The sequence below is a fragment of the Micromonospora sp. NPDC047793 genome (assembly GCF_040642635.1).
Lineage (GTDB): Bacteria > Actinomycetota > Actinomycetes > Mycobacteriales > Micromonosporaceae > Micromonospora.
The window spans coordinates 1-98541 of the sequence record NZ_JBEYSG010000011.1 but is presented as its reverse complement, the minus strand read 5'-3'; the positions used below and the strand labels follow the sequence as shown (position 1 = coordinate 98541).

The window sequence follows — 98541 nt, the reverse complement described above, 5'->3', positions numbered from 1 at the left end:
TACTGCGGGGCTCGCAAGCTCACTCCTCGCGTCAGCCACGGTCATTCTTGGGCCGCCGACTGCGGGGCTCGCAAGCTCACTCCTCGCGTCAGCCACGGTCATTCTTGGGCCGCCGACTGCGGGGCTCGCAAGCTCACTCCTCGCGTCAGCCACGGAGCATCTCCGCTACGAGGAACGCCAACTCCAACGACTGCTGGGTGTTCAGGCGCGGGTCGCAGGCGGTCTCGTACCGGCCGGGCAGGTCCAGGTCGGCGATGTTCTGCGCGCCGCCCAGGCACTCGGTGACGTCCTCGCCGGTCAGTTCGACGTGCAGGCCGCCCGGGTGGGTGTCCAGCCCCCGGTGCACCTCGAAGTAGCCCAGCACCTCGTCGACGATCCGGTCGAAGTGCCGCGTCTTGTAGCCGTTGGACGACTCGTGGGTGTTGCCGTGCATCGGGTCGCACTGCCACACCACCTTGGCACCGGCGGCGGTCACCTTCGCCACGATCGGCGGCAGCGCCTCCCGGACCTTGTGGTTGCCCATCCGGCTGATCAGCGTGAGCCGGCCGGGGATGTTGTCCGGGTTGAGCTTCTCGCACAACTCGATGGCCTGGTCCGGGGTGGTGGTCGGGCCGAGCTTGACGCCGATCGGGTTGGCGATGCGGGAGATGTAGTCGATGTGCGCCCCGTCGAGCTGCCGGGTCCGCTCACCGATCCACAGGAAGTGCCCGGACAGCCCGTACGCCCGGTTGTCGGAGACCCGGGTCAGCGCCCGGTCGTACTCCAGCGCGAGCGCCTCGTGCGAGCAGTAGAGGGTGACCGTACGCAGCGCCTCGTCGTCGGTCATCCCACAGGCCCGGATGAAGGCCATCGCCCGGTCGATCTCCCGGGCGATCGCTTCGTACCGCTCGCCGGCCGGGGAGTTGCGCACGAATCCCTTGTTCCAGTCGTGCACGGCGTGCAGGTCGGCCAGCCCGCCGGCGAGGTACGCCCGGAGCATGTTCATCGCGGCGGCCGAGTTCGCGTACGCCCGGATCATGCGTTGCGGGTCGGCGACGCGCGCCTCCGGCGTGGCCTCCAGCGAGTTGATCATGTCGCCGCGGTAGGCCGGCAGCCCCCGGGCGTCGGTCGGCAGCGACCGCGGCTTGGTGTACTGCCCGGCGACCCGGGCCACCTTGACCACCGGCAGCGAGGCGCCGTAGGTGAGCACGATCGCCATCTGCAACAGCGTGCGGGCGTTGGCCAACAGGTGGCTCTCGGTGTTGTCGGCGAAGGTCTCGGCGCAGTCACCGCCCTGAAGCAGGAACGCCTTGCCCTCGCAGACCAGCGCGAGGCGCCGACGGAGCTGGTCGACCTCGTACGGTGCGACCACCGACGGCACCGTGTCGAGGACCTTGCAGACCTCGGCCACCTGGGCCTGGTCCGGCCAGGGCGGGGTCTGGGCCCGTGGCAGCTCCCGCCAGCGGTCCAGGCCGAGGGCCTCGTCCTCGGCGGAGTTCACGGTCGGACGGCTGGTCTGCAACACCGGGCTGCCCACCGACGGATGGCTCAACTGATGCCACTCATGGCGCATGAATCCCAGCGTACGGCGACCGACCGAACGGGCGACCGGCGAGGGGCCGGGTTCCGGCAGATGGACGGGTCAGACGGCGACGCAGGTCACGGGGTCGGGGCCGGGGCACTGCCGTCCGGCGCCACCGGGGCGGGGCTGTTCCCACCCGGGCGTTCGGCCGAGATGCACCAGTCGAGCCCGTCCCGGGTGACCGTGAACAGCAACGCTCGGGTGGCCTCGCGGCGACCGGCGGTCACCGTGACCGAGACGCTGACCTCCTGCCCGGCCTCTCCGGGCCGGATGTCGACGATCTCGGAGCGGGGTACCTCGAAGTGGTCCGCGAAGTCACCGTTGGGACCGGTGGCGGCATCGTCGAACGCCTCGTGCAGCGTGGTGCAGAGCTGACTGCGCCCGGCCGCCACGTCCTTGGCCGCCATCGCGTCGAGGTACGCCTGCACCCGCTCGCGGGCCTTGGTCGTGGCTTCCTCGGCGGGCGCCCGACCGGGCTGCTCCGCCTCGTCCTCCCCGCCGAGCAGGCCGCAGCCGGCCAGCGCGGCCGGCATGCTCGCGATCAGCACGGCGGTGACGACCGACCGCCGGAATCTCGTCGGCATCGCTGTCGTGACCTCCCGCCCACCATCCGCAACCAGTCGATCGGCGAGTCTGTCACACCCGCCCTGCGTGCAAGGAAGGGACCCTTCCTATCGTCTTTTGCATAGGAAGGGTCCCTTCCTTGCACGCCATCACGCCGCCGACGGCGCGGACGGGGAGGGGCCGGTGCGGCCCCTCCCCGTCGTGTGGGTGACACGTCGGCCTTCGGCTCAGCCGAGACCGCCCTTGATGGCGCCGATCAGCTCACCGTTGCTGGTGTCTCCGGAGAGCTCCCAGAAGAAGGCGCCACCGAGGCCCTGGTTCTTCGCGTACGTCATCTTGCCGCCGATGGTGGACGGGGTGTCGTAGCTCCACCAGTTGCTGCCGCACTTGGCGTACGCGGTGCCGCCGATGGTGCCGGTGGCCGGGCAGGTGTTCTTGAGCACCTTGTAGTCCTCGATGCCCTGCTCGTAGGTGCCGGGGGCCGGTCCGGTGGCGGTGCCGCCGGGCGTCGTCTGGGTGACCCCGGTCCAGCCCCGGCCGTAGAAGCCGATGCCGAGCAGCAGCTTGTTGGCGGGGATGCCCTTGCTCTTGAGCTTCTGGATGGCGGCGTCCGACCAGAAGCCCTGCTGCGGAATGCCGGTGTACGAGTTGAGCGGCGAGTGCGGGGCGGTGGGGCCCTGCGGGGCGAAGGCGCCGAAGTAGTCGTACGTCATCGGCATGATCCAGTTGAGGTGGGTCGAGGCACCGGCGTAGTCGGTCGCGTCGATCTTGCCCCCGTTGCTGCCGTCCGCGGTGATCGCGGCGGTCACCAACGCCGAGGAACCGAACCGGGTACGCAGCGCGCTGACCACGTTCTTGAACGCGTTCGGGCCGCTGGCGTCGCAGGTCAGGCCACAGGCGTTCGGGTACTCCCAGTCGATGTCGATGCCGTCGAAGACGTCCGCCCAGCGCGGGTCCTCGACCATGTTGTAGCAGCTCTCCGCGAAGGCGGTCGGGTTCTGCGCGGCCTGGGTGAAGCCGCCGGACCAGGTCCAGCCGCCGACCGAGAAGATCACCTTGATGTGCGGGTACATCTTCTTGAGCTTGCGCAGTTGGTTGAAGCTGCCCCGTAGCGGCTGGTCCCAGGTGTCGGCGACGCCGTCGACGCTCTCCGCCGCGGTGTACGCCTTCTCGTAGTCGGCGTAGCTGTCACCGATGGTGCACCGGCCGCCGGTGGTGTTGGCGAACGCGTACAGGATGTGGGTCAGCTTCGACGCCGAGCCGCTGGTGTGGATGTTCTTGACGTGGTAGTTACGGCCGTAGACGCCCCACTGGGTGAAGTAGCCGACCACCTTCTGGCCGCTCGGCGGCGGCGTGGTCGGGGGCGGGGTGGTGGGCGGTGGAGTCGTGGGCGGAGCGGTGGTCGGCGGGGTGGTGGTGGGCGGCGTCGTGGTGGGCGGCGGGGTGCCACCGCCGCAGGCCACGCCGTTGACCGTGCAGTTCAACGGCGCCCGGTACGCACCGGTGCCGTTGTAGCCCCAGCTGAAGGAGGCGCCCGGGGCCAGTCCGCCGGCCCAGCTCTTCTTGACGGCCACGTAGCGGTTGCCGTTACGGGTGACGTCGGCGTCCCAGGAGCTGCTGACGCTGGTGCCCGAGGGCAGCTCGAACTCGATGCGCCAGGTGCTGACGGTGGCGGTCGAGCCGTTGGTGACGGTGACCCGCGTCTCGTGACCGGTCCCCCAGTCCGACACCCGGTTGAACGAGGTGGTCACGCTTCCGGCGCCGAACGCCGAGGCCATCGGGACCGTGGCGACGGTCACCGCGACCACGGCGCCGACCCAGAGGGCCCGGCGGAGCGATCTCTTCATGTGGCGTCTCCAAACAGTTAGGAAACTTTCCAAAAGGATGAGGAGACGCTACTCACACGACACCACTTCGTCAAGATGTGCATCTTTCGATCCCCGACTCGATCAGGGCTCGCACCGACCACGGCGCACACCGCCCCCGAGCAGCGGAACCAGCGCCCGCCCCCGGACAGCACCCCCGCCCACCCCGCCGGGCCAGCCACCCGTGGGGCGCAATCCGGCACCCACCACGGACCCGGCATCCCCGCTCGCGACCCCCGATCGATGCGCCGCCGGGCCCCACCGCCGGAGTCCCGCCCCAATGCCGGTCGACATCTGTCGATCGCTCACCCGTGGTCGACGGCACGAATTCGGGGACCGGCGGAACCGTGTAGATCCCGTGGAGATTCCGTCTCGGTCTCACGAAGGTTCCATGTCGAATCCATGAATATCCACATCAGTCGAGTTCATCGCACGCAATGACACGACGGGTCCCGCCCGCGAAGAATGCGATGCCACCGGATCCGGAAAGTGTGCGGAACGACACGGACAATCAGACGTCATCCGAACGCGGCGGCTACGCCCAGTGATCGACACAGCGCTTGATATAGACCGTTTCGTGCGTTAATGCCCACCATCGGAGGTCCGCCAGGTGCTCGGTTCTTCATCCCAGAATTGCACTTGTGCAACCAATACTGCCCGCAATGACCGCCGCCGGAACGTATTCCTGTAACCCCGCTCACGACACGGTTCGGCATCGACGTTTTCGTCGACGGAAACCGTTCGGGTAAGGTCGGGTGTCGCTCCACCGGGGACTATCCTGTCTCCGGCCGGCCCACGGCACGACAGATTTTCGGTAGATGCACGCCTGCGTCCGTCGCCCGAGAATTGGCCTCGTACCATATGCCCTTGGAATGGAGACCGTGTCCGCACTCAGAGTGAACTCCCTGTACAAGGTCTACGGGAACCGCGCCGACAAGGCGATGGAAATCCTCAGGAACAGCGCAGGCAGGGACGAGGAACTGGCAGGTCTACCGGTCACGGCTGCGGTCGTCGACGCGAACTTCGAGGTCAGACGCGGCGAGATCTTCGTGGTCATGGGCCTGTCCGGCTCGGGGAAGTCCACCCTGATCCGGATGCTCAACGGGCTGCTGCCCGCCACGCACGGCACGGTGGAGGTCGACGGGGTCGACATCACCACGCTCAAGCCCGCCGCGCTACGCAAGCTACGCCGCGAGAAGATCAGCATGGTCTTCCAGCACTTCGCGCTCCAGCCGCACCGGTCGGTGCTGGACAACGCCGGCTACGCGCTTGAGGTCGCGGGCATGCCCCGCGCCGAGCGTCGGGAGAAGGCGCTGCAGGCGCTCCGGATGGTCGGCCTGGACAAGTGGGCGGACAAGCTGCCGCAGGAACTGTCCGGCGGCATGCGCCAGCGGGTCGGTCTGGCCCGCGCGCTCGCCGCCGGCACCGACATCATGCTCATGGACGAGGCCTTCTCCGCGCTCGATCCGCTCATCCGCCGCGAGGTGCAGGACCAGCTCCTCGAACTACAGGCCGAGCTCGGCAAGACGATCGTGTTCATCACGCACGACCTCAACGAGGCGATGCGCCTCGGCGACCGGATCGCGGTCATGCGTGCCGGCCGGATCGTCCAGATCGGCACCGCCGAGGAGATCCTCACCGACCCGTCCAACGACTACGTCGCCCAGTTCGTCGCCGACGTCGACCGGACCAGGATCCTCACCGCGGCAGCGGTCATGGAGCGGCCGCTCGGCGTCGTGGACGTGAACTCCGGCCCTCGGGTGGCCGCCCGCGTACTGCGCGAGACCCAGACGTCAGCCGTCTACATCACCGGCCGCGACAAGCGGTACCTGGGCACCGTGACCGCCGACGACGCCACCCGGGCGGTCCGGGACGGAATGACCAACCTCCAGGAGATCGTGTCGACCGAGTACGCCCGAATGGTCGACGACACGACGCCGGTGGCCGATATCTTCGCGCCCTGCGCCGAGAGCCCGGCGCCCGTCGCCGTGGTCGACGCAGCCGGGCGGCTCGCCGGCGTGATTCCACGGGTCACGCTGCTGAGCGCCCTGGGCAGCATCAGCGCTGACATCGGCGAGCACACCGCCACGCCGGAGCCCGCCGGGACGACGCCGACCGCCGACGCGGTCCAGGCGGGCGGAACGGCCGACACGACGCCGCCCGGAAGCGACACCGCACCGCAGGTACCGGTCCAGGTGGTTGCCGAGCCATCGGTCCGCCTCACGGGAGGATCCGCGTGAACCGCGCCGACGGTCTCGACGACATGCTGCCGTACATCCGGATCGGCGACGCGTTCAAGACCGCCGTCGACTGGTCGAGAGAACATCTGTCCGCTGTCTTCGACGGCATCGCCGCCACCGTCGACGCGCTGGTCGAGCCGCTCGTCGACCTACTGACCGCGCCACCGGCGATCGTCATGGTGCTGATCTTCGCCGGCCTCGGCTGGTGGCTGCGGAGCTGGAAGTTCGGCCTCGGCACCGCGCTCGGACTCGGCATGGTGGCCGGGATGCCGATCTGGAACCAGACCATGAGCACCCTGGCACTGGTCCTGGTGGCCAGCGGCCTCGCCCTGCTGCTCGCCGTACCGACGGGCATCTTCATCGCGGAGAACCGGCGCGCCTCGGCGATCGTCCGACCGATCCTCGACCTGATGCAGACGATGCCCGCATTCGTCTACCTGATCCCGGCCATCTTCTACTTCGGTGTCGGCGCCGTGCCCGGCGTGCTGGCCACCGTCGTGTTCAGCATGCCGCCCGGGGTACGCCTGACCGAGTTGGGCCTGCGCCAGGTCGACCGCGAGGTCATCGAGGCCGGCGAGGCGTTCGGCGCCTCGCCGTGGAAGATCCTGCTGCGCACCAAACTGCCACTGGCCCTGCCCACCATCATGACCGGCGTCAACCAGGTCATCATGCTGGCGCTGTCGATGGTCGTCATCGCCGGCATGGTCGGTGCCGGTGGCCTCGGCGAGGTCATCATGACGGCACTCGCCCGGGTCCAGGTCGGCACGGGCTTCGAGGGCGGCATCGCCGTGGTGATCCTGGCGGTGGTGCTCGACCGTCTCACCGATTCGATCGGCGCGCGTACCGCGTCCGCGAAGGCGCAACGCGCCATGCAACGAGCCTGATCCCCCGTCCTGACCCACGCAGGGAAGTCCCGTTGCCGGTGCCCTGCCTCGCTACCGCGAGTTCCGCCGGTGCACAGCAACGAGGGAAGGAACCCCGCATGTGGAGCAGTAAACTGGTGCGCCGGGTCGCGCTGGCGGCCACCGCCGCCCTGGCGCTGACCGGTGCCGCGGCCTGCGGCAACTCCGACGATTCTGCCGGCGGTGACAACAAGAAGATCACCATCGGCTACATGTCCTGGGACGAGGCCATCGCCGCCTCGTACCTCTGGAAGAACCTGCTGGAGGAGAAGGGCTACGAGGTCGAGCTCAAGAACGTCGAGGCGGGCATCGTCTACCAGGGCCTGTCGACCGGCGACATCGACCTCTTCCTCGACAGCTGGCTGCCGCAGACGCACGCCGACTACATGAAGGAGTACGGCGACAAGCTCGAGAAGCTCGGCGTCTGGTACGACGACGCCCGCCTGAGCATCGCCGTGCCCGAGTACGTCAGCGACGTCAACTCGCTGGAGGACCTGGCCGACAAGGCCGACACCTTCAACGGCGAGATCATCGGCATCGAGCCGGGCGCCGGCCTGACCGCCGCCACCCAGGACAAGGTCATCCCGGAGTACGGTCTGACCGGCAAGCTGAGCCTGAAGACCTCCTCGACCCCGGCCATGCTGGCCGCGCTGGACGGCGCGATCAAGGACCAGAAGCCGATCGTGGTGACCCTGTGGCACCCGCACTGGGCCTACGCGAACTACCAGCTGAAGGACCTAGCGGACCCGAAGGGCACGCTGGGTGGCACCGAGGAGATCAACACCCTGGCCCGTGAGGGCTTCAGCGCGGACTTCCCCGAGGCCGCCGAGATGCTGAAGAAGTTCAAGATGGACACCCAGCAGCTCGGCTCGCTGGAAGACCTGATGTTCAACGTGCACCAGGACGACGAGGAGAAGGCCGTCGAGGAGTGGCTGAAGGCCAACCCGGACTACGCCGGCACGGTCGACGCCGCCACCTCCTGACCCGGCACTGAGCGTTTCGCCGCGGTGGTGGGGCCCACGTGGCCCCGCCACCGGCGGCGGTAGCCTCGCGACATGACGGTCTTCGACACCCCCATCGACGCGCTCGCCGGCGGCCCGGCCGACCTCTCGCAGTACCGCGGTCGTACGCTGCTGGTGGTCAACGTGGCATCCCGCTGCGGCCTCACCCCGCAATACGCCGGCCTGCAGAAACTCCAGGACGAATACGCCGACCGGGGGCTGGTGGTGCTCGGCGTGCCGTGCAACCAGTTCGCCGGCCAGGAGCCGGGCAGCGCCGCCGAGATCAGCGAGTTCTGCCAGGTCAACTACGGGGTCACCTTCCCGCTGACGGAGAAGGTCGACGTCAACGGCGCGGACCGCCACCCGCTCTACGCGGCACTGGTGGACACCGCCGATGCCGACGGTCACACCGGCGACGTCCGCTGGAACTTCGAGAAGTTCCTGGTCGCCCCGGACGGCACCGTCGCCGCCCGGTTCGCCCCCACCGTCACCCCCGACGACCCCACCCTGCGCGCCGCCATCGAGAAGACCCTCCCCACCCCCTGACCCGATCCGCGCCCACAGTCACACACTCAGCCCCGGCGATCATGGAGTTGCGGCAGGGGTTATGCCTTGAAAGTGCCGGTTCGGGTACGCCACAAGTCCATGATCGGCGGGGTGGACCGGATCCGGCGCGAACCCGGGGTCGGTGGCCTGCGGCGGGGGTAGGTTCGGACGTGACGGGTCGACGTGTGGCGGGAGGATCTGGCGTGTCGGTCGTGGGTCTGATCGGGAGCGGACACATCGGGGGCACCGTCGCACGGCTGGCGGTGGCCGCCGGGTACGAGGTGGTGGTCAGCAACTCGCGCGGACCGGAGACGCTGACCGACCTGGTCGACGAGTTGGGCTCGGGTGCCAGCGCGGGCACCGCTGACGCCGCCGCCGAGGCCGGTGACCTGGTGGTGGTCACCATCCCGCTCAAGGCGTACCGGTCGGTGCCGGTCGCGCCGTTGGCCGGCAAGGTCGTCATCGACACCAACAACTACTACCCGCAGCGCGACGGCCGGTTCCCCGAACTGGACGAGGGCACCGCCACCAGCAGCGAGCTGCTGCAACGTCACCTGCCCGAGTCGCGCGTGGTGAAGGCGTTCAACAACATCCACTTCAGGCACCTGTCCTCACTGGCCCGACCGGCCGGCGCGGCCGACCGCAGCGCGCTGCCCATCGCCGGGGACGATGCCGAGGCCAAGGCCGTCGTCACCGCGTTCCTCGACCGCATCGGCTACGACGCGGTGGACGCCGGCGCCCTCGCCGAGAGCTGGCGGTTCCAGCCGGACACCCCGGCCTACGGCACGGTCTATTCCGCCGAACCGGCCAACTGGCAGCAGGAGGCCCCCGGCGACGCCGACAAGCTGCGCGCGGCGCTGGCCGAGGCCGGCTGACCCGTCAGCCCCGTCGACCGCCGGCACGGGTGGCGACCCGGCTCCAGGCCTATCCGTCGCCGGCCGCCGCGCCCTCGCGGCGGGCCCGCCACTCCGGCGCCAGCACCGACCAGACCTCCAGGTCGACCCGCCCGGACGGACGGGACAACACCTCCCGGAGTACGCCGTCGCGCCGCATCCCGAGCCGACGCGCCACCGCGATGCTGCGCACGTTGCCCGCGTTGGTACGCCACTCGACCCGGTGCAGGCCACGCTCGACCAATGCCCAGTCGATGATGCGTTCGACCGCGCGGGTCACCAGGCCACGCCCCTCGGCCGCCGGTTCCAGCCAGCAGCCCGCCTCGCAGACCCCGGTCGCCGCGTCGAACGACACCAGCAGTACCCCGCCGACCAGCCGGCCGCCGAGCCAGATCCCCCAGATCCCGCCGCCGTCCCGGGCCCACCGGTCCGCGTAGCGCTGCAACACCTGCCGCGCCCCGTCCAGGTCGCTCGCCACGAAGGACGGCCCCACCCAGGGTGCGATGTGCTCCCGGGCCCGGTCCAGGTTGGCCAGGAACTCCTCGGCGTGCCACGGATCGAGCGGACGCAGTTCCGCGTCCTCGGTCAGGGCGATGGCGAACATCAAGGTGCCTCCACTCGTTGCGTCGCGACGGTCCGGGTGGGCCGGGGGCCAAGCAGAGCCGGTCACGCGCCGAGTTGATCATCTGGCGACTGGCGTCCGCGCCTGATCGCCTCGTCGTAGACGCCCGTGTCGATCGCGTCCGCGGTCAACTCGTCCAACGCCTCACCACGCGCCCTCGACCGCCGTTCCTTGTACGCGAGCACGTCATGCAGTGCGAGGCGGCGACCGGAACGGCGAGAGCCTCGCTCACCACCTCTGGCACGTCGACCGGCTCTGCCCCGTCGACGATGAGTTGCAGTCGCCGTCCTCGGAGCGGTCGCCGAGCGAAACGCCGGAGCTCCTCACCGCCGGGTTCCAGCCCGCCTGCGGGCACCACCGTCACAAGGTCCTCCAGCCGGCCTGGTCCTGCCCCCAGCCACCGAAACGAAATAACGATAGCTCCGGCGAACTCGGCGGCTTCTCTGGCGGCAGAAGGGCCGACCGCCCGGACGCCTGCGGCCTTACCGCGCGAGCAACGCCCACACCGGCACACACCGCCACCGAACAGCCGCCGTTTCGTCCACCCTGGTCGATGACCAACCACTGTCGACGATGGCATGTGCGCGAGCTGGGGCAGACGCCTCCGGCAACGGCGTGCCCGGGCCACACCGGTCAGAGTGGGCGGCGGCCGGCGAAGCCGCAGTCGGCGCGGTGGTACCAGCGCACGTCGCTGTCCCCCTCCAGCCAGCACCAGAGCACCTGACGGCCGTCCCGTTCGCCGGGGAAGTCGAGCAGCACCGGCGCGAGGCTCTTGATCTCGATGCCGTGCTGCCGGATGTCGTCGAGGGTGGCGTGCAGCCGGGCCTCCAGCGCCTTCACCTCGGCGCGCCCGCCGAGTGCGCTCAGCCCGTGGGAGGCCAGGTCGGTCTGCAACTCGGCCAGGTCGGCCCGGACCCGGATCAGCTCGTCGATGCGGGGACGCAGGGTGGCTACCAGGTGCCGGGCCTGGGCGAGTGTGAACACCGCGACAGTATGCGGCACGCCGGTCGCCGGAAGGAGCCCGCTGCCGACCTGCGCCGCCGGGGCGTCGTCACCGCGTACCGGCGGTGCCGTTCACTCGGCCTGGGCGGCCAGCTCGCGGGCCCGGTCGCGGGCCGCTTCGAGTGCGGCCAGCAGGGCCGCGCGTACGCCGTGGTTCTCCAGCTCTCGGATGGCGGAGATGGTGGTGCCGGCGGGTGAGGTGACCGCCTCGCGGAGCTTCACGGGATGTTCGCCGGAGTCCCGCAGCATCACCGCCGAGCCGATCGCGGTCTGCACGATCAGGTCGTGCGCCACCTGCCGGGGCAGGCCGAGCAGGATGCCGGCGTCGGTCATCGCCTCGACCAGCAGATAGAAGTACGCCGGGCCGGAGCCGGAGAGCGCGGTGACCGCGTCCTGCTGGGTCTCGGGCACCCGGATCGTCGCGCCGAGCGGCGTGAACATCTCCTCGGCCAGCGACAGGTGTGTGCCGGTGGCGTGCGCCCCGGCGGAGATGGCGGTCATCGCCTGGTCCACCAGGGCCGGGGTGTTGGTCATCACCCGGACCACCGGGGTGCCCTCGGGCAGCCGGCGGCTGAAGAAGCTGCTGGGCAGGCCCGCGCAGAGCGAGATGACCAGCTTCTCGGCGGGCACCTTGGGCCCGATCTCGTCCAGCAGGGCGGCGGCGTCCTGCGGCTTGACCGAGACGGCGAGCACGTCGGCCTCGTCGACGGCGGTGAGGTTGTCCACCACCCGGACGCCGTAGCGGGCGGCGAGTTCCTCGGCGCGTGCCGGCCGCCGGGCGGTGGCCAGCAGCCGGTCCACCGGCCAGCCGGACCGCAGCAGGCCGGAGAGCATCAGCTCGCCGATCTTGCCCGCGCCGATCACCGCGACGGTGTGCACCCCGGCTGACACCTGACGTACCCCCTTCGGGAGCCGGCGTCGCGGCGGACCTGCTGGTCCGCCGCGACGTCGGGACGACGATCAGCTGCCGAAGAAGACCTCGGCCTCGGCGTACCGCTCCAGCGGAACGGTCTTCAGCTCGCGGGTGGCGTCGGCGAGCGGGACGCGGACGATGTCCGTGCTCTGCATCGCGACCATCTTGCCCCAGTCGCCCTCGTGCACGGCGTCGATCGCCTGCAGGCCGAGCCGGGTGGCGAGCACCCGGTCGAACGCGGTCGGCGTGCCACCGCGCTGGATGTGCCCGAGCACGACGGTGCGGGCCTCCTTGCCGGTCTTGGCCTCCAGCTGCTCGGCCAGCCACTGGCCGATGCCGCCGAGCCGGACGTGACCGAACGAGTCCAGCTCCTGGTTCTGCAGGACCATCTGGCCCTCCAGCGGCTGGGCTCCCTCGGCGACCACGACGATCGGGGCGTACTGGTGCTGGAAGCGCTTCTCGACGTAGCCGGCGACCTGCTCGACGTCGAACTGCCGCTCCGGCAGCAGGATCACGTTGGCGCCACCGGCCAGGCCGGCGTGCAGGGCGATCCAGCCGGCGTGCCGGCCCATCACCTCGACGACCAGGGTGCGGTGGTGGCTCTCGGCGGTGGTGTGCAGCCGGTCGATCGCCTCCATCGCGATGTTCACCGCGGTGTCGAAGCCGAAGGTGTAGTCGGTGGCGCCGAGGTCGTTGTCGATGGTCTTCGGCACGCCGATGACCTTGACGTCCAGCTCGTGCAGCTTGGTGGCGACACCGAGGGTGTCCTCGCCGCCGATGGCGATCAACGCGTCGACGCCCTGTGCGGCCAGGTTGTCCTTGATCCGCTCGACGCCGTTCTCGATCTTGAAGGGGTTGGTCCGCGAGGAGCCGAGGATGGTGCCGCCGCGCGGCAGGATCCCCCGGACCTCCGCGATGCCCAGCGGACGGGACAGACCCTCCAGCGGGCCCTTCCAGCCGTCCCGGAACCCTACGAACTCATGGCCGTAGCTGGCGACGCCCTTACGGACCACCGCCCGGATGACCGCGTTGAGACCCGGGCAGTCGCCGCCGCCGGTGAGCACGCCGATACGCATGATCCGCTCATCCTCCTGGGAGCAATTCGGTCAAGCCCGATCAAGCCCCAGGATAAGTGTCAGGTCAGACCTCGGCACCGTTGCCGGCCCGGGGCGGGCCGTCCCCCCGAACTGTAGTCGCCGCACCGGCCCACCTCACACCGCGCCCCGGTTACCAGCCAGTAAGCGTCGTCACCGCCAGTCAGTAGGTGTCGTCACCGGCGGACGCCGGACCACCGCCCGAGCCGGAGCCGCCCTGCCCCAGCAGGCCGACCGAACGGCCGTCCCGGGCGTCCCAGCACCGGGCCTCGGTGACGTGCACCGCGACCAGCGTCAAACCGCTCGTCGCCACCCCGTCGGGGAACCACCCGGTGAGCCCGGGGTGCCACAACCGTTCGGCCCGCGCCGGGTCGTAGTCGTCCCGGGCCGTACCGGACAGCGACACCCAGACCCGCCCGTCCGGGTCGTGGAAGCCCACCGCCACCTCCGCGTTGACCCGCAACTGGCGGACGGTCGACGACCCGGCGTACGCGAAGAACCACAACTCGCCGTCGAAGTCCGCGCGTTGCAGCGCCATCGGACGGCCGACGAGCCGGCCGTCGAGGGAGGTCGTGGTGAGCGTGCAGACTTCGGCCGCCCTGATCAACTCGGTGATCCGGCGCCGGGCGTCCCGGACGGTCAACACCTCGTCACGCTCCCTCACCTCGGCACCGTTGGCCACACCGATGCCCGGGGCAGAACGGGCCAAACCACCGATCGACCGCACTGCGGGGACACCGGCGCTACGAACCGGTGATCGCCCGCCAGCGGGCCAGGTTGTGCCGGGCGTCGACCAGGGCGTCGTGACGGGCCGCGTCGGCGTTCGGCAACCGTGGCCGCCCCCGCTCGTCCCAGAGCTGTCGCAGCTCCTTGGTGTAGCGGGGGATCTCCCGGGGCAGGGCCGGCATGGCGCCCCAGAGCTGCGCCAGCACCACGTGGTCGTACGCGGCGTACCAGGCCCACAGCTCCAGTTCCTCGCCGGGCCGGTCCCGGATCGGCTCGACCAGGAAGTCGTACAGCTCGTCGCGGATGCGCTCCCGCGAGCGCCACGCCCGGTCCGCCGGGGAGGGCAGCTTGTCCAGCACGTTGCGGCGGACCCAGGGCACGGCGCGGCTGGCGTCGAACTCGGTGGAGACCGCGTAGAACTCGCGGTCGTACTCGTCGACGACGCCGATCGAGACCAGCTCGACGGTCCGGCCGTCCTCGATGAATTCGCAGTCGTAGAAGTAGCGGTAGGCCATCCCCGCCATCCTCGCCGACGCCCGACGGGGCCGCTCGACCGGGTCACCCACCCCGGGAGCGTTTCCAATCGTCCCGATTGGGGGACATCCGCAGCTCGAAGCTGTCACGGAAGTGATTTGAGGGGTGTACAGCAAGCGACCGGACCGTCATGATCTGATGTGTACCGCTGCCGGACGCCGCACGGGTGTCAGAACACCTCGTCAAGGGCCGCCAGGCTCACCCGGTGAGCGAGTTTGGTCCTTTACCGGGGAGGGGTGGGGCCGTGGAGATGCGCCTGCCGGAGCCGGGCGACGCGCTCACGGGTGTGGAGATGTTCGCCGGGCTGGAGCCGGAGGTGCGTCAGCGGGTCATCGCCGCTGCGGTGCCCCGGACGTATCGCAAGGGTCAGTTGCTGTTCGTGGAGAACGACCCCGGCGAGTCGCTCATCGTGCTGCGACGGGGTGCCGTGGCCGTGTTCCGCACCGCGCCGACCGGCGAACGGGCCGTGCTGTCGGTGATCCGACCGCCGGACGTTCTCGGTGAGGTCTCGTTGCTGGACGCCTCCACCCGGTCCGCGTCCGCGGAGGCGATCGAGGACTGCACCGCCCTCGCCCTGTCCCGGGGCGCCTTCATGGAGCTGGTGCACTCCAATCCGCGCATCCTGGACGCGGTGATGCGCTCGCTGGGCGCGCTCATCCGCCGACTCACCGAGCAGAACGCCGACCACGTCTTCCTCGACCTGCCCGGTCGGGTCGCCAAGACGCTGGTCCGGCTCGCCGGGGAGAGTCAGGCTCCGATGATCACCATCGAGCTGAACCAGAGCCAGCTCGCCGAGATGGCCGGCGGCTCACGACAGAGCGTCAACCAGGCGATCGGGTCCTTCGCGAACCGGGGCTGGCTGCGTACCGAGGGTCGACGGATCGTCGTCACCGACGTGCCGGCCCTGCGCCGCCGGGCGGGCATGAGCGACCGCTGACCCAGCGCGACGACGCGGGCACGACGAACGGGCGGGGCCGGGGACGATCGTCCCCGGCCCCGCCCGTTGCACCCGTCCAGGTCAGGGCTTGGTGCTGCCCGGACCGGCCCAGTCCGTACCGCCCGGACCGGCCCAGTCGGTGCCGTCCTTGCCCGACCCCGGCACCTCGCCGACGATGCCCTGCGCCTGCAGGAGCGCGAGGGTCGCGGCGTCCACGTCCACCGAGTCACCGGCCGGATGGGTGACTCCGTTACCGTCGGTCCAGTCACTCTTCAACATGACGTACACCATGAGGCTGTCCCCCTGCTCAGCGTGTCCACTTGATCGGCTGCCTGAATCTAGCCGTTCGGTACGCGTCGGACCGCCCGGAGGAGTGTCCACAAGCCAACAGCCCGGTACCCGACAGTCCACCGGGCAGCGATACTCGGACCTGCGCCCCCGGGCGTCGGGGGCTCGCCAGTGGAGGGTGTCATCGCCGCACAGTGTGATCGCTGTGGACGCACCGCCGCCGACGGCGACCGCTTCTGCGGTGGCTGCGGTGCGGAGCTCGGCGCCGTCTGCCCGCACTGCCTGAACCCACTCGCCGCCGACGTGGCCTTCTGCACCTCCTGCGGCACGCCCCGGGCCGGCAGCGACCGCCCCGCCCCGCTCCCCCAGGAGGACCGCCGCCGGGTCAGCGTCCTCTTCGTCGACCTGATCGATTTCACGCCGTACGTCGAGCGGGCCGACCCGGAGCTGGTCCGGGGCATGCAGACCGGGTTCTTCTCCGCCGCCCGCCGGGTGGTCGGGCAGTACGGCGGGGTGGTGGAGAAGTACATCGGCGACGCGGTGATGGCCCTGTTCGGCGCACCGGTGGCCACCGAGACCGACGCGTTGCGCTGCGTCCGCGCCGGTCTGGAGCTGCAACGGGTGCTGACCCGGTTCACCCCCACCGGCACCGACGGCCTGCGCTTCCGGGTCGGGGTGGCGACCGGTGAGGCGCTCGTCGACGTGGCGGCGGCCCGCGACGGCGGGCAGGCGATCGTCGCCGGCGACGTGGTGAACACCGCCTCCCGCCTGCAGTCGGTCGCCCCGCCCGGCGGGGTGCTGGTGGACGGGACCACGCACGCGCTCACCCGGGACACCATCCGCTACGACGAGCAGCCCCCGGTCACGCTGCGCGGCCGGTCCGCGCCGACGGAGGTGTGGCTGGCCCTGTCCGCGGTACGCCAGCAGGCCACCGACCGGGAGCCGGACACCACGCCGCTGATCGACCGCGAGCACGAGCTGGGCATGCTCGTCAACGCGCTGCACCGCAGCCTGCGCGACCGCCGCCCGCAGGTGGTCACCGTCTTCGGCCGGGCCGGCATCGGCAAGAGCCGGCTGGTACGCGAGCTGCACCGGCACACCGGCCGGCTGGTGGACGAGCCGCTGACCTGGCGAATCGGGCGCTGCCCGCCGTTCGGGGAGAACGTCACGTTCGCCGCGCTGGCCGACGTCGTCAAGGCCGAGGCGGGCATCCTGGACACCGATCCGGCCACCAGCGCCGCGCAGCGGCTCGCCGGGGCGGTCGCCGAGCTGGTCGGTCCCGGCGAGCGCGACCGGGTCGCCGACGCGCTGCGCCCGCTGGTCGGGCTGGCCGGTACGCCGCTGCCGGCCGAGGAGGCCGAGTCGGCCTGGCGGCGTTTCCTGCTGGCACTGGCCGCCCGCCGACCGACCGTGCTGGTCTTCGAGGACCTGCACTGGGCCGACGACGCCATGCTGCGCTTCGTGGAACTGCTCGGCGCGGCTGCCCGGGACGTGCCGCTGCTGCTGCTCTGCACCGCCCGTCCCGAGCTGGTCGACCGCGATCCGAGCTGGGCGGGGACGATCACCGGCTCGGTGACCATCACCCTGCCGCCGCTGCGGGACACCGGCATCGCCGCGTTGTACGCGCACATGTTCGGCCAGGCCGCCTTCTCGGCCGACCTGTTGACCCCGCTGATCGAGGTGGCCGGCGGCAACCCGCTCTACGCGCACGAGTACGTCCGGATGCTGATCGAGCAGGGCGCGTTGCGGCAGTCGGGGCGCGGCTGGTCGCTGGAGAAGCACCTGGACCTGCCGATGCCGGAGAGCGTGCACGCGGTCATCGCCAACCGGGTCGACCTGCTCGACCCGAAGGACCGGGCGGTGCTGCTGGCCGCGGCGGTGGTCGGCGTGCAGTTCTGGCCCGGCGCGGTGGCCGCCGCCGTCGGGCAGCCGGTGGAGGCGGTCGAGCGCGCGTTGCGCCGGCTGGAGCAGCGGGACTTCGTGCACGAGCAGGCCGCGTCCACGATGGCCGGCCAGCCGGAGTACCGCTTCCGGCACGTGCTGGTCCGCGACGTGTGCTACCAACGGCTGCCGCGGACCGAGCGGGTGGCCCGGCACGACCGGACGGCCGACTGGCTGGACACCCTGTCGCAGAGCCGGGACACCGACCTGGCCGAGGTGCTGGCCCACCACCGCTGGGCGGCGCACGAGATCGCCCGGTCCCTGGACCTGGAGACCCGCCGCTACGCCGGTCCGGCCCGGGCCGCGCTGCACCGGGCCGCCCGCCGGGCGTACGCGCTGCACGGGTTGGACGCCGCCGCCAGCCACGCGGCCCGCGCGCTCGGTCTCGCCGACGACTCCGATCCGGTCGGCCGGCTGCAACTGGAACTGCTCAGCACCGAGATCTCGTTCTACCGCGACGGCAACGCGTTCCTCTCCGGCGGCGGGCCGGAGCAGGTGCAGACACTCGCCGACCGGCTGCTGGCCTGCGGCGACGAGGCGTGCGCGGCACGGGCCTGGACGCTGCTCGGTCAGGCGGCCTGGCTGCGGGCCGACCGGCAGGCCGCCCTGGTCTGCCTGGACCGGGCGGTGCGGCTGTTCGAGCCGCTGCCGGACAGCGCCCAGAAGGCCGACGCCTTCGCCGAGTTGGGCCGGCTGCACATGCTCAACTACGAACGCGATCCGGCGGTGGCGGCGGCGGCCACGGCCGCCGAGATCGGCGAGCGGCTCGGGCTGGCCGAGATCCGTACCAACGCGCGGATCACCGCGGCCACCGCCCGGTACCAGGCCGGTGACCGGGCCGGACTGGACGACCTGCACGCCCTCGCCGAGTTCAGCCGCGCCGGGCAGCTCCTGGCACTGCCCCGGGCCACCCAGAACCTCGCGTACGCGGTGCGTGAGGAGGGCGACTGGCTGCGCTCGGACGCGCTGCTCTCGGCCGCACCGGCGCGCACCGCCAGCGGACAGACGCTGACCACCAGCTACTCGGGTGAGGCGATGCGGGCCTGGTTCGAGGGGGACTTCCCGCGCCTGCTCGCCGCCGCCGAGGCGTTCGTCGACACCCCCACGGGCAGTTGGGACATGCAGGTCCGCGGGCTGCGGTCGTGCCTGCTGGTGCTGCGGGGCCAGCCGGTGCCGCCGGCCGCCGGGGCGACCCGGCCGCCCGGTGACGCCACCGAGGCCCCCGGCGACGACGTGGCCGCCGCGCTGGACACCGCCCGACGCAGCGGCTTCCACCGCCTGCACTGGACCATGGTGGCGATGGGCGCGCTGTGCCGGGCGTTGCAGGAGCGCACCGACGAGGCCGCCGCGCTCGTCGACGAGTTGGCCGAGGCGTGGACGAGCGTTCCCGCGCTGGCCAGCGGGGAGTGGATCGCCGCCGCCGGCTGGGCGGCCACCCTGGCCGGACGCAAGCCGGCGGCCCGGGTCCGGGCCATGCTCGACCAGGTGGGACACCGTACGCCCTGGTCGGAGGCGACGCTGCGGACCGTGAGCGGCGCGCTGGCCGGTGCCGACGGCGACCACCGGCGCGCCGCCGAGCTGCACCTGGCCGCCGCCGAGATCTACGCCGGGATCCCCGACGTGACCGACCGGATGTTGGCGCTGACCTTCGCGGTGCGGGAGTTCACGGCGGCGGACGACCCGGCGGCGAGCAGCGGACCGCTGACCGAGGTACGCGCGTTCGCGCACCGCAACGGCGCGCCCGGCCTGCTCCGGCTGGCCCGTCCACCGGAGACGGGCGCCCGGACGCTGGCCTCCTGACCGACGCCAGGCGGCTCAGGCGGCCAGCGGGGCCGCCGGTGCCGGGGTGGGCGCGGGCTTGAGCTTCTGCGCGTACACGTCGACGTACTCGCGGCCGGAGAGCTCCATCAGCTCGTACATGATCTCGTCGGTGACGGCGCGCTCGACGAACCGGTCACCGGACATGCCGGCGTACCGGGAGAAGTCCAGCGGCGGGCCGAAGCGGATGCGGACCCGCGCGAGCTTCGGGACGAGCGTGCCCGGTGGCTGGATCTCGTCCAGGTTGAGCATCACCACCGGCACCACCGGCGCGCCGCTCTCCAGCGCCAGCCGGGCCACGCCGGTCTTGCCCCGGTAGAGCCGCCCGTCGGGTGACCGGGTGCCCTCCGGGTAGATGCCCGCGATGCCGCCGGCGCGCAGCACGGTGAGCTGGGTGTCCAGCGCGGCGCGGGCGGCCTGGCCGCCGGAGCGGTCCACCGGGATGGTGCCGGTGCCGACGAAGAACATCTTGGTCAGCCAGCCCTTGAGTCCCTTGCCGGTGAAGTACTCGGCCTTGGCCACGAAGGTGACCTTCCGCGGCACGATCAGCGGCGTGAAGATCGAGTCGGAGAAGGAGAGGTGGTTGCTGGCCAGGATCACCGGGCCGGTCGCCGGTACGTGGTGCAGGCCCTCCACCTGCGGCCGGAAGATCACTCTCAGCAGCGGGCCGAGGAACACGTACTTCAAGAGCCAGTACAGCACCGGCGTCCTTTCGGCGAGGCGGTCGTCGCGACGGCACGGCCGGGCCGGGCGGTCGTGGCAGGAAGCCTACGAAGCTCCACCGCCCGCCACAACGTCCGGCGGCCGACCCGCCCACCGCCGGAGCGTGGTCGGCGCCCGTGTCCCCTGGCACGCTCCGAGCAAGAACGGACATAGAGGCACGGCCGCGACCAGCGGCACGGACACCGACTTCGTACCCCACGCCACAAGGCACTCCCCGAACCGACCCCGGACGTGTCACGATTCAGAGCACGGCGTGCGGGGGTGCGTCGAGGGGCTGGACGCGGGGCGCGCCGGCGGCGCGATGAGGAGGATGGTCCGGTGTCAGCGGGTGGGGCCCGCCGGGGACGGCGGGACAACGGGCTCGACGCCAGCGAGTACGCCATCGCCGGCGACGTCGACCCGCGCGTCGGTGAGCACCTGCTCGACGTGCTGGCCGCCGGCGGCATCGCCGCGTATCTGCAACCCTCGGCCGATCTGAACCCGGTCACCCGCACCACCACGGTCCCGGCCCGGCCGGTCGACCGGCTCTACGTGGACCGTTCGCATCTGAGCACCGCGCGGGACTACCTCAGTCAGCTCGCCGACGAGACCGGCACGGCCCGCGCCGAGGAACCGGACATCGACGCCGAGTGGGAACGGATCGTCGCCGGTTTCCACAACTCGCCGGGCAGCGGGGACCACCCGTGGCCCGCCGCCGAGAACGTGGACGACCAGCCCGACGGCGGCACCAGCACGATCACCACCCCCCGGCCGACGCCCGAGGAGCCGGCCGGACCGACCGCCACCGACGTCCGCCGGCTGCCGTACGCCGCCGACGTCTCCGGCGTCTCGGTGGGCCGTGGCCCGCGCGACGGCGACGGACCGTCGCTGCTGGAGGGCCTGGACACGTTCGGTGCCGACCTGCCGGACCACCCCGACGACGACGAACGCTACGTCCCGCCGCCGCCTCCGCCCCTGCCCCGGGTGTCGAAGTACGCCGTGGCGGGCGTCCTCGCCGTGATGCTCGGCTTCGTGTTGTTCCTCTTCCCGGACCTGCTCCCCGCCGACCCGAGCATCGTGACGCTGCTCGGCTTCACCGGCATCCTGGCCGGATTCGTCACGCTGGTGTGGCGGCTGCGCCCCGGCGACGCCGAGGACCGGGGGCCGGACGACGGCGCGGTCGTCTGAGCCGACCCGGCAACTCCCACCGACCGCGTACGGTAGCCGCCCGGATACCGGGACGCGCACGCCCACACCAGGGGGCGTAACAGTGGTGTAACTTACTGTCAGTAGGAATACCGCAGTACGTCACGTCACCCGCCGACTGCCCGGTTGTTCCTGTTCTCGTGGGCGGTCACTCCCCTGCTGATCGGAATGCCCGAGATGCGACAGAGTTCTCTCGTGGTGGTGGCCAACCGCCTCCCCATCGACGACAACGTGGCGCTCGACGGCGCCTGTGAGTGGCGCCGCAGCCCAGGCGGGCTGGTGAGTGCGCTACACCCACTGTTACGACACACCCCGGCGACATGGGTCGGTTGGGCGGGCGGGACAGGCCCCGCACCCAGCCTGCCGGACGTCGACGGGGTGCGGATGCACGCCGTACCGCTGACCGGCGAGGACCTGCGCGACCACTACGAGGGGTTCGCCAACGCGACCCTCTGGCCGATCTATCACGACGCGGTCGAGCAGCCGGAACACCACCGACGGTGGTGGGACGCGTACCAGCGGGTCAACCAGCGGTTCGCGGAGGCCACCGCCGAGGTCGCCGAGACCGGCGCGGTGGTCTGGGTGCAGGACTACCACCTGCAACTGGTGCCGGGGCTGCTCCGCACGCTCCGGCCCGACCTGCGCATCGGCTTCTTCCTGCACGTGCCGTTCCCGCCGCCGGAGCTGTTCATGCAGCTCCCCCGCCGCGCCGAACTGCTCCAGGGCATGCTCGGCGCCGACCTGGTCGGCTTCCAACGGGCCCAGGCCGCGCACAACTTCGCCCAACTGGTCTCGAAGGTGCTGGGCCTGCCGGCCACCGACCGGCGGATCGCGGTCGAGGACCGGGTGGTCCGCATCGGGGCGTTCCCGGTCAGCATCGACACCGCCGAGATGGCCGCGCTGGCCGGTCGGCCGGCGGTGGCGGACCGGGCCCGGCGACTGCGGCACGACCTCGGCAGCCCGGACCAGGTCATCCTCAGCGTCGACCGGATGGACTACACCAAGGGCATCGAACAGCGACTCAAGGCGTACAGCGAGCTGCTGGCCGGTGGCCACGTCAAGGTCCGCGACACCGTGCTGGTGCAGGTCGCCGTGCCCAGCCGGGAGCGGGTCGGTCAGTACCAGATCCTCCGCGACCGGGTGGAACGCGAGGTCGGACGGATCAACGGCGAGTTCGGCCGGGTCGGCGAGCCCGCGATCCACTACCTGACCCAGCCGTTCGACCGGGCCGAACTGGCCGCGCTCTACCGGGTCGCCGACGTGATGGCGGTGACCCCGCTGCGGGACGGCATGAACCTGGTCGCCAAGGAGTACCTCGCCGCCCGGGTGGACGACGCGGGCGCGCTGCTGCTCAGCGAGTTCGCCGGAGCAGCCGCCGAGCTGCCGCAGGCGTACCTGGTCAATCCGCACGACCTGGAAGGGCTCAAGCAGGGCCTGCTCGCGGCGCTGCGGGCCGACCCGGCGGACGTCCGGGCCCGGATGCGGGCCATGCGCGAGCACCTGCACGAACACGACATCCGGGCCTGGGCCCGGTCCTATCTCTCCACCCTGGACCAGAGCGGCGAGCTGGTCACCCACCTCACCAGCGGCTGAGGCGGGTGACTCCGGCCCGGTCCCCGCGGACCGGGCCGGGAGGTCGCGCGTTCAGGGACGGTCGTCGCGGGCCGGGCCCTTGTCCAGCCAGTCCAGGATCGCGTCGATCGGCTCCTGCCACCGCGCGTCGAGCATCAGGTCGTGCCCCATGCCGGGGAAGAGCAGCGGTGCCGAGTCGTACCGGCGGGCCGCCCCGGTCAGCGCCGACGGCGGCACCACCCGGTCGTCCGGACTGCCCAGCACCAGCACCGGCGGGCGGCCCACCGGCGGCTCCGGCTCGGCTCCGGTCAGCAGCCGCCACTGCGCCCGCCGGGCCGCCCGCCCCAACCGACCGGTGTAGCGCCGCGCGTCGGCGTCGGGCAGCTCGTCGCTGAACAACTGGCGGCGGTGCAGACGCAGCCCACCGCCGAAGACCGCCGGCAGCGTGCCGAGCGGGTTGCGCCGCAGCGCGGCGCCGAACGTCGCCCACCCGCCGAGCACCGGCGCCACCAGCACCGCCGCCCGGGCCGGATACCGGGCCAGGGCGTGCGCGACCACCAGTGCCCCGGCACCGTGCCCCACAAGCACCGCCTGGCGTGGCAGGCCCGCCGCCACCTGCACCACGTCGTGGGCGTACGCGCGCAGCGTCGCGTCCGGCGCCGGACCGCTGCCGCCGTGCCCGCGCAGGCTCACCGCGTACGCCGGGAACCCCCGCGCGGCGGCGTGCCCGAGCCAGTGTTCGGCGTACACCCAGGCACCGTGCCCGAAGCCGGGCACGAACAACAGGGGTGGCCGCCCCTCCTCCAGCTCGGGCGTGGCGCCGAGCACCTCACGGCGCACCGGACGCACCGGCCGCGCCCACTCCCAGCTCCGCATCACCCGCACCCGGTCGCTCACGCCGCCGCCTCGCTTCGCTCCCCGACAGCGCGAGACACACCCGCCCTGAACCCAATGGCTCGCTCGCCACGCTCGCTCACGCCGCCGCCTCGCTTCGCTCGCTCACTTGGCCTCCAGGTCGCGCAACGCGCGTTCCAGCACCCGCAGGTAGTCGGCGTGGCCGACCTCGAACCAGTGCCGGGTCGAGTCCTTGACCTGACCCGAGTAACGCTCACCGGCACCGGCCCGGACCCGTGCGGCGAACGCCGTCGCCCGGTCCGGCCGGGTGGTCCGCAGTCGCAGCAGCCGGGCGAAGAGCACGGCCTGCCAGTGCGACAGGGCGAACACGCCGGAGTCCGGTTGGACCAGGCCGGTCACCGCGAGGGTGGGGTGCTCCGGCACGAACGCGTTGAGCCACAACCGGGGACGACCCACGCCCTCGTCGTCGCCGAGGAGCTTTCCGTCCAGGAACTCGAAGCGCGGCAGGTAACCGGTGGCGAAGACGACCACCTCCGGGTCGATCTGCCGACCGTCGGTCAGCTCCACCGAATGCGAGTGGAACCGGGTCACGTCCGGCACCGGCGCGATCGCACCGTGGCCGACGTAGTAGACGAGTTGGCTGTTGGCGATCGGGTGCGTCTCGTACACCCGGTGGTCGGGCCGGGGCAGGCCGAAACGGGTCAGGTCACCGACGGTCAGCCGCAACGTGCGGTGGTAGAGCCACTGGCGTACCCGCAGCGGCACCCGCAACGCCAGCAACGTGTCGTTGACCTGGTCGGCGGGGCGGCCGAAGACGTACTTCGGGGCATACCAGTAGCCCCGGCGGGTGGAGTGCCAGCAGCGTGCGGCCTGTTGGGCGGCCTCCACCGCGATGTCGCACCCGGTGTTGCCGGCGCCCACCACCAGCACCCGCTTGCCGCGCAACTGGGCCGGGTCCTTGTAGGACGAGGCGTGCATCACCTCGCCCCGGAACTGTTCCAACCCCTCGTAGCGGGGCAGTTTCGGCGACCAGTTGTGTCCGTTGGCGATCACCACGGCGGCGTACCGGGAGGTGCGCTCCGGGCCGTACCCGCCGGTGCTGCGGGTGGTGACGTCCCAGCGGTCGTCGCCGACCGGTTCGACCCGCACCACCTCCGTGCCGAACCAGATGTGCCGGCGCAGGTCGAAGTGGTCGGCGTACCGCTCGAAGTAGGACAGCACCCGGCTGTGGTGCGGGTAGTCGGGCCAGTCGTCGGGCATCGGGAAGTCGGGGAACTGGGTGAACGGCCGCGACGAGATCAGGTGCGTGCTGGCGTACACCGGGCTGCGGTCGTGCCGCCAGTTCCAGGCACCGCCGATGCCCGTCTCACGCTCGTAGCAGTCGACGCCGAAGCCGTGCTCGGCGAGGTTCTTGACGGCGGTCAGGCCGCTGGCGCCGGCGCCGATGACGCAGACGGTGTCGCCCCGGTCGGAGACCGGACTGCCGTCACGGCTGCGGGCGAGGGGGGTCGTCTCCGGTTCGGACCGACCGTGGTGCTCGGTGGGGGTGGGCACCGGGGTCTCCTTCGTCTCCGCACGGGTGCCGGGTCGCGCGAAATCCTCTCCACTCCGGAGCGGGATGTCCAGCCCGCCGGAGCGCCGCCGGTCAGTCGGCGGCGGGTATCAGCAGGTCGACCAGGATCGGAAAATGATCGCTGGCACGGCGGGTCAGCGGGGTGTCCAGCACGTCGTAGTCGACCACGGTGATCCGGGGGTCGACGAAGAGGGCGTCGATGCGCCGCCGGGGGTTCGCGCAGGAGTAGGTGAGCCGGTCGGTGCGGTCCGCGGCCACCGCCGTGTCGGTCAGCCCCTCCGCGACGGTCCGCCACGCCGGTTCGCCCGGCTCCTCGTTGAGGTCGGCGGCGGCGATCACCGGGTACGGCGCGGCGGCCAGGTCCCGCCGGAACAGCTCCGCCTGGCCGGGCCGCTCGGTCGGGTCGGTGGACAGGTGCGAGCCGGCCACGGTGAACCGGGCGGACCGGCCCACCACGCAGTCGGCGAACGCGGCGCCGCGCAGGTGCCGCCCGGGGATGAGCGGGAACCGCCGGCACCGGGCGTCGGTCACCCGTACCCGCAGGTCGGTGAGGACCAGGTTGCCCAGGGCGGGCAACCCACCGGCGGCGACCACCAGGCCGAACGACTCGGCCAACGCGGCCGACTTCTCCCGCCACCGGAAGCGACGCGGGCCCTCCTGGACCACCACCACGTCCGGCGCCGTCGTGCGGACCACCTCGGCCAGCGCGGCGGTGTCGTCGCGCTGGCCGTGCACGTTGTACGACACGACGCGCAGCGGCACTCCGGGAGCACCCATGTCAGATCCGTCGGGCGAGGTCGGCCGCGCCGATGACGCCGGCCGAGTTGCCCAGCTCGGCGGGGCGGATGTCGGCCACCGGCAACCGGCTGCGCTGCGCCAACGCATCGGTGAACGAGCGTCGGGTCGGGCCCATCAGCAGGTCACCGGCGTCGATGACGCCGCCGCCGACGACCAGGACCTGCGGGTCGAGGATCTGCGCCATGTCCGCCAGGCTGGTGCCGAGCCAGCGCCCGACCTGGGCGAACGCCTCGGCCGACACCGGGTCACCGCCCTTGGCCGCGGCGGTCACCATCGGACCGGTGATCGCCTCGGCCTCGCCGTCGGCCAGTTCCAGCAGCGCGGTGGCGCGGTGCGGTTCCTGCCGGGCGGCGGCGCGGGCGAAGCGGACCAGGGCGCTGCCGCTGGCGTACTGCTCGATGCAGCCCAGCCGTCCGCAGCCGCACTGGTGGCCGTCGGGCACGGTGAGCATGTGCCCGAGTTCGGCGGCGATGCCGTTGGCGCCCCGGACCAGCTCACCGCCGAGCACGATGCCGCCGCCGACACCGGTGCCGATGGTGAACATGACCATCGAGTCCTCGGCCTGCCGGGCGGCGCCGTAACGGAACTCGGCCCAGGCGGCCACGTTCCCGTCGTTCTCCACGATCACCGGCAGCCCGACGGCCGCGCTGACGTACGCGCGCAGCGGCTCGTCGCGCCAGGCCAGGTTGGGGGCGAACAGGACGGTCGAGCGGCCGGCGTCGATCCAGCCCGCCGCGCCGATGCCGACCGCCTGGATCTCGTGTCCGGAGGCGAGCTCGGTGACCAGTTCGATGATGACGTCCCGCGTCTTGCCGACGTCGTCGGCGGGGGTGTCCCGTCGGGTCTGCACGAGAACCCTGCCGGTGTCGTCGACGACACCGCCGGCCACCTTCGTGCCACCGACGTCGACTCCGATGGTCAGCGTCACCGCTGCCACTCCCCTCTGCTGTGCCACCCCGCGCACCTGCCCTCGCCGGTGGTACGGGTCCTCCCTGGTCAGGCCCCGTCGCCTGGCTCGCCCTGCGGCCCGTTGCCCGGAACGGCCTCCGCCTCCGGTGCGGGCTCGCCCCCCGGTGCGGGCGTACCGTCGGGCACCCGCGAGGCGGGCACCACCGGGCGGTCGCCCGGCGTGCGGCGTGCGGTCGACCCGACCGGCCCGGCGGCGTCGACGGGCGTGGCGACCGGTGCGGCGCCGTCCTCCGCCCGTGTGGCGGCGGACCAGACGTCCCGCTCCGGTGCCGGCTGAGAATCATGCCCGGTACGGGTCGCCTCGCGCCACACGTGATCACTGTCCGGGCTGCGCCCGGCGGTCGTGGACGGGCCGGCGGTGGGCGCCGGGGGGTCGGACGGGGACCCGGCGGGGTCGGGGTCGGGACGGGACGGGGCGAAGGGCGGTGCGGTGGGGTCGGAGTGCGGGTCGGCCGGGGTGAAGGCCCGCAGGAAGCTGGCCAGACCGGCGGCGAGGTCGCCGGCACCGGTGGCAAGCCGTTCGGCGAACTCCGGACTCGGGTCACGCAACGCGCTGATACCTCGACAGACCGGACAGACGCAGCATTCCGCAGCACCGGTGGCGAAACCGGCACCGGCGGTTTCGGTGCGCCCACCCCGGCCACCGGGGGCGTCCTTGTGACCGAGGACACTGGTCACCATCCCACCGAGCGGGCCGAACGGCCCGGCGCCGGGGTTCGCGGCGGCCAGCCGTACGCCGGCCAGCAGAGTGGCGACCAGCCGCTCCGCCTCTTCCCGGGCCGTACCCGGATCTGTCGCACCCATGCTGGGCTCCTCTACCGTGGCGACCAGATCGCCGGACGCGTCACTGCGCCGAACCGAGTGTTTCTACCCGGCGCTTGAGCTGCTTCAACGCAGCATCCATGATCATCTTCTCGGCTTTGCGGCGGAACATCCCGAGCATTCCGACCGCGAGTTCCACCTCGAGCGTGTACGTCACGGTGGTGCCCCCGTCGGCGTCGGCCACCAGGTCGTACGAGCCGCGCTGGGACCTCTGCATCTTCGAGGGCGCCACCAGGTGCCACTCGATGTGGGACAGGTCCTCGGAGTAGCCGTACTCGAGCACGTACTCGTCGGCCATCACCCCGGCGTCGAGGACGAACCGGACCTGGCTGGCATAGCCGTCCTCGTACTCCTCGACGACCTCGGCCTGCCGCACCGCCTCGGCCCACTCGGGATAGCTCGGAAAGTCACAGATCACCGCCACCACCCGGTCCGGTGGCGCGCCGATGGTGATCGACTGGGTGGAGGAGTCCGCCATGGGGGGAGGCTACCCGTCCCGTGGAGGGCCCGCGCCGCGCCGCCCCACCTGCGATGTGCTCCTACGCCGGTCAGACGGTAGGTTTCACTCCAGCCGCCAGGCGGCAGACCCGGCCAGCGAGCACGAGGGAGTGCAGGTGCGCGAGTTCTCCGTCCCGCCGATCGTCACGGTCGGCGATTCCGCCAACCTGACCGACCCGGTCTGGGACAACGCCGAAGCCGCCCCGGACCTGGTCCAGTTCGTCCGACGGGACGACTCCGGCGGATGGGTCGACGTGACCTGCCGGCAGTTCCGCGACGAGGTGGTGGCGGTGGCCCGGGGCCTGGTCGCGGCCGGGGTCCGGCCCGGTGACCGGGTCGCGCTGATGAGCCGCACGCGGTACGAGTGGACCCTGGTCGACTACGCCATCTGGGCGGCCGGCGCGGTCACCGTGCCGATCTACGAGACCTCCAGCGCCGAGCAGGCCGCCTGGATCCTGGCCGACTCCGGCGCGGTCGGCGTCGTGGTGGAGACCACGACGCACGCCACCCTGGTGGCCGGCGTCCGCGACGACCTGCCCGACCTGGCCCACCTCTGGCAGATCGACCTCGGCGGGGTGGACGACCTGGTCGCCGCCGGCCAGGCGGTGGAACCGACCGAGATCGACCGCCGACGCGCGGACCTGCGCTCCTCGGACGTCGCCACGATCATCTACACCAGCGGCACCACCGGCCGACCCAAGGGCTGCGTGCTGACCCACCGCAACATGTACGCCGACATCGCCAACGCCGTCCCGGTGCTGCCGAACCTGTTCCGTCCGAACGCGTCGACCCTGCTGTTCCTGCCGCTGGCGCACTCCTTCGCCCGGCTCATCCAGATCGGCGTGGTGCACGCCCGGGTCACCATGGCGCACTGCGCCGACCCCAAGCACCTGGTCGCCGAGTTGCAGGAGGTCAAGCCGACCTTCGTGCTCTCCGTGCCCCGGGTCTTCGAGAAGGTCTACAACGGCGCGAAGCAGAAGGCCGAGGCCGCCGGCAAGGGCAAGATCTTCGCGCGGGCCGAGGCGGTCGCCATCGCGTACAGCGAGGCGCTGGAGACCTCGTCCGGGCCGGGCCTGGGCCTGCGCCTGCAGCACGCGCTCTTCGACAAGCTGGTCTACGGCAAGCTGCGGGCCGCGCTGGGCGGCCGGTGCCGGGACGCGATCTCCGGCGGCGCGCCGCTGGGCGCGCGGCTGGGGCACTTCTTCCGGGGCGTCGGGGTGACCGTCTGCGAGGGGTACGGCCTGACCGAGACCTCCCCCGCCGCCTCGGCGAACCTGCCGGACTTCACCCGCATCGGCACCGTCGGTCGGCCGCTGCCCGGTGTGACCATCCGGATCGCCGACGACGGCGAGGTCCTCATCGCCGGTGAGCTGATCTTCCAGGGGTACTGGCACAACGACGCGGCCACCGCCGAGGCGATCACCGCCGACGGCTGGTTCCACACCGGTGACCTCGGCTCGCTCGACGGCGACGGCTACCTGACCATCACCGGCCGGAAGAAGGAGATCATCGTGACGGCCGGCGGCAAGAACGTCGCCCCGGCCGTGCTGGAGGACCAGGTCCGGGCACACCGCCTGGTCAGCCAGTGCCTGGTGGTGGGCGACCGGCAGCCGTTCATCGCCGCGCTGGTCACCCTCGACGAGGAGGCCCTGCCGGCCTGGCTGGAGTCGGCCGGGCTGCCGGCCGGGACCGACGTCGAGTCGCTGCGCGAGAACGAGGCGTTGCGGGCCGAGATCCAGGCCGCGGTGGACCGGGCCAACCAGTCGGTCTCCAAGGCCGAGGCGATCAAGGTGTTCCGGATCCTGCCCCGCGACTTCACCGAGGCCACCGGCGAGCTGACGCCGTCGATGAAGGTCAAGCGTCAGGTCGTCCACAAGACGTACGCGGCGGAGATCGCCGACATCTACGGCGCCTGACTACGATCCGTCACGTGCCCGCCTCGACATCGGCCCTGGCCCGTTCCCACCCGCTCGCCGCGGCGGCGCGGGTGGTCGTGCTCGCGCTGGTCGCCGTCCTCACCCTGCTCGCCACCCGCGACGTGGCCCAACTCTGGTGGATCGCCCTGCTGGCGATCGCCGGACTGCCCGCGCTGCTGGCACCCCAGCACCGCCTGGTCGGGCCGCTGAGCCGGGTGGCCGAGGTGATGGTGCTCGGCCTGGCCGCGAGCCAGGTCGCGGCGGTCGCCACCGTCGGCGGCCACATCGGCGGGCTGGGCGCCTCCGCGGTGCTGCCCTACCTCGCCGTGCCGGTCACCGTGACCGCGCTGCGGCGACGCTTCCGCGAGGGCGCCACGCTGATCGCGGTCGTCGCCGGGACCCTGCTGGTCGCCGGGGCGCTGACCGAGGTCGGCGGGGTACGCCAGCTCAGCCAACCCGGCTACCTGGCGGTCTGCGCCCAATGGCTGATCCTCGCCGCGCTCGGGCTCTACGCGGCCAGCACCCTGCACCGGGTGATGCAGGTCCGGCAGGAGGGCAAACCGCAGCCGTACGCCGAGGCGACCCGCCTGCTCACCCAGCTCCGTACGGTGGCCCGGCAACTGCCCGGGGCGACCCTCGATCCGGGCGGCATCTCCGAGCACCTGCTGGAGGAGTTGCGCACGGTGGCCCGGACCGACCGGGGTGCGGTGCTCTCCGCCAGTGGCGGCGGGCGGCTGGTGGTGCTCGCCCAGATCGGGGCCGACCGGGTCGACTGGGAGACCACGCTCGACGCCGACTCGGCCATCGCCGACGCCTGGGCCAGCCAGCAGCCGCAGACCGCGGCCCGCTCGCAGTCCCGCACGCACCGGGGCAACGACGTCTCCGCGCTGATCGTGCCGCTGGTCGCCGGGCTGCGTACGGTCGGGCTGGTGGTGCTGGAGGCCGACGCCGGGCAGGCGTACCCGCCGTCGGTGGTGTCCCAGGTGACCGCGCTGACCGGTCCGGCGGCGCTGCGCCTGGAGGCGGCGCTCCTCTTCGACGAGGTGCGGTCGCTGGCCACCAACGAGGAACGGCAGCGACTGGCCCGGGAGATCCACGACGGGGTGGCGCAGGAACTCGTGATGGTCGGCTACGGCATCGACAACGCCCTGGCCACCGTGCACGACGACGCCGAGGAGACCGCCGACTCGCTGCGGACGCTACGCCACGAGGTCACCCGGGTGATCACCGAGCTGCGGCTGAGCCTGTTCGAGCTGCGCAGCGAGGTCGACCGGCACGGCGGCCTGGCCGCCGCCATCGCCGAGTACGCGCGGACGGTCGGCGCCTCCGGCGGGCTGCGGGTGCACCTGTCGCTGGACGAGTCCACCGCGCGGCTGCCCGCCGCGACCGAGGCGGAGCTGCTGCGCATCGCCCAGGAGGCGGTCACCAACGCGCGTAAGCACGCGGGAGCGTCCAATCTCTGGGTCACCTGCGAGGTGGATCCCCCGTACGCACAGATCGAAGTGTCGGATGACGGTCACGGCATAGGTGACCAGCGCTCGGACGGGCACTATGGTCTTGCGATCATGGCCGAGAGAGCGGAACGTATCCGAGGCCGGTTGGAGATCAGGCCGCGACAGCCCAGCGGGACGACCGTAGCCGTGGTGGTCGGGTCGTCCCCCCGGCGCGATAACGTTCGCGGTAGCGGCGCAGCAGCAGAAGGGGAGTAACCCGAGGATGACCACAAGCCCGACACCGGCCACTCGTACCAAGGTCCTCCTTGTCGACGATCACGACCTGATCCGTAAGGGCCTGCGCCACGCCTTCGAGCGCGACCGGCAGTTCGAGGTCGTCGGCGAGGCGGCGACGGCGGCCGAGGGCGTACGGCAGGCCGGCGCGCTGCAGCCGGACGTGGTGATCATGGATCTGCGACTCCCCGACGGCAGCGGCCTGGAGGCCACCCGCGCGCTGCGCAAGTCCAGCGCCACCATGGGCATCGTGGTGCTCACCATGTACGCGGGCGACGACCAGCTCTTCGGCGCCCTGGAGGCCGGAGCCAGCGCCTTCGTGCCGAAGACCGCGCCCGCCGACGAGGTGGTCGCCGCCGCCCGGCACGCCGCCTCCTCCCCCAGCGCCTTCACCGCCGCCGACCTGGCCGAGGCGATGAAGCGGCGGCTCGCCCCGTCCGGTCCGCAGCTCTCCCCCCGCGAGGGCCAGGTGCTGCGCCTGCTCGCCGACGGGATGAGCGTCGCCGGCATCGCCAAGCAGCTCTTCGTCAGTGAGTCCACCGCCAAGACCCACATCTCGAAGCTGTACGAGAAGCTGGGTGCGGCCAACCGGGCCCAGGCGCTGATGACCGCGCTGCGGCTCGGTCTGCTCGAGGCCCCTGACGCCCCGAAGTTCTGATCCATCCGTCGCGACTCCCGGCGTCGAGGCCCGTCCTCGCCGCCGGGGCGTCGGGTCGCCCCTCGGCAGGAAAACGCATCTCCGCACGTCAATGACCCTCTCCGTGATCGCGCTATGGCCTCCCGCGCCCAGGCGGGGCAGAATACCGGCCGGGGCGGTGTCGCCCCGGCTGGCGCGAAGGGGTGTGGCATGCAGCGGCCGGACTGGTCACCCGAGACGATCGACGTCGAACGACCCAGCGTCGCCCGCATGTACGACTACTATCTCGGTGGCTCGCACAACTTCGCCGCCGACCGGGCAGCGGCCCGGGCGATGATGGCGCTGGTGCCGGAGGCTCCGCTGATGGCCCAGGCCAACCGCGCCTTCCTGCGCCGGGCCGTGCAGTACCTCACCGCCGCCGGAGTCCGGCAGTTCCTCGACATCGGATCGGGCATCCCGACCGTCGGCAACGTGCACGAGATCGCCCAGCGGCACGCCCCCGACTCCCGGGTGGTCTACGTCGACGTCGACCCGGTGGCGGTGGCGCACAGCCGGGAGATCCTGGCCGACACCGAGCGGGCCACGGTCGTCCAGGAGGACTTCCGTCATCCCGAGCGGATCCTCGCGCATCCCGACGTCAACGCCCTGATCGACTTCTCCGAGCCGGTCGCCGTGCTGGTGGTCGCGGTGCTGCACTTCGTACCGGACGACGACCGCCCGGCCGACCTGCTGCGTACGCTGCGCGAGGCGCTGGCCCCCGGCAGCCACCTGGTGCTCTCGCAGGCCAGCGACGACGGCCGCGACGAGGCCGAGCGGGCCGAGGCCGAGGAGGTCTACCAGCGCACCGACAGCCCGCTGTGGGTGCGCAGCCGGGCCGAGCTGACCGCGTTCTTCGACGGCTTCGAGCTGGTCGAGCCCGGGGTGGTGTGGGTGCCGCAGTGGCGTCCGGAGACCCCGGAGAGCGCCGAGAACGCCGAGCAGGCGGTCTTCCTGGGCGGGGTCGGGCGGCTCGGTGGTTGAGCCTCCGGACGGCCGTTCCTGCGCCGGCACGTTCGCCCGCGCCTGGGCCAAGGCGGTCTCCGGGACCAGCTACCTGCCGATGCCGCACGCCCAGTTGGAGCTGCTGTTGCAGCAGCTCACCGACCAGCTCGCCGAGGCGCTGCGGGCGGAGCCGCTCGACCTGCGGGTGGGCCACCGGGTCGCCAACGAGTTGGTCGCCGCGCACATCGCCTCCGCCGAGGCGCTCGGCCGCACCGTCGAGGTGATCCAGCTCCGGCTGGTCCGCGACCTCGACCTGGTCGCCGACGACATCGAGGACCGGATGGCCCGGCTGCTGGCCGCGATCGCCACCGCCTACGCGCGGGCCCTGCACGACCGGACGCTGGACGAGCAGGAGTCGATCCGCCGGGCCGCGCTGACCGCCCGGGTGGACGCGGAGCGGGCGTTGCGGGCCAGCGAGGCCCGGTTCCGCCACCAGGCCACCCACGACCCGCTGACCGGCCTGCCCAACCGCACGCTGTTCGCCGAACGGCTGGTCGCCGCGCTCGACGGCACGGTCGGCGCCGGACGGCGGGTCGGATTGTGCTTCCTCGACCTGGACCGCTTCAAGCGGGTCAACGACTCGTACGGTCACTCGGTCGGCGACCGGGCCCTCGTGGCGGCGGCCCGGCGGCTGTCGCGGTCGGTGGAGCCGCACCTGGTGGCCCGGCTCGGCGGGGACGCGTTCGTGGTGCTGGTGGAGCGCTCCACCGGCACCGGTGACGTGGTCGCGGTCGCCGAGGCGGCCCTCGCCGCGCTCTCCGAGCCGGTGGTGGTCGGCGGGCACGACGTGACGGTCACCGCCAGCGTCGGGGTGGTGGAACGGCGGGCCGCCGACACCTCCCCCGACGACCTGCTGCGGGCCGCCGGCAGCACGCTGCACTGGGCCAAGTCGGCCGGTGGCGGCGGCTGGGCGCTCTACGACGCCGAACGCGACGGCCGCGAGCAGGCCCGTCAGGCGTTGAGCGCGGCGATCCCCGCCGGTCTGGAGCGCGGCGAGTTCTACCTCGACTACCAGCCGCTGACGTCGCTGCACGACGGTTCGGTGCTCGGTGTGGAGGCGCTGGTGCGCTGGCGTCACCCGGACCTGGGGGTGCTGCGACCGAACAGCTTCATCGGGTTGGCCGAGGAGACCGGGCTGATCGTGCCGCTGGGGGCCTGGGTCCTCGCCGAGGCGTGCCGGGAGGCGGTCGGCTGGACGGCCGCCGCCGGCGCACCGCCGTACGTCAGCGTCAACCTCGCGGTACGCCAGGTTCGCCGACCCGGGCTGGTGGAGGAGGTGAGCGCTCTGCTGCGGCGTACCGGCCTGCCACCGCACCGGCTGCAACTGGAGATCACCGAGAGCACCATGATGAGCAGCGCCGAGGAGCCGGTACGCGCCCTGCGCACCCTGGCCGACCTGGGCGTCCGCATCGCCATCGACGACTTCGGCACCGGCTACAGCAACCTGGCGTACCTGCGTGACCTGCCGGTGACGGAGCTGAAGGTGGCCGGCGAGTTCGTCCGGGGGTTGCGCTCACCGGGCGACCGGGCCAACGAGCGCATCCTCGCCTCGCTGGTCTCGCTGGCGCACGCCCTGGACCTGACGGTGACCGCCGAGGGGGTGGAGACCGTCGGGCAGGCCGAGCGGCTGCGCGCGATCGGCTGCGACGCCGGTCAGGGCTGGCACTTCGGCCGTCCCGCCCCCGCCGAGAACATCCTCGCCCGCATCCGCTGAGGCACCACGCCCGGTCCGCCGAGGCACCGCGCCGCGCCGCGCTCGGTGTCGCGCCGCGCCGCGCTCGGTGTCGCGCCGCGCCGCGCTCGGTGTCGCGCCGCACGCGCTCGGGTGCCGCGCGCTCGTGTGTTAGGAGGGGTCCCCTGCTATACACCAGGCGTTAGCCGGGGGCCCTTCCTTACCTCGGGTCGGTGAGCAGGTCGGACAGGCGGCGGGCCTGGGTCTCCCAGCGCCACTCCCGCTCCACCCAGGCGCGGCCGGCCGCCCCGAACTGGCGGGCCAGGTCCCGGTCGGTGAGCAGGGTGACCACCCGGTCGGTCAGCTCGGCGAGGTCCCGGCCGTCGACCACGTACCCGGTCTCGCCCTCGCGGACCGCGTCGGGCGCGCCGCCGGAGTTGCCGGCCACCACCGGCAGACCGGCCGCCGACGCCTCCAGGTAGACGATGCCGAGTCCCTCCACGTCCAGCCCCCGGTTGCGGGTGCGGCAGGGCATCGCGTAGACGTCACCGGCCGCGTAGTGCGCCGGCAGTTCGGCCTCGGGGATCGAACCGGTGAAGACCACGTCCCGCTCCACCCCGGCCTGGCGGGCCAGCCGGGCCAGCGCCGCCCGGTACGGGCCGCCACCGACCACCAGCAGCGCGGCGTCGGGCACCCGGCGGCGGATCAGCGGCAGTGCCCGGATCAGCATGTCCTGGCCCTTGCGCGGCACCAGCCGGGACACGCAGACCACCACCGGCCGGTCGGAGAGCCCCAGCCGGTGGCGTACCCCGCTGCCGTCGACCGCCGGGTGATAGAAGTCCACGTCCACTCCGGGTGCGAGCCGGCGCAGGTCGGTCAGGCCGTCCAGCGCCCGCGCCAACCGGGTGCGGGTGTACTCGCCGAGGTAGGTCACCACGTCGGCGCCCCGGCCGATGCGCCGCAGCGCGGTCCGGGCCACCGGGAGCGCCGCCCAGCCCACCTCGTGCCCGTGGGTGAGGGCGACCACCCGCCGTACGCCGGCCCGTCGCCGCAGCCCGTTGGCGAGCAGCCCGAGCGGGGCGGCCGCGCCGAACCAGATCGTGTCGCAGTCGTACGCGCGGGCCAGCCGGGCCGCCCGTCGGGCGATCAGCGGGGTGGGCAGCAGCACCTTGGTGCGTTCGCGCACCACCTCGTACGGCTGGTCGGCGTCGAACTTGTCGGCGTCGGGCCAGCTCGACGCGTAGACCACCACCGAGCCGGCGGGCTGGTGCACCGCGAGGTTGTGCACGAAGGACTGGATCCCACCCGGCCGGGGCGGGAAGTCGTTCGTGATCAACAGCGTGCGGCTCATCGGCCGGCCTCTCGGGCGTAGGCGCGGGCGGCGGCGATCCGCTCCACGGTGGACGGGTGCGTGGCGGAGTAGAGGTACTCCCAGCGGGGCGGGTCCGGGTCGCCGAGGTTGACCGAGGAGATCCGGCGCTGCATCGCCTCGAACGCGGCCGGGTCACCGGTCAGCGCCAGCGCGTGCGCGTCGGCGCGTGCCTCCAGCCGCCGCGACATCAGCGCCTGCATCGGCGTGAACACCAGTCCGGCCACCGTGACCAGGGCGAGCAACAGCGGGAACGCGCGGGGCTGGGCGACCGAGTCCACCCCGGCCATGCGCAGCAGCGGCGGCCAGGAGCCGATCAGGTAGAGCGCCACCACGGCCGCCGCCGCGCCCAGCGCGCCGGTGAGCGTGAAGATGGGCACGTCCCGGTCGCGGGCGTGGCCCAGTTCGTGGGCCACCACGGCCTTCACCTCGGCCGGGGTCGCCTCGCGCAGCAGGGTGTCGTAGACCACCACCCGCCGGGTCGGTCCGATCCCGGAGACGTACGCGTTGACCGCGTTGGTGCGCCGGGACGCGTCGGCCACCAGCACGTCGCGCACGGGTACGCCGTCGCGGTCGGCCAGTTCCATCAGCTCGGTGCGCAACGGGCCCGGTTCCATCGGACTGATCCGGTTGAACACCGGCTCGACGAGCACCGGCAGCACGAAGGAGAGCAGCACCACCAGGGTGGCCGCACCGGCCGCGCCGAACGCCCACCACCAGCGGGGCGCCAGCCGGATCACGGTGTAGAAGCCGAGCAGGGCCACCGCGCCGATCACCGCGCTGACCGCGTACGACTTGAGCAGGTCCACCGCCCAGCCGCCCCACCCGTTGGTGGCCAGCCCGTACCGGGTGAGCACGCTGTGCCGCCAGGCGGCGAACGGCAGCGTCAGCAGGTCGGCGACGAGCACCACGGCCAGCCCGCCGAGGATCGCCTGGGCGGTCCAGTGCCCACCGAACGGGCGCCCGGCCAGCTCGACCAGGCGGCTGCCCAGCGGCGTCAACCCGAGCGCCAGCGCCACCAGCAGGCCGATGCCCAGCGCGGCCCAGCCGCCGGGGCGCAGCGCCGCCCGGAACTCCCGGGCCCGCTCGACCTGTTCGGTGGGCAGGTCACGCAGCGCCGCGAGCTGGTCGGCGCGGGGGGCCGGCGGACGCTGCCACGGGATCAGCACCAGCGCGGCCAGCACCACGGTGAGGCCGAGGACGACCAGGGTGAGCACCGCCCAGCCGCGCGGACTCACCGGGCCGTCCTGCCGTCACCACGGCCGGCACCGGGCCCGACGCCCACCGTGCGCCTCATCTCGCCGCTCCTGTCGCCATGGGCGCTCATCCTATTGCCCGCCACGACCGGGGCCGCGCCCGCGCCGAGCAGACCGGGCATCGCCGCCGAGCCGGCCCACCGTCGCGCGCGGTCGCTCGGACCGGCCGGGTCAGGAGCGGGCCAGCCGCCGCAGCAGCGAGTCGGCCCCCAGCGGGTACGCGCCGTGACGGCGTACGCCGTCGGCGACCTCCCGGTCGGAGGAGACCACCACCACCGCGCGACCGGGCGGCTCGGCGCGGACCAGTCGGCGGATCAGTTCGTCGGCGGTCTCCCCCTTGCGGGAGAAGAGCACCCGCACCCCGCGCGGGGTGGGTGGCAGTCCGTGCATGCGTTCGGCGCCGTCGAAGACGACGGTGACCTCGTCACCGGTCTGCGCGGCGATGCCGCCGAGGCCGCTGATCAGTCGCTTGCGTTGTTGCTCCAGGGACATCTCGCCGAAGCCGCGCTTGGTCACGTTGTAGCCGTCGACGACCAGGTGGGCCCGGGGCAGCGCGAGCAGTTGGTCCAACCGGCCCGGGTCGTCGGTGTCCTGGGCGCGGGCGGCGGCACCGGCCGGGGTGGCCGCCGACGAGTCGGCGTAGGTGTCCGCGACGAAGTCGGCCGGCAGTTTGTCGACCGGGTCCAGGGCCAGCTCGCGGCGCAGCCCGACGGCGGCCTGACCGATGGTCTCCAGCAGCAGCCACAGCCGCGCGTCGTCGACCGAACGGGCCTCCTTGGCGCTGGACCGGGCCACCCCGGCCGCCGCCTCGGCCTCGGCCAGTCGCGCCCGGGCCCGGCGCAGCTCGGCGTCGGCGTCGGCCGCCGCGCGGGCGGCGCGGCCCCGCTCGGTGGCGAGCAGTTCGGCCGCCCGGCGCTCGCGGGCCTGGGTCTCCCGGAGCGTACGGGCCAGTTGGCGGGCCTCCTCGCGGAGCTGACCCATCTCCTCACGGACCCGGGCCACCTCGTCGCGCAGCTTGTCGGCCTCGACCCGGGCCACCGCCCGGTCGTGCTCGGCGCGGGTGGCCCGTTGCTCGGCCAGGCGGACCAGCTCGGCGACGACCGCGCTGTCCGCCTCGGCCCGGACCGCCGCGCCGCTGGCGTCGATCAGCTCGCGCCAGCCGCGAGGTCGGGCCAGATAGGCCAGGGCCGCCACCTCGACCGGGTCGGCGGCGGCGGGTGCGGTCCCCTCCACCACGGCGGTGCCGAGGTCACCGGCGTCGGCCAGGACCCGGGCGGTGACCCGCTGCCGGAACAGCGGGTCGGCGGCGAGCTGGGCGGCGATCACGGGCGCGCCGAGTCGGGCCCGGCGGTTGGGGGCGAACTTGGCGACCCGGCGCAACGGCACGGGCACCTCGTCGGAGGGCAGGCTGGGGAGCACGGCGGCGGTGAGCGAGACGATCCGTTGGCGGACCGGCTCGGGCAGGCTCGGCTCCGGCTCCGCCGGCTCTCCAGCGGTCGCCGCCCCGTCGGCAGAACCCACCTCACCAGCGGCCGGCACCGTGACGACCTGCTCCTCCTGCGGGAGGTTGTCGTCGGACGGCTCGGTGAGGGGCATGTGGCAAGTCTCCCACCGCGACCGGGCCCACCGCCTGGTGAGTGAGCCGATCTCTCATCCTAGACCGGTGGTGACGCACGGGACCCATGGGACGCCCGGGACCGGAGTGTCGCACCGGGCGGTTAGCGTGCCGGCGATGGCACAACAGGAGTACCTCCAGCCGGCGCTGGCCGGGCTCGACCCGACCGTCGACGGCGTCGACCCGGCGCTGCCCCTGTACGCGACGACGTTCGTGGTGGTCGACCTGGAGACCACCGGTGGTGCCCCGGACGGCGGCGGGATCACCGAGATCGGCGCGGTCAAGGTGCGCGGCGGCGAGGAGCTGGGGGTGTTGGGCACCCTGGTCAACCCCGGAGTCCCGATCCCGCCGTTCATCACCGTGCTGACCGGCATCACCCAGGCGATGCTGCTGCCGGCGCCACCGATCGAGCAGGTGCTGCCGAGCTTCCTGGAGTTCGTCTCGGACGCCGTGCTGGTGGCGCACAACGCGCCGTACGACGTCGGTTTCCTCAAGGCCGCCTGCGCCCGGCACGGCTACCGCTGGCCGAACCCCCGGGTGCTGGACACCGCCGCACTCGCGCGCCGGGTGCTGCTGCGCGACGAGGTGCCCAACCGCAAGCTCGCCACGCTGGCCGCGTACTTCCGGGCCGGCACCCAGCCGACCCACCGCGCGCTGGACGACGCCCGGGCCACCGTGGACGTCCTGCACGGGCTCATCGGCCGGCTCGGCGGCCACCGGGTCGACACCGTCGGCGACGCCATCGAGTTCTCCCGCGCGGTCACCCCGACCCAGCGCCGCAAACGGCACCTCGCCGAGGGCCTGCCCCGGTCCCCGGGTGTCTACATCTTCCGGGCCGCCGACGACCGGCCCCTCTACGTGGGGACCTCCCGGGACATCGCCACCCGGGTCCGCAGCTACTTCACGGCCGCCGAGAAACGCGCCCGGATGTCGGAGATGCTGGCCGCCGCCGAGCGCGTCGAGGCGGTGGAGTGCGCGCACTCGCTGGAGGCCGAGGTCCGCGAGCTGCGGCTGATCGGGGCGCACGCGCCGCCGTACAACCGACGGTCGAAGTACCCGGAGCGGATGGTCTGGCTGAAGCTGACCGACGGGCCGTACCCCCGGTTGTCGGTGGTCCGGGAGATCTCCCCCGGCGACCGCGCCTACCTCGGCCCGTTCACCTCGCGGCGCACCGCGGAGCTGGCCGCCGCCGGTTTCCACGACGCGGTGCCGCTGCGCCAGTGCACCCACCGGCTGTCGCTGCGCACGATCACCCCCGCCTGCGCCCTGGCCGAGCTGGGTCGCTGCCCGGCGCCCTGCGAGCACCGGATCACCCCCCAGGAGTACGACGACCGCGCGGTGCAGCCGTTCGCCACCGCCACCACCGGTGACCCGCAGCCGGTGGTGGACGCCCTGCTCGCCCGGATCGAGACGCTCGCCGCCGCCCAGCGCTACGAGGAGGCCGCGACGCTGCGGTCCCGGCTGGCCGCGGTGCTCCGGGCCACCGTGCGGATGCAGCGGCTCGCCGCGCTGAGCGGGATCGCCGAGCTGGCCGCCGCCCACCCGGCCGCCGGGGGTGGCTGGGAGCTGGCGCTGGTGCGGCACGGCCGGCTGGCCGGTGCCGGGGTCTCCCCGGCCGGCGTCCACCCTCGACCGACGCTGGTCACGATCCGGGCCACCGCCGAGACGGTGTCGCCCGGTCACGGTCCGGTTCCGGCGGCCACCCCGGAGGAGTCGGAACGGATCCTGTCCTGGTTGGAACGACCGGAGACCCGGCTGGTCGAGATGTCGGACAGTTGGGCCTCCCCGGTGGCCGGCGCGGGCCGCTTCCGGGACCTGCTGGAGAAGGCCGAGAGCGGCGCATCTCACCAACTCTGGTCCGAACGCTCATGAGCAACTGTCCGATCGGACTACGTCGGCTCACTTACTCTGTTAAGGAAGTGCAGTCCTGCCCGTTTCGAGGGTCTGCTCCCGGTTGCCGGTCTCCCGGCACTCGCGGGGTGGGCGTCAGGGGGTGTCCCAGGTGGACGTCGACGCCGGACATGGCGGAGCCCTGGGCGGTGCGCTCCCGACACAGCCGGGTGAGCTGCCCCTGGCCCGTAGGCTCCGCTCACTGCTGACCTGGCCCACCGCCGAGGCCGAGCCGGTCGGCCATCTGGTCCGCACCCACCGTGCCATCCACACCGGCACCGACCCGGCCGTGCTGCGCCGGGCGTACACCATCGCGGAGAACATGCACCGGGGGCAGTTCCGCAAGAGCGGGGAGCCGTTCATCACGCACCCGCTCGCGGTCGCCGAGATCTGCGCCGACCTCGGCATGGACACCACCACCCTGGTCGCGGCGCTGCTGCACGACACGGTGGAGGACACCCGCTACACGTTGCAGGCGCTGGCCGAGGACTTCGGCCACGAGGTGGCGCATCTGGTCGACGGGGTGACCAAGTTCGACAAGGCGTTCTACGGCAAGGCCGCCGAGGCGGAGACCATCCGCAAGATGATCATCGCAGCCGGCAAGGACGTCCGGGTGCTGGTCATCAAGCTCGCCGACCGCCTACACAACATGCGGACCCTGGGCGTACGCTCGGCCGCCTCGCGGGAGCGGATCGCCCGTAAGACGCAGGAGGTGCTGGTACCCCTCTGCGACCGGCTCGGCATCCAGACCCTGAAACGGGAGCTGGACGACGTGGTGCTGCTGCACCTGGAGCCGGACGAGCACTCCCGCATCGCCCGGCACGTGCACGACCGCCCCGGATGGGACAGCTACCTCGCCGAGGTGGTGACCCAGTCCCGGGTGGCGTTGCGCCGGGGCCGGGTCGACGCCACGGTGGCCCCTCGCCCCCGCCACCTCTACTCGATCTGGAAGGACACCGTGTCCGGCGGGCACACCGTCCCGTACGACCTGCCCCGGATCACCGTCGTGGTGGACGGCCCGGCCACCGACTGTTACGCCGCCCTCGGCGCGATCCACGGGTTGTGGCGCCCGGTGCCGGGCCGGTTCAAGGACTTCATCGCCTCGCCGAAGAACAATCTGTACCGCTCCCTGCACACCACCGTCTGCGGCCCCAAGAACCGCACCGTCGAGGTGCTGATCCGCACCGAGGAGATGCACCGGTCCGCCGAGTACGGCGTGGTGGCCGACTTCCGCTTCCCGCGCTCCGGTGGTGCCCGCGCCGAGCAGCTCGACTGGCTGCGCCGGGTGCTCAACTGGGAGCAGGACGCCGCCGACCCGGCGCAGTTCCTCCAGTCGCTGCGCTGCGACCTGTCCGAGGCGCAGATCCAGGTGGTCGCCGAGGGCCGACAGGTCGTGCTGCCGGGCGGGGCCACCCCGGTCGACCTGGCGTACGAACTCGGCACCGACCGGGGTGACCGGTGCCTGGCCGCCCGGATCAACGGCCGGCTGGTGCCGCTCTCCTCCGAGCTGGAGGAGGGCGACGTGGTCGAGATCTTCACCGAGACCGACGCGGAGAGCGGCCTGGACGCCGAGGTCGCCCCGCGCGGCCCCCGCCGGGAATGGCTCGGGTTCGTCAAGTCGCCGCACGCGCAGATGCAGATCAACCGGTGGTTCGCCGACCACAGCGAGCCCGGCATCTCGATCAGCGACAAGGTGCGCCTCGGCCGGGCCACCATCGGGCTGGCCCTGCGTCAGCACAACCGGGGCCTGGCCAGCGACCTGCCGCTGCTGCGGCTCTCCGAGGAACTCGGCTACCCGGACCTGGAGACCCTGCTGGTGGCGGTCTTCGACCGGGTGATCGAACCGGACACCGTGGTACGCCAGCTCATCGACCTGGTCGACCACCGGCAGTGACCGGCCGGCCGTCCCGCGACGCGCGCCCGGCGTACGGCCACTAGCCTGGAACCATGATCCCCCGCTCGCGCCGCGCCGCACGCGCCGTCGCGTACCAGGTCTTCTACCGGCTGCCCCTGCCGGTACGTCGTCAACTGGTCCGGATGGCGGTACCCAAGTACATCGTCGGCGCCGTCACACTGCTGCGCGACAGCGAGGCCGACGGTGCCGGTCGGCTGCTGCTGCTCCGCCAGCCACCGGGGCGCGGGTGGACACTGCCCGCCGGTCTGCTGCAACGCGGCGAGAACCCGGCGGTGGGTGCGGCCCGCGAACTGCACGAGGAGACCGGCGTCCGACTCGCCCCGGCCCGGCTGACCCCGGCCACACCGAACGCGATCGTGCACGCCAAGGGCTGGGTCGACATGGTCTTCACCGCCGAGGTGCCGGCGTCGACCACCGCGCTGGAGGTGGACGGGGCGGAGGTCTTCGAGGCCGTCTGGCATCCGCTGGACGACCTGCCCAAGCTGACCTGGCCCACCGCCCGGCTGCTCGCCTACTACGGCATCGGCCCGCTGACCGACCGGTTCCCGCCCCCACTCCCCGACACCGCGCCGTGAGCGGCCCGGACGCCGGTCCGACCGGCGCACCGGCGGGCGGGATCTGCGCGGTGGTGCTCGCCGCCGGCGAGGGCACCCGGCTGCGCCCGCTGACCGAGCGGGTGCCCAAGGCGCTCTGCCCGGTGGGCAACGTACCGCTGCTCGACCGGGCCCTGGCCCGGCTCGCCGGTCTCGGCCTCACCGGGCCGGAGACGGTCGCCGTCAACGCCAGCTATCTCGGCGAGCAGGTCGTCGAGCAGGTCGGTACGCGCGCCCACCTCTCCGTCGAGCCCGACGGTCCGCTCGGCACCGCCGGTGGGGTGGGCCGGCTGCGGGACTGGATCGCCGGGCGGGGCGTCCTGGTCGGCAACGCCGACGCGTACCTGGCCGATCCGGCCGCACCACCCGGGCCGGACATCGCCGCGCTGCTGCACGACTGGGACGGTGACTCCGTACGCCTGCTCGGCCGACCCGCGCCGGACCCCACCGCGCCGGGCACCTTCGACGGCCACGTCTTCACCGGCTTCTCGCTGCTCCCCTGGCGGCTGGTCCGGGACCTGCCGCCGGTCTTCGGCGACCTGGTCCGCGCGGTCTGGCGACCGGCCGAGGCCGACGGCCGGCTGACGGTGGTCCCCTACCCGGGAACCTTCGTCGACACCGGCACCCCGACCGACTACCTCGCCGCCAACCTGCACGCCGCCGGCGACGACAGCCTGGTCGACCCGACCGCCTCCGTCACCGGCGGCTGCCACCGCAGCGTGGTCGGCGCGGGTGCCACCGTGGCCGGCGAGGTGACCCGCAGCGTCGTCTGGCCGGGCGCCACCGTCGACGCCGGTGAACGCCTGCACGAGGTGATCCGCACCGCCACCGGCCTCACCGTCCCGGCTGCCTGACCCTGCTTCCTCCGGTTCCTTCCCCGGGGCCGGTCGGATCGGTCGGGTCTGTCCGCCCGATCGGAGCGTGCGGCACCGGTACTCCGGGGCGGGTCCGGCAGGCAGGCCATAGCATGGGCAGCGACGCCGACGAACGGAGAGACCTGCCGTGATCACCGCGATCGTCCTGATCGACTGCGCCACCGACTCGATCCCCGAGGTGGCCGAGGCGCTGGCCGACCTGCCCGGGGTCAGCGAGGTCTACTCGGTGGCCGGACACGTCGACCTGATCGCCATGGTCCGGGTCCGCCAGTTCGAGGAGATCGCGCAGATCATCGCCGGCAGCATCTCCAAGGTGCCCGGAGTGCTCAACACCGAGTCGCACATCGCGTTCCGCGCGTACTCCCGGCACGACCTGGAGGAGGCGTTCGCGATCGGCCTGGGCGCCACCGACTGACGCGCCACCACGCTGCCGGTCCCGGCGCCGAGGTGCTTCGCGGCCCTTCGCATTGGGGAGACCGAGGTCCTTCGCGGCCCCTTTGCTCTGCTTCAACCCACGCAACGGTTCGCGCCGAAGAGCAGTGCGTCGGTTGAAGCAGAGCAAAGGCCGGACAGAGAACTAGCTGGAGTCCTCAGCCGAGCGGTCCGCTTCCTGCCACGACGGGACGAGCCGGTCCATCCCGGAGGACGGACCGGCTCGCCGTGTTCACCGCCGGATCAGCTCTCCTGCGGCACCGGGACCTCGGTGCCACCCGGCGCCGGGGACTCGGTGGTGCCACCCGGGGTCTCCTCGGTGACGCCCGGAGCCGGGGTGGTGCCACCCGGAGCCGGCACCGTGCCACCCGGGCCCGGCGTACCGCTGGCGCTGGTCTGCGGGACCGGGATGCCCAGTTCCTCGGCCAGCGTCACCAGGGCGTCGTAGTGCGCCTGCAGCACCGGCAGCGCGGTCTGCGCGAGCTGGACCACCTGCGGCTCGGTGCCCTGCGAGATCTCCGTCTGGGTCGCCTGGATGGCCTGCAGGTGACCGGCCAGACCCTGGGTCACCCAGAGCCGGTCGAACTCCTCACCACTGGCGTTGTTCAGCTGGTCGAGAGCCGTCCGCTGATCAGGGGTGGGCTCGTTCGGCAACTGGACGTTGAGCTGCCCGGCCACGTCCTGCACCGACTGGTCCAGCTCGGTGTGGTCCGTGACGAACTGCTGCGCCAGCTCCTTGACCTGCTCGTTCTCGGCCTTCTGCTGAGCCAGCTCACCTGCGGCGATCTCGTACAGGTTGACCTGGTGCACCGCCTGCAGGTACTGCGTGTCCTGTTCCGAAGGCTGCGCCGCCGCCTGCGCTGCCGCAGCGGGCGCGACACCCACCAGCACCAGTGCGGCCAGCAGGCCGAGGCGTTTGATACCCAACATGCTTCCTCCCCGTTGAGACGTTGGACCGCACGGATACCCGGCTGGCCGGGGTTATTCCTGCGATCCGACGACGGGCGGGAAGCTCCGGCGGCGGGGTGGAAGGCCCACAACGGGCGTGGCGCCCGCCGGATCTCTCCGGCGGGCGCCACGTCACGCGGTGACGGAACTCAGCGGCGGGACTCGCCGCTGCCGATCTCCTCGCGCTCCGCGCGCGGCTCGACGGGCGGGTGACCCGGCGACACCGGCGCCTCCGCCGGCTTCTCGATCGGGTAGAAGAAGCCCCGGATCGCCGGCCCGAGCGCACCGAGCCGGTTCATCTTCTTCGGCACCACCCAGCCCGCGTAGTCCAGCTCGGTGTGTCCGTGCTCGTCCGGTGCGGTCAGCGGCTGGTGCACCTCGACGAACCGACCGTCCGGCAGGCGCCGGATGATGCCGGTCTCCACACCGTGGGCCAGGACCTCCCGGTCGTGCTGTTGCAGACCGAGGCAGATCCGGTAGGTCACGTAGTACGCCAGCGGCGGAAGGAGCAGCAGACCGATCCGGCCCGCCCAGGTCATCGCGTTCAGGCTGATGTGGAACTTGTCGGCGATGACGTCGTTCGCGCCGGAGAGCGTCAGGATCACGTAGAACGTGATGGCCATGGCGCCCAGGCCGGTCCGGAACGGCACGTCGCGGGGACGCTGGAGCAGGTTGTGGCTCCGGTAGTCCTTCAGGTAGCGGGCCTCCATGAACGGATAGAGCGTGGAGAGCCCGACCAGGATGCCCGGTAGCACCACCGTCGGCCAGAACAGCGGTGGAATCACGTACCCGTCGCCGATGGGTATGTTGATCTCCCAGTCCGGCATCAACCGCGTCGAGCCGTCCAGGAACATCACGTACCAGTCGGGCTGGCTGGCCGCCGAGACCACCCACGCCTCGTACGGGCCGAACAGCCAGAGCGGGTTGATCTGGATCAGGCCACCCATCAGCGCGATCACGCCGAAGACGACCATGAAGAAGCCGCCCTGCTTGATCGCGTACCGGGGGAACATCCGCTCGCCCACGACGTTGTTGTTCGTCCGGCCCGGACCCGGCCACTGGGTGTGCTTCTGCTTGAAGACCAACCCGAGGTGGACGCTGATCAACGCGACCAGCAGACCCGGGATGAGCAGCACGTGGGCGATGAAGAACCGGCTGATGATGATCGTGCCGGGGAACTCGCCGTCGAAGACCGCGGCGGTGACCCAGGTGCCGATCACCGGGATGGAGAGCATGATCGCCGAGGCGATCCGCAGACCGGTGCCGGAGAGGCCGTCGTCCGGAAGCGAGTAGCCGGTGAAGCCGGCCAGGAAGCCCACCCAGAACAGCAGCGAACCGATGATCCAGTTGGTCTCACGCGGCTTGCGGAACGCACCGGTGAAGAAGATCCGGAGCATGTGCACCACGATCGCCGCCATGAACAGCAGCGCGGCCCAGTGGTGCATCTGCCGCATGATCAGGCCGCCCCGGACGTCGAACGAGATGTCCAGCGTCGAGGCGTACGCGGCCGACATCGGCGTACCCCGCAGTGGGGCGTAGCTGCCGTTGTAGATGACCTCGGTCATCGTCGGCTCGAAGAAGAAGGTCAGGAAGACACCGGTCAGCAGCAGGATGATGAACGAGAAGAGCGCGATCTCGCCCAGCAGGAACGACCAGTGGTCCGGGAAGACCTTGTTGAGCAGCTTGCGCAGGGGGGTGGCCACCTGGAAGCGGTCGTCGACCGCCCGGGCGGTGTTGCCCGGAACCGCTGCTACGTCAAACTTGCGCCGCTTCACGGCCGCTCCCAGAAGTCGGGCCCGACGGGTTCGGTGTAATCGGACGTCGCCACGAAGTAGCCCTCGGAGTCCACCTCGATCGGCAACTGCGGCAGCCGCCGGCTGGCCGGACCGAAGATGGGCTTGGCGTTGTCGGTGATCAGGAACTGCGACTGGTGACACGGGCAGAGCAGGCGGTTCGTCTGCTGCTCGTAGAGGCTCGCCGGGCAGCCGGCGTGCGTGCAGATCTTCGAGTAGGCGGCGTAGTTGCCCCACATGTAGTCGCCGTGGCCCTCGCGCTCGTTGTTGCGGCGCGAGGTCTCGGCGTCGGCGTCCCGCAGGTGGATCAGCAGGGTGGGCGAGTCGGCGTGCAGGTTGCTGACCCCGTGCTCGATCCCCGGGAAGACGGTGATCTGGCCGCCGGCGCTGATGTCGGCGGGGCGGATCGGCCGGCCGTCCTCACGGACCAGGCGGATCTTCTGGCCGTCCTGCGGGGCGAAGCCGGTGGTCATCATCTGGTCGTTCTCGTGCGGGTCGGAGATCAGGCCACCGACCAGCGGCGCCGCGGCGACCGCACCGACCGGCACCAGACCGGCCAGCAGCGACATGCCGAGCAGCGGGCGGCGCTTCACGCCGAGCTCGTCGGCCATGTAGAGCATGGTCTGCCCGGTGATCGTCCGGTCCTCGCTGGCCACCACGCCCTCGTGCCGGTCCTGGATCGACACCTCCTTGGGCAGCAGCTTCTTGCCCCAGGTCAGGATGCCGAAGCCGATGCCCAGCAGGGCGATGCCGAGGGTCGTGCCGAGCAGCGGGGTGAAGTACTTGTCCCCGCCACGGCCCGGCTGGTACTCCCAGGGCCACCAGATGTAGACCGCCAGGAAGGCCGTCGCGGCAAGGCCGGTGACCAGGAACATCCCGGCGACCGTACGGACCAGCCGGCGCTCGGCCTTGCTGCCCGGCGCGACCTGCTCCTCGTAGTGGACGATCTCGATGTCGTCCCGACGGGCGCCCTCGCGGACGATGTCGAACCGGCTCAGCGCCGGGTCGTTCACGTCCACCGTCTCTCGGCCCGCGTGGGCTGGCTGCTCGGTGTGGGTGCTCGTTCGCTCGGTCACGACTTGCCCGCAATCCACAGGCTGGCGAAGACGAGTGCGACGATGCCGATCAGGAAGATCGCGACGCCCTCGGTGGAGGGTCCGTACCGGCCCAGGTTGAACCCGCCCGGGTCACCGTCCGACTTCAGCGTCTGCTGGATGTAGGCGATGATGTCGGCCTTCTGCTCCGGCGTGATCTGGTTGTCACCGAAGACCGGCATGTTCTGCGGGCCGCTCAGCATCGCGGCGTAGATCTGCCGGTCGGTGGCGGGCGCGAGGCTCGGTGCGTACTTGCCGGAGGAGAGGGCGCCGCCGCCGCCGCTGAAGGCGTGGCACTGCGAGCAGTTGATCCGGTACAGCTCGCCGCCGACCGCGATGTTGCCGTCCTCGTGCAGGTTGTCGCCGGCCGGCACGACCGGGCCGCCACCGAGCTCCTGGACGTACGCGGCGAGCTGGTCGATCTCGTCCGGGGTGAACACCGCGGGCTTGCGGGCCGCCTGGGCCTCCTGCCGGGCCATCGGCATCCGGCCCGAGCTGACCTGGAACTCGACCGAGGCCCCGCCGACGCCGATGAGGCTCGGCCCGCGCCCCTCGACACCCTGCGCGTTGCGACCGTGGCAGGTCACACAGCTCACGTCGAACAGCGCCCTGCCGTCCGCGGCGGCGCTGCTCAGCGGCGGGTTTTCCTGCGCCGACGCGCTCGGGGCGAGGACGGTGTAGGCGCCGCCGGCCAGCATCAGCGCGGCGACCAGCCGGACGGCGGCACCCAGCCGACGGCGGCCCCTGCTGGGCGCCACGGGCCGCCCGCGCAGCCGCGCGAGCAGGCCGCGTCGGCGGTCGTTGTCAGAAGTCATGACCTGTGTCCTTAACCGGTTGGACCTTGTCTCAGGGGGTGGAGCAACGGCACGGCGCGAGACACGCCAAGATCACTGAAGCCAGTAGATCATGGCGTAGAGCCCGATCCAGACCACGTCGACGAAGTGCCAGTAGTACGACACGACGATCGCCGAGGTGGCCTGGGCCGGCGTGAACCGGCCCATGGTGGTGCGGATCATAAAGATCACGAAGGCGACCAGACCTCCCGCCACGTGCAGGCCGTGGAAGCCGGTGGTCAGGTAGAACATCGACCCGTAGCCGTCCGCGTTGATCTTGATGCCGTGGTGGACCAGCTCCCGGTACTCGTTGAGCTGGCCGAGCAGGAAGATCAGGCCCATCACGAAGGTGATCGTGAACCAGCGCCGCAGCGCGTGCACGTCACCCCGCTCGGCGGCGAACACGCCGATCTGGCAGGTCACCGAGGACAGCACCAGGATCGTCGTGAACGTCGTCGCGTACGGGATGTTCAGGACCTCGGTGTGCATCGCCCACTGCTCCGGCGCCGCCGCGCGGATGGAGAAGTACATGGCGAACAGCGCCGCGAAGAACATGAGCTCGCTGGAGAGCCAGACGATCGTCCCGACGCTGACCATGTTGGGCCGCGTCAGAGAGTGGATCCGGCTCTTGTCAATGGCTGGGGCCGCAGTCACGCGGTCATTATTGCCGTTGACCACGGCCGGCGATCAGCGGGGGGTGAAACCCGTGGTCCGAGTGGCCCGATCGGTACCGTCCGGTTCGCCTGACCTAGGCTGATTGGCGTGCTGGAAACCGACCCGATCACGCTGGCCGTATCGGCCGCGCCGCAGCTGACGGCGGGCGCGATCAGCCCGGCGACGGCCCCGGTGACGGGTGGCGCCGGGTGGCTCGCGGCCGACGCCGGCCCGCCGCCCTTCCAGATCACCGCCGTGGTCACCGAGGCCAGGCTGGACAACTGGCTCGCCGTCGTCCTGGTCGTCGCCGCCGCCCTCTACCTCTACGGAGTGCACCGGCTGCGGCTGCGCGGGGACCGCTGGCCGATCGCCCGGACGGTCTTCTTCCTCGGGCCCGGCCTGGGCGGCATCGCCTCGGTCACGGTCAGCGGACTGCACGCGTACGACACCACGCTGCTGTCGGTGCACATGGTGCAGCACATGGTGCTCTCCATGATCGCGCCGATCTTCCTGGCGCTGGGCGCGCCGGTGACGCTGGCCCTGCGCACGCTGCCGACCCGCCCCCGCAAGCGTCTCCTGGCGGTGCTGCACAGCAGGGTCGTACGGATCTGGACGTTCCCGCTGGTGGCGTTCGCCATCTTCGTGGTGAACCCGTTCGCGCTGTACTTCACCGACCTGTACCGCTACACCCTGGAGAACGTCTGGGCGCACGAGGTGGTGCACGCCCACTTCATCATGACCGGCTGCCTCTTCTTCTGGCCGCTGGTCGGCCTGGACCCGCTGCCCGGACGCTGGCCGTACCCGGGCCGGGCCCTGCTGATGCTGCTGTCGGTGCCGTTCCACACCGTGCTCGGACTGACCGTCATGCAGAGCAGCACCCTGTTCGGTGGCGACTGGTACCCCTCGCTCGGACTGGCCTGGGCCGACCCGTGGGACGACCAGGTGCTCGCCGGAGGCATCCTCTGGGCCGGCGGCGAGTTCGTCAGCGTGACGATGCTCGGCGTCCTGGTGGTGCAGTGGATGCGCTCGGCCGAACGGGAGGCCCGCCGGGTCGACCGCGAACTGGACCGCCAGGAGGCCCGCCAACGTGCGGCGGAGACCGCCGCCGGCTCCCCCACCTGAGCCGGTCGGCGGGGCACGCGGGGCGGCGTGTCCCGGCGGTCGGCACGACCGGTACGATCGGCGGCGCAGCTACGAGGTGGGAGCAAGTCTGACCATGAGCGAGCGCGAGCGAGTCATCGGACTCGGTGCGGTGGTGCCAGCGGACGGCACGGAGCGAAGCGGAGTGTCGGCATGAGTGAGCGTCTGTGCACCGTCCTGCTCTACAGCGACGACCCGCAGGTGCGGGACAGGATGCGGCTCGCCGTGGGCACCCGCCCGGCGTCCGACCTCCGCGTCGAGTTCGTCGAGGCGTCCACCTACGCCGAGTGCGTCCGCGTGGTCGACGACTTCGAGATCGACCTGATGCTGCTCGACGGTGAGGCCAGCCCCGGTGGCGGTCTCGGCATCGCCCGGCAGATCAAGGACGACTACGAGAACTCCCCGCCGACCTGCGTGGTGATCGCCCGCGCCGCCGACCGCTGGCTGGCCGCGTACGCCGAGGTCGACGCCACCCTGGTCCACCCGCTCGACCCGGTGACCACCGCCGCCACGGTGGCCGAGGTCCTGCGGACGCACGCCCCCGCCTGACGCACGCCCGACTCCGGCACCGCCACGGCGCCGGGCGATCCGGCGCCGGTCCCGTCCCACCCGCACTCGTCTGCTCGGGAGGCCCGTCATGGGCGATCGGACCTGGCCACACCTGCTCACCGCGCTGCTGCGCGGCGAGGAACTCTCCGCCGCCGACACCGCCTGGGCGATGGGCGAGATCATGTCCGGCTCGGCCGCGCCGGCCCAGATCGCCGGCTTCGCCGTGGCGCTGCGCGCCAAGGGCGAGACACCGGCCGAGGTGACCGGGCTGGTGGAGGCGATGCTCGGCGAGGCCGTCCCGGTCGAGCTGCCCGAGGAGGTACGCGCCACCGCGCTGGACGTGGTCGGCACCGGTGGCGACCTGGCGCACACCGTGAACATCTCCACGATGACCGCCCTGGTGGTCGCCGGAACGGGCGTCCGCGTCGTCAAGCACGGCAACCGGGCCGCCTCCTCCTCCTGCGGCACCGCGGACCTGCTGGAGTTCCTCGGCATCCCGCTGGACCTCGGTCCGGAGGGGGTGGCCCGCTGCGTCGAGCAGGCCGGTATCGGCTTCTGTTTCGCCGCCCGCTTCCACCCCGGCATGCGGCACGCCGGCCCGGTACGCCGCGAGTTGGGCGTACCCACCGCCTTCAACTTCCTCGGCCCGCTCACCAACCCGGCCCGTCCCCGCGCCGGTGCGGTCGGCTGCTTCGACTCGTCCATGGCACCGGTGATGGCCGCCGTCTTCGCCGCCCGGGGCGACTCGGTGATCGTGATGCGCGGCGAGGACGGCCTCGACGAGTTCACCACCGCCGCACCCACCCGCTTCTGGATCGCGCAGAACGGCACCGTCAGGGAGACCGTGGTGGACGCCACGGACCTCGGGGTACCCCGGGCCACCCTCAGCGACCTGCGCGGCGGTGACGCCGCCTACAACGCCGACGTGGCCCGTCGGCTGCTCGCCGGCGAACCCGGGCCGGTACGCGACGCCGTGCTGGTCAACGCCGCCGCCGCCCTGGCCACCCAGGGTCCGCTGGACGGCGACCTGACCGACGCCCTGCGCGCCGGCCTGGACCGGGCCGCCGAGTCGATCGACTCCGGCGACGCCGCCCGTACGCTCGACCGCTGGATCGAGGTCGCCACCGCCTGACCCGACCCCGTCCAGGCCGGTCGGCCGAGTGCGGAAACGTCGGACGGCCGTGGAAAACTACAGTCGAGTAGTTCCCCACACGACCGCCGGCCGGCACGCGCGGGAGGAGACGCCCCATGTTGGTACGTGAGCTGCACTGTGAGACCTGCGACGGCATGCGGGCCTTCGAGATGCCGCCCTGTGCCGATGGTCACGGCCCCGACTGTCCCGAACTCCTCTGCACCGGATGCGGCACGGCGATCTTCGTCGCCCCCTACGCCTCGCTCTCGCGGGCCACGCCGCCCGCCCGCCGGGCGCTGCACCCACGCCACGCCGCCTGACACCCCCACCCACGTCACCCCGCCCGACGTGGCCGACCCCGGACACGGACACGGGAAAGCCCGCCTCCCTGAGGGAGGCGGGCTTTCACCAGGTCGCTGTGCCGGTCAGTGCTCGGCGGTGCGCCGGGTGCCGCTGTAGTACTCGAACAGCAGGCCGCAGGTGGCGAGGACCACTGCGAGCATGCCGGCGACCAGCAGCCAGAGCTGCCAGAACACCAGGCCGAGGCCGGCGATGGCGGCGGCCAGGGCCAGCCCGAACGGCCAGTAGCTGCCGGGGCTGAAGAAGCCGATCTCGCCCGCGCCGTCGGCGATCTCACCGTCGGGACGGTCCTCGGGACGCAGGTCGATCCGGCGGGAGACGAACCAGAAGAAGCCGCCGCACATCGAGCAGAGCAGGAACGACAGCAGCAGGGCCACGGTGCCGATCCACTCGACCCGACCGCCCGAGTCGGCGAACGTCCAGCCGCCGTAGAGGGCGGTCGCGAAGAGCAGGAACGCGGCGATGATGAGGAAGATGCGCCACTCGGTCTTCATCCGGCGTTACCTCAGCTTCCCGCGCCGGCCGTGGTGTTGGCCTGGTTGAAGTTGTCCTGGGTACGGCGCGTCTCGAACGGCTTCGTGGTGATCGCGTACGGCTCCTCGCCGATGGCGGTCAGCGCGTCCTGGGTCGAAGCCCCGTCCTGCTTGGCGGCGAGGAACCGGTCGAAGTTCTCCGGCGAGACGACCCGCAGCTCGAAGTTCATGAAGGCGTGGTAGCTGCCGCACAGCTCGGCGCAGCGGCCCACGTACGCGCCCTCGGACTCCAGCGAGGAGACCTCGAAGACGTTACGGATGCTGCCCGGCATCACGTCCCGCTTGAACAGCATCTCCGGCACCCAGAAGGAGTGGATGACGTCGCGGCTGGTCTCCTCGAACCGGATGGACCGGTTGCTCGGCAGCACCAGGATCGGGATGACCTCGCTGGTGCCCAGCACCGAGGCGGTGGTCTCGGCGTCCACACCCTGGCCGTCGCGGTAGTTGAACTGCCAGTTCCACTTGAAGGCGACCACCTCGACGGTGACGTCGGGGTTGTTCGTGGTCTTCACCACGTCGGTCTGCACGACCGCGGTGTAGTAGAAGAGCACGGCCACGACCAGCACCGGCGCGATGGTGTAGAGGAACTCCATCGGCAGGTTGTAGCGGGTCTGCACGGGCAGCTCGTTGCCGCGCTTGCGGTAACGCACCACGCACCAGAAGATCAGGCCCCAGACGAAGACGCCGACCACCAGCGCGGCGATGCACGAGGCGATCCACAGGTCGTACATCCGCCGGGATTCCGGCGTGATGCCGCCCTGGGGCCAGCCGAAGCCGCCGAACGCCGCGCCGACGTCACAGCCCGTGAGCAGGACCAGCAGCGCCGCCCCGCCGAAGCCGAGCCCGGCAAGACGCCCGGCGCGACGCCCCCGACGCCCGACGGCTCCTGGGGATGCGCTGCTCCGCACGGCCGTCGGCCGTACCTCCGAACTCCTTGCGACCACCTGGTCCTGCCTCCCTAGCGCGCCGCGGTGCTTCCTCGGTCGGGCCGGCTCCGCCGAGCGGAACCACCACACCAGCGGCAAAGGCGTCACCGACGGTCGCAGATTACTCGACCATGACGGGCTCGACCCGGTTGGGGTCACTCTCCGCCCTGGACGGGGGATCTTGCGTCGACCGAGGCGATAGCGTGGGCAGACGTGATTCCTTCCCCGGTCTACCTGGACGCGGCCACCGCCGCGCCGCTGCATCCGGTCGCCCGGCAGGCGCTGCTGGCCGCCCTCGACGACGGTTGGGCCGACCCGGATCGGCTCTACACCCAGGCCCGCCGCGCACGCCAACTGCTCGACGCCGCCCGCGAGGCGACGGCGGACACCCTCGGCGTACGCCCCGACGAACTCTCCTTCACCCCCAGCGGTACGAGCGCGGCGCACGCGGCCGTGCTGGGCGGCCTGGCCGGTCGTCGACGTGTCGGGGCGGGGCTGGTGCACTCGGCGATCGAGCACTCGGCGGTGCTGCACGCGGCCGAGCAGCACGTGGCGCGGGGCGGCACCGCGATCGAGGTGCCGGTCGACCGGTCCGGCCGGCTGGACCCGGTGACCTGGTCGGCGGCGGTGGCACGGCCCGAGGTGGCGCTGGCCGCGCTGATCGCCGCCAGTCACGAGGTGGGCACCGTGCAGCCGGTCGAGGAGGCGGCAGTGGCCTGCGCCGAGGCCGGGGTGCCGTTGTACGTCGACGCCGCCCAGGTCGTGGGGCGGGTACCGGTGCCGGCCGGCTGGTCGGTGTTGACCGCGAGTGCCCGCAAGTGGGGCGGTCCGCCGGGCGTCGGGCTGCTGGTGGTCCGCAAGGGCACCCGCTGGGAGTCGCCGTGGCCGTCGGACGAGCACGAGTCGGGGCGTACGCCCGGCACGGTCAACCTGCCGGCGGTCGTCGCGGCGGCGGCGAGCCTGCGCGCGGCGGCGGCCGACGCCGACGTCGAGGCGGCCCGGCTGACGCCGCTGGTGGACCGGATCCGGGCCCGCGTGGCGGCCGACGTGCCGGACGTGGAGGTGGTCGGCGATCCGGTGCGCCGGCTGCCGCACCTGGTCACCTTCTCCTGTCTCTACGTCGACGGCGAGGCGCTGCTGCACGCGCTGGACCGGCGAGGCTTCGCGGTGTCGTCGGGCTCGTCCTGCACCTCGTCGACGTTGCGCCCGTCGCACGTGCTGGAGGCGATGGGGGTGCTGTCGCACGGCAACGTCCGTGTCTCACTGCACCGGGGCACCACCGAGGCGGACGTGGACCGCTTCCTCACCGAGTTGCCGCAGATCGTGGCCGACCTGCGGGCCGAGGCGGGGGTGGTGGGGCTGTGACGACCCCCGACGAGGTGCTCGACTGTCTCGGTCAGCGGTGCCCGCTGCCGGTGATCGCGCTGGCCCGCCGACTGCCGTCCCTGCCGGTCGGCGCGGTGATCCGGGTGCTCGCCGACGATCCGGCGGCGGCGGTGGACATCCCGGCCTGGTGCCGGATGCGCCAGCAGGAGTTCCTCGGTGCCGCCCCCGGCCCCGGCTACGACGTCCGCCGCTCCGCGTGAAAGGCGGCATCCACCGGCCGCTGTGAAAGGAAGGGCACCTTATTAACGCCTCGTGCATAGCCGGGGTCCCCTGCTAACACCTGAACCTCGTGTAGACGACGATCGGCTCTCGATCCCGTCCGCCGTAGCGGAACCGCTCGGGATCGAGAGCCGAGACACCGTGACGGTGCAGTGGTCAGGGCAGCAGGTGGGGGCGGACCTCGTCGGAGGCCTCGTCGCCGTACGACTCGGCGAGGCGCTTGACGAACAGGTCGCGGCGCACCTGGTACTCCTGGGTGCCGACCGTCTCCAGCACCAGGGCGGCCAGCAGCGAGCCGACCTGCGCGGCGCGCTCCAGCCCGACGCCCCAGGAGAGCGCGGTGAAGAAACCGGCACGGAAGCCGTCGCCGACGCCGGTGGGATCGATCGCCTGGGCCTCGCGGGCGATCGGCACGTGGATCGGCGCGAAGTCCCGCCCGGCGATCTCCACCCCGTCCTTGCCCAGCGTGGTGACCCGGATCCGGACCCGATCCAGCAGCTGCGCGTCGCTCAGTCCGGCCTTGCTCTGCAGCAGCGACTTCTCGTAGTCGTTGGTCATCAGGTACTCGGCGCCGTCGATGAGCGACACCACGTCCTCGCCCTCCATCCGGGCGAGTTGCTGGGACGGGTCGGCGGCGAACCGGTATCCGCGCTCACGGCACTCGGCGGAGTGGCGCAGCATGGCCGCCGGGTCGTTGGCACCGACCAAGACCAGGTCCAGCCCACCGAGCCGCTGCGCGACGGGGTGCAGCTCGATGTTGCGCGCCTCGCTCATCGCGCCGGCGTAGAAGGAGGCGATCTGGCACATGTCCGTGTCGGTGGTGCAGACGAAGCGGGCGGTGTGCGCCACCTCGCTGACGTGCACCGAGTCGCAGTCCACCCCGTGCCGCTCCAGCCAGGAGCGGTAGTCGGCGAAGTCGGCGCCGACGGCCCCGAGCAGCACTGGGCGCAGGCCGAGCTGCCCCATGCCGAACGCGATGTTCGCCGCCACGCCGCCCCGGCGCAGCACCAGGTCGTCCACCAGGAAGGAGAGCGAGACCTTGTGCAGCTGGTCGGCGATGAGCTGGTCGGCGAACCGGCCCGGGAAGCTCATCAGGTGGTCGGTGGCGATCGAGCCGGTCACGGCGATCTTCATGTCAACCCTCGGGGTCGGGATCAGGGCGCGGTCAGCCTACCGGCCCCACGCTCGCCGAGCGACCAGCCCGCTCAACCTCCCCCACCGCCCACTTACCCACCCACCACCCCAAACCATCCCGCCCCCGGCCAACCCACCAACCACACCCCCGTACCCGTACCGACCGCGTTGTCGATCAAGAGGTTTTCGCCCTCCCGACCGCCTCCCGGGCGACCAAACCTCTTGATCAACTCAGACAGGGCGGGGCGGGGCGGGGCGGGGAGGGAGGGGGAATGCGCGACGGCGGAACGGCCCAGGGGGCCGTTCCGCCGTCGGAGGTCGGAGACTCAGCTGAAGGAGTCGCCGCAGGCGCAGGAGTTGCCTGCGTTGGGGTTGTCGATGGTGAAGCCCTGGGCGTCGATCCGGTCGGCGAAGTCGATGGTGGCGCCGGTCAGGTAGGGGGCGCTCATCCGGTCGACGACCACCTCGACACCGTCGTAGTCGGTGACGACGTCACCGTCGAGCGAACGCTCGTCGAAGAAGAGCTGATACCGCAGGCCGGAGCAGCCACCCGGCTGCACGGCGACGCGGAGCCGCAGGTCGTCGCGGCCCTCCTGCTCGATCAGGGCCTTGACCTTCTGCGCCGCGACGTCGGTGAGGACGACGGACGTGGGGGCCTGGGCCTCGGTCGACTCGGTCTGCGCTGGCGTGGTCACGTGGAATTCTCCCTGCGCGCGTTCGAAGAAGTGGTCTTCCCCTGGCCAACGTCGTTCGCCGGTCAGCGATTCCCACAGCGGTCCAGCTTCTGATTGTAGGCCGCCGACGGCCGGGTGACCCGGCAGCGTGACCGGCCCCTCCGACGCACGCCGGACAGCGGGGCGGTCCGGGGACGACCTGCGGTCAGCGGCTCCACTGCCGGGCCAGTCGGGAGCCGAGCTCCCGCAACCCCTCGGCCGGACGCTCCATCGCCGCCGCCAGCCCGCCGCGCTCCTCGCCGCCGAAGTGCTCCACCAGGCTGTACGCGTCGGTCACGCCGACCGACGCCGCCTCGCGCCGACCGGTGCTGACCTGGCCGGCGAGCACGACGCACGGTACGCCCCGGTCCCGCGCGGCGCCCGCCACCCCGGCCACCACCTTGCCGCGCAGCGACTGGTGGTCGAACTTGCCCTCGCCGGTGACCACCAGGTCGACCTCGTCGAGCACGCTCTCCAACCCGATCGCCCGGCTGACCAGTCCGATGCCGGACTCGCACCGCCCGCCCAGGGCGAGCAGCGCGGCACCGATGCCTCCGGCCGCGCCTCCGCCGGGCAGCGCGCCGAGCCCGCTCGGGCAGCCCGGCAGGTCGTGTTCGAGCACCTCGGCCCAGCGTCCGAGCGCGGCGTCGAGCAGCAGCACGTCGGCGCGGTCGGCACCCTTCTGCGGCCCGAAGACGTTGCTCGCGCCGTGCAGCCCGAGCAGCGGGTTGTCGACGTCGGTGGCGGCGATCAGGCGGGCGTCGCGCAGCCGGGGCGCCCCGTCGAGGGTGGCGACGGCGGCCAGCGCGGCACCGCCGTACGGCAGGGCGTTGCCGGTGTCGTCCAACGGGACCGCACCCAATGCGGTGATCATCCCGGCGCCGCCGTCGTTGGTGCCGGAGCCGCCCAGCCCGACGACCACCGTCCGGGCGCCCGCCTCGACCGCGGCGGAGATCAGCTGACCCAGCCCGTACGACGTGGTGGCCCTGGGGTCCCGTTCGGCCGGGTCGAGCAGGTGCAGTCCGCACGCCTGGGCGCTCTCCAGCCAGGCGGTCGCGCCGTCGTCGGTGAGCAGGATCTCACCGGCGACCGCACGGCCCAACGGGTCGGTCGTCGACACCGGCACCCGCCGTCCCGACAGCGCGCCGGCGAGCACGTCGAGGAAGCCCGGCCCGCCGTCGGCCAGCGGCCTGACCAGCAGATCGTCCCCGGGTGCGATCTCCCGCCAGCCGTCGGCCACCGCGGCGGCGACCTCGGGTGCCGGCAGCGTGCCGGCGAACTTGTCCGGACAGAGCAGTACGCGCATGCCTGGCAGTGTGGCAGCCCACACCGGCACAGGCGGCGCGCTGGTCATGCTGTGGGACCATGGTCAGCGTGACGTCGACCTGGACTGAGCCCTCCAACACCGCGACTGCGCTGCTGCTTCTCGGCCGTGGCAGCGATCCCGCCACCGAGCGTGGCGTCGAGTGTCCGGGTGACCTGCCGGCACCGAGCGACCCCGATCTGGTGTCCCGGGCGGCGGCGGCCAAGGCCGCGCTCGGCGACCGGGTCTTCGTGCTGGGCCACCACTACCAGCGCGACGAGGTGATCCAGTTCGCCGACGTGACCGGTGACTCGTTCAAGCTGGCCCGCGAGGCCGCCGCCCGGCCGGACGCGGAGTACATCGTCTTCTGCGGCGTGCACTTCATGGCCGAGAGCGCCGACATCCTCACCTCGAAGGCGCAGCAGGTGATCCTGCCGGACCTGGCGGCCGGCTGCTCGATGGCGGACATGGCCGCGCTGCCGCAGGTCGAGAGCGCGTGGGACGTCCTGACCGAGCTGGGCATCGCGGCCCGGACCGTCCCGGTGACCTACATGAACTCGTCGGCCGACATCAAGGGCTTCGTCGGCCGCAACGGCGGGGTGGTCTGCACCTCGTCGAACGCCGAGCGGGCCCTGGAGTGGGCGTACCAGCAGGGCGAGAAGGTGCTCTTCCTGCCCGACCAGCACCTGGGCCGCAACACGGCGGTGCTGGAGATGGGCTTCTCGCTGGACGACTGCGTGCTCTACGACCCGCACAAGCCGGGCGGTGGGCTGACACCCGAGCAGCTGCGCGACGCGCGGATGATCCTGTGGCGGGGGCACTGTTCGGTGCACGGCCGGTTCACCCTCGAGAGCGTCAACGACGTCCGCGAGCGGGTCCCCGGCGTGAACGTGCTGGTGCACCCGGAGTGCCGGCACGAGGTGGTCAACGCGGCCGACCTGGTCGGTTCGACGGAGTACATCATCCGTACGATCGAGGCGGCTCCGGCCGGTTCGGCATGGGCGGTCGGCACCGAGCTGAACCTTGTCCGCCGACTCGCGCTGGCGCACCCGGACAAGCAGATCATGTTCCTGGACAAGGCCGTCTGCTACTGCTCGACGATGAACCGCATCGATCTGCCGCACCTGGTGTGGGCACTGGAAGAGCTGGTCGCCGGCCGGGTGGTCAACCGGATCACCGTCGACGCCGACACCGCGCACCACGCGCGGGTGGCGCTGGACCAGATGCTCGCACTACCCGGCGCCTGATCACTCTCGGCAACCATTGCCGCACACAAAAGTGCCGGATCACCGATAAATGCCCCCAGGGGTAGTGTGACCGGATCCATTCTCATCACAGAGGGCTATGCTGCCGGGCGGACGAGAACGCGGGCGCGTGCGTTTGGCCGCGACCGCACCGTGGGTAGCGACCCGCGGTGACCCACATCGACACGGCAGCACGCACGCGCTGGAGGTTGCGTTGACCGACGACGTCCTGGTCGTACACGGAGGCACCCCGCTCGAAGGGCGGATCCGCGTGCGCGGTGCGAAGAACCTGGTTTCCAAGGCGATGGTCGCCGCCCTGCTCGGCGACAGCCCGAGCCGGTTGTTCGACGTGCCCAAGATTCGCGACGTGGAGGTGGTCCGGGGCCTGCTCGGGCTGCACGGCGTCAAGGTCACCGACGGCCTCGAGGACGGTGAGCTGGTCTTCGACCCGGCCAACGTGGAGAGCGCCAGCACCGACCAGATCAACGTGCACGCCGGATCCAGCCGGATCCCGATCCTGTTCTGCGGGCCGCTGCTGCACCGCCTCGGACACGCCTTCATCCCGGACCTGGGTGGCTGCCACATCGGGCCCCGGCCGATCGACTTCCACCTGCAGGCGCTGCGGGAGTTCGGCGCCACCGTCGACAAGACGCCCGAGGGGCTGCACCTCTCCGCCCCGAACGGCCTGCACGGCACCAAGTTCTCGTTGCCCTACCCGAGCGTCGGCGCGACCGAGCAGGTGCTGCTCACGGCCGTGATGGCCGAGGGCGTCACCGAGCTGCGCAACGCCGCCGTCGAGCCGGAGATCATCGACCTGATCTGCATCCTGCAGAAGATGGGCGCGATCATCAAGGTGCACACCGACCGGGTCATCGAGATCCAGGGTGTGCCCCGGCTGCACGGCTACACCCACCGGCCGATCCCGGACCGGATCGAGGCGGCGAGCTGGGCCGCGGCGGCCCTGGCCACCCGGGGCCACGTCGAGGTGCTCGGTGCCGAGCAGGCCGACATGATGACCTTCCTGAACGTCTTCCGCTCGGTCGGCGGCGAGTACGAGGTGACCGACGTCCGGCCGCCCAAGCTGGGGAACCCGGGCCAGGAGGGCGGCATCCGGTTCTGGCACCCGGGCGGCGAGCTGAACGCGGTGGCCCTGGAGACCGACGTGCACCCGGGCTTCATGACCGACTGGCAGCAGCCCCTGGTGGTGGCGCTGACCCAGGCGCGGGGCCTGTCGATCGTCCACGAGACGGTCTACGAGCAGCGGCTGGGCTACACCGAGGCGCTGAACACGATGGGCGCGAACATCCAGGTCTACCGGGACTGCCTGGGCGGCACCCCCTGCCGCTTCGGCCGGCGCAACTTCAAGCACTCTGCGGTGATCGCCGGGCCGAGCAAACTGCACGCCGCCGACCTGGTCATCCCCGACCTGCGCGCCGGTTTCAGCCACCTGATCGCCGCGCTGGCCGCCGAGGGCACCTCCCGGGTGTACGGCGTCGACCTGATCAACCGGGGCTACGAGGACTTCGAGGCGAAGCTCGCCGACCTCGGCGCGCACGTCGAGCGACCCTGACCCCGACCACCTCCGTACGAGCCCGGTGCACCGCGATGTGCACCGGGCTCGTGGCGTTGGCTACCCTTGCCGCGTGCCGTCGCTGTTTCGTCGTAAGTCCGCCGACCTCGCCGATCCCGCCACCGAGCCGGAGACCCCGGCCGAGGAGGAGTCGGAGTCCACTCGTGCGCGTGGTTACACGCCGAGCAAGGGACGGGAGACGCCCAAACGGCCCACCACCGGCCGTCGGCCGGCGGGCGCGACCAAGGCGCTGAGCAAGGACGAGGCCAAGGCGCTGCGTCGCCAGCGACGGGCCGAGGCGTCGGCGGAGTTCCGGCGCGAGGGCGGTCCCCGTGACCGGGGGCCGGAGCGGCTGCTCGCCCGCAACGTGGTCGACTCCCGGCGTACCGTCGGCACCTGGTTCTTCGGCGGCGCGCTGGTCGTGCTGATCGGCTCCAACCAGGCGATGCCCCCGGCGATCCGGCTCGCCTCCAACCTGCTCTGGGGCGCGCTGGCGCTCGGCGTGGTGATCGACTCCGTCCTCATCTCGCGCAAGATCAAGAAACTGGTCCGGGAGCGCTTCCCCCGCACCGAGCAGCGGATGGGCTCGCTCTACTTCTACGCGATCATGCGGTCGATCACCTTCCGCAAGCTGCGTACCCCCGAGCCCCGCGTCGCCCTCGGCGACCCGGTCTGATCCGTCGGGTCGCCGTCGCACGACGGCGACCTCTCCGGCCTTCGACCGGCACCGGTCACGGCACGCCGAGCAGGCGCAGCACCGCGGCGGTGCCGGCGGCGGCGAGGACCACCACCACGAACGGCGCGCGCCGCCAGGCCAGCGCCACCCCGACCAGCACCCCGGCCGGGCGGGCCCAGCCGGCGAACCCGCCCGCCTCGGTCAGCGCCGCGGTGGCCGCCAGGGCCGCCAGCAGCGCCGCCGCGCCGACCGGCAGCAACTGCCGCGCCCACGCCGGCAGGTCGAGCCGGTCCCGCAGCAGCACCCCGGCGACCCGGAAGGCGTACGTCCCGACGGCCAGCGCCACGATCGCGGCGATCAGCACGGCTCCTTCTCCCCTCGCCCGGCCGGCACCGGATCGGTCCCCGGTGTGGCAGCCCCTGGTGGCGCAGCCCTCGGTGGCGTGATCTCCGGCGGAGTGGTTCCCGGCGCGGTCATCTCCGGTGCGTCGACCGGTGTCGGGCGTGCCCGGATGCGCCGGACGGCCAGCAGCCCCGGCCCGGCCAGCGCGAGCAGCACCGGCAGGCCGGCGGGGAGCAGCGGTGTGGTGAGTACCGCCACCAGGGCACCGGCCAGCGCCATCCGTCGGGTCTCGGGGTCACGCAGGCTGGGCAGCAGCAGGGCGATCAGGCCGGCGGGGAAGGCCGCGTCCAGTCCGAGCGCGGCCGGGTCACCGGCCACCCCGCCAGCCAGCACACCGAGCACGGTGCCGGCGTTCCAGGCCAGGAAGAGCAGCACACCGGCGAGCCAGAACGCCCGGCGACGGTCGGCACCGGGCGGCCGGGCCAGGGTGAACGCGGTAGCCTCGTCGGTCATCAGGTGGCTGCCGAGCAGGCGGCGCCGCAGCCGACGGCCGATCGTGTCACCGAGGGTCAGCCCGAACGGCAGATGCCGGGCGTTGAGCAGCAGTCCGGCGAGGACGGCGGCGACCGGGCTGCCGGCGGCCAGCAACCCGACTGCCATGAACTGCGCTCCGCCCGCGTACACCAGCACCGACATCGTCACGGCGGCCCAGCCGGGGATCCCGGCGGCCACGGCGACCGCGCCGAACGAGGCGCCCACGGCGACCATCGCCGCCGCGATGGCGGCGACGTCCCGGAGTACGCCCGCCCCCGGCGTTCGTTCTGGCGTACGCATGGTTCATCATGATGAACACGCCGCTGATGTTCGTCAAATAGAACAGCATGACCGACGGAGCGAACCATGGCCCCCGAACCCTCTCCCCCGTTGGCCACCATCGCCGCCGCCCTCCGCTACGAGCGGCAGCGGGTGGGCATCTCCCTCACCGAGCTCGCCCGGCGGGCCGGCATCGCCAAGTCGACGCTGTCGCAACTGGAGTCCGGCGTCGGCAATCCCAGCGTGGAGACACTCTGGGCGCTGGGGGTGGCGCTCGACGTGCCGTTCAGCCGATTGGTCGAGCCGCCGGCCACCACGGTCCGGGTGATCCGGGCCGGGGACGGCCCCCGGATCCGCTCCGAGCACGCCGACTTCGTCGGCACGCTGTTGACCGCCGGAGCCGCCCACGCCCGTCGGGACGTGTACCTGATCGAGCTGGAGCCGGGCCGGGTGCGTACCGCCGACCCGCACACCCCGCGCAGCGTGGAACACGTGGTGGTGGGCTCCGGGCGACTGCGCTGCGGCCCCGAGCGGGACCAGGTGGAGCTCGACCCGGGCGACTACGCGACCTTCCCCGGCGACGCCCCGCACCGCTACGAGGCACTCGCGCCCGGTACCTTCGCGGTGCTGGTGATGGAGCATCCCTGACCCGGCACGGGTGCCGCGACGGCGAGTCGACCAAGGGTGGCGGATCGCCGGAAGTCCGACCCCACCAAAGACCTAAATGTCCTGATCAATAGGATAACGTTTGAGTTCGACGAGGGCGCCGCAGTGGCGGTGAACGAGCCCGCGCCGCTACCCTCCATGCGCAGCCATTCAGTGCCGGCACGAGCGACTTGACCGGCCTGCGGGGGTGCCCAGCGCGACCATTTCCGACGAGGTGACATCGGCGTGAGCGAGCGGACGCGAGCCGACCACCGGGGCGCGCCCGTGAGCGGGCGGACGTCGGTCCCGTGGTCAGCCGCGACGTTGCGTTCCGGTGCCGTCCCGTCCGCCGGACCGGCCCGCGACCACCGTGCCGCAGCCCACGCCGCCACCCGGCGATGTCCCGGCCGCAGCGACGGGCCCGGCGGATGAGTCGCGGCTACGCCGACCGGTGGCCCGGCCCCGCCGATCCGTCCTGGGTCGTCGAACCGACGGCCGAGTGGGAACCCCAGTTCCCGGGCCAGCGATACCCGGGTGACATCGGCCTCGACCACCAGCCGCCACCCACCCGCAGCCGGTCCAGCGCCGTCGGTCGCGCCGAGGTGCCGCCGCTGGCCCCGACCCGCCCGGACGGCACGTACGTGGGCCGGTCCTGGGACGACGAGCCGGACGGTCGGCCGGGACGGCAGGAGATCCCGGAGCCCCGACGCCACGACGGCCCCACCAGCGCGCCGCCGTTCGACCGGTCGTTCGCCGGTACACGTCCGGAGCGCCCCGGCGCCGAGGACAGGTGGTCCGAGCGCGGACGGGACGGGATCACCTGGTCCGAGATGAGCGCCCAGGGCGCCACCGGTGCACCGCCCCGTCGTGACCAGCGCGACGCCGACCGGTACGACCCCGACCGCTACCCGCCGAGGGACCAGGACCGCCGCGACCGGTACGCCCCACCCGACCCGGACCGCCGCGACCAGCGGGAACCGGACCGCTACGCCCGACGTGACCCGGACCGGCGTGACCCCCGGGAGGCCGACCGGTACGCCCGACGCGACCCGGACCGCCACACCCCGCCCGAGGCCGACCGCCGCGACGCGGACCGCTACGCCCGACGCGACGCGGACCGACGTGAACCGGATCGCCGCGACCCCGGCCGTGTCGGCTGGGACACCCCGGAGCGTCGCGACGCCGACTGGTACGACCGCGATCCCGACCGGCGCGAAGCGGACCGTCGCGATCCCGACCGCCGCGATCCCGACCGGCGCGACCCGGACCGCTACGCCCGACGCGACCCGGACCGCCGCGACGACCGGGACCCCGACCGGTACGCCCGACGCGACCCGGGACGGCGCGCCCCGGACCGCCGAGACCCCGACCAGCGCGACCCGGACCGACGGGACCTCGACCGCCGCGATCTCGACCGGCGGGACCTCGACCGGCGCGACGCGGACCGCTACGCCCGACGCGACCCGGACCGGCGCGACGACCGGGACCCGGAGCGCTATGCCCGGCGTGGCCCGGACCGACGCGACGAGCGCGACCCGGACCGCTACCCCCAGCCTCCGCGCCGATCCGAACCCGTCGGGCGCGACGGTCGCCGGGACCGGGACGTGCCGATCTCCCCGGCCGGACGCCCCGGGCCCGGTTGGGAGTCGGACGAGGACCGTCGTCGGTCGCCCGCCGCGCGTCGACCGGCCGAGGACGTCGACCGCCGGTCGACCGGTGACACCCCGTCGCGACCCCGCTACCAGTGGAGCAGCCACCCGGGCGAGCCCTCGATCGACGACCGGCCGTCGGTCGAGCGGTACGACTACCGCGACGACTTCAGCGAGGGCGACCCGGACAGCGCCCCGTACCCGGACGGCTACGTCGACGAGGAGCCGATCCGCACCACCCGCGACGAGTGGGAACGCCCGGCACCACCGGAACGGGATCCGGCGCCCGCAGGCGGGGACCTGCCGTGGCCCGCACCCGGCCCGCTGCGCCCGAGCACCGGACGGGACCACCGCGAGTACCAGCGACCGGCGGCCTCCGAACCCGGCACCGACCGGGACCGGCCGGACGACCGTCGCCGCGCCGACGTCCCGGAGCCGGCCGGACCCGAACGGTTCGACGCGGAGCGTCCGGCCGCTCGACGTCCCGACCTGGACCGGCCCGTCTCCCCCGCCCCCGACGACGACGTGCTCCGGCCCGGCCGCCCGCACCTGTCGGTGGTCCCCGACCGCCCGGTCTCCCCCGCACCGGACTCGGATCGCCCGGTGTCGCCCGCCGCCGGTCGCGCCCGGCCGGTCTCCCCCGCACCGGAGCGTGGTCGGCCCGACGTCACCCATCGGGACCGGCCGCTCGCCGCGGTCCCGGACCGGCCCGACGACACCGACCGCGACCGGCCCGGCGGTGGCCGTCTCGACCGGGAACGTCTCGACCGCCCGGACCCGGACCGGGACCGGCCCGCCGCAGCCGCCGGGCCCCGCACGCAGGCCGGGGAGACCGTCCGGCCGGCCCCGCTGCACCAGCACGAGGTACGCCCGGCGCCGCTGCACGAGCACCAGGTCCGTCCCGCTCCCCTGCACGATCAGCCGGTCGTCGCCACCCCACCCCCGACCCCGACCCCCTCGGTCGCGGCACCACCCGCCGCCGGTCCGGTCCGACCGGTCTCCGCACCGCCCACCCACCGCGCCGCACCGACGCCACCGGCCCCCGCCGCGCCGCCCCCGGTCTCCGCACCACCGGCTCACCGACCGGTCAGCGGACCGCCGAGCCACCGACCGGTCTCCGCACCGCCCGCGCCGGCGACCGCCGGTCCGACACGCCCACCACGTGACCAGTCACCGGTCGACCGCCCACAGGGCGACCGCACTCCCGTCGAGCGCACGCCGTTCGAGCGCACGCCCGTCGACCGCACTCCCGTCGAGCAACCAGCGGCCGAGCGACCACCGGTCGAGCGGTCCGTGCCGGAGACGTCGGCGCCTCGGCCCGACGCCCGGAAGCCGACCCGGTTCCTCCCGCCGCCGGCCGAGCCGGCCGCGTACTCGCCGCCGCCCGCACCGCCCGAGAGCGGACCGGGTTGGTTCGGTGCCGCCGGTTCCGGTCCGGCGGTCACCCCCGATCGGCCCGCCCGTCACGGTTCCCCCGAGACACCGCCGGAGCCATCGTGGTTCAACGCCGGGCAGACCGAGACGGACCGGCCGGTCTCCGGACCACCGGTGCCCTCCCTGTCGACACCGACGTTCCGCTCCGATGACGACATCCCGGTCCGGCCGGTCTCCGGACCACCCACGGCCCCGGTCTCGGGGCCACCCGCACGGCCGGTCTCGGGGCAACCGGACCGGCCGGTCTCCGCGCCCGTCTTCCCGGAGACGTCGGTGGCGTCCGCTCCCTACTCGGCGGACCCGGTACCGCAGCTCGCCATCCCGCCGACCGCGCCGGTCTCCGCACCGCCGGCCCTGGACTCCCTGTCGCCGGTCCTGGACACCTCACGGCCGGTCTCCGCACCTCCCGCCGCACCGGTCTCGGCAGTGCCCGCCACCTCGTCGGATCGGACGCGCACCACGGACCCGGGCACCTCGGCGGAGTCGCGGACCCGCCCGGACCTCGACGCCCCGCCGACGCACGCCGCGCCGGTGTCCGCACCGCCGCACATCCCGGCGGCGCCGCCGGACGCTATCGCACCGCCGAACGCCGGGACGGCACCGCCGGACATCCCGGAACTGCCGGCCGACGACACCACGCCGCCCAGTACCGGGCCGTCGGAGAGCGGGCCGTTCACTGACGGGCTGCCGTCGTCGGACAGCGACGACGTCCTTTCCGATGTGGGCAGCCCGCCACCCCACGTCGGCGCGGCAACACCGGGCGACGAGCCCGAACCGGAGCCGGAGGACGAGCCCGAGGAGGAGCCCGAAGCGCCGGCCGACCCGGAGCAGGTGCTGGCGCACTACCCCTGGCGGCTCGACCCGACGACGCTGCGCGAACTGGTCGACGATCCGGAGGAACTGCGGGAACTCCGGCAGGGGCTCACCGACAAGCTCGACTCCGCTCTGGACAACCGTTCCCGTGCCCGGTTGCTGAGCCTGCGGGCGGTGGCCTCACGCGTACTCGGCGATCTCGACGACGCGGTGGACGACGGCCGGATGGCGCTGACCTACGCGGAGGCCACCGGCGAACTGCGGCGGTCCGCGCTGGCGCAGGCCCGGCTGGCGCACGTGTTGCGCTGGCGGGGCGAGTTCGCCGAGGCCGACCGGTTGTTCGCGGAGGCCAACTCGGTGGAGTTGCCGGACCGGTTGCGCGCGGCGTTGCACGAGCACGCCGCCCGCTCCTGCTACGACCAGGGCCGGTTGATGGAGGCGTGCCACCACTTCGAGCGCGCCCTCGACCTGCGCGGCGAGGGGGACGCCGAGTTGCTGGCCCGGGTACGCGTCGGCCTGGACGCGATCGCGACGCGCGCCGAGGAGGACGGCTTCGGGCCGTACCCGCGGAGTTGGGACGAGGTGCTGGAGCGGGAGCGGCCCCCGGCGCCCGCCCGCGACGGCGACGAGGGCCTGTGGGGGTACGCCGACGACGAGGGCGAGATGGTCGTGCCGGCCCGGTACGCCGAGGCCCAGCCGTTCCGGGAGGGTCTGGCCTGGGTACGCGGCCCGCAGAGCGACCGGTGGTCGTTGATCGACCTGACCGGTGAGACAGTGGTCGAGCCGACCTACGTGGCGGCCCGGCCCTTCTCCGACGGGCTGGCCTGGGTGGTGCGGGACGACAGCGGCTGGCTGGCGGTGGACACCGACGGTGCGGTGGTGGTGCCGCCCGGTTTCGCCGAGGTGCGGCCGTTCCGCCGGGGCGTGGCGGCGGTCCGCCGCGACGGGTGGGGTGCCGTCGACCGCACGGGGCAGATCGTGGTGCCCACCCGCTACCACGGTTTCCACACCACGCTCGCCGACGGTCGGTACGTCGACGGTTTCACCGACGAGGGACTGGCCGTGGTGGACCTGGGTGGGCGCAAGGGTGTGGTGGACCGGACCGGTCAGGTGCTGGTTGCCCCGGCCCACCCGGTGCTGCTGATCCATCCGGTGGCGTTCCTGGCCACCAACGGTGTCGGGCAGTGGGGTGCGCTGGACCGGCGCGGCGGGTCGCTGATCGCCCCGGTGTTCCGCCACCCGGACGAGGTCGTGGCGGAGATCGAGGGACTGCTCAGCGACGCCAGCCCGATGCTCTGACCTGGACGGTCGGGTCGTCGCGGCGCGAGTGCGGCGGCCCGTACCGGCCTGCGGCGCCGCCGCCCCGGGCGGCCACGCCGACCGATGCGTCCAGGATCGCCCTGGCCGTTCGTACCCCCGGTGGGGCTAGGGTCGTGGCATGGAATTCCGACACCTGGGCCGCTCCGGCCTGATGGTCAGCGAGATCTCGTACGGCAACTGGATCACCCATGGCTCGCAGGTCGAGGAGGACGCGGCGTTCGCCTGCGTCCGAGCCGCCCTCGACGCCGGCATCACCACCTTCGACACCGCCGACGTGTACGCCGGCACCCGCGCCGAGGACGTCCTCGGCCGGGCGCTGGAGCAGGAGCGGCGCGAGGGCCTGGAGATCTTCACCAAGGTGTACTGGCCCACCGGTCCGGGCCGCAACGACCGGGGCCTGTCCCGCAAGCACATCATGGAGTCGATCAACGGGTCACTGCGCCGGTTGCGGACCGACTACGTCGACCTCTACCAGGCCCACCGGTACGACTACAGCACGCCGCTGGAAGAGACGATGGAGGCGTTCGCCGACGTCGTGCACTCCGGCAAGGCGCACTACATCGGGGTCTCCGAGTGGAAGGCGTCGCAGATCCGCGAGGCCCACGCCCTCGCCCGGGAGCTGCGCATCCCGCTGGTCTCCAGCCAGCCGCAGTACTCGATGCTCTGGCGGGTCATCGAGAGCGAGGTCGTGCCGACCAGCGAGGAGCTGGGCATCGGTCAGATCGTCTGGTCGCCGATGGCGCAGGGCGTCCTCACCGGCAAGTACCTCCCCGGCCAGCCGCCGCCTGCCGGTTCCCGGGCCACCGACGAGAAGTCCGGCGCCGGATTCATCGCCAAGTGGCTCACCGACGACGTGCTGACCCGGGTGCAGCAGCTCCGGCCGCTGGCCGACCAGGCCGGCCTGACCATGGCCCAGCTCGCCGTGGCCTGGGTGCTGCAGAACCCGAACGTCTCCTCGGCGATCGTCGGCGCGTCCCGCCCCGAGCAGGTGCACGACACCGTGAAGGCGGCCGGGGTGAAGCTCGACGCCGGTCTGCTCAAGGCGATCGACGAGATCGTCGAGCCGGTCACCGAGCGGGACCCGGCGCGTACCGAGTCGCCGGCCGAGCGGCCCTGACCCGGCCCGTCCCCGGCCGAGGCGGGCACGTGCCCCGGCCGGGGACGGCGGTTCAGCTCTGCCAGAAACGGACCAGGTCCAGGCCGGTGGCGTAGAGCCAGGGCGGCAGGCCCAGGACGTCACCGATGGCGAAGACCGCGTCGAAGAACCAGCCGCCGATCGTCGGATTCCACAGCAGCGCGAACAGCAGGATGAAGCCGTACGGCGCGAAGAGGTCGTACATCCGCCGGTAGGGCGGGCTCAGCCACGGCTGGATCATGTTGCCGCCGTCGAGTCCGGGCACCGGGAGCAGGTTGAGCAGGCTGGCGGTGACCTGGAGGAAGGCGAGCAGGGCGACGGCGGCCCAGAACTCCACCGGCCCGCCGCCCGACGAGCCGAGACGCAACACCGCCACCAGCACCAGCGCGAACACCACGTTGGTGGCCGGACCGGCGAGGCTGACCAGGGTGTGCCGCAGTCGGCCGGTGATCACGTGCCGGTCCACCCAGACCGCACCGCCGGGAAGTCCGATGCCGCCGAGCAGCACCACCGCCACCGGCAGCGCGATGGAGAGCAACGGGTGGCTGTACTTGAGCGGGTTGAGCGTCAGGTAGCCGCGGTGGGCCACCCCCCGGTCACCGAACCGGTACGCGACCACGGCGTGGGCGTACTCGTGCAGGCAGAGTGAGACCAGCCAGCCGGTGACCACGAAGCCGAACACCGCGACGCGGACGTTGCCGACGCCGTGCCAGGTCAGCAACGCGCTGGTGACCAGCAACGCGACCAGTGCGAGGAACACCGGGCTGGGCCGGAACGCGGCCCGGGGCACCCCCAGCACCAGCGGCTCGGAGTCCCGCGGCGACATCACTCCGCCGGAGGTTGCAGGCTCATCCGGTAGTCCACCCGATCGTCCTCCAGCAACGCGACCGAGGTGACGCCGGACGCCGCGAGCTCCCGCCAGGTCTGGCCGATCCAGGACTCGGCGTCCGCCTGGCTGCCGAACGACTCCCCCGGCCCGTCGACCGACTCGCCGTTCGCGCCCTCGTACCGCCAGCTCCACGCCATGTGCGCGTCTCCCCTCGCCGCTGATGTCCCGTGGGGACGGGACCTCCGCCAGCGTAGTCGCACCGCACGGTCGACCGCCCGGCCACGGGCGTCGATCGGGGGCGTCGCGGTGCGCGGTCGGCACGGTGGTTGACCGTCGCCGGGCCGGGTATCTCCGGAGGAACCGGATCTTCAGGAGGCGACGATGACGACACCCATCCCGGAGATGGACACGGCACAGCTTCGCGACATCGCGGTACGCGGCGGTATCCAGGGCGCACGGGAGATGGACCGGGAGGAACTGGTCGACGCCCTGGTCGCCCGCCCCGGCGAGGGCGCCTGGCAGGAGGACCCGAAGCCGGCGGACGTCAACCCCAACGACTACATGTACCAGTCCCCCGAGCCTCGGTGAGCTGGCGCGGGAGCGTGGCCCTGCGATGCCGCTCCCGCCCGGCCGGCCGTTAAGGTACGAGCCATGTCCCTAGACGGGTGGAACACGCTCCTGGTGCTCGGCGGCATCCGCTCCGGCAAGTCGGAGTTCGCCGAGGCCCTGGTGGCCGACGCGGTCTCGGTCCGGTACGTGGCCACCGCCGCCGGCGGAGGCGACGACGACGCGGAGTGGGCGGCACGGATCGCCGCGCACCGGGAGCGCCGGCCGGAGACCTGGAGCACCGAGGAGACGGCGGACGATCCGCGTCGACTGGCCGACGTGATCACCCACGCCCGGCCGGACGAGACGTTGCTCGTCGACGACCTCGGCGGCTGGGTCACGGTGCTGCTCGACCCGGCCCACCAGCCGGCCGACGACACCGTCACCGTCGCCGAGCTGGCCGCCGCCGTCCGGGACTGCCCGGCACGGCTGGTGCTGGTCAGTCCCGAGGTCGGGCTCTCCCTGGTGCCGACCACGCCGCTGGGCCGGGCGTTCACCGACGCGCTCGGCGCGGTCAACCGGGCCGTCGCCGACGCCTGCGACGCCGTGGTGCTGGTGGTCGCCGGCCAGCCGGTCCGGTTGAAGCCGGCCGCGCCGGAGCCCGCACCGACCGCCGAGCCCTCGCCGGAGCGGTCCACCGCCACCGTCAACGGCACGGCGGTGCCCGCACAGGCCGGCCCGAACGACGCGCGGCCGGTCGACGGTGTCGCGGCGCTGCCGGCGTCGCCGCCGGTGACCACCCCGGAGGCACCGGCCGCGTCCGCGCCGGTCCCGGCGGCCGACGACACCGGGTGGACGGCACCCACCATGACGCTGCCGGTGGCCGACACCGGTCTGGTCATCCAGCCGGGCATGGAACTGCCCATGCCCGACGACTACGCCGGTCCGCAGGCGGTGGAGCGACTCGCCACGCTCGACGTGCCGGGTACCGGGCTCGGCGTCCTGGAACAGGTGGTCTCGTTCGCCGCCGCCACGCAGGGCACCCCGACCCCGGCACCCTGGCAGTCGGTCCGGGTGCTGCTGCTGCACGGCGACCACGACGGCGGGAGCGCCGCCGGAGCCCGGGCCGGGGAGTCGGCCCGGCGCGCCGAGGCGGCCCGCGCCGGTCAGGGCGTGCTCGCCCGGCTCGCCGCCGAGAGCGGAGCAGGTCTGCAGGTGGTGGAGGCGCCCACCGCCGCCGCCATCGAGCACGGCCCGGCGCTCACCGCCGAGCAGGTCGACGCCGCGCTGCGGTACGGCTGGCGGCTGGCCGAGGAGGCCGTGGACGCCGGCGTGCAACTGCTGGTGGTGGCGGCGTGCGGCGCCGGCACCGAGGCTGCTGCGGCGGCAGTGCTGGCCGCGACCGCCGGTGCCGAGGCGCCCGCCGTGCTCGGCCGCGTGATCACCGAGAACGGCGAGATCGACGACGTGGCCTGGATGGCCCGTTGCGCGGCCGTCCGGGACGCCCTGCACCGCACCCGGCGCGCCTCCCGCGACGCCAAGGACGTGCTGGCCCAGCTCGGCGGCGGCGACATCGCCGTGGCCACCGGCATCCTGCTGGGGGCGACCGCACGCCGCACGCCGGTGCTGCTGGACGGGCCGGTCGGCGTGGCCGCCGGCCTGGTCAGTCGGGACCTGGCCGGGCAGGCGCGGCACTGGTGCATGCTGGCCGACCACGGCGGGCACCCGGCCGTCAAGCTCGCCTCCGACGTGCTCGGCCTGAGCCCGCTCGCGCAGCTGCGGCTGGACCTCGGCGAGGGGGCCAACGCGTTGACCGTGCTGCCGCTGCTGCGCTCGGCGCTGGCGCTGGCCGCCGCGCTGCCGCCGCGCCCGTCGCACGACACGGCCGACGCCGGCGACGTGGACGCGACCGACGAGCCGGATCCGGCCGAGGAGGACGAGCCGGACTTCCGCGAGCCCGAGCCGGCAGGTCCGGGACCGACCAGCACCGAACCGGCGGAGCAGGGCACGCGTGCCGGCTGAGCCCCGGCTCGGCGACGGGGCGCGGCTGGCCCTGACCACCTTCACCACCCTGCCGGTACGCGCCGGCCGGATCGACCGGACCACGGCCGGTACGGCGATGGCGCTCGCCCCGGTGGTCGGCGCCCTGCTGGCCGTGCCGCTCGGCGGACTCCTGCTGCTGCTCGGCACGGTCACCGCACCGCTGGTCGCCGCCGGGGTGACCGTCGCGGCGGGCGCCCTGCTCACCCGGGGCCTGCACCTGGACGGGCTGGCCGACACGGTGGACGCCCTCGGGTCGTACCGGCGGGGGCCGGCCGCGCTGGAGATCATGAAGAAGCCGGACGTCGGGCCCTTCGGTGTGGTCGCCCTGGTGCTCGTCCTGCTGGTGCAGGCCGCCGCGCTGGCGGAGTTGGCCGGCCGGTCCCGGTCGGCGGCGTTCGCGGCGGTGCTGGCGGCCCTGGCGGCCGGTCGGCTCGGGGTCTCGCTGGCCTGTCGACGGGGTGTCCCGGCAGCCCGCCCGGACGGACTCGGTGCGATGGTCGCCGGCACCGTCGGGCCGGTCACGCTGGCCGTGGCGACGGCCGCCGTGGCACTGGCGGCAGTGCCGGCCGTGCCGGACCGCCCGTGGCAGGGGCCGCTGGTCGTGCTCGCCGCGCTGGCCGTCGCGGCCGGGCTGCTGCGACACGTGGTACGCCGCCTCGGCGGCATCACCGGCGACGTGCTCGGCGCCACCGTGGAGCTGGTCACCACGCTGGTCTACCTGGGTCTGGTGCTGTCCGGCTGAGCCGTGCGACCACCGGCGGGTAGCGTTCCTTGTCGACAGCACCGGCGCGGCCACCCTGGGGACGACATGCTCATCACCGACGACTTCCTGCCCGTACCGGTCCCGGAGTCGCTCACCGCGACCTATCTGGTGCCGACGGTGGGGCTGCCGTCGGTGACCGCCCGCACGGCGGTCCGCAGGCTGGCCGGCCGGCTGGCCGAGCCGGTGCACGGGCTCGCCGTGCAGATGTTGGACAGCCCGCTGATGAGCGTCGACATCCGCCCGATCGGCGAGTTCCCCGCCCTGCCGCCGGACCTGCTCACCGCGTTCGGGGCCACGCAGGCGCAGCTCGACCGGCTGGGTGCCGCGAGCCATCTGGTGGTGGTGCAGGCCGAGTACCGGCCGGGGTGGCCGCCCGCCCACGAGTGGGCGGCCCGCGCGGTGGCCGCGGCCGTGGCCGAGGAGGTCGGCGGCGACGTGGTCGACGTGTTCGGCTTGCAGTTCCTGGACCCGGCGGCGGCGCTGCGTTCGCTGCCGGACGCCGAGGGCCGGGTCCGGCTGGTCGACTGGGTGCTGGTGCCGTACTCCTCGGACGCCGAGGGTCTCTGGTTCACCACCAAGGGACTGCGCCGCTTCGGTCTGCTGGAGTTGCAGACCCAGGGCGTGCCGGACCACCTCACCCGGGCCTGGGGCGCGGTGATGACCGGCGCCGCCCGGCGGCTGCTGCGGGACTGGACCGACGGGCTGGCCGGCGACGAGGTGCCCGCGTTCGTGCCGCTGCCGGTGCTGGCCACGGTCACCGGCCACGACATCGCGGTCGCGTACGGCAACCCGGAGCAGCACGGGGCGACCGCGCCGGTGCTGCTCCGGCTGGAGCTGGACCCGGCCACCGACCCGGAGGCCGACTCGTTCCTGAGCCTGCGCCCACCGGCCGGGCACCCCGGCCCGGACGGGCGCTACTTCGCCGCCGCCTGCGGCACCCTGTTCGCCGGTATCCAGCCCGACGTGCGGTACGCGCGCTCCGGCGACGCGATGAGCCGGGCGGTCGCCACCGCCCGCGCCGGGCTGGGCGACATCCGGGCCCGTTTCCGCGCCGGTCAGCTCCCGTCGGATACGCAGCTCGTGGTCAAGTACGGGCTGCCCGGCGACGACGGCCCGGAGTACGTCTGGGCCGGGGTGACCACGTGGGAGACGCCGGAGCGGATCGTCGGCGCCAGCGCCAGCGACGCCAACACCGACCCCTCGGTCCGCATCGGCTCGCCGGTGGAGGTCGAGACCACCGACATCGTCGACTGGGCCGTCCTGGGCACCTCCGGCGTCGTCGAGGGCGGCTGGACCCAGGCGGTCCTGGACGCCGGTGAGCCGCCCCGCCCCTGAGTCAGGCCGGCGTCACGCCACCGGTCCGCGTCACTTCACGGAGGGGTCGACGAAGGGCGGTCGGGTCAGCCGGACCGGCAGGCGACGACCGCGCACGTCCACCTGGAGTTCGGTGCCGTCGGCCAGGGCCGGGGCGGTGTCGACCAGCGCGAGGGCGATGCCCTGCTTGCGGGTCGGGCTGAACGTGCCGCTGGTGACCGTGCCGACCCGGGTGTCGCCGTGGTACACCGCCATGCCGGGGCGCGGGATGGCCCGGTCGACGGCCTCCAGGCCGCGCAGCGTACGCGCCGGACCGGCGGTCTTCTCCGCGAGCAGCGCGGCACGGCCCCAGAAGGCCGGCTTGTCCCAACCCACCGCCCAGCCGGAACGGGCCTGCACCGGGCTGATATCCAGCGACAGGTCCTGCCCGTGCAGCGGGTACCCCATCTCGGTGCGCAGGGTGTCCCGGGCGGCCAGCCCGCAGGCCTGCGGCGCCGGGTCGGCGGCGAACAGCGCGTCCCAGACGGTGACCGCGTCGGCCGCCGGGACCACCAGCTCGAAGCCCAGCTCACCGGTGTAGCCGGTGCGGCACACGGTCAACGCGACGCCGTCGAGGGAGGCCGGCGAGAAGCTCATGTACCCGTGGTCGGTGGGCAGGCCCAGCCCGGCCAGCAGCGCCGCCGAACGCGGTCCCTGGACCGCCAGGACCGCGTACTCCTCGTGCTCGTCGGTGACCGTGACCTGCTCCGGCGCGGCGGCGCGCAGCCGGCGCACCACCTCGGCGGTGTTCGCGGCGTTCGGGATCAGGAAGACGTGGTCGTCGGCGTACAGGTAGGCGATGATGTCGTCCACCACGCCGCCGGTGGCCTCGTCGCAGCAGAGCGTGTACTGCGCCCGGCCGGGCCCGATCCGCCCCAGGTCGTTGCTGAGGCAGGAGTTGACGAACTCTGCCGCGCCCGGCCCGGTCACCCGCGCTTTGCCCAGGTGCGAGACGTCGAACACGCCGACGTCGGTACGCACCGCGGTGTGTTCCCGCAGCACCCCGCCACCGGCGTACTCCAGCGGCATCTCCCAACCGCCGAACGGGGCGAACTTGGCGCCGAGTGCGGAGTGTCGCTCGGCCAGCGGAGAACGACGCAGCCGGGTCTCGGCGGCGTCGGTGGTCACGTCGGTCATGGGTGGGAACTTACCGGGGCGGACCGGTCTGGTTAGCATCGGCGGGACCCACCGGAGGAACCGGCGGGGCAGCACCGACGTCCGACGGGTACCTCATCCGCCGGCACCAACCGAACCGCCGGTACGCCACACGCGGCCGGCCCGGCCCGCCCGGGAGCAGCTTCCGTGACATCGCCCAGCACCACCCTGAGCCTGGTCGACACCGACCCCGCCGAACTCGCCGTCGACGCGATCGTGATCGGCGTGCACAGTACGACCGGTGAGCAGGACGCCACCAGCGGCCTCGCCGGCACCCTGCTGCTCGCCAGCGGCGCCGAGAGCATCGCCGCCGCCTTCGACGGCAAGCTGACCGAGACGCTGGCGCTGCTCGGCGCCACCGGCGGACCGGGCGAGGTGATCAAACTGGCCACCCTGGGCACCGTCACCGCCCCGCTGGTCGCCGCCGTGGGACTCGGACCGGAGCCGACCGGCGCGGCACCCGCCCCGGAGACGCTGCGGCGGGCGGCGGGGGCCGCCGTACGGGCGCTGGCCGGCGCGTCCCGGGTGGCGCTCGCGCTGCCGCTGCCGGACGACGCCGACGGCCCCGCCGCGCTGCGCGCGGTCGGCGAGGGAGCGCTGCTCGGCGGCTACCGCTTCGCCGGGTACAAGACCCGCCCGCAGCCGAACCGGCGCGAGCCGGTGGCCGAGGTGCTGGTCGCGGTGCCGGACGCCGCGGACGCCGGCGCGCAGGCCGAGGTGACGCGGGCCCGCACGGTGGCCGCCGCGGTCCGGCAGACCCGCGACTGGGTCAACGTCGCCCCGAACGAGCTGCGCCCGCCGGTCTTCGCCGACGCGGTCGCCGAGGCCGGCCGGGCAGCGGGCCTGGAGGTCGAGGTGCTCGACGAGGTCGCCCTGCGTGCGGGCGGCTACGGCGGCATCATCGCGGTCGGTCAGGGCTCGGAGGCACCGCCGCGCCTGGTCAAGCTGACCTGGACCCCGGACGGCGGAGGCACCGGCAAGCGGGTGGCACTGGTCGGCAAGGGCATCACCTTCGACACCGGCGGCATCTCGATCAAGCCGGCGCAGGGCATGTGGGAGATGAAGTCCGACATGGCCGGCGCGGCGGCGGTGGCCGCCACCATGCTGGCCGTCGCGGAGCTGAAGCCGGCGGTGACGGTGACCGCGTACGTGCCGATGGCGGAGAACATGCCGTCGGGGACGTCGTACCGGCCGGGCGACGTGATCACCATGTTCAACGGCAAGAACGTCGAGGTGCTCAACACCGACGCCGAGGGCCGGATGATCCTCGGTGACGCGATGGCCCGGGCCTGCGCGGACGGCTGCGACTACCTCTTCGAGACCTCCACCCTCACCGGCGGGCAGGTGGTCGCGCTGGGCAAGCGGATCTCCGGCCTGATGGGCACCGCCGAGCTGTGCGAGCGGGTCCGTGACGCCGGTGACGCGGTCGGCGAGCCGGCCTGGCCGATGCCGCTGCCGGACGACGTGCGCAAGGGCATGGACTCGGACGTGGCCGACATCTCGCAGGTCAACGCCGGCATGGACCGGGCCGGTCACATGTTGCAGGGCGGTGTGTTCCTGCGCGAGTTCGTCACCGACGACGTCGCCTGGGCGCACATCGACATCGCCGGCCCGTCGTACCACTCGGGCGAGGCGACCGGCTACTGGACCAAGGGCGGCACCGGCGTCCCGGTCCGTACCCTGCTGCACCTGATCGACGACGTCACCGCAAACGGCTGACCTGCTTGTAAGGAAGGGTCCCCTGCTAACGCCTGGTGCATAGCAGGGGACCCTTCCTAACATCCGAACATCCGAGCCGGAGCAGCGCGACGGTTGAGCGCGGGCACGGCGGGGTGCGACGCGCGGTGAGGTCCGGCCGGCGTCCGCGCGGTGGCGAGGTCAGTACTGCTCGGGGCGGCGCTTGCGGCGCTCGTTGTAGTCGCGCATCCGCTGCGGGTAGCCCATCAGGGCGATGTCGTAGACCGGGATGCTGACCCGGTACGCGAAGCGGCGTGCCCCGTCCGGCCCGTCGATGCGGCGCCGGGTCCACTCGCCGTCGTCGGCGATCAGGATGACGGTGGTCTCGGTGACGGTGGTGCGGGGTTCGATGAACGCCTCGACACCCTTGCGGGTCCGGACAAAGTTCTCCAAGTGCTCCAGATCGGCGCGATTGGCCGTACGGTCGGAGTCAACCGCGCGTGCCTGCTTGCGTCGCCGGAACAGTCCCACCGAGCCGTCTCCCCACGCGTCCGTCGTCGAAGGCAGTGCCAAGGGTACGTGGCGACAACGTGTCGTTGGGCACCTCGGTACGCGGCTTCCGCACGGTGGTGACAAGATGGCCGAGGTGGGGTGTGTCCCTGTTACCCCGCCGTGACCCCCGATGCAGCGACGCGACCTGGGAGTTGGACGTGAGCGAGCCGAACGACGCAACCTTCGACATCGTCATCCTCGGAGGTGGCAGTGGCGGCTACGCGACCGCCCTGCGCGCCGCCCAGCTGGGCCTGAACGTCGCGCTGGTCGAGAAGGGCAAGCTGGGCGGGACCTGCCTGCACAACGGCTGCATCCCGACCAAGGCGCTGCTGCACGCGGCCGAGATCGCCGACCAGACCCGCGAGTCGGAGCAGTTCGGCATCAAGGCCGAGCTGGTCGGCATCGACATGGCCGGGGTGAACGCGTACAAGGACGGCGTGATCTCCCGCCTCTACAAGGGTCTGCAGGGCCTGGTCGGCGGCTCCAAGAACATCACCTTCGTGGCCGGGGCCGGCAAGCTGGTCGCCCCGAACGCGGTCGAGGTGGACGGCAAGCGGTACACCGGCCGCAACGTGGTGCTGGCCTCCGGCTCGTACGCCAAGAGCCTGCCGGGCCTGGAGGTCGACGGCGAGCGGGTCATCACCAGCGACCACGCCCTGACCCTGGACCGCGTCCCGAGTTCGGCGATCGTGCTCGGCGGCGGTGTGATCGGCGTCGAGTTCGCCAGCGTGTGGAAGTCCTTCGGGGTGGACGTGACCATCGTCGAGGCGCTGCCCCGCCTGGTCGCCGCCGAGGACGAGGAGTCGTCGAAGGCGCTGGAGCGGGCGTTCCGCAAGCGGAAGATCAACTTCAAGGTCGGCAAGCCGTTCGAGAAGGTCGAGAAGACCGACAACGGCGTCAAGCTCACCATCGCCGGCGGCGACACGGTCGAGGCCGAGCTGCTGCTGGTCGCCGTCGGCCGGGGCCCGAACACCGCCGACCTCGGCTACGAGGAGCAGGGCGTCAAGACCGACCGTGGGTACGTCCTGACCGACGAGCGGCTGCGCACCAGCGTGCCGAACGTGTACGCGGTCGGCGACATCGTGCCCGGCCTCCAGCTCGCCCACCGTGGCTTCCAGCAGGGCATCTTCGTCGCCGAGGAGATCGCCGGCCAGAACCCCGCCGTGATCGACGAGGCGGGCATCCCCCGGGTCACCTACTCCGAGCCGGAGCTGGCCTCGGTCGGCCTCACCGAGGCCAAGGCCAAGGAGCAGTACGGCGCCGACAAGATCAAGACGTACAACTACAACCTCGGCGGCAACGGCAAGAGCCAGATCCTCAAGACGGCCGGCTTCGTGAAGCTCGTCCGGGTCGACGACGGCCCGGTGGTCGGCGTGCACATGGTCGGCGCCCGGGTCGGTGAGCTGGTCGGCGAGGCGCAGCTGATCTACAACTGGGAGGCGTACCCGGGCGAGGTGGCCCAGCTGGTGCACGCCCACCCGACGCAGAACGAAGCCCTGGGCGAGGCGCACCTGGCCCTCGCCGGCAAGCCGCTGCACGCGCACGCCTGACCACGACAACCCGCGGCGTCCGGCGACGGGCGATGATCCCCCCACCAGGGAAATGAAGGAGTCTGGAGAACATGCCGGTATCGGTCACCATGCCCCGGCTCGGCGAGAGCGTCACCGAGGGCACCGTCACGCGCTGGCTCAAGCAGGAGGGTGAGACCGTCGAGGTCGACGAGCCCCTGCTCGAGGTTTCCACCGACAAGGTCGACACCGAGATCCCGTCGCCCGCGGCCGGCGTGCTGACCCGGATCGTGGTGGGCGAGGACGAGACGGCCGAGGTCGGCAGCGAGTTGGCGGTCATCTCCGGCGAGGGCGAGTCGACCGGCGGTGAGGCCGCCCCGAAGCAGGAGGAGGAGGCCCCCGCCGAGCAGGCCGCCGAGGCTGCCGAGGAGCCGCAGGCCGAGGCGGAGCAGTCGGCCGTCGAGGAGCCGGCCGAGCAGCCGGCCCAGGCTTCCGCGCCGTCGGGCGAGGGCACCCCGGTCCAGATGCCGGCCCTCGGCGAGAGCGTCACCGAGGGTACGGTCACCCGCTGGCTCAAGCAGGTCGGCGAGACCGTCGAGGTCGACGAGCCGCTGCTGGAGGTCTCCACCGACAAGGTCGACACCGAGATCCCCTCCCCGGTCGCCGGCACCGTCCTGGAGATCAAGGTCGCCGAGGACGAGACCGCCGAGGTGGGCGCCACGCTGGCCGTCGTCGGTGCGGCCGGTGCCGCACCGGCCGAGGCCAAGCCCGAGCCGAAGCCCGAGCCCAAGGCGGAGCCGAAGGCCGAGGCCACGCCCGAGCCGAAGCTGGAGGTCTCCGAGCCGACGCCGGGTGCCTCGTACAACGAGCCCGCGCCCGAGGCCGAGAAGGCCCCGGAGCCGGCCAAGGCCGAGCAGACCGCCCAGCCGGCCGCTCCCGCCCCGCAGCGCGCGGCGGCACCGTCGAACGGCGGTGAGCAGTCGGCCGGGTACGTGACGCCGCTGGTCCGCAAGCTGGCCGGTGAGCACGGTGTCGACCTCGCCTCGCTCAACGGCACCGGGGTCGGCGGGCGGATCCGCAAGCAGGACGTGCTGGACGCGGCCGAGAAGGCCAAGGCCGCCAAGGCCGCGCCCGCCGCGGCACCGCAGGCCGCCGCCACGGCCCCGACCAAGCCGGCCGCCAAGCCGCAGCCGAGCGCCAAGCGCGGTACGACCGAGAAGCTGCCCCGGATCCGTTCGGCGATCGCCAAGCGGATGCAGCAGTCGCTGCACGAGATGGCGCAGCTCACCACCGTGATCGAGGTGGACGTCACCAAGATCGCCAAGCTGCGGGCGCAGGCCAAGGAGTCGTTCCTGGCCCGGCACGGCGTCAAGCTGTCGTTCCTGCCGTTCTTCGCCCTCGCCGCGATCGAGGCGCTCCAGACGTACCCGATCGTCAACGCCCGGATGGACCTCGACGGCGGGACGATCACGTACCCGGACGCCGAGAACCTCGGCATCGCCGTGGACACCGAGCGGGGCCTGCTGGTGCCGGTCATCCACAACGCCGGTGACCTCAACCTGGGCGGCATCGCCAAGCGGGTGGCCGACCTGGCCGAGCGCACCCGGACCAACAAGATCAGCCCGGACGAGATCGCCGGTGCGACGTTCACGCTGACCAACACCGGCAGCCGGGGCGCCCTCTTCGACACCCCGATCGTGCCGTCGCCGCAGTCGGCGATGCTCGGCACGGGTGCCGTCGTCAAGCGCCCGGTCGTGGTCAACGACGCGGAGCTGGGCGAGGTCGTCGCGGTCCGGTCGATGATCTACCTGGCCCTCTCCTACGACCACCGACTGATCGACGGTGCCGATGCGGCCCGTTTCCTGGTCGCGGTCAAGGAGCGGCTGGAGGCCGGCAACTTCGAGGCCGAGCTGGGCCTCTAACCGCCGTCAGCAGCACGAGAGGGCGCCCCGGTCAGGTGACCGGGGCGCCCTCGTCCGTCGGTGCGGCCGACCGGGTCGCCACCGGCACCTGCCGGCACCCCGACCTGCGACACCGGCCGGCTCAACCGGCCAGGGTCTGCTCGCTGACCTGCCAGAGCCGCTGGGCGGCCTCCGGGTCGACGGCGTACGCGGCGACGCCGGTCCGGGTGCCGGGCTCGTGCGGCCCGGCCTGCTGGCAGTCCTCGAAGTAGCGCCCGCCCACACCGTCGAGCAGCGGCGAGGTGGCCACCAGCACGGATGTGGCGGCCCCCTGCTCGGGCGTCTTCCAGGGCGCGGCCGGGCCGCTGGAGGCGCGCAGCCGGGCCAGCTCCTCCTCGTCCACGTACCGCTGGAGGTTGGTCCGGATCCCTCCGGGGTGCAGCGCGTTGGACAGGATGCCGTCGTCGGCCCAGCGGCGGCTCGCCTCCACGGCGAAGAGGACGTTCGCGGTCTTGGACTGCCCGTACGCGGTCCACGGCTCGTACTCGCGCTTCGCGAAGTGGATGTCGTCGAAGTCGACGGGTGAGCGCAGGTGGGCCGCCGAGCTGACCGAGACGACGCGGGCGCCCCCGGCTGCGGCAAGGGCCGGACGCAGCCCGGTGGCCAGCGCGAAGTGGCCGAGGTGGTTGGTGGCGAACTGCATCTCCCAGCCCTGCGGCGTCCGCATCTCGGGCGAGGCCATCATGCCGGCGTTGTTGACCAGGATGTGCAGGGGTCCGTCCCAGTTCGCCACGAAGGCGGCGACCGAGGCCGGGTCGGCCAGGTCGAGCGCGGCCACCGTGCTCCGGTCGTTGCCGGTGGTACGGGTGATCTCCTCGGCCGCGCGGTGGCCCTGGTCGGGCTGGCGTACGGCCAGGGTGACGTCGGCTCCGGCGGCGGCGAGCGCACGGGCGGTCTCGACCCCGATGCCCGATCCGCCGCCGGTGACGACGGCCCGGCGACCGGTGAGGTCGATGCCCGCGACGACCTCCAGCGCGGTGGACTCGGCGGTGAACGGGGTGCTGACAGGCGTACCGATGGCCATGATCCATCCTTGTCGACAGAGGCGCGGCGGGTGTGGACCGCCGCTACGATGAGAAGCGGAGGCTCCTCCGTTACCACCACACTAACCGGAGGCTCCTCCGCTTGCCACCCGGGTTCCGGCCCAGTTCAGGAGGAGACGTGCCGCAGACCGGTCCCCGACCGCTCCGCGCCGACGCCCAGCGCAACCGCGAACGGCTGCTGGACGCGGCCGTCCGGGCGTTTTCCCAGGCAGGCCCGGAGGTAACCCTCGACTCGATCGCCAAGGACGCCGGGGTCGGCATCGGCACCCTCTATCGCCACTTCCCCACCCGGGAGTCGCTCGTCGAGGCGGCCTACCGCAACGAGCTGGCGAAACTCTGCGACGCCGCGGCCGAACTCCGCGACCGCCTCCCACCGGTCGAGGCGATCCGGGAGTGGATGGACCGGTTCATCGACTACCTCACCACCAAACGGGAGATGGCCGACGCGCTCCGGCTGGTGATCGCCGCCGGCGCCAACCCGTACGCGGAGAGCCGCGACCGCCTCCTCGGCGCGATCGGCCTGCTGCTCGACGCGGGCGCGGCAGCCGGGACCGTACGCGCCGACGTCGACCCCGCCGACGTACTGGTCGGACTCAGCGGCGTCAGTCTCGCCTCAGGCGGCCGAGACCAGCGCGACCAGGCACGACGGCTGCTGGACCTGCTGATGGACGGGCTGCGTTACCGCCCGGGGGGCTGATCCGAAACGCACCCGGGCGACCGGCGCCGCTGCCACACTCAGGCCGTGGACGAGAGGCGCCGACGGCACCGGCTGGGACCGGCGGTCGGGATCGCACCGGGCGCCCGGGTCGACAAGTTCGAGGTCTTCTTCGACCTGGTCTTCGTCTTCTCCTTCTTCAACATCGCCCGGGCCACCGCCGCGAACATCACCGACCGGCAACTGCTGCACGCCCTGCTGGTCCTCGCCGTGCTGTGGTGGTGCTGGGTGGTGCACACGGTGGTGGCCACCCGGGTACGCATCGGCGAGGGCTTCGTACCCGTCCTGATGGTCGCCGGGATGGCCGCGCTGTTCTGCTTCGCGCTCGCGCTGCCCCAGGCGTTCATGGACGGCGGCGGCACCGAGGCCGGGCCGGTCGTGGTGGCGGTCAGCTACGTGGTCATCCGGGCCGTACACCTGGCGCTGTTCCTGCACGCCGTCCGCGACGACCCGGTGGAACGCCGCCAACTGCTCCGGTACGCCCCCGAGCTGACCCTGAGCACCGCGCTGCTGCTCGTCGCCGCCCTGCTCCCCGGTCACCTGCCCGACGACGACATGGCGGCGCTGGTCCGGGACGGCCTGTGGATCAGCGTCGTGCTGCTCCAGTACGGCACCGGGCTACTGGCCCGCACCTGGGGCTGGGGAGTGACGTCGGCCGAGCACTGGACCGAACGGTACGACCTGATCCTGATCATCGCGCTCGGCGAGTCGGTGATCTCCATCGGCCTGGGCAGCAACCTGCTCGGCCAGGCACCCACCCTGCCGGGGGTGACCGCCGCCGTGTTCGGCATCGTCTTCAGCGCGGCCATGTGGTGGATCCACTACGACGTGATCGGTCCGGCCGCGCGGATCGCGCTGCACGCCAGCCAGGGCCGCCCCCGGGTGCTGATGGCCCGCGACGCGTACGCCTATCTCTATCTGCCGATGATCGTCGGCATCCTGCTGTTCGCCCTCGGCGCCGAGGGCATCGTGCACGACATAGCCGAGCCCGGCGTACCCATCAGCCAGCCGGCCCAGGGACCGGACGTGCCGCTGCTGTTCTCCGGGGCGCTCTGCTATCTGGCCGGGAACATGCTGTTCCAGTGGCGCACCCTGCGCACCCTCTCCTGGCTCCGGCTGGGCACCGTGGGCCTGCTCGCGCTGGGCATCCCGATCGCCATGCCGCTGCCCGGACTGCTCGCGCTCGGTGTGCTCGCCGTGATCCTGGTCGGCATGATCGTCACCGAGGTGGTGGTGATGTCCGAGGCCCGGCACGCGTTGCGCGCGGCGGTCTTCGAGGAGCGCACCGCCCACGAGGCGGCCGAGGCCGCCTACCGCGCCCGCTGGCACGACAACCCACCCGACCCGCACCCGTGACATGCGTAGCACTCTGTAGCACCCATGGCTGGAAGGGGCGGGTGGCTGAGCACGCCCATCGGGAGATCACACAGCGAGAGTTGCGCAACGACCCCGGCGCCATCATGCGCGGGGTGGAGCGCGGAGACTCCTACGTCATCACCCGCAACGGCAAGCTGATCCCGCTTCGGCGGCGCACCTTCGTTCCGCGCGCCGAAGTGATGGCCGCATTCGCCACCGCGCCCCCGCTCGACGCGGAGCGATTCCGCCGAGATCTCGACTCCGCCGTCGATCAGGACCCGTTCGATCGTGAGTGGTGAGAGCACGGCCCGGGGCCTGATCGACACGGACATCGTGATCCTCCTCGGCGCGCTGGACCCGGACGAACTGCCGGAGGAGAACGACTTCGCCGGTCTGACGGAACTGGTCGACGTCCGGCACGTGCGCCGCCCCTGACTTGTCGTTCGACAGACCCACGTCGGGTCAGCCGAGACATCGGCGTGACCGACTCGACCCAGCCGGGCGGCTGCGCGTACCCGAAGATGTCTGTATGCGGATCCTGATGGCCGGTGCGTCCGGCTTCCTCGGCACCCGACTGGTCGACCTGCTCGTGGCCGACGGGCACCAGGTCACCCGGCTGGTCCGGCGGCCACCGCGCCGCCCGGACGAGCGGCAGTGGAACCCGTCGGCGGCGCAGCTCGACCCGGCGCTGGTCGCGGAGGCGGACGCGGTGGTCAACCTGGCCGGCGCCGGGGTGGGCGACCGCCGCTGGAACGACCAGTACAAGCAGCTCATCCGCGCCAGCCGGGTGGACACCACCAGCACCCTGGCCATCACCATCGCCGGTCTGTCCGAGGCCGACCGGCCCGAGGTGCTGCTGAACGCCTCGGCGATCGGCTGGTACGGCAACACCGGCGACCGGGTGGTCGAGGAGGACGCGCCGGCCGGTGAGGGCTTCCTGGCCGACGTGGCCCGGGTGTGGGAGGCGGCCACCCGCCCGGCCGAGGACGCCGGGGTACGGGTGGTGCGGCTGCGGACCGGACTGCCGCTGCACCGCGACGGCGGGCTGCTCAAGCCGCAGTTGCTGCCGTTCAAGCTGGGTATCGCCGGTCGGCTCGGCAGCGGACGCCAGTGGATCCCGTGGATCTCGATGACCGACTGGCTGCACGCGGTCACGTTCCTGCTGGCCCGCGCCGACCTGAACGGCCCGGTGAACGCGGTCGGGCCGGCACCGGTCACCAACGCCGAGTTCACCCGGGAGCTGGCCCGCCAGTTGCGCCGTCCGGCGGTCATCCCGATCCCGGCGCTGGCCCTGAAGGCGGTCCTCGGCGGCTTCGCCCAGGAGGCGCTGACCAGCACGCGGGTTCTGCCCGGCGTACTCAACCGGGCCGCCTTCACCTTCCGCCACCCCGACCTGCCCACGGCCCTGCACGCCGCCCTGCACGACTGACCGCACCCGTCCCGCACGCCTGATCGCACCCGTCCTGCCCTCCTGGTGCGTTCGGCACCGCCGCGCCGCGCCCAGATGTTAGGAAGGGTCCCTTTATCTACACCAGGCGTTAGCAGGGGGCCCTTCCTTACAGGCGGAGGTGACGGGTCTGACCTGAGGTGTCCGGTGCTGTTGGTAACGTCCGCTAGGTGCCCAGCTCCCCGTCCTCGGCGTCCCTGACCACCTCGCCGCCGCGCGTCACCCGTGACCGCCGCGCCGACCTGATCGTGACGTTGATCGCGCTGGCGCTCGCCGTCTGGGTGACCAGCGGGCTGTGGTCAGACCCGAACGGTCGCGCGATCACGGTCAACTCCAGCGACCAGGCACTGTTCGAGTGGCTACTGGCCTTCGGCGGTCACACGGTCAGCCACGGCGAGAACCCGTTCTTCACGTACCTGATCAACGTCCCGGACGGCGTCAACCTCGCGGTCAACACCTCGATCACCGTGTACGCGGTGGTCTTCGCCCCGCTGACGTACCTGATCGGGCCGCCGGCCACCTTCCTGGTGATCCTGACGCTGAACCTGGCCGCGACGGCCGTCGCCTGGTACTGGCTGCTCTCCCGGCACCTCGTCGGCAGTCGACTCGCCGCCGCCGTCGGCGGACTGTTCATCGGCTTCTCCCCCGGCATGGTCTCGCACGCCAACGCCCACCTGAACTGGACCGCCGGCTGGCTGGTGCCGCTGCTGGTGTGGCGGCTGTTCGTGCTGCGCCGGTCGGCGCACCCGCTGCGCGACGGGGCGATCCTCGGCGTACTCGTCGCGGTCTCCTTCTCCATCGCCGCCGAGGGACTCTTCTTCACCGCGCTGGCGCTCGGCCTGTTCGTCGCCGTCTGGGCACTGCACCCGGCCAACCGGGTCGAGGCGCGGTCCGTGCTGCCGTCGTTCCTGCGCGGCCTCGCGGTGACCACCGTGGTCGCCGGGGTGCTGCTGGCGTACCCGCTCTGGCTGCACTTCGCCGGGCCCCAACGCTTCCACGGCACCGGATTCGACTCGGTGATCCACTCCGAGGACATCGCCGCGTACGCCGCCTACCCGCGCCGATCACTGGCCGGCGAGGCCGGACTGGGCACCTCGCTGGCGCCGAACCCGACCGAGGAGAACTCCTTCTTCGGGCTGCCCCTGCTGCTGCTCACGGTCGCCTGCTTCGCCCTGCTGTGGCGGTCGGCCACGCCACGACGCCGGGCCACGCTGTGGGGGCTGGGCGTCGTGGCGGTGGCCTTCACCGCGCTCTCCTTCGGGCCGGTGGCGAAGGTCAACGGCCACCGCACCGACCTGCCCATGCCGTTCGACCTGCTCGGGCAGCTCCCCGTCGTGAACGCCGCGCTGCCGGCCCGACTCGCGCTGGTGGTGACGCCGGTGATCGGGCTGCTGTTGGCGTTCGCCGTGGACCGGCTCCGCCAGCATCGGCCGGGTCGGGCGGCGGCGGTGGCCTGGACGGCCGCCTTCGCGGTCGCGTTGGTGCCGCTGGTCCCGACGCCGCTGCTCACCATCGAACGGGAACCGATCCCGCGCTTCATCACTTCCGGCGCGTGGCGCGACTACGTCTCCCCGGGCGGGGTGCTGACCCCGGCGCCGCTGGCCCTCGACGTCTACCCGGACGGCCAGCGCTGGCAGGCGTACGCGCTGGCGAACCGGCAGGGTGAGTTCGCCATCCCGTCCGGCTTCTTCCTCGGCCCCGGCGGGCCCGACGGCCGGGGCCGGATCGGGCCGGTGCCGCGTCCGTTCGGCGCGCTGCTCGACCAGGCCGCGCGCAGCGGCCTGCCGCCGATCGTCACCGAGGGCACCCGCGAGGAGGTACGCGTCGACCTGGAGCACTGGCGGATCGAGACGGTGGTGCTCCCCGACGAGGTGCACGGCGCCAAGTGGCCGGTCGACGAGGAGGCGGTACGCCGGACGTTGACGCTGCTCTTCGGCGAGCCGGAACGCGTCGAGGACGTCTGGCTGTGGCGCGTCGGACAGCGCTGAGCCGCCCGGCCCGTGAGCCGGCTCACCGGAGGTGACCAGCGGGTACGGGTCTAGGCTGGTACGCGTGACCGCGACGACCTCCGGCCTGACGGCCGTACGTGCCGGCGTCCTCGACTACACCGCCGCCTGGGACGAGCAGCGCCGCCTGCACGAGACCGTGGTCTCCGGGGAGCGGGGCGACACGGTGCTGCTGCTGGAGCACCCGAGCGTCTACACCGCCGGCAAGCGCACCGAGCCGTGGGACCGGCCGATGGACGGCACCCCCGTGGTCGACGTGGATCGCGGCGGCAAGATCACCTGGCACGGTCCGGGGCAACTCGTCGGCTACCCGATCCTGCGCCTGCCCGACCCGGTCGACGTGGTCGCATACGTCCGGCGGGTCGAGCAGTTGCTGATCGACGTGTGCGCCGAGTTCGGCCTGACCGCCTCCCGCGTCGACGGTCGCAGCGGCGTCTGGGTGCCGGCTGACGACCGGGGCCCGGACCGCAAGGTGGCCGCCATCGGCATCCGGGTCGCCCGGGGCGTCACCCTGCACGGATTCTCGATCAACTGCGACTGCGACCTGACGTACTTCGACCGGATCGTGCCGTGCGGCATCCGGGACGCCGGGGTCACCTCGCTCTCGGCCGAGTTGGGGCGCCCGGTCACCGTGGCCGAGGTGCTCCCCGTCGTCGAGCGCCACCTGCCCACCATCACCACCGCCTGACCGCCGGGGCCGTCGCCCACGAACGGACCGCCCGGCCACGCGCCCGCCTCGCCGCCCCGCCCCGCCGCCGCGCCGCCGCGCCGCCGCGCCGCCGATCATGGAGTTGTGGCTTCCTTTTTGAGGGCATTCGCCAGACTCGTCCCCACCACAAGCCGGTGATCGCGGTGCGTGGCCCGGGTGCGCTCTCCGGCGTGCACCAGGCCGCGACCGGGGGCGCGCCTTCACTCCGACACCTCTTGAGCGAGTGCTTAAATTCGGTTACGTTTAAGCGGTCGCTCAAACTCGGGGGTGGACATGCGGTCTGTTTATGTCGAGACGCTCATCGACGCACCGATGGAGCAGGTCTGGTGGGCGACCCAGGATCCCGGGGAGCACCGTCGATGGGACGTGCGCTTCAGCCGGATCGACCCGGTGACGGGCAGCCGACCCGCCCGATTCCGGTACGCCACCACCGTGCTCCCCAGGCTCACCGTGCGTGGGTGGGGTGTCCACGCCGGTGAGCGGCAGCGTCCCGACGGCACCCGCACCTCGGCACTGCGGTTCGGCTCCGACGACCCTCGGTCACTGGTCGCCGCCGGCTCCGGCCACTGGCGCTACCTGCCCGGCCCGCACGGCGTCCGGTTCCTGACCGGCTACTCGTACACCCCTCGGTGGGGTCTCCTGGGTCGGCTCGCCGACCTCGTCTTCCGGCCGCTGTTCGGCTGGGCCACCGCGTGGTCCTTCGACCGGCTGCGGCTCTGGTTGACGGCCGGCGTACCCCCGGAACGTGCCCGGGCCAACGCGGTCCGCGACGTCACCCTCCGGCTGCTCGCGGTGGTCGCGGTCACCGCGGCGGCCGGAGTCGCGGGCCGGACGTCGGCCGCCCTCGCGCTGGTCGTCGCCACGTCAGCCGCCTGTCTGATACCCCCGCATCCGCACACCCCGGCGGCCCGACGCTGCCGGCGCCGCCCGCCGGACCGCCTCGCCGCCCGGCCACCCCGCCTCCTGGAGCGCCTGTGACCTCCGTCTTCCAGCATGCCCTCGGCGACGACTTCGACCGTCTGCACCCGCACCTGCGCCGCCGCTTCGCGGTCGACGGCGAACCCGACCTCGGCTGCGTCGGCACCGGGACGATGGACCGGGTCTGGCGCGGCGGCGCCTTCACGTGGCCGTTCCTGCGCCTCGGCAGCCTGCGCCACATCCTCTTCCCGGAGACCGGCCGGCAGATCCCCTTCACCATCGAGAACTACGCCTACACCGACACGTACGGCCGCCCCACGCTGACCTTCGTCCGCACCTTCCAGGTCACCCCACACCGGCGGCGACGCTTCGACGCCACGATGGTCTGGAGCGCCCGTCGCGGGGTCCTGGTCGACTATCTCGGTACGCACCAACACCTCGCCGTCGACCTGCACCTCTCCGTCGACGCCGCCGGTGGGCTGACCATCCGCAGTGGCGTCCAGCGGTTCCCGAACGGGCTGCCCTGCCCCGCCGCGCTGACCGGCGAGGCACGCGTACGCGAGTGGTACGACGACCGGGCCGACCGGTTCCGCATCGAGGTCAGGGTCACCAACCGCCGGTTCGGTCCGCTCTTCGGCTACGAGGGCGGCTTCACCGTCGACTACGTCCCGTCGCACCGGACACCGGTGCCCGCCGCCGTACGCCCGCTGCGCGAGAATCCCCGGGAGTAGACGAGAGGACACCATGGCCACCCGGGACAAACTGATCGACGGTGCCATCGCCGCGATCCGTGCGCACGGCATCGCCGGTGTGTCGGCGCGGACGATCGCGGCCACGGCCGGCGTCAACCAGGCGCTGGTCTTCTATCACTTCGGCAGCGTCGACGAACTGCTGGCCGAGGCGTGCCGGAGTGTCACCAGCACCCGGGTGGCCGCGTACCGGGCCCGTTTCGCCGAGGTGTCGTCCCTGCGCGAACTGCTCGACGTCGGGCGTACCCTGCACCACCAGGAACAGGCCGAGGGCAACCTCGCGGTGCTGGCCCAGCTGCTGGCCGGCGCACAGAACGACCCCACGCTCGCCGAGTCCACCGCAGCGGCCCTGCGGATCTGGACGGTCGAGATCGAGTCGGTGCTGCGGCGACTGCTCGACGGCTCACCGATCGCCCCGGTCGTCGACCCCACCGGACTGGCCCGTGCCGTCAGCGCCGCCTTCATCGGCCTGGAACTCTACGACGGCGTCGACCCGGACGGCGCGCGCTCCGCGTTCGACGCCCTGGAACGACTCGCCGTCCTGGTCGAGGTGATCGACGACCTCGGCCCCATCGCCCGCCGTGCCGCCCGCGCCAAACTCCGCCACCTCACCTGAGCGTCCCGCCGCCCGTCGGCCCACCACCCCCGCCCGCCCGCTCCGCCCGCCCGCCCGCTCCGTTCGCCCGTCGATCATGGAGTTGTGGTCGGAACAAAACGGAAATACATCCGCAATTCCAGTGCCACAACTCCATGATCGACGCGATCGGACGGCGGGCGGGGTCAGGGTGTGAGGCGGTGGAGGTCGCGGGGGAAGGCGGTGACCTCGCGGACGTTGGCGGCTCCGGTCAGCCGGGCGACGAAGCGTTCCAGACCGATGGCGAACCCGCCGTGCGGCGGCATGCCGTGCCGGAAGGCGTCGACGTATCCGGCGTACGGCTCGACCGGTTCGCCCCGGGCCGCGAGGGCGGACAGGTAGTCGGCGTGCCGGTGCAGCCGCTGCCCTCCGGTCACCAGTTCCAGGCCACGGAAGAGCAGGTCGAAGCCGTTCGAGTAGTCCGGCCGGTCCGGGTCGGGGTGGGTGTAGAAGGGCCGCTTCGCCATCGGGTACCCGGTGACGAAGACGAAGTCGGAGCCGTGTTCCCGCTGCGCCCACTCGCCCAGCGCCCGTTCGTGGGCGGGCGCCAGGTCCGGTTCGTCGGCGGGTGCCCCGGCGATCCGCAGGGCCTCGGTGAAGTGCACGTCCGGGATCTGCGCCGGTACGGCGGGCACCTGCACGCCGAGGGTGGCCAACGCGGCGCCGGCCCGGTCGTCGACCGTCTCCATCATGCCGGCCAGGGTGTCCCGCAGGACCTCCATCACGTCCCGGTGGTCGGTGACGAAGCCCAGCTCGGCGTCGAGGGAGGTGTACTGCGCCAGGTGCCGTACGGTGTCGTGCGGCTCGGCGCGGAACACCGGCCCGACCTCGTAGACCCGCTCGAAGACACCGACCATGAGCTGCTTGTAGAACTGCGGTGACTGGGCCAGGTACGCCGGACGGCCGAACCAGTCGAGCGCGAAGACGTTCGCCCCGCTCTCGGTGGACGAGCCGACGACCTTCGGGGTGTGGATCTCGACGAACCGTCGGGCGTCCAGCGTGGCCCGGAAGCCGGCCACCGCCGCCGCCGAGATGCGCAGTGCCGCCGAGCGGCTCGGGTGGCGCAGCGCGACGGGTGCGTGGTCGAGCTGGGTGGGCAGGCTGGCGGTGAGCGTCGGCCGGTACAGGTCGAAGGGCGGCGGTACGGCGGGCGGCCCGAGCGGGCGTACCACCGGGTCGGTCAGCTCGACCCCGGCGGGCGCGGTGGCGTTGGCGACCACCGTGCCGTCGACTTCGACGACGCTCTCCTCGGGCAGCGCCTCGATCTCGGCGCGGACCGCCGGGTCGGTGACCACCACCTGGGTGAGGCCGGCGGCGTCCCGGACGATCAGGAAGGCCACCGACTTGAGCAGTCGGCGGCGGTGGACCCAGCCGGCGATCCGGACGGTACGGCCGGTGTGCAGGGTGAGTCGGTCGGACAGGATGCGTTGCACGGTTACCTCCTCGTCGATCGCAACGCGATCCCCGGGAGGTGTGGGCGAGCGGGAACCTCGCGGTGCCACCACACCTTCGCCCCCGTCGGGACGGGGGCCTCATTCGTCGCCTTTTCACCGGGGCCAGCCGGGCGGGCTCTACTGGGCGCGGATGTTAGGCGGGGTCCCCTGCTCTACCGCAGGCGTTAGCAGGGGGCCCTTCCTTACACATCACACGCCGTTCTTCCCGCAGCTCGGGAGGGTCTTCACGGCCCGACGCCAGACCGCCTCACAGCAACCGGCGGCTCTCTTCAACTGGCGGATCGGGGCGCTACTCGGCTCCGTCGTCGCTCTCGAACGACCACGCTAGCACCCGATCGGGCCGTCCTGTGACGCGTGATTCCCGCCTTCGGTGTCCGGCGTCACAGGATTTCCGAGGTGACGGCCGTCGCCCCTGTTCATCGACGGCCACCATCCGGCGTAGGCTCGTTTTGTGACGATCGAGCACTCCGCGCCAACGACCGGCCAGGCCGCGCGTACCGCGACGCCCGCTCCCGAGGGGCGGCGACTGCTGCGGATCGAGGCACGCAACGCCGAGACGCCGATCGAGCGCAAACCACCGTGGATCAAGGTCAAGGCCAAGATGGGCCCGGAGTACACCCAGTTGCGCGGGCTGGTCTCGCGCGAGGGGCTGCACACCGTGTGCCAGGAGGCCGGCTGTCCCAACATCTACGAGTGCTGGGAGGACCGGGAGGCCACCTTCCTCATCGGCGGCGACCAGTGCACCCGCCGCTGCGACTTCTGCCAGATCGACACGGGCAAGCCGGCCGAGTTCGACGCCGACGAGCCGCGCCGGGTCGCCGAGTCGGTGGTCTCGATGGGCCTGCGGTACGCCACCATCACCGGCGTCGCCCGTGACGACCTGCCCGACGGCGGCGCCTGGCTGTACGCGGAGACCGTCCGGCAGATCCACGCCCTGCAACCGGGCTGCGGCGTCGAGCTGCTGATCCCCGACTTCAACGCCGTCCCCGAGCAGCTCGCCGAGGTGTTCGGCGCCCGGCCCGAGGTGCTGGCGCACAACGTCGAGACGGTGCCGCGCATCTTCAAGCGGATCCGGCCGGCGTTCCGCTACGAGCGCTCGCTGGACGTCATCAGCCAGGCCCGCGCGGCCGGGCTGGTCACCAAGAGCAACCTGATCCTGGGGATGGGCGAGGAGCGCGCCGAGGTCTCCCAGGCGCTGCGCGACCTGCACTCCGCCGGTTGTGAGCTGATCACCATCACGCAGTACCTGCGTCCCTCCCCCCGGCACCACCCGGTGGAGCGCTGGGTCAAGCCGGAGGAGTTCGTCGAGCTGCGCGAGGAGGCCGAGGAGATCGGCTTCGCCGGGGTGATGAGCGGGCCGCTGGTGCGCTCCTCCTACCGCGCCGGCCGCCTCTACCAGCAGGCCCTGGCCGCCCGCGAGAGCGTCGCCGTCGCCGGCTGAGCCGACCGGCGTCGACAGGGTTCGGCCGGCTGCGTCGGCGACCGACCGCACGAACCCCGGTCCGGGACGGGCCGGCGAGCGGCGCCCGACGGGCAGGGACCGGCCGGGGATCAACCGCGCGGCGAGCGACCACTAGACTCGGGCGCATGGCAAAGCCCCAGGAGAAGGTCTCGTTCGGCCAGCGGCTGAAGCAGATCGGGTTGGTGTTCCGATTCACCGCCAAGCAGGACAAGTGGTTCGCGCCACTGGCGGCCGGCGCGGTGCTGATTCCGCTCGCGCTGACCGTGGTCGCGGTCATGATCTGGGGCTGGCTGTGGTTGCCGTTGGGCATCCTGTTCGCCCTGCTCGCCCTGCTGATCGTGCTCAACCTGCGGTCGAACCGGGCGATGATGAACGCGGCCGAGGGGCAGCCGGGCGCCGCCGCGCAGATCATGGAGAACATGCGGGGCGACTGGCGGGTCTCCCCGGCGGTCAGCTCGACCACCCAGATGGACATGGTCCACCTGGTCATCGGCAAGCCGGGCGTGATCCTGCTGGCGGAGGGCAACCCCCAGCGGGTACGCGGGCTGCTCGGCCAGGAGAAGCGCCGGCTCGCCAAGGTGATCGGCAATGCACCGCTCTACGACTACGTCATCGGCCAGGACGAGGGCGAGCTGCCGATCCGCAAGCTGCGGATGACGCTGATGCGGCTGCCGCGCAACCTCAGCGGCAAGGACGTCAACTCGCTGGACAAGCGACTCAAGGCGCTCACCGCCCGGCCGCAGATGCCCAAGGGCGCCATCCCGAAGAACCTCCGCCCGCCGCGCGGTGCCTTCCGGCAGAGCCGGGGCCGCTGAGGTCGGGTCGGGCGGTCAGCGCCCGGCGCGTGCGGCCGGGACGACGACCGCGCCGCTGAGGCGGTCGTGCAGGCCCCGCCGGTGCTGGTCCATCAGCAGTGCGGGGACGACCAACGCCAGCAGGACGCCGCGCAGCAGGGCCCGGACCAGTCCGATCCGTCCGCCGTCGGCCCAGGCCACGCAGCGGATCCTGGTGACGTACATGCCGGGGGTCTGCGCGAACAGGCCGAGGAAGAAGCCGTACATCACGATCAACACGACGACCGGCGCCCACGGATCTCCGGTGGGGCTGGCGAACAGGCCCGACGCGAGCAGGCAGAGCACCCAGTCGATGACCAGTGCCCCGAAGCGGCGGCCCAGGTCGGCCGGGGCGAAGGTGGGGTCGGTGGCGGGCGGCGGCGCGTGGTGGGGCTCGGTCGTCACAGCGGACAAGACTAGCCAGCACACGGGCACGGGCCCGGCGCAGGTCCGGCACGTGATACCGAAAAGGGTCAATAGCAGCAATTTTCACTACACTGGCACAGCCGGACCAGTCCGTCGCGTATCGGGTCCGTCCCACCAGGGAACATGACACAACGCGAGGGACGTAACACGGCAGAAACACTGGAGACATGGCCGGGCAACCGCACGGCCATAGCGTCGCCAGGAGCCTAGCTACCCCGTGGACGTTGCCAGGAGGACGAGTGTTCGCCAATCCCGAGGAACTCCTGCGTTACCTCAAGAACGAGGACGTGAAGTTCGTCGACGTACGTTTCTGTGACCTGCCGGGTGTGATGCAGCATTTCAATCTGCCGGTGGAGTCTGTCGACGACGACTTCTTCACTGATGGTCTCGCGTTCGACGGGTCGTCGATCCGGGGCTTCCAGGCGATCCACGAGTCGGACATGCTCCTGCTCCCGGACGTCGCCACCGCCTTCATCGACCCGTTCCGGGCGCAGAAGACCCTCGCGTTGAACTTCTTCATCCACGACCCGTTCACCCGCGAGGCCTACTCCCGCGACCCGCGGAACGTGGCGAAGAAGGCCGAGGCGTACCTCGCCGCGTCCGGGATCGCCGACACCGCCTACTTCGGTGCCGAGGCCGAGTTCTACATCTTCGACTCGATCCG

General features: G+C 72.5%; 91 protein-coding genes. 51 read left to right on the top strand and 40 right to left on the bottom strand.

Annotated elements, in window-relative coordinates; translation table 11 throughout:
• Positions 1-145: 145 nt before the first annotated feature.
• The 3 genes from ABZ738_RS21655 to ABZ738_RS21645 all read right to left on the bottom strand — a co-directional run bounded on the left by ABZ738_RS21655 (position 146) and on the right by ABZ738_RS21645 (position 3972).
• Entirely contained in the window at positions 146-1552 is a 1407-nt protein-coding gene (locus ABZ738_RS21655) for a class II 3-deoxy-7-phosphoheptulonate synthase (RefSeq protein ID WP_131053845.1), read from the bottom strand.
• A gap of 86 nt (positions 1553-1638) precedes the next feature.
• On the bottom strand, positions 1639-2145 hold the full coding sequence (locus ABZ738_RS21650; RefSeq protein WP_131053844.1) for a hypothetical protein: 507 nt from the start codon (positions 2143-2145) through the stop codon (positions 1639-1641).
• A gap of 207 nt (positions 2146-2352) precedes the next feature.
• Complete coding sequence (locus tag ABZ738_RS21645) at positions 2353-3972, bottom strand: glycosyl hydrolase family 18 protein (RefSeq protein ID WP_131053843.1); 1620 nt, start codon at positions 3970-3972, stop codon at positions 2353-2355.
• A gap of 890 nt (positions 3973-4862) precedes the next feature.
• Here ABZ738_RS21645 and ABZ738_RS21640 point away from each other — a divergent pair.
• From ABZ738_RS21640 to ABZ738_RS21620, 5 genes are all read left to right on the top strand, one after another.
• The gene (locus tag ABZ738_RS21640; RefSeq protein ID WP_357215872.1) at positions 4863-6230 is read left to right on the top strand and encodes a glycine betaine/L-proline ABC transporter ATP-binding protein; all 1368 of its coding nucleotides are present in this window, start codon (positions 4863-4865) and stop codon (positions 6228-6230) included.
• 23 nt (positions 6231-6253) lie between these two features.
• Positions 6254-7114 (top strand): proline/glycine betaine ABC transporter permease, encoded by an 861-nt coding sequence (locus tag ABZ738_RS21635; RefSeq protein WP_131053849.1) that lies wholly within the window; start codon positions 6254-6256, stop codon positions 7112-7114.
• 98 nt (positions 7115-7212) lie between these two features.
• Entirely contained in the window at positions 7213-8115 is a 903-nt protein-coding gene (locus ABZ738_RS21630; protein ID WP_131053841.1) for a glycine betaine ABC transporter substrate-binding protein, read from the top strand.
• A gap of 72 nt (positions 8116-8187) precedes the next feature.
• The gene (locus tag ABZ738_RS21625) at positions 8188-8679 is read left to right on the top strand and encodes a glutathione peroxidase (protein WP_357215765.1); all 492 of its coding nucleotides are present in this window, start codon (positions 8188-8190) and stop codon (positions 8677-8679) included.
• Between the two features lie 203 nt (positions 8680-8882).
• On the top strand, positions 8883-9554 hold the full coding sequence (locus tag ABZ738_RS21620) for an NAD(P)-binding domain-containing protein (protein ID WP_357215762.1): 672 nt from the start codon (positions 8883-8885) through the stop codon (positions 9552-9554).
• A 49-nt stretch (positions 9555-9603) separates the two neighbouring features.
• Here the strand turns inward: ABZ738_RS21620 and ABZ738_RS21615 are convergent, their stop codons facing one another.
• The 7 genes from ABZ738_RS21615 to ABZ738_RS21585 all read right to left on the bottom strand — a co-directional run bounded on the left by ABZ738_RS21615 (position 9604) and on the right by ABZ738_RS21585 (position 14444).
• A complete protein-coding gene (locus ABZ738_RS21615) occupies positions 9604-10176 on the bottom strand; it encodes a GNAT family protein (protein WP_357215760.1) in 573 nt (190 codons plus the stop codon).
• Between the two features lie 62 nt (positions 10177-10238).
• Positions 10239-10379, bottom strand: coding sequence for a hypothetical protein (locus ABZ738_RS21610; protein ID WP_161595031.1), 141 nt, complete (start codon positions 10377-10379; stop codon positions 10239-10241).
• A gap of 448 nt (positions 10380-10827) precedes the next feature.
• On the bottom strand, positions 10828-11178 hold the full coding sequence (locus ABZ738_RS21605) for a DUF2203 domain-containing protein (protein WP_131055753.1): 351 nt from the start codon (positions 11176-11178) through the stop codon (positions 10828-10830).
• 90 nt (positions 11179-11268) lie between these two features.
• Complete coding sequence (proC, locus tag ABZ738_RS21600; protein ID WP_131055755.1) at positions 11269-12087, bottom strand: pyrroline-5-carboxylate reductase; 819 nt, start codon at positions 12085-12087, stop codon at positions 11269-11271.
• A gap of 69 nt (positions 12088-12156) precedes the next feature.
• A complete protein-coding gene (locus ABZ738_RS21595) occupies positions 12157-13185 on the bottom strand; it encodes a 6-phosphofructokinase (protein WP_131055757.1) in 1029 nt (342 codons plus the stop codon).
• A gap of 181 nt (positions 13186-13366) precedes the next feature.
• The gene (locus tag ABZ738_RS21590; protein WP_236145939.1) at positions 13367-13867 is read right to left on the bottom strand and encodes a pyridoxamine 5'-phosphate oxidase family protein; all 501 of its coding nucleotides are present in this window, start codon (positions 13865-13867) and stop codon (positions 13367-13369) included.
• Positions 13868-13946: 79 nt separating this feature from the next.
• On the bottom strand, positions 13947-14444 hold the full coding sequence (locus tag ABZ738_RS21585) for a polyadenylate-specific 3'-exoribonuclease AS (protein WP_131055759.1): 498 nt from the start codon (positions 14442-14444) through the stop codon (positions 13947-13949).
• A 263-nt stretch (positions 14445-14707) separates the two neighbouring features.
• Between ABZ738_RS21585 and ABZ738_RS21580 the strand changes: the two genes are divergently transcribed.
• On the top strand, positions 14708-15400 hold the full coding sequence (locus tag ABZ738_RS21580) for a Crp/Fnr family transcriptional regulator (RefSeq protein WP_013735136.1): 693 nt from the start codon (positions 14708-14710) through the stop codon (positions 15398-15400).
• 81 nt (positions 15401-15481) lie between these two features.
• Here ABZ738_RS21580 and ABZ738_RS21575 read toward each other — a convergent pair whose 3' ends face one another.
• The gene (locus ABZ738_RS21575) at positions 15482-15679 is read right to left on the bottom strand and encodes a hypothetical protein (RefSeq protein ID WP_236146062.1); all 198 of its coding nucleotides are present in this window, start codon (positions 15677-15679) and stop codon (positions 15482-15484) included.
• Positions 15680-15859: 180 nt separating this feature from the next.
• Between ABZ738_RS21575 and ABZ738_RS21570 the strand changes: the two genes are divergently transcribed.
• A complete protein-coding gene (locus tag ABZ738_RS21570) occupies positions 15860-19429 on the top strand; it encodes an adenylate/guanylate cyclase domain-containing protein (RefSeq protein WP_357215753.1) in 3570 nt (1189 codons plus the stop codon).
• A gap of 15 nt (positions 19430-19444) precedes the next feature.
• On the opposite strand, the gene ABZ738_RS21565 is transcribed toward ABZ738_RS21570, so the two are convergent.
• Complete coding sequence (locus ABZ738_RS21565; protein ID WP_131054829.1) at positions 19445-20149, bottom strand: lysophospholipid acyltransferase family protein; 705 nt, start codon at positions 20147-20149, stop codon at positions 19445-19447.
• A 339-nt stretch (positions 20150-20488) separates the two neighbouring features.
• Here ABZ738_RS21565 and ABZ738_RS21560 point away from each other — a divergent pair, with 339 nt between their 5' ends.
• Together ABZ738_RS21560 and ABZ738_RS21555 are read left to right on the top strand one after the other, a co-directional pair.
• Positions 20489-21337, top strand: coding sequence for a DUF308 domain-containing protein (locus tag ABZ738_RS21560; RefSeq protein WP_357215750.1), 849 nt, complete (start codon positions 20489-20491; stop codon positions 21335-21337).
• 195 nt (positions 21338-21532) lie between these two features.
• Positions 21533-22948, top strand: coding sequence for a trehalose-6-phosphate synthase (locus tag ABZ738_RS21555; RefSeq protein WP_131054834.1), 1416 nt, complete (start codon positions 21533-21535; stop codon positions 22946-22948).
• A gap of 51 nt (positions 22949-22999) precedes the next feature.
• Here ABZ738_RS21555 and ABZ738_RS21550 read toward each other — a convergent pair whose 3' ends face one another.
• The 6 genes from ABZ738_RS21550 to ABZ738_RS21525 all read right to left on the bottom strand — a co-directional run bounded on the left by ABZ738_RS21550 (position 23000) and on the right by ABZ738_RS21525 (position 28422).
• Positions 23000-23824, bottom strand: coding sequence for an alpha/beta fold hydrolase (locus ABZ738_RS21550; protein ID WP_357215747.1), 825 nt, complete (start codon positions 23822-23824; stop codon positions 23000-23002).
• Between the two features lie 102 nt (positions 23825-23926).
• Entirely contained in the window at positions 23927-25336 is a 1410-nt protein-coding gene (locus ABZ738_RS21545) for an NAD(P)-binding domain-containing protein (protein WP_176094905.1), read from the bottom strand.
• Between the two features lie 91 nt (positions 25337-25427).
• Positions 25428-26132 carry an endonuclease/exonuclease/phosphatase family protein gene (locus tag ABZ738_RS21540; protein ID WP_357215743.1) on the bottom strand — a complete coding sequence of 235 codons (705 nt, stop codon included), beginning with the start codon at positions 26130-26132 and terminating at the stop codon, positions 25428-25430.
• Position 26133: 1 nt separating this feature from the next.
• The gene (locus tag ABZ738_RS21535; RefSeq protein ID WP_176095951.1) at positions 26134-27090 is read right to left on the bottom strand and encodes an ROK family glucokinase; all 957 of its coding nucleotides are present in this window, start codon (positions 27088-27090) and stop codon (positions 26134-26136) included.
• Positions 27091-27149: 59 nt separating this feature from the next.
• On the bottom strand, positions 27150-27926 hold the full coding sequence (locus ABZ738_RS21530) for a hypothetical protein (protein WP_357215740.1): 777 nt from the start codon (positions 27924-27926) through the stop codon (positions 27150-27152).
• A gap of 40 nt (positions 27927-27966) precedes the next feature.
• A complete protein-coding gene (locus tag ABZ738_RS21525; RefSeq protein WP_357215737.1) occupies positions 27967-28422 on the bottom strand; it encodes an SRPBCC family protein in 456 nt (151 codons plus the stop codon).
• A gap of 136 nt (positions 28423-28558) precedes the next feature.
• Here ABZ738_RS21525 and ABZ738_RS21520 point away from each other — a divergent pair, with 136 nt between their 5' ends.
• From ABZ738_RS21520 to ABZ738_RS21500, 5 genes are all read left to right on the top strand, one after another.
• Positions 28559-30358: a long-chain fatty acid--CoA ligase gene (locus tag ABZ738_RS21520; protein WP_357215734.1), complete on the top strand. Its 1800-nt coding sequence runs from the start codon at positions 28559-28561 to the stop codon at positions 30356-30358.
• A gap of 14 nt (positions 30359-30372) precedes the next feature.
• Positions 30373-32067 carry a GAF domain-containing sensor histidine kinase gene (locus tag ABZ738_RS21515; RefSeq protein WP_131054281.1) on the top strand — a complete coding sequence of 565 codons (1695 nt, stop codon included), beginning with the start codon at positions 30373-30375 and terminating at the stop codon, positions 32065-32067.
• Positions 32068-32074: 7 nt separating this feature from the next.
• Positions 32075-32743, top strand: a complete 669-nt coding sequence (locus ABZ738_RS21510) for a response regulator transcription factor (RefSeq protein WP_088972416.1) — start codon at positions 32075-32077, stop codon at positions 32741-32743.
• 189 nt (positions 32744-32932) lie between these two features.
• The gene (locus tag ABZ738_RS21505) at positions 32933-33742 is read left to right on the top strand and encodes an SAM-dependent methyltransferase (protein ID WP_131054282.1); all 810 of its coding nucleotides are present in this window, start codon (positions 32933-32935) and stop codon (positions 33740-33742) included.
• Positions 33743-33821: 79 nt separating this feature from the next.
• Entirely contained in the window at positions 33822-35477 is a 1656-nt protein-coding gene (locus ABZ738_RS21500; protein WP_131054285.1) for a bifunctional diguanylate cyclase/phosphodiesterase, read from the top strand.
• A gap of 178 nt (positions 35478-35655) precedes the next feature.
• Here the strand turns inward: ABZ738_RS21500 and ABZ738_RS21495 are convergent, their stop codons facing one another.
• From ABZ738_RS21495 to ABZ738_RS21485, 3 genes are all read right to left on the bottom strand, one after another.
• Entirely contained in the window at positions 35656-36786 is a 1131-nt protein-coding gene (locus tag ABZ738_RS21495) for a glycosyltransferase family 4 protein (RefSeq protein ID WP_131054283.1), read from the bottom strand.
• Positions 36783-38042 carry a M48 family metallopeptidase gene (locus ABZ738_RS21490; RefSeq protein WP_357215728.1) on the bottom strand — a complete coding sequence of 420 codons (1260 nt, stop codon included), beginning with the start codon at positions 38040-38042 and terminating at the stop codon, positions 36783-36785. Before ABZ738_RS21490 ends, ABZ738_RS21495 begins: the two co-directional genes overlap by 4 nt.
• Before the next feature lie 189 nt (positions 38043-38231).
• On the bottom strand, positions 38232-39656 hold the full coding sequence (locus tag ABZ738_RS21485) for an NYN domain-containing protein (protein ID WP_176094911.1): 1425 nt from the start codon (positions 39654-39656) through the stop codon (positions 38232-38234).
• 136 nt (positions 39657-39792) lie between these two features.
• Between ABZ738_RS21485 and ABZ738_RS21480 the strand changes: the two genes are divergently transcribed.
• The 5 genes from ABZ738_RS21480 to ABZ738_RS21460 all read left to right on the top strand — a co-directional run bounded on the left by ABZ738_RS21480 (position 39793) and on the right by ABZ738_RS21460 (position 45363).
• The gene (locus ABZ738_RS21480) at positions 39793-41547 is read left to right on the top strand and encodes a DEDD exonuclease domain-containing protein (RefSeq protein ID WP_357215724.1); all 1755 of its coding nucleotides are present in this window, start codon (positions 39793-39795) and stop codon (positions 41545-41547) included.
• A 130-nt stretch (positions 41548-41677) separates the two neighbouring features.
• Positions 41678-43459 carry an HD domain-containing protein gene (locus ABZ738_RS21475; RefSeq protein WP_131054103.1) on the top strand — a complete coding sequence of 594 codons (1782 nt, stop codon included), beginning with the start codon at positions 41678-41680 and terminating at the stop codon, positions 43457-43459.
• A gap of 53 nt (positions 43460-43512) precedes the next feature.
• Positions 43513-44055 (top strand): NUDIX domain-containing protein, encoded by a 543-nt coding sequence (locus ABZ738_RS21470; RefSeq protein ID WP_131054104.1) that lies wholly within the window; start codon positions 43513-43515, stop codon positions 44053-44055.
• Positions 44052-44927: a sugar phosphate nucleotidyltransferase gene (locus ABZ738_RS21465; RefSeq protein WP_236145817.1), complete on the top strand. Its 876-nt coding sequence runs from the start codon at positions 44052-44054 to the stop codon at positions 44925-44927. Before ABZ738_RS21470 ends, ABZ738_RS21465 begins: the two co-directional genes overlap by 4 nt.
• Before the next feature lie 148 nt (positions 44928-45075).
• Complete coding sequence (locus ABZ738_RS21460) at positions 45076-45363, top strand: Lrp/AsnC ligand binding domain-containing protein (RefSeq protein WP_131054105.1); 288 nt, start codon at positions 45076-45078, stop codon at positions 45361-45363.
• A gap of 260 nt (positions 45364-45623) precedes the next feature.
• Here ABZ738_RS21460 and ABZ738_RS21455 read toward each other — a convergent pair whose 3' ends face one another.
• From ABZ738_RS21455 to ABZ738_RS21435, 5 genes are all read right to left on the bottom strand, one after another.
• Positions 45624-46310, bottom strand: a complete 687-nt coding sequence (locus ABZ738_RS21455; RefSeq protein WP_357215719.1) for a DUF4142 domain-containing protein — start codon at positions 46308-46310, stop codon at positions 45624-45626.
• 167 nt (positions 46311-46477) lie between these two features.
• A complete protein-coding gene (locus ABZ738_RS21450) occupies positions 46478-48103 on the bottom strand; it encodes a cytochrome b N-terminal domain-containing protein (protein ID WP_357215716.1) in 1626 nt (541 codons plus the stop codon).
• Complete coding sequence (locus ABZ738_RS21445) at positions 48100-49197, bottom strand: Rieske 2Fe-2S domain-containing protein (protein WP_131054108.1); 1098 nt, start codon at positions 49195-49197, stop codon at positions 48100-48102. The genes ABZ738_RS21450 and ABZ738_RS21445 overlap by 4 nt, the downstream gene beginning before the upstream one ends.
• Complete coding sequence (locus ABZ738_RS21440; protein ID WP_357215713.1) at positions 49194-50030, bottom strand: cytochrome c; 837 nt, start codon at positions 50028-50030, stop codon at positions 49194-49196. The genes ABZ738_RS21445 and ABZ738_RS21440 overlap by 4 nt, the downstream gene beginning before the upstream one ends.
• Positions 50031-50102: 72 nt before the next feature.
• Positions 50103-50702 carry a heme-copper oxidase subunit III gene (locus ABZ738_RS21435; RefSeq protein ID WP_162854382.1) on the bottom strand — a complete coding sequence of 200 codons (600 nt, stop codon included), beginning with the start codon at positions 50700-50702 and terminating at the stop codon, positions 50103-50105.
• 171 nt (positions 50703-50873) lie between these two features.
• Between ABZ738_RS21435 and ABZ738_RS21430 the strand changes: the two genes are divergently transcribed.
• From ABZ738_RS21430 to ABZ738_RS21415, 4 genes are all read left to right on the top strand, one after another.
• Complete coding sequence (locus ABZ738_RS21430; protein WP_236145928.1) at positions 50874-51824, top strand: cytochrome c oxidase assembly protein; 951 nt, start codon at positions 50874-50876, stop codon at positions 51822-51824.
• A gap of 171 nt (positions 51825-51995) precedes the next feature.
• A complete protein-coding gene (locus ABZ738_RS21425; RefSeq protein ID WP_131055539.1) occupies positions 51996-52391 on the top strand; it encodes a hypothetical protein in 396 nt (131 codons plus the stop codon).
• Between the two features lie 88 nt (positions 52392-52479).
• On the top strand, positions 52480-53523 hold the full coding sequence (trpD, locus tag ABZ738_RS21420; RefSeq protein WP_357215709.1) for an anthranilate phosphoribosyltransferase: 1044 nt from the start codon (positions 52480-52482) through the stop codon (positions 53521-53523).
• Positions 53524-53639: 116 nt separating this feature from the next.
• Entirely contained in the window at positions 53640-53843 is a 204-nt protein-coding gene (locus ABZ738_RS21415) for a hypothetical protein (protein WP_131055535.1), read from the top strand.
• A gap of 105 nt (positions 53844-53948) precedes the next feature.
• Here ABZ738_RS21415 and ABZ738_RS21410 read toward each other — a convergent pair whose 3' ends face one another.
• Both ABZ738_RS21410 and coxB read right to left on the bottom strand, forming a co-directional pair.
• A complete protein-coding gene (locus tag ABZ738_RS21410; RefSeq protein WP_131055533.1) occupies positions 53949-54377 on the bottom strand; it encodes a cytochrome c oxidase subunit 4 in 429 nt (142 codons plus the stop codon).
• Between the two features lie 11 nt (positions 54378-54388).
• Complete coding sequence (gene coxB, locus ABZ738_RS21405; protein WP_176094917.1) at positions 54389-55360, bottom strand: cytochrome c oxidase subunit II; 972 nt, start codon at positions 55358-55360, stop codon at positions 54389-54391.
• 195 nt (positions 55361-55555) lie between these two features.
• On the opposite strand from coxB, the gene ABZ738_RS21400 reads away from it, so the two are divergent.
• A complete protein-coding gene (locus ABZ738_RS21400) occupies positions 55556-56707 on the top strand; it encodes an aminotransferase class V-fold PLP-dependent enzyme (protein WP_357215705.1) in 1152 nt (383 codons plus the stop codon).
• Positions 56704-56928: a sulfurtransferase TusA family protein gene (locus tag ABZ738_RS21395; RefSeq protein WP_131057789.1), complete on the top strand. Its 225-nt coding sequence runs from the start codon at positions 56704-56706 to the stop codon at positions 56926-56928. The genes ABZ738_RS21400 and ABZ738_RS21395 overlap by 4 nt, the downstream gene beginning before the upstream one ends.
• 175 nt (positions 56929-57103) lie before the next feature.
• Here ABZ738_RS21395 and ABZ738_RS21390 read toward each other — a convergent pair whose 3' ends face one another.
• The 3 genes from ABZ738_RS21390 to ABZ738_RS21380 form a co-directional block, all read right to left on the bottom strand.
• Positions 57104-58081: a carbohydrate kinase family protein gene (locus tag ABZ738_RS21390; protein WP_131057788.1), complete on the bottom strand. Its 978-nt coding sequence runs from the start codon at positions 58079-58081 to the stop codon at positions 57104-57106.
• A 326-nt stretch (positions 58082-58407) separates the two neighbouring features.
• Positions 58408-58776 carry an iron-sulfur cluster insertion protein ErpA gene (erpA, locus tag ABZ738_RS21385; protein ID WP_131056096.1) on the bottom strand — a complete coding sequence of 123 codons (369 nt, stop codon included), beginning with the start codon at positions 58774-58776 and terminating at the stop codon, positions 58408-58410.
• 184 nt (positions 58777-58960) lie between these two features.
• Positions 58961-60100, bottom strand: a complete 1140-nt coding sequence (locus ABZ738_RS21380; protein WP_176094921.1) for a glycerate kinase — start codon at positions 60098-60100, stop codon at positions 58961-58963.
• Positions 60101-60168: 68 nt separating this feature from the next.
• Between ABZ738_RS21380 and nadA the strand changes: the two genes are divergently transcribed.
• The 3 genes from nadA (at position 60169) to ABZ738_RS21365 (ending at position 63587) form a co-directional block, all read left to right on the top strand.
• Positions 60169-61344, top strand: coding sequence for a quinolinate synthase NadA (nadA, locus tag ABZ738_RS21375; protein ID WP_357215699.1), 1176 nt, complete (start codon positions 60169-60171; stop codon positions 61342-61344).
• Positions 61345-61555: 211 nt separating this feature from the next.
• Positions 61556-62911, top strand: coding sequence for a UDP-N-acetylglucosamine 1-carboxyvinyltransferase (gene murA / locus ABZ738_RS21370; RefSeq protein ID WP_131056102.1), 1356 nt, complete (start codon positions 61556-61558; stop codon positions 62909-62911).
• Positions 62912-62984: 73 nt separating this feature from the next.
• The gene (locus tag ABZ738_RS21365; protein ID WP_131056104.1) at positions 62985-63587 is read left to right on the top strand and encodes a DUF3043 domain-containing protein; all 603 of its coding nucleotides are present in this window, start codon (positions 62985-62987) and stop codon (positions 63585-63587) included.
• Positions 63588-63642: 55 nt separating this feature from the next.
• Here ABZ738_RS21365 and ABZ738_RS21360 read toward each other — a convergent pair whose 3' ends face one another.
• Both ABZ738_RS21360 and ABZ738_RS21355 read right to left on the bottom strand, forming a co-directional pair.
• Positions 63643-63951: an AzlD domain-containing protein gene (locus ABZ738_RS21360; RefSeq protein ID WP_176094924.1), complete on the bottom strand. Its 309-nt coding sequence runs from the start codon at positions 63949-63951 to the stop codon at positions 63643-63645.
• A complete protein-coding gene (locus tag ABZ738_RS21355) occupies positions 63945-64763 on the bottom strand; it encodes an AzlC family ABC transporter permease (RefSeq protein WP_131057727.1) in 819 nt (272 codons plus the stop codon). The genes ABZ738_RS21360 and ABZ738_RS21355 overlap by 7 nt, the downstream gene beginning before the upstream one ends.
• Before the next feature lie 66 nt (positions 64764-64829).
• Between ABZ738_RS21355 and ABZ738_RS21350 the strand changes: the two genes are divergently transcribed.
• The 3 genes from ABZ738_RS21350 (at position 64830) to ABZ738_RS21340 (ending at position 71720) form a co-directional block, all read left to right on the top strand.
• Positions 64830-65390 carry an XRE family transcriptional regulator gene (locus ABZ738_RS21350; protein ID WP_131057726.1) on the top strand — a complete coding sequence of 187 codons (561 nt, stop codon included), beginning with the start codon at positions 64830-64832 and terminating at the stop codon, positions 65388-65390.
• A gap of 425 nt (positions 65391-65815) precedes the next feature.
• Positions 65816-70582, top strand: coding sequence for a WG repeat-containing protein (locus tag ABZ738_RS21345; protein WP_357215692.1), 4767 nt, complete (start codon positions 65816-65818; stop codon positions 70580-70582).
• A 139-nt stretch (positions 70583-70721) separates the two neighbouring features.
• Entirely contained in the window at positions 70722-71720 is a 999-nt protein-coding gene (locus ABZ738_RS21340) for an aldo/keto reductase family protein (RefSeq protein WP_131057373.1), read from the top strand.
• A 52-nt stretch (positions 71721-71772) separates the two neighbouring features.
• On the opposite strand, the gene ABZ738_RS21335 is transcribed toward ABZ738_RS21340, so the two are convergent.
• Both ABZ738_RS21335 and ABZ738_RS21330 read right to left on the bottom strand, forming a co-directional pair.
• Positions 71773-72564 (bottom strand): site-2 protease family protein, encoded by a 792-nt coding sequence (locus tag ABZ738_RS21335; RefSeq protein WP_176095957.1) that lies wholly within the window; start codon positions 72562-72564, stop codon positions 71773-71775.
• A complete protein-coding gene (locus ABZ738_RS21330; RefSeq protein ID WP_131057369.1) occupies positions 72564-72764 on the bottom strand; it encodes a hypothetical protein in 201 nt (66 codons plus the stop codon). Before ABZ738_RS21330 ends, ABZ738_RS21335 begins: the two co-directional genes overlap by 1 nt.
• A gap of 184 nt (positions 72765-72948) precedes the next feature.
• On the opposite strand from ABZ738_RS21330, the gene ABZ738_RS21325 reads away from it, so the two are divergent.
• The 4 genes from ABZ738_RS21325 (at position 72949) to ABZ738_RS21310 (ending at position 77254) form a co-directional block, all read left to right on the top strand.
• On the top strand, positions 72949-73155 hold the full coding sequence (locus ABZ738_RS21325) for a hypothetical protein (RefSeq protein WP_176094926.1): 207 nt from the start codon (positions 72949-72951) through the stop codon (positions 73153-73155).
• Between the two features lie 63 nt (positions 73156-73218).
• Positions 73219-75135 carry a bifunctional adenosylcobinamide kinase/adenosylcobinamide-phosphate guanylyltransferase gene (gene cobU / locus ABZ738_RS21320; RefSeq protein ID WP_357215688.1) on the top strand — a complete coding sequence of 639 codons (1917 nt, stop codon included), beginning with the start codon at positions 73219-73221 and terminating at the stop codon, positions 75133-75135.
• Positions 75125-75898 (top strand): adenosylcobinamide-GDP ribazoletransferase, encoded by a 774-nt coding sequence (locus tag ABZ738_RS21315; protein ID WP_357215685.1) that lies wholly within the window; start codon positions 75125-75127, stop codon positions 75896-75898. The genes cobU and ABZ738_RS21315 overlap by 11 nt, the downstream gene beginning before the upstream one ends.
• A 66-nt stretch (positions 75899-75964) precedes the next feature.
• Positions 75965-77254 (top strand): DUF2314 domain-containing protein, encoded by a 1290-nt coding sequence (locus tag ABZ738_RS21310; RefSeq protein WP_357215682.1) that lies wholly within the window; start codon positions 75965-75967, stop codon positions 77252-77254.
• 30 nt (positions 77255-77284) lie between these two features.
• Here the strand turns inward: ABZ738_RS21310 and gcvT are convergent, their stop codons facing one another.
• Positions 77285-78409, bottom strand: coding sequence for a glycine cleavage system aminomethyltransferase GcvT (gcvT, locus tag ABZ738_RS21305; RefSeq protein ID WP_131057290.1), 1125 nt, complete (start codon positions 78407-78409; stop codon positions 77285-77287).
• A 165-nt stretch (positions 78410-78574) separates the two neighbouring features.
• On the opposite strand from gcvT, the gene ABZ738_RS21300 reads away from it, so the two are divergent.
• Entirely contained in the window at positions 78575-80146 is a 1572-nt protein-coding gene (locus ABZ738_RS21300; protein WP_176094931.1) for a leucyl aminopeptidase, read from the top strand.
• Between the two features lie 159 nt (positions 80147-80305).
• Here the strand turns inward: ABZ738_RS21300 and ABZ738_RS21295 are convergent, their stop codons facing one another.
• A complete protein-coding gene (locus ABZ738_RS21295; protein ID WP_117228376.1) occupies positions 80306-80635 on the bottom strand; it encodes a hypothetical protein in 330 nt (109 codons plus the stop codon).
• Positions 80636-80814: 179 nt separating this feature from the next.
• Here ABZ738_RS21295 and lpdA point away from each other — a divergent pair, with 179 nt between their 5' ends.
• Positions 80815-82206 carry a dihydrolipoyl dehydrogenase gene (lpdA, locus tag ABZ738_RS21290; RefSeq protein ID WP_131056807.1) on the top strand — a complete coding sequence of 464 codons (1392 nt, stop codon included), beginning with the start codon at positions 80815-80817 and terminating at the stop codon, positions 82204-82206.
• Between the two features lie 71 nt (positions 82207-82277).
• Complete coding sequence (sucB, locus tag ABZ738_RS21285) at positions 82278-84086, top strand: 2-oxoglutarate dehydrogenase, E2 component, dihydrolipoamide succinyltransferase (protein ID WP_357215676.1); 1809 nt, start codon at positions 82278-82280, stop codon at positions 84084-84086.
• A 121-nt stretch (positions 84087-84207) separates the two neighbouring features.
• On the opposite strand, the gene ABZ738_RS21280 is transcribed toward sucB, so the two are convergent.
• Positions 84208-85149: an SDR family NAD(P)-dependent oxidoreductase gene (locus tag ABZ738_RS21280; protein WP_357215673.1), complete on the bottom strand. Its 942-nt coding sequence runs from the start codon at positions 85147-85149 to the stop codon at positions 84208-84210.
• A 137-nt stretch (positions 85150-85286) separates the two neighbouring features.
• On the opposite strand from ABZ738_RS21280, the gene ABZ738_RS21275 reads away from it, so the two are divergent.
• From ABZ738_RS21275 to ABZ738_RS21230, 10 genes are all read left to right on the top strand, one after another.
• Entirely contained in the window at positions 85287-85865 is a 579-nt protein-coding gene (locus ABZ738_RS21275) for a TetR family transcriptional regulator (protein WP_357215670.1), read from the top strand.
• A 45-nt stretch (positions 85866-85910) separates the two neighbouring features.
• Positions 85911-87239: a low temperature requirement protein A gene (locus ABZ738_RS21270; protein ID WP_131054769.1), complete on the top strand. Its 1329-nt coding sequence runs from the start codon at positions 85911-85913 to the stop codon at positions 87237-87239.
• A gap of 41 nt (positions 87240-87280) precedes the next feature.
• Entirely contained in the window at positions 87281-87538 is a 258-nt protein-coding gene (locus tag ABZ738_RS21265; protein WP_357215667.1) for a type II toxin-antitoxin system prevent-host-death family antitoxin, read from the top strand.
• The gene (locus tag ABZ738_RS21260) at positions 87528-87674 is read left to right on the top strand and encodes a hypothetical protein (protein ID WP_161595009.1); all 147 of its coding nucleotides are present in this window, start codon (positions 87528-87530) and stop codon (positions 87672-87674) included. Before ABZ738_RS21265 ends, ABZ738_RS21260 begins: the two co-directional genes overlap by 11 nt.
• 94 nt (positions 87675-87768) lie before the next feature.
• The gene (locus ABZ738_RS21255; protein ID WP_131054770.1) at positions 87769-88668 is read left to right on the top strand and encodes a TIGR01777 family oxidoreductase; all 900 of its coding nucleotides are present in this window, start codon (positions 87769-87771) and stop codon (positions 88666-88668) included.
• A gap of 188 nt (positions 88669-88856) precedes the next feature.
• Entirely contained in the window at positions 88857-90674 is a 1818-nt protein-coding gene (locus ABZ738_RS21250; RefSeq protein WP_357215663.1) for a DUF2079 domain-containing protein, read from the top strand.
• Positions 90675-90738: 64 nt separating this feature from the next.
• The gene (lipB, locus tag ABZ738_RS21245; protein WP_357215660.1) at positions 90739-91380 is read left to right on the top strand and encodes a lipoyl(octanoyl) transferase LipB; all 642 of its coding nucleotides are present in this window, start codon (positions 90739-90741) and stop codon (positions 91378-91380) included.
• 294 nt (positions 91381-91674) lie between these two features.
• Positions 91675-92379 (top strand): hypothetical protein, encoded by a 705-nt coding sequence (locus ABZ738_RS21240; protein WP_357215657.1) that lies wholly within the window; start codon positions 91675-91677, stop codon positions 92377-92379.
• Positions 92376-93050, top strand: a complete 675-nt coding sequence (locus ABZ738_RS21235; RefSeq protein WP_357215654.1) for a DUF4166 domain-containing protein — start codon at positions 92376-92378, stop codon at positions 93048-93050. Before ABZ738_RS21240 ends, ABZ738_RS21235 begins: the two co-directional genes overlap by 4 nt.
• 13 nt (positions 93051-93063) lie before the next feature.
• The gene (locus ABZ738_RS21230) at positions 93064-93684 is read left to right on the top strand and encodes a TetR/AcrR family transcriptional regulator (protein ID WP_131055713.1); all 621 of its coding nucleotides are present in this window, start codon (positions 93064-93066) and stop codon (positions 93682-93684) included.
• Positions 93685-93848: 164 nt separating this feature from the next.
• Here the strand turns inward: ABZ738_RS21230 and aspS are convergent, their stop codons facing one another.
• Complete coding sequence (gene aspS / locus ABZ738_RS21225; protein ID WP_357215650.1) at positions 93849-95135, bottom strand: aspartate--tRNA(Asn) ligase; 1287 nt, start codon at positions 95133-95135, stop codon at positions 93849-93851.
• 472 nt (positions 95136-95607) lie between these two features.
• On the opposite strand from aspS, the gene lipA reads away from it, so the two are divergent.
• Positions 95608-96597, top strand: a complete 990-nt coding sequence (gene lipA, locus ABZ738_RS21220; RefSeq protein ID WP_131055717.1) for a lipoyl synthase — start codon at positions 95608-95610, stop codon at positions 96595-96597.
• 146 nt (positions 96598-96743) lie between these two features.
• Positions 96744-97433, top strand: a complete 690-nt coding sequence (locus tag ABZ738_RS21215) for a DUF4191 domain-containing protein (protein ID WP_131055719.1) — start codon at positions 96744-96746, stop codon at positions 97431-97433.
• A 15-nt stretch (positions 97434-97448) separates the two neighbouring features.
• Here ABZ738_RS21215 and ABZ738_RS21210 read toward each other — a convergent pair whose 3' ends face one another.
• The gene (locus tag ABZ738_RS21210) at positions 97449-97793 is read right to left on the bottom strand and encodes an RDD family protein (RefSeq protein ID WP_236145938.1); all 345 of its coding nucleotides are present in this window, start codon (positions 97791-97793) and stop codon (positions 97449-97451) included.
• 323 nt (positions 97794-98116) lie between these two features.
• Between ABZ738_RS21210 and ABZ738_RS21205 the strand changes: the two genes are divergently transcribed.
• On the top strand, positions 98117-98541 hold a 425-nt coding region (locus ABZ738_RS21205), incomplete at its 3' end, for a glutamine synthetase beta-grasp domain-containing protein (RefSeq protein WP_357215645.1).

Bases quoted from the DNA above. Each gene is read 5' to 3' on its own strand.
- ABZ738_RS21655 (WP_131053845.1), bottom strand. From the start codon at position 1,552: ATGCGCCATGAGTGGCATCAGTTGAGCCATCCGTCGGTGGGCAGCCCG.
- ABZ738_RS21650 (WP_131053844.1), bottom strand. From the start codon at position 2,145: ATGCCGACGAGATTCCGGCGGTCGGTCGTCACCGCCGTGCTGATCGCG.
- ABZ738_RS21645 (WP_131053843.1), bottom strand. From the start codon at position 3,972: ATGAAGAGATCGCTCCGCCGGGCCCTCTGGGTCGGCGCCGTGGTCGCG.
- ABZ738_RS21640 (WP_357215872.1), top strand. From the start codon at position 4,863: ATGGAGACCGTGTCCGCACTCAGAGTGAACTCCCTGTACAAGGTCTAC.
- ABZ738_RS21635 (WP_131053849.1), top strand. From the start codon at position 6,254: ATGCTGCCGTACATCCGGATCGGCGACGCGTTCAAGACCGCCGTCGAC.
- ABZ738_RS21630 (WP_131053841.1), top strand. From the start codon at position 7,213: ATGTGGAGCAGTAAACTGGTGCGCCGGGTCGCGCTGGCGGCCACCGCC.
- ABZ738_RS21625 (WP_357215765.1), top strand. From the start codon at position 8,188: ATGACGGTCTTCGACACCCCCATCGACGCGCTCGCCGGCGGCCCGGCC.
- ABZ738_RS21615 (WP_357215760.1), bottom strand. From the start codon at position 10,176: ATGTTCGCCATCGCCCTGACCGAGGACGCGGAACTGCGTCCGCTCGAT.
- ABZ738_RS21595 (WP_131055757.1), bottom strand. From the start codon at position 13,185: ATGCGTATCGGCGTGCTCACCGGCGGCGGCGACTGCCCGGGTCTCAAC.
- ABZ738_RS21585 (WP_131055759.1), bottom strand. From the start codon at position 14,444: ATGGCCTACCGCTACTTCTACGACTGCGAATTCATCGAGGACGGCCGG.
- ABZ738_RS21575 (WP_236146062.1), bottom strand. From the start codon at position 15,679: ATGTTGAAGAGTGACTGGACCGACGGTAACGGAGTCACCCATCCGGCC.
- ABZ738_RS21555 (WP_131054834.1), top strand. From the start codon at position 21,533: ATGCGACAGAGTTCTCTCGTGGTGGTGGCCAACCGCCTCCCCATCGAC.
- ABZ738_RS21540 (WP_357215743.1), bottom strand. From the start codon at position 26,132: ATGGGTGCTCCCGGAGTGCCGCTGCGCGTCGTGTCGTACAACGTGCAC.
- ABZ738_RS21530 (WP_357215740.1), bottom strand. From the start codon at position 27,926: ATGGGTGCGACAGATCCGGGTACGGCCCGGGAAGAGGCGGAGCGGCTG.
- ABZ738_RS21525 (WP_357215737.1), bottom strand. From the start codon at position 28,422: ATGGCGGACTCCTCCACCCAGTCGATCACCATCGGCGCGCCACCGGAC.
- ABZ738_RS21510 (WP_088972416.1), top strand. From the start codon at position 32,075: ATGACCACAAGCCCGACACCGGCCACTCGTACCAAGGTCCTCCTTGTC.
- ABZ738_RS21505 (WP_131054282.1), top strand. From the start codon at position 32,933: ATGCAGCGGCCGGACTGGTCACCCGAGACGATCGACGTCGAACGACCC.
- ABZ738_RS21500 (WP_131054285.1), top strand. From the start codon at position 33,822: ATGCCGCACGCCCAGTTGGAGCTGCTGTTGCAGCAGCTCACCGACCAG.
- ABZ738_RS21495 (WP_131054283.1), bottom strand. From the start codon at position 36,786: ATGAGCCGCACGCTGTTGATCACGAACGACTTCCCGCCCCGGCCGGGT.
- ABZ738_RS21485 (WP_176094911.1), bottom strand. From the start codon at position 39,656: ATGCCCCTCACCGAGCCGTCCGACGACAACCTCCCGCAGGAGGAGCAG.
- ABZ738_RS21480 (WP_357215724.1), top strand. From the start codon at position 39,793: ATGGCACAACAGGAGTACCTCCAGCCGGCGCTGGCCGGGCTCGACCCG.
- ABZ738_RS21470 (WP_131054104.1), top strand. From the start codon at position 43,513: ATGATCCCCCGCTCGCGCCGCGCCGCACGCGCCGTCGCGTACCAGGTC.
- ABZ738_RS21455 (WP_357215719.1), bottom strand. From the start codon at position 46,310: ATGTTGGGTATCAAACGCCTCGGCCTGCTGGCCGCACTGGTGCTGGTG.
- ABZ738_RS21440 (WP_357215713.1), bottom strand. From the start codon at position 50,030: ATGACTTCTGACAACGACCGCCGACGCGGCCTGCTCGCGCGGCTGCGC.
- ABZ738_RS21425 (WP_131055539.1), top strand. From the start codon at position 51,996: ATGAGTGAGCGTCTGTGCACCGTCCTGCTCTACAGCGACGACCCGCAG.
- trpD (WP_357215709.1), top strand. From the start codon at position 52,480: ATGGGCGATCGGACCTGGCCACACCTGCTCACCGCGCTGCTGCGCGGC.
- ABZ738_RS21415 (WP_131055535.1), top strand. From the start codon at position 53,640: ATGTTGGTACGTGAGCTGCACTGTGAGACCTGCGACGGCATGCGGGCC.
- ABZ738_RS21410 (WP_131055533.1), bottom strand. From the start codon at position 54,377: ATGAAGACCGAGTGGCGCATCTTCCTCATCATCGCCGCGTTCCTGCTC.
- ABZ738_RS21390 (WP_131057788.1), bottom strand. From the start codon at position 58,081: ATGAAGATCGCCGTGACCGGCTCGATCGCCACCGACCACCTGATGAGC.
- ABZ738_RS21380 (WP_176094921.1), bottom strand. From the start codon at position 60,100: ATGCGCGTACTGCTCTGTCCGGACAAGTTCGCCGGCACGCTGCCGGCA.
- ABZ738_RS21355 (WP_131057727.1), bottom strand. From the start codon at position 64,763: ATGCGTACGCCAGAACGAACGCCGGGGGCGGGCGTACTCCGGGACGTC.
- ABZ738_RS21350 (WP_131057726.1), top strand. From the start codon at position 64,830: ATGGCCCCCGAACCCTCTCCCCCGTTGGCCACCATCGCCGCCGCCCTC.
- ABZ738_RS21345 (WP_357215692.1), top strand. From the start codon at position 65,816: ATGAGTCGCGGCTACGCCGACCGGTGGCCCGGCCCCGCCGATCCGTCC.
- ABZ738_RS21340 (WP_131057373.1), top strand. From the start codon at position 70,722: ATGGAATTCCGACACCTGGGCCGCTCCGGCCTGATGGTCAGCGAGATC.
- ABZ738_RS21335 (WP_176095957.1), bottom strand. From the start codon at position 72,564: ATGTCGCCGCGGGACTCCGAGCCGCTGGTGCTGGGGGTGCCCCGGGCC.
- ABZ738_RS21330 (WP_131057369.1), bottom strand. From the start codon at position 72,764: ATGGCGTGGAGCTGGCGGTACGAGGGCGCGAACGGCGAGTCGGTCGAC.
- ABZ738_RS21325 (WP_176094926.1), top strand. From the start codon at position 72,949: ATGACGACACCCATCCCGGAGATGGACACGGCACAGCTTCGCGACATC.
- cobU (WP_357215688.1), top strand. From the start codon at position 73,219: ATGTCCCTAGACGGGTGGAACACGCTCCTGGTGCTCGGCGGCATCCGC.
- ABZ738_RS21310 (WP_357215682.1), top strand. From the start codon at position 75,965: ATGCTCATCACCGACGACTTCCTGCCCGTACCGGTCCCGGAGTCGCTC.
- gcvT (WP_131057290.1), bottom strand. From the start codon at position 78,409: ATGACCGACGTGACCACCGACGCCGCCGAGACCCGGCTGCGTCGTTCT.
- sucB (WP_357215676.1), top strand. From the start codon at position 82,278: ATGCCGGTATCGGTCACCATGCCCCGGCTCGGCGAGAGCGTCACCGAG.
- ABZ738_RS21280 (WP_357215673.1), bottom strand. From the start codon at position 85,149: ATGGCCATCGGTACGCCTGTCAGCACCCCGTTCACCGCCGAGTCCACC.
- ABZ738_RS21255 (WP_131054770.1), top strand. From the start codon at position 87,769: ATGCGGATCCTGATGGCCGGTGCGTCCGGCTTCCTCGGCACCCGACTG.
- ABZ738_RS21240 (WP_357215657.1), top strand. From the start codon at position 91,675: ATGCGGTCTGTTTATGTCGAGACGCTCATCGACGCACCGATGGAGCAG.
- ABZ738_RS21230 (WP_131055713.1), top strand. From the start codon at position 93,064: ATGGCCACCCGGGACAAACTGATCGACGGTGCCATCGCCGCGATCCGT.
- ABZ738_RS21215 (WP_131055719.1), top strand. From the start codon at position 96,744: ATGGCAAAGCCCCAGGAGAAGGTCTCGTTCGGCCAGCGGCTGAAGCAG.